General features: G+C 69.5%; 109 protein-coding genes, 1 tRNA gene and 2 pseudogenes (1 of these 112 only partly in view). 65 read left to right on the forward strand and 47 right to left on the reverse strand.

Annotated elements, in window-relative coordinates; translation table 11 throughout:
• Nucleotides 1-419 (forward strand): SDR family oxidoreductase (locus RM1_RS12530; protein ID WP_143187330.1); only part of this gene is annotated, 419 nt, incomplete at its 5' end.
• Nucleotides 420-423: 4 nt separating this feature from the next.
• Here the strand turns inward: RM1_RS12530 and RM1_RS12535 are convergent.
• The 5 genes from RM1_RS12535 to RM1_RS12555 are packed head-to-tail and all read right to left on the reverse strand — an operon-like array spanning nucleotide 424 to nucleotide 4,880.
• A complete protein-coding gene (locus tag RM1_RS12535) occupies nucleotides 424-1,917 on the reverse strand; it encodes an acetyl-coenzyme A carboxylase carboxyl transferase subunits beta/alpha (RefSeq protein WP_072751663.1) in 1,494 nt (497 codons plus the stop codon).
• 9 nt (nucleotides 1,918-1,926) lie between these two features.
• Nucleotides 1,927-3,150 (reverse strand): ABC transporter permease, encoded by a 1,224-nt coding sequence (locus RM1_RS12540; protein ID WP_072751664.1) that lies wholly within the window; start codon nucleotides 3,148-3,150, stop codon nucleotides 1,927-1,929.
• Complete coding sequence (locus tag RM1_RS12545; RefSeq protein WP_072751665.1) at nucleotides 3,147-4,049, reverse strand: ABC transporter ATP-binding protein; 903 nt, start codon at nucleotides 4,047-4,049, stop codon at nucleotides 3,147-3,149. Before RM1_RS12545 ends, RM1_RS12540 begins: the two co-directional genes overlap by 4 nt.
• Entirely contained in the window at nucleotides 4,046-4,600 is a 555-nt protein-coding gene (locus RM1_RS12550; protein WP_072751666.1) for a hypothetical protein, read from the reverse strand. Before RM1_RS12550 ends, RM1_RS12545 begins: the two co-directional genes overlap by 4 nt.
• On the reverse strand, nucleotides 4,593-4,880 hold the full coding sequence (locus RM1_RS12555; RefSeq protein WP_072751667.1) for a helix-turn-helix transcriptional regulator: 288 nt from the start codon (nucleotides 4,878-4,880) through the stop codon (nucleotides 4,593-4,595). Before RM1_RS12555 ends, RM1_RS12550 begins: the two co-directional genes overlap by 8 nt.
• Before the next feature lie 88 nt (nucleotides 4,881-4,968).
• Between RM1_RS12555 and RM1_RS12560 the strand changes: the two genes are divergently transcribed.
• The 5 genes from RM1_RS12560 to RM1_RS12580 all read left to right on the forward strand — a co-directional run bounded on the left by RM1_RS12560 (nucleotide 4,969) and on the right by RM1_RS12580 (nucleotide 9,319).
• Nucleotides 4,969-5,520, forward strand: coding sequence for a hypothetical protein (locus RM1_RS12560; RefSeq protein ID WP_072751668.1), 552 nt, complete (start codon nucleotides 4,969-4,971; stop codon nucleotides 5,518-5,520).
• Between the two features lie 107 nt (nucleotides 5,521-5,627).
• The gene (locus RM1_RS12565; RefSeq protein ID WP_072751669.1) at nucleotides 5,628-7,028 is read left to right on the forward strand and encodes a PepSY-associated TM helix domain-containing protein; all 1,401 of its coding nucleotides are present in this window, start codon (nucleotides 5,628-5,630) and stop codon (nucleotides 7,026-7,028) included.
• Nucleotides 7,025-7,597 carry a copper resistance CopC family protein gene (locus RM1_RS12570; RefSeq protein ID WP_072751670.1) on the forward strand — a complete coding sequence of 191 codons (573 nt, stop codon included), beginning with the start codon at nucleotides 7,025-7,027 and terminating at the stop codon, nucleotides 7,595-7,597. Before RM1_RS12565 ends, RM1_RS12570 begins: the two co-directional genes overlap by 4 nt.
• The gene (locus RM1_RS12575; RefSeq protein ID WP_072751671.1) at nucleotides 7,594-8,118 is read left to right on the forward strand and encodes a copper chaperone PCu(A)C; all 525 of its coding nucleotides are present in this window, start codon (nucleotides 7,594-7,596) and stop codon (nucleotides 8,116-8,118) included. Before RM1_RS12570 ends, RM1_RS12575 begins: the two co-directional genes overlap by 4 nt.
• On the forward strand, nucleotides 8,111-9,319 hold the full coding sequence (locus RM1_RS12580) for a Dyp-type peroxidase (RefSeq protein ID WP_072751672.1): 1,209 nt from the start codon (nucleotides 8,111-8,113) through the stop codon (nucleotides 9,317-9,319). Before RM1_RS12575 ends, RM1_RS12580 begins: the two co-directional genes overlap by 8 nt.
• On the opposite strand, the gene RM1_RS12585 is transcribed toward RM1_RS12580, so the two are convergent.
• The gene (locus tag RM1_RS12585) at nucleotides 9,320-10,960 is read right to left on the reverse strand and encodes an ABC-F family ATP-binding cassette domain-containing protein (RefSeq protein ID WP_072751673.1); all 1,641 of its coding nucleotides are present in this window, start codon (nucleotides 10,958-10,960) and stop codon (nucleotides 9,320-9,322) included.
• Nucleotides 10,961-11,021: 61 nt separating this feature from the next.
• Between RM1_RS12585 and RM1_RS12590 the strand changes: the two genes are divergently transcribed.
• Nucleotides 11,022-11,873, forward strand: a complete 852-nt coding sequence (locus RM1_RS12590) for an aldo/keto reductase (protein ID WP_174562949.1) — start codon at nucleotides 11,022-11,024, stop codon at nucleotides 11,871-11,873.
• A 27-nt stretch (nucleotides 11,874-11,900) separates the two neighbouring features.
• Here the strand turns inward: RM1_RS12590 and RM1_RS12595 are convergent, their stop codons facing one another.
• Complete coding sequence (locus RM1_RS12595) at nucleotides 11,901-12,266, reverse strand: hypothetical protein (RefSeq protein ID WP_072751674.1); 366 nt, start codon at nucleotides 12,264-12,266, stop codon at nucleotides 11,901-11,903.
• A 105-nt stretch (nucleotides 12,267-12,371) separates the two neighbouring features.
• Between RM1_RS12595 and RM1_RS12600 the strand changes: the two genes are divergently transcribed.
• From RM1_RS12600 to RM1_RS12610, 3 genes are all read left to right on the forward strand, one after another.
• The gene (locus tag RM1_RS12600) at nucleotides 12,372-14,219 is read left to right on the forward strand and encodes a hypothetical protein (RefSeq protein WP_245816276.1); all 1,848 of its coding nucleotides are present in this window, start codon (nucleotides 12,372-12,374) and stop codon (nucleotides 14,217-14,219) included.
• Between the two features lie 106 nt (nucleotides 14,220-14,325).
• Nucleotides 14,326-14,961, forward strand: coding sequence for a relaxase domain-containing protein (locus RM1_RS12605; protein WP_072751676.1), 636 nt, complete (start codon nucleotides 14,326-14,328; stop codon nucleotides 14,959-14,961).
• Nucleotides 14,962-15,057: 96 nt separating this feature from the next.
• Complete coding sequence (locus RM1_RS12610; protein ID WP_072751677.1) at nucleotides 15,058-16,014, forward strand: AraC-like ligand-binding domain-containing protein; 957 nt, start codon at nucleotides 15,058-15,060, stop codon at nucleotides 16,012-16,014.
• 15 nt (nucleotides 16,015-16,029) lie between these two features.
• On the opposite strand, the gene RM1_RS12615 is transcribed toward RM1_RS12610, so the two are convergent.
• Nucleotides 16,030-17,118, reverse strand: coding sequence for an NAD(P)-binding domain-containing protein (locus RM1_RS12615; protein WP_072751755.1), 1,089 nt, complete (start codon nucleotides 17,116-17,118; stop codon nucleotides 16,030-16,032).
• Between the two features lie 39 nt (nucleotides 17,119-17,157).
• Between RM1_RS12615 and RM1_RS12620 the strand changes: the two genes are divergently transcribed.
• The 15 genes from RM1_RS12620 to RM1_RS12690 all read left to right on the forward strand — a co-directional run bounded on the left by RM1_RS12620 (nucleotide 17,158) and on the right by RM1_RS12690 (nucleotide 32,380).
• Nucleotides 17,158-17,889: an enoyl-CoA hydratase gene (locus RM1_RS12620; RefSeq protein ID WP_072751678.1), complete on the forward strand. Its 732-nt coding sequence runs from the start codon at nucleotides 17,158-17,160 to the stop codon at nucleotides 17,887-17,889.
• Nucleotides 17,886-19,004, forward strand: a complete 1,119-nt coding sequence (locus tag RM1_RS12625; RefSeq protein WP_072751679.1) for an MBL fold metallo-hydrolase — start codon at nucleotides 17,886-17,888, stop codon at nucleotides 19,002-19,004. The genes RM1_RS12620 and RM1_RS12625 overlap by 4 nt, the downstream gene beginning before the upstream one ends.
• Nucleotides 19,005-19,048: 44 nt before the next feature.
• On the forward strand, nucleotides 19,049-21,541 hold the full coding sequence (locus tag RM1_RS12630; RefSeq protein ID WP_083576693.1) for an HAD-IC family P-type ATPase: 2,493 nt from the start codon (nucleotides 19,049-19,051) through the stop codon (nucleotides 21,539-21,541).
• Between the two features lie 87 nt (nucleotides 21,542-21,628).
• Nucleotides 21,629-21,817 carry an antitoxin gene (locus RM1_RS12635; protein ID WP_027500906.1) on the forward strand — a complete coding sequence of 63 codons (189 nt, stop codon included), beginning with the start codon at nucleotides 21,629-21,631 and terminating at the stop codon, nucleotides 21,815-21,817.
• Between the two features lie 22 nt (nucleotides 21,818-21,839).
• Nucleotides 21,840-22,223, forward strand: coding sequence for a thiol-disulfide oxidoreductase DCC family protein (locus RM1_RS12640; protein WP_072751680.1), 384 nt, complete (start codon nucleotides 21,840-21,842; stop codon nucleotides 22,221-22,223).
• 3 nt (nucleotides 22,224-22,226) lie between these two features.
• Complete coding sequence (locus tag RM1_RS12645; protein ID WP_072751681.1) at nucleotides 22,227-23,816, forward strand: Na+/H+ antiporter; 1,590 nt, start codon at nucleotides 22,227-22,229, stop codon at nucleotides 23,814-23,816.
• Between the two features lie 32 nt (nucleotides 23,817-23,848).
• Nucleotides 23,849-25,075, forward strand: a complete 1,227-nt coding sequence (locus RM1_RS12650; protein ID WP_072751757.1) for a lipase family protein — start codon at nucleotides 23,849-23,851, stop codon at nucleotides 25,073-25,075.
• A 44-nt stretch (nucleotides 25,076-25,119) separates the two neighbouring features.
• A complete protein-coding gene (locus tag RM1_RS12655) occupies nucleotides 25,120-25,494 on the forward strand; it encodes an MmcQ/YjbR family DNA-binding protein (RefSeq protein ID WP_072751682.1) in 375 nt (124 codons plus the stop codon).
• Nucleotides 25,491-26,693: a sensor histidine kinase gene (locus RM1_RS12660; RefSeq protein WP_072751683.1), complete on the forward strand. Its 1,203-nt coding sequence runs from the start codon at nucleotides 25,491-25,493 to the stop codon at nucleotides 26,691-26,693. The genes RM1_RS12655 and RM1_RS12660 overlap by 4 nt, the downstream gene beginning before the upstream one ends.
• A gap of 43 nt (nucleotides 26,694-26,736) precedes the next feature.
• Complete coding sequence (locus RM1_RS12665) at nucleotides 26,737-27,558, forward strand: LytR/AlgR family response regulator transcription factor (RefSeq protein WP_072751684.1); 822 nt, start codon at nucleotides 26,737-26,739, stop codon at nucleotides 27,556-27,558.
• Nucleotides 27,555-27,929: a hypothetical protein gene (locus tag RM1_RS12670; RefSeq protein WP_425528689.1), complete on the forward strand. Its 375-nt coding sequence runs from the start codon at nucleotides 27,555-27,557 to the stop codon at nucleotides 27,927-27,929. Before RM1_RS12665 ends, RM1_RS12670 begins: the two co-directional genes overlap by 4 nt.
• An 18-nt stretch (nucleotides 27,930-27,947) precedes the next feature.
• Entirely contained in the window at nucleotides 27,948-29,714 is a 1,767-nt protein-coding gene (locus tag RM1_RS12675) for a sodium/solute symporter (protein WP_072751685.1), read from the forward strand.
• A 209-nt stretch (nucleotides 29,715-29,923) separates the two neighbouring features.
• Nucleotides 29,924-30,286 (forward strand): DUF485 domain-containing protein, encoded by a 363-nt coding sequence (locus RM1_RS12680; protein ID WP_072751686.1) that lies wholly within the window; start codon nucleotides 29,924-29,926, stop codon nucleotides 30,284-30,286.
• The gene (locus RM1_RS12685; protein ID WP_072751687.1) at nucleotides 30,283-31,917 is read left to right on the forward strand and encodes a monocarboxylic acid transporter; all 1,635 of its coding nucleotides are present in this window, start codon (nucleotides 30,283-30,285) and stop codon (nucleotides 31,915-31,917) included. The genes RM1_RS12680 and RM1_RS12685 overlap by 4 nt, the downstream gene beginning before the upstream one ends.
• Nucleotides 31,918-31,948: 31 nt before the next feature.
• Nucleotides 31,949-32,380, forward strand: a complete 432-nt coding sequence (locus RM1_RS12690; protein WP_072751688.1) for a type II toxin-antitoxin system Rv0910 family toxin — start codon at nucleotides 31,949-31,951, stop codon at nucleotides 32,378-32,380.
• Between the two features lie 6 nt (nucleotides 32,381-32,386).
• On the opposite strand, the gene RM1_RS12695 is transcribed toward RM1_RS12690, so the two are convergent.
• From RM1_RS12695 to RM1_RS12710, 4 genes are all read right to left on the reverse strand, one after another.
• Complete coding sequence (locus RM1_RS12695) at nucleotides 32,387-33,208, reverse strand: tyrosine-protein phosphatase (protein ID WP_072751689.1); 822 nt, start codon at nucleotides 33,206-33,208, stop codon at nucleotides 32,387-32,389.
• A 111-nt stretch (nucleotides 33,209-33,319) separates the two neighbouring features.
• On the reverse strand, nucleotides 33,320-34,219 hold the full coding sequence (locus RM1_RS12700) for an ABC transporter substrate-binding protein (RefSeq protein ID WP_072751758.1): 900 nt from the start codon (nucleotides 34,217-34,219) through the stop codon (nucleotides 33,320-33,322).
• A gap of 61 nt (nucleotides 34,220-34,280) precedes the next feature.
• Nucleotides 34,281-35,435 (reverse strand): esterase-like activity of phytase family protein, encoded by a 1,155-nt coding sequence (locus RM1_RS12705; RefSeq protein WP_072751690.1) that lies wholly within the window; start codon nucleotides 35,433-35,435, stop codon nucleotides 34,281-34,283.
• A gap of 133 nt (nucleotides 35,436-35,568) precedes the next feature.
• Nucleotides 35,569-36,765, reverse strand: coding sequence for a lipase family protein (locus tag RM1_RS12710; RefSeq protein ID WP_072751691.1), 1,197 nt, complete (start codon nucleotides 36,763-36,765; stop codon nucleotides 35,569-35,571).
• 244 nt (nucleotides 36,766-37,009) lie between these two features.
• On the opposite strand from RM1_RS12710, the gene RM1_RS12715 reads away from it, so the two are divergent.
• The 7 genes from RM1_RS12715 to RM1_RS12750 all read left to right on the forward strand — a co-directional run bounded on the left by RM1_RS12715 (nucleotide 37,010) and on the right by RM1_RS12750 (nucleotide 44,675).
• Nucleotides 37,010-37,993 carry a TIGR03086 family metal-binding protein gene (locus RM1_RS12715; protein ID WP_072751692.1) on the forward strand — a complete coding sequence of 328 codons (984 nt, stop codon included), beginning with the start codon at nucleotides 37,010-37,012 and terminating at the stop codon, nucleotides 37,991-37,993.
• 203 nt (nucleotides 37,994-38,196) lie between these two features.
• Nucleotides 38,197-39,324, forward strand: a complete 1,128-nt coding sequence (locus RM1_RS12720; RefSeq protein ID WP_072751693.1) for a tyrosine-type recombinase/integrase — start codon at nucleotides 38,197-38,199, stop codon at nucleotides 39,322-39,324.
• Between the two features lie 320 nt (nucleotides 39,325-39,644).
• Nucleotides 39,645-39,821: a helix-turn-helix domain-containing protein gene (locus RM1_RS12725; RefSeq protein ID WP_072751694.1), complete on the forward strand. Its 177-nt coding sequence runs from the start codon at nucleotides 39,645-39,647 to the stop codon at nucleotides 39,819-39,821.
• A gap of 754 nt (nucleotides 39,822-40,575) precedes the next feature.
• Nucleotides 40,576-40,836 carry a helix-turn-helix domain-containing protein gene (locus RM1_RS27170; RefSeq protein WP_425528688.1) on the forward strand — a complete coding sequence of 87 codons (261 nt, stop codon included), beginning with the start codon at nucleotides 40,576-40,578 and terminating at the stop codon, nucleotides 40,834-40,836.
• A gap of 605 nt (nucleotides 40,837-41,441) precedes the next feature.
• The gene (locus RM1_RS12740; RefSeq protein ID WP_092667802.1) at nucleotides 41,442-41,705 is read left to right on the forward strand and encodes a hypothetical protein; all 264 of its coding nucleotides are present in this window, start codon (nucleotides 41,442-41,444) and stop codon (nucleotides 41,703-41,705) included.
• Nucleotides 41,702-42,973, forward strand: a complete 1,272-nt coding sequence (locus tag RM1_RS12745) for a phage portal protein (RefSeq protein ID WP_245816281.1) — start codon at nucleotides 41,702-41,704, stop codon at nucleotides 42,971-42,973. Before RM1_RS12740 ends, RM1_RS12745 begins: the two co-directional genes overlap by 4 nt.
• On the forward strand, nucleotides 42,963-44,675 hold the full coding sequence (locus RM1_RS12750; protein ID WP_083576694.1) for an HK97 family phage prohead protease: 1,713 nt from the start codon (nucleotides 42,963-42,965) through the stop codon (nucleotides 44,673-44,675). The genes RM1_RS12745 and RM1_RS12750 overlap by 11 nt, the downstream gene beginning before the upstream one ends.
• Here RM1_RS12750 and RM1_RS26140 read toward each other — a convergent pair.
• From RM1_RS26140 to RM1_RS12765, 6 genes are all read right to left on the reverse strand, one after another.
• Nucleotides 44,593-45,273: a hypothetical protein gene (locus RM1_RS26140; RefSeq protein ID WP_143187331.1), complete on the reverse strand. Its 681-nt coding sequence runs from the start codon at nucleotides 45,271-45,273 to the stop codon at nucleotides 44,593-44,595. The genes RM1_RS12750 and RM1_RS26140 overlap by 83 nt on opposite strands.
• A 145-nt stretch (nucleotides 45,274-45,418) precedes the next feature.
• Nucleotides 45,419-45,703: a hypothetical protein gene (locus RM1_RS12755; protein WP_143069433.1), complete on the reverse strand. Its 285-nt coding sequence runs from the start codon at nucleotides 45,701-45,703 to the stop codon at nucleotides 45,419-45,421.
• Nucleotides 45,704-45,791: 88 nt separating this feature from the next.
• On the reverse strand, nucleotides 45,792-45,962 hold the full coding sequence (locus tag RM1_RS26410; protein ID WP_169922316.1) for a hypothetical protein: 171 nt from the start codon (nucleotides 45,960-45,962) through the stop codon (nucleotides 45,792-45,794).
• 317 nt (nucleotides 45,963-46,279) lie between these two features.
• The gene (locus tag RM1_RS26415; protein ID WP_169922317.1) at nucleotides 46,280-46,435 is read right to left on the reverse strand and encodes a hypothetical protein; all 156 of its coding nucleotides are present in this window, start codon (nucleotides 46,433-46,435) and stop codon (nucleotides 46,280-46,282) included.
• A 300-nt stretch (nucleotides 46,436-46,735) separates the two neighbouring features.
• A tRNA-Arg gene (locus RM1_RS12760) sits at nucleotides 46,736-46,811 on the reverse strand.
• Nucleotides 46,812-46,877: 66 nt separating this feature from the next.
• Nucleotides 46,878-47,330 (reverse strand): DUF6069 family protein, encoded by a 453-nt coding sequence (locus tag RM1_RS12765; protein ID WP_072751700.1) that lies wholly within the window; start codon nucleotides 47,328-47,330, stop codon nucleotides 46,878-46,880.
• A gap of 134 nt (nucleotides 47,331-47,464) precedes the next feature.
• Between RM1_RS12765 and RM1_RS12770 the strand changes: the two genes are divergently transcribed.
• A complete protein-coding gene (locus RM1_RS12770; RefSeq protein WP_072751701.1) occupies nucleotides 47,465-48,412 on the forward strand; it encodes an NADP-dependent oxidoreductase in 948 nt (315 codons plus the stop codon).
• Nucleotides 48,413-48,707: 295 nt separating this feature from the next.
• Nucleotides 48,708-49,628: an antibiotic biosynthesis monooxygenase gene (locus RM1_RS12775; protein ID WP_245816282.1), complete on the forward strand. Its 921-nt coding sequence runs from the start codon at nucleotides 48,708-48,710 to the stop codon at nucleotides 49,626-49,628.
• Here the strand turns inward: RM1_RS12775 and RM1_RS12780 are convergent.
• Nucleotides 49,600-50,421, reverse strand: a complete 822-nt coding sequence (locus RM1_RS12780; RefSeq protein ID WP_083576695.1) for an SDR family NAD(P)-dependent oxidoreductase — start codon at nucleotides 50,419-50,421, stop codon at nucleotides 49,600-49,602. The two genes, RM1_RS12775 and RM1_RS12780, sit on opposite strands and share 29 nt — an antisense overlap.
• Before the next feature lie 115 nt (nucleotides 50,422-50,536).
• Between RM1_RS12780 and RM1_RS12785 the strand changes: the two genes are divergently transcribed.
• The 5 genes from RM1_RS12785 to RM1_RS12805 all read left to right on the forward strand — a co-directional run bounded on the left by RM1_RS12785 (nucleotide 50,537) and on the right by RM1_RS12805 (nucleotide 55,560).
• Complete coding sequence (locus RM1_RS12785; protein WP_072751703.1) at nucleotides 50,537-51,577, forward strand: LLM class F420-dependent oxidoreductase; 1,041 nt, start codon at nucleotides 50,537-50,539, stop codon at nucleotides 51,575-51,577.
• A gap of 102 nt (nucleotides 51,578-51,679) precedes the next feature.
• Nucleotides 51,680-52,465, forward strand: coding sequence for a hypothetical protein (locus RM1_RS12790; protein ID WP_143069432.1), 786 nt, complete (start codon nucleotides 51,680-51,682; stop codon nucleotides 52,463-52,465).
• Nucleotides 52,466-52,552: 87 nt separating this feature from the next.
• Nucleotides 52,553-54,064, forward strand: coding sequence for a multicopper oxidase family protein (locus RM1_RS12795; RefSeq protein ID WP_245816283.1), 1,512 nt, complete (start codon nucleotides 52,553-52,555; stop codon nucleotides 54,062-54,064).
• Between the two features lie 105 nt (nucleotides 54,065-54,169).
• Nucleotides 54,170-54,544 carry a glyoxalase superfamily protein gene (locus tag RM1_RS12800; protein ID WP_072751706.1) on the forward strand — a complete coding sequence of 125 codons (375 nt, stop codon included), beginning with the start codon at nucleotides 54,170-54,172 and terminating at the stop codon, nucleotides 54,542-54,544.
• 113 nt (nucleotides 54,545-54,657) lie between these two features.
• Entirely contained in the window at nucleotides 54,658-55,560 is a 903-nt protein-coding gene (locus RM1_RS12805; RefSeq protein ID WP_072751707.1) for a universal stress protein, read from the forward strand.
• Nucleotides 55,561-55,583: 23 nt separating this feature from the next.
• On the opposite strand, the gene RM1_RS12810 is transcribed toward RM1_RS12805, so the two are convergent.
• The gene (locus RM1_RS12810) at nucleotides 55,584-55,820 is read right to left on the reverse strand and encodes a hypothetical protein (protein ID WP_072751708.1); all 237 of its coding nucleotides are present in this window, start codon (nucleotides 55,818-55,820) and stop codon (nucleotides 55,584-55,586) included.
• Nucleotides 55,817-56,773 carry an acyl-ACP desaturase gene (locus tag RM1_RS12815; protein WP_072751709.1) on the reverse strand — a complete coding sequence of 319 codons (957 nt, stop codon included), beginning with the start codon at nucleotides 56,771-56,773 and terminating at the stop codon, nucleotides 55,817-55,819. Before RM1_RS12815 ends, RM1_RS12810 begins: the two co-directional genes overlap by 4 nt.
• 101 nt (nucleotides 56,774-56,874) lie before the next feature.
• Between RM1_RS12815 and RM1_RS12820 the strand changes: the two genes are divergently transcribed.
• Entirely contained in the window at nucleotides 56,875-57,525 is a 651-nt protein-coding gene (locus RM1_RS12820) for a response regulator (protein ID WP_072751710.1), read from the forward strand.
• Here RM1_RS12820 and RM1_RS12825 read toward each other — a convergent pair.
• A complete protein-coding gene (locus RM1_RS12825; RefSeq protein WP_072751711.1) occupies nucleotides 57,522-59,150 on the reverse strand; it encodes a GAF domain-containing sensor histidine kinase in 1,629 nt (542 codons plus the stop codon). The two genes, RM1_RS12820 and RM1_RS12825, sit on opposite strands and share 4 nt — an antisense overlap.
• A gap of 81 nt (nucleotides 59,151-59,231) precedes the next feature.
• Here RM1_RS12825 and RM1_RS12830 point away from each other — a divergent pair, with 81 nt between their 5' ends.
• Nucleotides 59,232-59,873, forward strand: a complete 642-nt coding sequence (locus RM1_RS12830) for a Tat pathway signal protein (RefSeq protein ID WP_072751712.1) — start codon at nucleotides 59,232-59,234, stop codon at nucleotides 59,871-59,873.
• Here RM1_RS12830 and RM1_RS12835 read toward each other — a convergent pair.
• A complete protein-coding gene (locus tag RM1_RS12835; RefSeq protein WP_072751713.1) occupies nucleotides 59,870-60,598 on the reverse strand; it encodes an SRPBCC family protein in 729 nt (242 codons plus the stop codon). The two genes, RM1_RS12830 and RM1_RS12835, sit on opposite strands and share 4 nt — an antisense overlap.
• Before the next feature lie 413 nt (nucleotides 60,599-61,011).
• On the opposite strand from RM1_RS12835, the gene RM1_RS12840 reads away from it, so the two are divergent.
• The gene (locus tag RM1_RS12840; RefSeq protein ID WP_072751761.1) at nucleotides 61,012-62,847 is read left to right on the forward strand and encodes a 1-deoxy-D-xylulose-5-phosphate synthase; all 1,836 of its coding nucleotides are present in this window, start codon (nucleotides 61,012-61,014) and stop codon (nucleotides 62,845-62,847) included.
• Nucleotides 62,840-63,388: an NUDIX hydrolase gene (locus tag RM1_RS12845; protein WP_072751762.1), complete on the forward strand. Its 549-nt coding sequence runs from the start codon at nucleotides 62,840-62,842 to the stop codon at nucleotides 63,386-63,388. Before RM1_RS12840 ends, RM1_RS12845 begins: the two co-directional genes overlap by 8 nt.
• Nucleotides 63,389-63,394: 6 nt before the next feature.
• Here RM1_RS12845 and RM1_RS12850 read toward each other — a convergent pair whose 3' ends face one another.
• Nucleotides 63,395-64,030, reverse strand: coding sequence for an alpha/beta hydrolase family protein (locus RM1_RS12850; protein ID WP_072751714.1), 636 nt, complete (start codon nucleotides 64,028-64,030; stop codon nucleotides 63,395-63,397).
• A 166-nt stretch (nucleotides 64,031-64,196) separates the two neighbouring features.
• Between RM1_RS12850 and RM1_RS12855 the strand changes: the two are divergent.
• Nucleotides 64,197-65,663: pseudogene (locus RM1_RS12855) on the forward strand (APC family permease).
• A gap of 14 nt (nucleotides 65,664-65,677) precedes the next feature.
• Entirely contained in the window at nucleotides 65,678-67,015 is a 1,338-nt protein-coding gene (locus RM1_RS12860) for an FAD-binding oxidoreductase (protein WP_072751715.1), read from the forward strand.
• Here the strand turns inward: RM1_RS12860 and RM1_RS12865 are convergent.
• Nucleotides 66,967-67,875 (reverse strand): DUF4873 domain-containing protein, encoded by a 909-nt coding sequence (locus RM1_RS12865; RefSeq protein ID WP_143069431.1) that lies wholly within the window; start codon nucleotides 67,873-67,875, stop codon nucleotides 66,967-66,969. The two genes, RM1_RS12860 and RM1_RS12865, sit on opposite strands and share 49 nt — an antisense overlap.
• Nucleotides 67,875-68,771 carry an AurF N-oxygenase family protein gene (locus RM1_RS12870; RefSeq protein WP_072751717.1) on the reverse strand — a complete coding sequence of 299 codons (897 nt, stop codon included), beginning with the start codon at nucleotides 68,769-68,771 and terminating at the stop codon, nucleotides 67,875-67,877. Before RM1_RS12870 ends, RM1_RS12865 begins: the two co-directional genes overlap by 1 nt.
• A gap of 185 nt (nucleotides 68,772-68,956) precedes the next feature.
• Here RM1_RS12870 and RM1_RS12875 point away from each other — a divergent pair, with 185 nt between their 5' ends.
• On the forward strand, nucleotides 68,957-69,616 hold the full coding sequence (locus RM1_RS12875) for a TetR/AcrR family transcriptional regulator (protein WP_072751718.1): 660 nt from the start codon (nucleotides 68,957-68,959) through the stop codon (nucleotides 69,614-69,616).
• A gap of 20 nt (nucleotides 69,617-69,636) precedes the next feature.
• On the opposite strand, the gene RM1_RS12880 is transcribed toward RM1_RS12875, so the two are convergent.
• The 3 genes from RM1_RS12880 to RM1_RS12890 form a co-directional block, all read right to left on the reverse strand.
• Nucleotides 69,637-69,969: a cupin domain-containing protein gene (locus RM1_RS12880; RefSeq protein ID WP_027500871.1), complete on the reverse strand. Its 333-nt coding sequence runs from the start codon at nucleotides 69,967-69,969 to the stop codon at nucleotides 69,637-69,639.
• Nucleotides 69,970-70,056: 87 nt separating this feature from the next.
• Nucleotides 70,057-70,542, reverse strand: a complete 486-nt coding sequence (locus tag RM1_RS12885; RefSeq protein WP_072751719.1) for a dihydrofolate reductase — start codon at nucleotides 70,540-70,542, stop codon at nucleotides 70,057-70,059.
• On the reverse strand, nucleotides 70,542-71,300 hold the full coding sequence (locus tag RM1_RS12890; RefSeq protein WP_245816288.1) for a thymidylate synthase: 759 nt from the start codon (nucleotides 71,298-71,300) through the stop codon (nucleotides 70,542-70,544). Before RM1_RS12890 ends, RM1_RS12885 begins: the two co-directional genes overlap by 1 nt.
• 124 nt (nucleotides 71,301-71,424) lie before the next feature.
• Here RM1_RS12890 and cobF point away from each other — a divergent pair, with 124 nt between their 5' ends.
• Nucleotides 71,425-72,165: a precorrin-6A synthase (deacetylating) gene (gene cobF / locus RM1_RS12895; RefSeq protein WP_072751721.1), complete on the forward strand. Its 741-nt coding sequence runs from the start codon at nucleotides 71,425-71,427 to the stop codon at nucleotides 72,163-72,165.
• A 76-nt stretch (nucleotides 72,166-72,241) separates the two neighbouring features.
• Nucleotides 72,242-73,120 (forward strand): Fpg/Nei family DNA glycosylase, encoded by an 879-nt coding sequence (locus RM1_RS12900; RefSeq protein WP_072751722.1) that lies wholly within the window; start codon nucleotides 72,242-72,244, stop codon nucleotides 73,118-73,120.
• Nucleotides 73,121-73,130: 10 nt separating this feature from the next.
• Here RM1_RS12900 and RM1_RS12905 read toward each other — a convergent pair whose 3' ends face one another.
• Together RM1_RS12905 and RM1_RS12910 are read right to left on the reverse strand one after the other, a co-directional pair.
• A complete protein-coding gene (locus RM1_RS12905) occupies nucleotides 73,131-74,621 on the reverse strand; it encodes a carboxylesterase/lipase family protein (protein ID WP_072751723.1) in 1,491 nt (496 codons plus the stop codon).
• Complete coding sequence (locus tag RM1_RS12910) at nucleotides 74,614-76,086, reverse strand: dihydrolipoyl dehydrogenase family protein (protein ID WP_072751724.1); 1,473 nt, start codon at nucleotides 76,084-76,086, stop codon at nucleotides 74,614-74,616. Before RM1_RS12910 ends, RM1_RS12905 begins: the two co-directional genes overlap by 8 nt.
• Nucleotides 76,087-76,240: 154 nt before the next feature.
• Between RM1_RS12910 and RM1_RS12915 the strand changes: the two genes are divergently transcribed.
• A complete protein-coding gene (locus RM1_RS12915) occupies nucleotides 76,241-76,717 on the forward strand; it encodes a nuclear transport factor 2 family protein (protein WP_072751725.1) in 477 nt (158 codons plus the stop codon).
• A gap of 75 nt (nucleotides 76,718-76,792) precedes the next feature.
• Here the strand turns inward: RM1_RS12915 and RM1_RS27175 are convergent, their stop codons facing one another.
• Both RM1_RS27175 and RM1_RS27180 read right to left on the reverse strand, forming a co-directional pair.
• Nucleotides 76,793-77,464: a class I SAM-dependent methyltransferase gene (locus tag RM1_RS27175; protein ID WP_245816290.1), complete on the reverse strand. Its 672-nt coding sequence runs from the start codon at nucleotides 77,462-77,464 to the stop codon at nucleotides 76,793-76,795.
• A pseudogene (locus RM1_RS27180) lies at nucleotides 77,450-78,397 on the reverse strand (NAD(P)/FAD-dependent oxidoreductase); the annotation flags it as partial. The pseudogene RM1_RS27180 and the gene RM1_RS27175, both read right to left, overlap by 15 nt.
• 96 nt (nucleotides 78,398-78,493) lie before the next feature.
• Here RM1_RS27180 and RM1_RS12925 point away from each other — a divergent pair.
• Both RM1_RS12925 and RM1_RS12930 read left to right on the forward strand, forming a co-directional pair.
• Entirely contained in the window at nucleotides 78,494-79,078 is a 585-nt protein-coding gene (locus RM1_RS12925; protein ID WP_027500862.1) for a helix-turn-helix domain-containing protein, read from the forward strand.
• A gap of 44 nt (nucleotides 79,079-79,122) precedes the next feature.
• Complete coding sequence (locus RM1_RS12930) at nucleotides 79,123-79,872, forward strand: SDR family oxidoreductase (protein ID WP_072751763.1); 750 nt, start codon at nucleotides 79,123-79,125, stop codon at nucleotides 79,870-79,872.
• An 18-nt stretch (nucleotides 79,873-79,890) separates the two neighbouring features.
• Here RM1_RS12930 and RM1_RS12935 read toward each other — a convergent pair whose 3' ends face one another.
• The gene (locus tag RM1_RS12935) at nucleotides 79,891-80,136 is read right to left on the reverse strand and encodes a DUF2630 family protein (RefSeq protein WP_072751727.1); all 246 of its coding nucleotides are present in this window, start codon (nucleotides 80,134-80,136) and stop codon (nucleotides 79,891-79,893) included.
• Nucleotides 80,136-80,867: a DUF4386 family protein gene (locus tag RM1_RS12940; RefSeq protein WP_072751728.1), complete on the reverse strand. Its 732-nt coding sequence runs from the start codon at nucleotides 80,865-80,867 to the stop codon at nucleotides 80,136-80,138. Before RM1_RS12940 ends, RM1_RS12935 begins: the two co-directional genes overlap by 1 nt.
• 62 nt (nucleotides 80,868-80,929) lie before the next feature.
• Between RM1_RS12940 and RM1_RS12945 the strand changes: the two genes are divergently transcribed.
• On the forward strand, nucleotides 80,930-81,601 hold the full coding sequence (locus tag RM1_RS12945) for a TetR/AcrR family transcriptional regulator (RefSeq protein WP_072751729.1): 672 nt from the start codon (nucleotides 80,930-80,932) through the stop codon (nucleotides 81,599-81,601).
• A 13-nt stretch (nucleotides 81,602-81,614) separates the two neighbouring features.
• On the opposite strand, the gene RM1_RS12950 is transcribed toward RM1_RS12945, so the two are convergent.
• Nucleotides 81,615-83,345: an FAD-dependent oxidoreductase gene (locus RM1_RS12950; RefSeq protein ID WP_072751730.1), complete on the reverse strand. Its 1,731-nt coding sequence runs from the start codon at nucleotides 83,343-83,345 to the stop codon at nucleotides 81,615-81,617.
• A 30-nt stretch (nucleotides 83,346-83,375) separates the two neighbouring features.
• Entirely contained in the window at nucleotides 83,376-84,362 is a 987-nt protein-coding gene (locus tag RM1_RS12955) for an AurF N-oxygenase family protein (protein ID WP_072751731.1), read from the reverse strand.
• A 244-nt stretch (nucleotides 84,363-84,606) separates the two neighbouring features.
• Between RM1_RS12955 and RM1_RS12960 the strand changes: the two genes are divergently transcribed.
• Nucleotides 84,607-85,416: an FAD:protein FMN transferase gene (locus RM1_RS12960; protein WP_072751764.1), complete on the forward strand. Its 810-nt coding sequence runs from the start codon at nucleotides 84,607-84,609 to the stop codon at nucleotides 85,414-85,416.
• A gap of 15 nt (nucleotides 85,417-85,431) precedes the next feature.
• Here RM1_RS12960 and pgi read toward each other — a convergent pair whose 3' ends face one another.
• Nucleotides 85,432-87,081: a glucose-6-phosphate isomerase gene (gene pgi / locus RM1_RS12965; RefSeq protein ID WP_072751732.1), complete on the reverse strand. Its 1,650-nt coding sequence runs from the start codon at nucleotides 87,079-87,081 to the stop codon at nucleotides 85,432-85,434.
• 184 nt (nucleotides 87,082-87,265) lie between these two features.
• Here pgi and RM1_RS12970 point away from each other — a divergent pair, with 184 nt between their 5' ends.
• Complete coding sequence (locus RM1_RS12970; RefSeq protein WP_072751733.1) at nucleotides 87,266-88,717, forward strand: NAD-dependent succinate-semialdehyde dehydrogenase; 1,452 nt, start codon at nucleotides 87,266-87,268, stop codon at nucleotides 88,715-88,717.
• A 15-nt stretch (nucleotides 88,718-88,732) separates the two neighbouring features.
• Here RM1_RS12970 and RM1_RS12975 read toward each other — a convergent pair whose 3' ends face one another.
• Entirely contained in the window at nucleotides 88,733-89,023 is a 291-nt protein-coding gene (locus RM1_RS12975) for a chorismate mutase (protein WP_072751734.1), read from the reverse strand.
• A gap of 126 nt (nucleotides 89,024-89,149) precedes the next feature.
• Here RM1_RS12975 and pcrA point away from each other — a divergent pair, with 126 nt between their 5' ends.
• Nucleotides 89,150-91,621, forward strand: coding sequence for a DNA helicase PcrA (gene pcrA / locus RM1_RS12980; RefSeq protein WP_072751735.1), 2,472 nt, complete (start codon nucleotides 89,150-89,152; stop codon nucleotides 91,619-91,621).
• A 23-nt stretch (nucleotides 91,622-91,644) separates the two neighbouring features.
• Here pcrA and RM1_RS12985 read toward each other — a convergent pair whose 3' ends face one another.
• Nucleotides 91,645-92,043, reverse strand: coding sequence for a hypothetical protein (locus RM1_RS12985; protein ID WP_072751736.1), 399 nt, complete (start codon nucleotides 92,041-92,043; stop codon nucleotides 91,645-91,647).
• Between the two features lie 100 nt (nucleotides 92,044-92,143).
• Nucleotides 92,144-93,217: a M23 family metallopeptidase gene (locus tag RM1_RS12990; RefSeq protein WP_072751737.1), complete on the reverse strand. Its 1,074-nt coding sequence runs from the start codon at nucleotides 93,215-93,217 to the stop codon at nucleotides 92,144-92,146.
• 231 nt (nucleotides 93,218-93,448) lie between these two features.
• On the opposite strand from RM1_RS12990, the gene RM1_RS12995 reads away from it, so the two are divergent.
• From RM1_RS12995 to purH, 7 genes are all read left to right on the forward strand, one after another.
• Entirely contained in the window at nucleotides 93,449-95,335 is a 1,887-nt protein-coding gene (locus tag RM1_RS12995) for a hypothetical protein (RefSeq protein ID WP_092667801.1), read from the forward strand.
• A 145-nt stretch (nucleotides 95,336-95,480) separates the two neighbouring features.
• Entirely contained in the window at nucleotides 95,481-96,650 is a 1,170-nt protein-coding gene (gene sucC, locus RM1_RS13000) for an ADP-forming succinate--CoA ligase subunit beta (protein ID WP_027500848.1), read from the forward strand.
• 13 nt (nucleotides 96,651-96,663) lie between these two features.
• Entirely contained in the window at nucleotides 96,664-97,578 is a 915-nt protein-coding gene (gene sucD / locus RM1_RS13005; RefSeq protein WP_027500847.1) for a succinate--CoA ligase subunit alpha, read from the forward strand.
• A 199-nt stretch (nucleotides 97,579-97,777) separates the two neighbouring features.
• Nucleotides 97,778-98,701, forward strand: coding sequence for a DUF5336 domain-containing protein (locus tag RM1_RS13010; RefSeq protein WP_072751738.1), 924 nt, complete (start codon nucleotides 97,778-97,780; stop codon nucleotides 98,699-98,701).
• 107 nt (nucleotides 98,702-98,808) lie between these two features.
• A complete protein-coding gene (locus RM1_RS13015; RefSeq protein ID WP_245816285.1) occupies nucleotides 98,809-100,323 on the forward strand; it encodes a cell division protein PerM in 1,515 nt (504 codons plus the stop codon).
• A 56-nt stretch (nucleotides 100,324-100,379) separates the two neighbouring features.
• Nucleotides 100,380-101,021 (forward strand): phosphoribosylglycinamide formyltransferase, encoded by a 642-nt coding sequence (gene purN, locus RM1_RS13020; protein WP_072751739.1) that lies wholly within the window; start codon nucleotides 100,380-100,382, stop codon nucleotides 101,019-101,021.
• Nucleotides 101,018-102,571, forward strand: a complete 1,554-nt coding sequence (gene purH / locus RM1_RS13025; RefSeq protein ID WP_072751740.1) for a bifunctional phosphoribosylaminoimidazolecarboxamide formyltransferase/IMP cyclohydrolase — start codon at nucleotides 101,018-101,020, stop codon at nucleotides 102,569-102,571. The genes purN and purH overlap by 4 nt, the downstream gene beginning before the upstream one ends.
• Before the next feature lie 132 nt (nucleotides 102,572-102,703).
• Here purH and RM1_RS13030 read toward each other — a convergent pair whose 3' ends face one another.
• The 3 genes from RM1_RS13030 to RM1_RS13040 all read right to left on the reverse strand — a co-directional run bounded on the left by RM1_RS13030 (nucleotide 102,704) and on the right by RM1_RS13040 (nucleotide 105,289).
• Nucleotides 102,704-102,895, reverse strand: coding sequence for a hypothetical protein (locus RM1_RS13030; RefSeq protein WP_027500842.1), 192 nt, complete (start codon nucleotides 102,893-102,895; stop codon nucleotides 102,704-102,706).
• 376 nt (nucleotides 102,896-103,271) lie between these two features.
• Entirely contained in the window at nucleotides 103,272-104,141 is an 870-nt protein-coding gene (locus RM1_RS13035; protein ID WP_072751741.1) for a type IV toxin-antitoxin system AbiEi family antitoxin, read from the reverse strand.
• A gap of 182 nt (nucleotides 104,142-104,323) precedes the next feature.
• Nucleotides 104,324-105,289: an alpha/beta hydrolase family protein gene (locus RM1_RS13040; protein ID WP_072751742.1), complete on the reverse strand. Its 966-nt coding sequence runs from the start codon at nucleotides 105,287-105,289 to the stop codon at nucleotides 104,324-104,326.
• A gap of 109 nt (nucleotides 105,290-105,398) precedes the next feature.
• Between RM1_RS13040 and RM1_RS13045 the strand changes: the two genes are divergently transcribed.
• Together RM1_RS13045 and RM1_RS13050 are read left to right on the forward strand one after the other, a co-directional pair.
• Nucleotides 105,399-106,616, forward strand: coding sequence for a PucR family transcriptional regulator (locus tag RM1_RS13045; RefSeq protein WP_083576698.1), 1,218 nt, complete (start codon nucleotides 105,399-105,401; stop codon nucleotides 106,614-106,616).
• Nucleotides 106,617-106,819: 203 nt separating this feature from the next.
• Nucleotides 106,820-107,677, forward strand: coding sequence for an alpha/beta hydrolase family protein (locus tag RM1_RS13050; protein ID WP_083576699.1), 858 nt, complete (start codon nucleotides 106,820-106,822; stop codon nucleotides 107,675-107,677).
• 29 nt (nucleotides 107,678-107,706) lie between these two features.
• Here RM1_RS13050 and RM1_RS13055 read toward each other — a convergent pair whose 3' ends face one another.
• The 3 genes from RM1_RS13055 to RM1_RS13065 are packed head-to-tail and all read right to left on the reverse strand — an operon-like array spanning nucleotide 107,707 to nucleotide 110,298.
• Nucleotides 107,707-108,279, reverse strand: a complete 573-nt coding sequence (locus RM1_RS13055) for a DUF4126 domain-containing protein (RefSeq protein ID WP_072751743.1) — start codon at nucleotides 108,277-108,279, stop codon at nucleotides 107,707-107,709.
• A gap of 55 nt (nucleotides 108,280-108,334) precedes the next feature.
• Nucleotides 108,335-110,008, reverse strand: a complete 1,674-nt coding sequence (mctP, locus tag RM1_RS13060) for a monocarboxylate uptake permease MctP (RefSeq protein WP_281252139.1) — start codon at nucleotides 110,006-110,008, stop codon at nucleotides 108,335-108,337.
• Nucleotides 110,005-110,298 carry a DUF3311 domain-containing protein gene (locus RM1_RS13065; protein WP_083576700.1) on the reverse strand — a complete coding sequence of 98 codons (294 nt, stop codon included), beginning with the start codon at nucleotides 110,296-110,298 and terminating at the stop codon, nucleotides 110,005-110,007. The genes mctP and RM1_RS13065 overlap by 4 nt, the downstream gene beginning before the upstream one ends.
• A gap of 182 nt (nucleotides 110,299-110,480) precedes the next feature.
• Here RM1_RS13065 and RM1_RS13070 point away from each other — a divergent pair, with 182 nt between their 5' ends.
• Nucleotides 110,481-111,519, forward strand: the 5' portion of a protein-coding gene (locus RM1_RS13070; RefSeq protein ID WP_083576701.1) for a sigma 54-interacting transcriptional regulator. The gene runs 359 nt beyond the window's last position; 1,039 of the gene's 1,398 nt are visible here — the first part of the coding sequence; its start codon is at nucleotides 110,481-110,483; the stop codon falls past the right edge of the window.

A 111,519-nucleotide genomic window follows, 5' to 3' on the forward strand; every position in this document is an offset into this window, starting at 1 on the left:
CCAACTATCGGGTGTCGTTCTTCTACGACCTGGCCAAGGCCGCGGTCAGCCGGATGGCGTTCGCGCTTGCCCACGAGCTGGGCCCGCGCGGTGCGACCGCGGTCCTGGTCACGCCTGGCTGGCTGCGGTCGGAGATGATGCTGGACAACTTCGGTGTCACCGAGTCGAATTGGCGCGACGCCACCGAGCGGATCCCGCATTTCGCCATCTCGGAGAGCCCGACCTATGTGGGCCGGGCTGTGGCGGCACTCGCGCAGGATCCCGACGTCGCGCGCTGGAACGGCCAGTCGCTCTCCAGCGGGCAGTTGGCGCGGGAGTACGGCTTCACCGATCTCGACGGCAGCAGACCCGATGCGTGGCGTTACCTGGTCGAGGTCCAGGACCCAGGCAAACCGGCCGACACCACCGGGTATCGCTGACGGATCAGCGCGGCAGCCCCAGATTCCGGTAGCGCGCGATCCTGGCCGCGTACCGATCAGCGGCTGGCTGATCGACCAGGCCGTACAGCTCCCTGGCGATGGCCTCGCCGACCCGCTTGGAGAACCCGATCGGCTCGTCCGCCGCGTCCGGTGATTCCGGGATGATCGCGTCGATGATGCCGTCGCGCAGCAGGTCCAGCGAGCGGATGCCCTGAGCGGCGGCCATCTGCGGCGCGTGCGTGGTGTCGCGGTGCACGATGGCGCTCGCGCCCTCAGGGGGAAGCGGTGCGAGCCAACCGTTCTGCGCGGACAACACCCGGTCCGCGGGCAGCAGCGCGAGGGCGCCGCCGCCGGTGCCCTGCCCGAGCAGCACCGACACGGTGGCCGTGTCGAGGGTGACCAGGTCCGCCAGGCAGCGCGCGATCTCCGGGGCGAGGCCCTTCTCCTCGGCCTCCTTCGACAGCGAGGCGCCGAGCGTGTCGATGACCAGCACCAGTGGGATCCGCAGTTCCTCGGCGAGTTTCATCGCCCGCCTCGCCTCGCGGAGCGCGGCCGGTCCCATCGTGTGTGCCGGGGACTGACCGCTGCGGTCCTGGCCGAACAGCACGCACGGCGCGCCCCGGAACCGCGCCAGCGACACCAGAACGGTCTTGTCCGCCTCGCCCTGCCCGGTGCCGCTGAGCGGGATCTGCTCGGTGGCCGCGTACCGCAGCAGCTGCCGGATACCGGGCCGGTCGGCCCGGCGCGAGAGCATCACCGACTGCCATGCGGGCACGTCCGGGATGTGGGCGGGCTCGGGATTCGGGTCCTGCCACTGCCCGGTCTCGCCGGTCATCACCCGCAACGCGCGATGAACGAGGTGCCGCAACCAGTGCGGCGACACCACACCGTCGATGACCCCGCTGTTGTAGAGGTTCTCGGCGGTCTGCACGCCCTCGGGGAACTTCTCGCCGTACAGCGCCTGGTAGACCCGAGGACCGAGGAAACCGATCAACGCGCCCGGCTCGGCGATCGTGACGTGCCCGAGCGAACCCCAGGAGGCGAACACCCCGCCGGTCGTCGGGTTGCGCAGGTACACCAGGTACGGCAGGTGCGCGGCCTTGTGCACGGTGACCGCCGCCGCGATCTTGATCATCTGCACGAAGGCGAGGGTGCCCTCCTGCATCCGGGTGCCGCCCGACGTCGGGGACGCCAGCAGCGGCAGACCCTCGGCGGTCGCCCGCTCGATCGCGGTGACTATCCGCTCGGCGGCGGCGACGCCGATGGACCCCGCGAGGAAGCCGAACTCACAGGCGATCACCGCGACCCGGCGACCCCTGACGGTTCCGACACCGGTGATCACGGACTCGTCGAGGCCGGTCTTGGCGGCGGCCGCGTCGAGGTCCGCGCGATACGAGCTGTTGGCCTCGACCGGCACCGGCGGCCGGTCCCAGGGCTCGAAGCTCCCGGCATCGAGTACCAGGTCCAGGATCTGCTGGGCCGACAGGCGCACGGTCATGGCCCGACCCTATCGGCCGAACGCCTCGCGCCAGGACACCGTCTTGCCGACCCGCAGGATCGAGCGCTGGTAGATCTTCGCGGCGACGAGCGAGAGCGCCGCGGTCACCGCGATCATCAGCACGATGGTGCCGATCACCTGCGCCGGGTCGGTCACCCCGGCCGCGATCCGCAGCGGCATCAGGATCGCAGAGAACGGCGGGATCCAGCTCAGCACGTTGCTCAGGGTGCCGTCCGGGTTGCCGACCGCGGAGAAGGCGGAGAAGAACATCGCCATGATCAGCAGCATCAGTGGCATCGTCGTGGAGTTCACGTCCTCCTGGCGCGAGACCATCGAGCCTGCCGCGGCGTAGAGCACCGCGAAGAACGTGAAGCCCAGGACGAACCAGCCGAGGGTGCCGACGAACACGCCGATCGCCGTGCCGGTGACGGTCAGGACCCCGGTGGCGAGTCCGGCGCCGACCCCGGCGACGCCATATGCGGTCAGCTGCACCAGCCCGACCGCGCCGATGCCGATGACCTTGCCCCACAACAGTTGCAGCGGGCGCAGGGTCGACAGCAGCAGCTCGACCACCCGGCTGGACTTCTCCTCGACGACGCCCATCGCGACGTACATGCCGAAGCCGAGGATCTGCATGTACAGCAGGGTCACCGCCGCGATGGACATCGCGATGCGCTGGCCCTCCTCCGGGTCGGGCGGATCGATCGCCTCGACGGTGACCACGGCCGCGCCGATGTCCGCACTCAGCTGCGCGACGTCCACGCCCTGGGCCGTCAGTGCCCGCTGCTGTGCCTGGCCGGTGACCGCGATGTCGATGACGGTGCGGAGCGCGGCGTCGATCTCGGATTCGGTGACCGCGGTGGCGGATCCGTCCGGATTCGGGATGAGGGCCACGTCCAGGTCGCCGCTGCCGACGCGATCTCGGGCGGTCTGTTCGTCGGGGATCTCGGACACCTCCACGGGCGTGCCCACCTGCTCTCCCGCGGTCACAAGGACGGGGGACAACGACTGGTCCCCGACCAGTCCGATGGCGGCGCGGTCGGCGTCGTCGCCGCCGGAGAAGATCGAGTACCCGACGATGCCGCCGACGATGGCGATCAGGATGACCACGTTGCTGATCAGGAAGCTCTTCTTGCGGACCTGGGTGAGGAACTCGCGCTTGGCGACCAGGCGTACTGCGCGGGCGGTCGACAGTGTCTTCTGGTCGTTCCGCAGGCTCCACTCCCTGGTCATGCCGCGACCACCTCTCGGAACAGTTCGGTGAGGGACGGGCGGTGCAACGAGAACTCGTGTACCGGGCCGGTTTTCAGGGCGGCGGCGAGGATCGCCTGGTCGTCCGCGCCTGGCTCGAGCGTGAGCACGGTGCGCCCGTCGGTGTGACTGACCGCGCTCACCCCGGCCAGGTGCTGTGCCCAGTCCGCGCCCGCACCGGGGGCGTGGACGACGAGCTGGGCACTCTCGCCGCCGCGGAGTTCGTCGACGGTGCCGATCGCGCGCATCTTGCCGTGCTTGATGATGCCGACGCGGTCGCACAGTCGCTGCACCAGGTCGAGCTGGTGGCTGGAGAAGATCACCGGCACCCCGGTCTTCGCCTTCTCGATCAGCACGTCGCTCATCACGTCCACCGCGACCGGGTCGAGCCCGGAGAACGGCTCGTCCAGGACCAGCACCGCCGGGTCGTGCACCAGCGCCGCGGCCAACTGGACCCGCTGCTGGTTGCCCAGGCTCAGTGAGTCCACGGTGTCACCGATGCGTTCGGCGATGCCGAGCCGCTCGGTCCAGCGGGTCACCGCCGACCTCGCCTCGGTGCGTGAGAGTCCGTGCAGTTCGGCGAGATACGAGAGCTGGGCGCCGACCTTCATCTTCGGGTACAGGCCACGCTCCTCGGGCATGTATCCGATGGTGCGGCGCACGTCCAGGTCGACGGGTCGGCCGCCGAGCCGCACCTCGCCGGAATCGGCGGACAGCACCCCGAGCGCGATCCGCATGGTGGTGGTCTTGCCGGCGCCGTTGCTGCCGACGAATCCGAAGATCTCGCCGGGGCGCACCTCGAAGCTGAGGTCGTCGAGCGCGACCACGTCGCCGTAGCGCTTGGAGATGCGGTCGATGGTGAGGGTGTGGCTGTCGGTCACGCTGCCTCCATGGGGAATTCGTCGGACTCGGGATCGGGATCGGGGCGGCTCCAGGCCAGGATCATCGCGGGGGAGCAGCCGCCGATCATCAGCGTGGTGAGGGTGAGCAGCCCGCCGGTGTAGGCCATCGTGGTGTGGCTTCCCTCGGTGGCCACGCTGCCGACGATCAGGTAGATCACCGGGATCATCACCAGCGACTGGGTGATGCTCAGGCCGGTGGAGCGGGCCGCGTTCTGCTGCTGCACCTCCCACTCGTCGAGGGTCCCGGACGGCGCGTCGCCGAGGCGGCCGGAGACGATCTGCAGCGAGGTCCAGATGGGGAAGAACAGCAGGCAGGCGGGCAGCCACAGCAGCGGGCCGCGCTCGAAGAAATGGCAGAGCACGCCGACCGTGAGCATGAAGGCGAAGGTCGCGGCGAGCGCGATCACCAGGATTCGGCGGCGGTGCCGGGTACGCCAGCCGGGCAGCATGTGCCGCCACTTCTCGGAGTTCGCGAGGAACCTCCTGGCCCGGTGCGCCTGATAGCGCTCGACGAGGTTCAGCTCAGGCATCTCGGTTCACTCCTGACTCGCGTGGTCGGTAGAGCTCGGTGGACAGCGGGGTGAACTCGGTCCGCGAGAACACCGCCTCGATCGGCAGGCCGAACACCTCGCAGATCCGCATCGCCAGGTCGAGGCTCGGGAAGTGGTCGCCGCGTTCGAGCGCGCCGACGGTCTGCGGGTTCACCTCGATCAGTTCCGCCAGCCGGGCCCTGCTCAGCGAGCGCTCGGCCCGCAGCACCGCGATGCGGTTGAAGATGGGGCGCGATTCGCCGCGTCGTACCGGGCTCATGCATCAGATTGTTGGGAAAACACAACAGTCTGTCAAGTAGTTCCTATGGTCGGAGAACGAGTCCTACTCGATGTAGTACGGTTCGCCCATGCGCGTCGGCCCAGGTGAGAAGCTCTCTCGCCGTGTGCGCTGCGCGTCCGTCGGCTCGACCACCGCGGCCGTGGCCGTCGCAGCGCACGGCGCGGGCGGTGGCGGACTGCCGGCCGGGTCCACCCTCATGCTCCTCGTCGGCTTCTCCGCGGTGCTGGTCGCCGTGATGGCCGCAGTCCCCGCGCTTCGCCGCGGGGGGCCCGCTCTGGTCCCGATCCTGGCGGTCGGGCAGCTCGGCGCCCACACCACGCTGGCGTTCGGCGGCGCCCACCACGCGGACATGGCCGCGGGTCCGATCGGCGGCCTGAGCGCGCAGATGCTCGCCGCGCACGCCCTCGCGATCGGCGTCTGCGCCGCGCTCATCGCGGCGGCGGAACGGATCGGGCCGCGCACCGAGGCCGCGCTGCGCGCGGTCGTCGCCGCACTCGTCGTCGCCATCCCCGTCCTCGAACGACCCCGCAGCTGGCGGCCCGTCGCCGAGGTGCACCCGCTCGTGTCCGCGCTCTGCCGCGTATCGGTCTCGCGGCGCGGCCCACCGCTTTTCGTCTGATCACACCTCACCCCACCGCGTAACCACGGCCGTCTCGGCCGGGGCGCGGTCTCTCGCGGTTCCCATGGGTCCCGCGCACCCAAAGTCTGATCGACGAAAGCGATGTCATGACCATCACCACCGAACCCGGTGTGCCCAAATCCTCGCCGCCGGGCACCGAATCCTCGGCGCTGCGCAAGCTCCTGCTGCGGCTGCACTTCTACGCCGGCGTGTTCGTCGGCCCGTTCCTCCTGGTCGCGGCCCTCACGGGATTCGTGTACGCGTTCGCGCCGACGCTGGAGAAGCTCGTCTACGGGAGCTACCTCGAGGCGCCCGCGACGGATCACCCGCTGCCGGCGTCCGAGCAGCTACGGGCCGCGCTCGACGGCCGCGACCCGTCCGCGGTCCTGTCGTTGCAGACCGCCGAGGCGGGCGGGTCGACCCGCGTGGTGTTCGACGACCCCGGCGTCGGCTCGGGGGAGACGACGGTGTTCGTCGACCCGGGCAGCGGCAAGGTGCTCGGCGCGCTGGCGACGGACTCAGGGGACCTGCCGCTGCGGGCCTGGCTGTCGGCCCTGCACAAGAACCTGCACCTGGGTGAGGTCGGCAACCTCTACAGCGAGATGGCCGCGTCCTGGCTCGGCGTGATCGTGCTCGCCGGCCTCTACCTGTGGTGGGCGAAGTACCGCCGCGACCGCGCGAACGGCCGGGGCCGGTTGCTGACGGTTGACCGGTCGCTGACCGGCCGCAGGAGCACGCTGAACTGGCACGGGGTCGTCGGTGCCTGCGCGGCGCTCGGGTTGATCTTCCTCTCGATCACCGGGCTGACCTGGTCGGACAACGCGGGCAAGAACGTGAAGACGCTCCGCACGGAGATGAGCTGGACCACCCCGAAACTGGACACCGCGATCGGGGCGGCCCCTGCGGCACCCGCCGGCGAGCACACCGGCCACGGCGCCCCGGCCGCCCCGGTCGCCGACGGCGCGCCGGTGGACCCGTCGGCCGTGGACGGCGTGTTGGCCGTCGCACGGGACCACGGCCTGACCGGATCGCTGTCCGCGACGATCCCGGCCAGCGCCGCGAAGGCGTGGACGGTGAAGGAGGCCGCGACCGGGGGCGATTCGATCGCGGTCGACGGCGCGACGATGCAGGTCACCGACGAGCTCCGATTCGCGGACTGGCCGCTGGCCGCCAAGCTCACCTCGTGGGGGATCGCAGGCCACATGGGCACCCTCTTCGGGATCGCCAACCAGCTGCTGCTCGCGGCACTGGCGCTCGCACTGATCACGCTGATCGTGGGCGGCTACCGGATGTGGTGGCAGCGACGTCCCCGTCGCTCGGAGGGCTTCGCGCTCGGCACCGTGCCGCGCCGCGGCGCCCTGCGGCGGCTGCCATGGCCCGCGATCGGTGGCATCGCGGTGGTCGCGGTTGCCGTCGGCATCTTCGTGCCACTGCTCGGCCTCTCGCTGCTCGGCTTCCTGATCGTGGACGTATTGCTGGGGCTGCGTTCGAGGTGGCAACCGGCATGAGGCGGGCGGCGATCGCCCTGCTGCTGGCCCTAAGCGCGGTCGTGCTCACCGCACCCGTGGCGTCGGCGCACTCCGAGCTGCTGTCCACGTCTCCCGCTCGGGACGGCGTGCTGGCGGAACCGCCAACCGAGGTGGTGCTGACCTTCTCCACAGCGGTGCAGTCGACCGGTGCCGCGGTCGTGGTCACCACCGCCGACGGGACCCGTCTCGACGACGGCCCGGTCACGCGCGACGGCGCCAGGATGATCCAGCGGGTGAAGGCCGGCTCCGGGGCCGTGGACGTCCGCTGGCGGGCGGTGTCCGAGGACGGGCACCAGCTCACCGGGACCTTCGGCTACCAGGTGGGCGCGCCCTCCGGGGACTCGGCCGCCGCGACGACGCCTGCGCCGGTATCGGCTGCGCAGGCGCCCGCCGAGCGGCCGCCTGCCGCGGAATCATCGCCGCTGTACCGCCGCCTGCTCGGGCCGGCCGCCCTGGTGATCGCCGGGCTCGTGCTCGCGATCGTCGCGTGGCGCTCCGGAAAGCACTCCAAGACAAACGAACCCGTATCGAAGGAACCTCAATCATGAGCAACAACCTTTTCTCTCGCCGGCGGATGCTGGCCGCGGGCGCCGCACTGTCCATGGGACTCGCCCTCGCCAGCTGCTCGTCGGACTCCGACAACGCGGCCGAGAGCGCGCGGCCGGCGGCCGAGTCGGTGACCCTGACCGAGTCCTGGGTGAAGGCGGCCGACAGCGGGATGACCGCCGCCTTCGGCACCCTCGTCAATGAATCGGGGACCGAAGCGACCCTGGTCTCGGTGAGCAGCCCGATCTCGCCTGCCGTCGAGGTGCACGAGATGGCGATGGGCCCCGACGGGGCGATGGTGATGCGGAAGAAGGAGGGCGGGGTGTCCATCCCCGCCTCGGGTACGCACAAGCTCGAGCCAGGGGCGGACCACATCATGTTCCTCCGCCTGCCCGCTCCTGTGAAGGCGGGCACCGACGTGCCGCTGACGCTCACCTTCGGTGACGGGTCCACCTCCGAGACCACGGTCCAGGTAAGGGATTTCACCGGGGCCAACGAGAGCTACGAAGGGAATCATGGCTGAGCTGAGCCGGCGCCGCCTGCTCAGCGCCGGTGCCGTCGTTCTCGGCGGCACCGGCCTGGCCTGGGGCGCACGCGAGGTCACGCTCGACCAGGGGCCGCAGGCGGCGCCGCCTGCGCCAACCGAGCCGGAGGTCGAGCCGTTCTACGGCGCGCATCAGGCGGGCATCGCCACGGCGCCGCAGGCGCACTCGACGTTCGTTGCCCTCGATCTCCGACCGGAGGTGGACCGGGCCGCGCTGATCCGGTTGCTGAAGGTGTGGACCGAGGACGCGGCCCGGCTCACCGAGGGCAGGGCGGCGCTGGCGGACACCGAACCGGACCTGGCCACCGAGCCGACCCGGCTCACGGTCACGGTCGGCTTCGGCCCCGGAGTGTTCCGGGCCGGGAACGTCGAGCACCTGCGCCCCGCCTGGCTGCGTCCGCTGCCCCCGTTCGCGGTGGACCGACTCGAGGACCGGTGGAGCGGAGGGGATCTGCTGCTCCAGGTCGGCGCGGAGGATCCGGTCACCGTCGCGCACGCGCTGCGGGTGTTGCTCAAGGGCGCTGCGGGATTCGGCACGGTGCGCTGGACCCAGCGCGGCTTCCGCCGGGCCCGCGGCACGCAGGCCCCCGGCACCACGATGCGGAACCTGTTCGGTCAGGTGGACGGCACGGCTAACCCCTCGCCGGGTACCGCGGACTTCTCGGATCTGGTCTGGGACACCGGGGCCGGGCAGGCGTGGATGGCGGGCGGAACCTCGGTGGTCATCCGGCGCACCCACCTCGACCTGGACGAGTGGGACAAGGTGGACCGGCCGGGGCGCGAGCAATCGGTGGGGCGCAGACTGTCGGACGGGGCGCCGCTGACCGGCGACTCGGAACACGACGAGCCCGACTTCGCGGCTGTGGGCGCGAGCGGGTTCCCGGTGATCCCGGAGTTCTCGCACATCGCCAGGGCCAGGTCGGCGGACCCGCGGCAGCGGATCCACCGACGCGGGTACAACTACGACGAGGCGCCTGCCAGTGGCGAGATCTCGGACTCGGGCCTGATCTTCGTCTGCTATCAGGCCGACGTCGATGCCCAGTTCGTGCCCATCCAGCAACGCCTTTCGGAGCTGGACATGCTGAACCAGTGGACCACGCCGATCGGGTCCGCGGTGTTCGCGATCCCGCCCGGCTGCGCCAAGGGTGGCTACATCGGTCAGCAGCTCCTCGGTAGCTGATCAGGCTTCGGTGAGCTGACCGCCGTCCATCCGCCACCGGCGGGTGCTGCGCATCGTGTCCAGCATCCGCCGGTCGTGGGTGACCAGGAGCAGCGTGCCCTCGTACTCGTCCATCGCGCGTTCGAGCTGCTCGATGGCCGGCAGATCCAGGTGGTTGGTCGGCTCGTCGAGGACCAGCAGGTTCACCCCGCGGGCCTGGAGCAGAGCCAGTGCGGCCCTTGTCCGTTCGCCGGGCGAGAGCGAGCTCGCCGACCGCAGGACGTGCGCGCCGCGCAGGCCGAACTTGGCGAGCAGGGTGCGCACCTCGGCGTCGGGCCAGTCGGGAACCTGGGCGCCGAACGCCGACGCGAGGGCTTCGTCGCCCTCGAACAGTCCACGGGCCTGGTCGACCTCACCGACCGCGACGCCGGACCCGAGCGCCGCGGTGCCCTCGTCGGGGACCAGCTTGCCGAGCAGCAGACGCAACAGTGTCGTCTTGCCCGAACCGTTCGGCCCGGTGATGAGAACCCGGTCGCCCCATTCGATCTGGGCGCTGATCGGCCCCAGTCGGAATGTTTCACGCTGAACAACCGCGCCGCTGACGGTGGCCACCACGGTGCCGCTCCGCGGGGCGTCCGCGATCTGCATGCGCAGCTCCCACTCCTTGCGGGGCTCCTCGACAACCTCGAGCCGTTCGATCCGGCGCTGTGTCTGCCTGGCCTTCGCGGCCTGCTTCTCGGTGGACTCGGAGCGGGCCTTGCGTCCCATCTTGTCGGAGTCGGCGCCCTTGGCCTTCCGTCGTGCGTTGCGGACACCGTGCTCGAGCCAATTGCGCTGCATCTGAGCGCGATCCTCGAGACCGGCCTTGGTGTCGGCGTACTCCTCGTAGCGTTCCCGCGCATGCTGCCGGGCGATGGCCCGCTCCGCGAGGTATGCCTCGTAGCCGCCGTCGTACACCGCGATCTGCTGCTGGGCGAGGTCGAGCTCGACGATCCCGGTCACGGTACGTGCCAGGAACTCTCGATCATGGCTGACCACCACGATGCCGGTCCTGGCCTCCGCGACGAACCGTTCGAGCCGCTCGAGGCCGTCGAGATCCAGGTCGTTGGTCGGTTCGTCGAGCAGCAGCACGTCGTATCGGGAGAGCAGCAGCGAGGCCAGCCCAGCCCGTGCCGCCTGGCCGCCGGACAGCGCGGTCATCTCCGCGTCGAGCCCGACGCCGAGGCCGAGGTCGCTCAGCACCTTCTCGGCGCGCTCGGACAGGTCGGCGCCGCCGAGGCCGAGCCACCGCTCGAGCGCGTGCGAGTACCGGTCGTCACCGCCCTCCTCCGCGAGGGCCTCCGCGGCCGCGTTCATCTCCTCCTCGGCCCCGGTGACACCGGTGCGCCTGCCGAGGAATCCCTCGACACTCTCGCCGGCGAGGCGCTCGGGTTCCTGCGTGAGATAGCCCACGGTGGCGTGCGGCGGGCTGAGCGTCACCGCGCCCTCGATGTCGGCGGTGCTGTGGCCGGACAGGATGGAGAGCAGGGTCGACTTGCCCGCGCCGTTGGCGCCCACCAGCCCGATCACGTCGCCGGGGGCCACGACGAGGTCGAGCCCGGAGAAGAGGGTGCGCTCGCCGCGGGATGCGGACAGCCCGTCGGCGTGCAGTGTTGCGGTCATGGCGACGATTGTCTCAGTCGCGCGGGGAACAAGGCTCCGACGGCGGGGGTTGATCCGTTGCATGACCTCTGTGAGCCCTGTCCCGAACGTGACGTTGAACGACGGCAACACCATCCCGCAGCTCGGCTTCGGGGTGTGGCAGGTGCCCGACGACGAGAGCTACACGGCCGTCACCAGCGCGTTGAGCATCGGCTACCGGAGCATCGACACCGCGGCCATCTACGGCAACGAGGTCGGTACCGGCCGGGCGATCGCGGACTCCGGGGTGGCGCGGGACGAGTTGTTCATCACGACCAAGCTGTGGAACGGCGCAGGGGAGACCTGGACGGCGGACTCGGTTCGCCGCGAGTTCGACGCCTCCCTCGAGCGGCTCGGCCTCGACTACCTCGACCTGTACCTGATCCACTGGCCCCGCGCGGTGCGCGAGGACTACATCGCCATCTGGCGTGCCTTCGCCGAGCTGAAGGCGGAGGGGCGAGTGCGCTCGATCGGTGTCTCCAACTTCCAGACCGCGCAGCTGAGCCGGATCATCGACGAAACGTCCGTTGTGCCTGCGATCAACCAGATCGAGGTGCACCCGGACTTCGCGCAGCCGGAGCTGCGTGCCTTCCATGCCGACCACGGCATCGTCACCGAGGCGTGGTCGCCCCTCGGCCAGGGCGGTGCGCTGCTCGACGACCCGGCGCTGGCCCGGATCGCCGAGAAGCATCAGCGTTCCACCGCGCAGGTGGTGCTGCGATGGCACCTCCAGATCGGCAACGTCGTCATCCCGAAGTCCGTGACGCCGTATCGGATCCGGCAGAACATCGAGGTGTTCGACTTCGAGCTCGATGCGGACGACCTCGCCGCGATCGCCGGCCTCGACGTCGGTAACCGGCTGGGACCGGACCCGGACGAGTTCGACATGGGGTGATCCCCGCGGCGGCCCGGCGTCGGACGGTCAGAAGTTCATGGTCAGGTTGTGGCGACCGGATTTCATCCAGCCGGTGACCACGGCCCGCTCCGCCTGCTCGGCTGTTCCGCCGCACGCGACGACGAGTCGGAATCGCTCGGCGTCATAGGACGTGTACGAGTACTCCCGCATCCATCCGTGGCCGCCGACCGGGTTGTCGAGTTCCGCCCACCCGGATTCGCCCTTCTCCACGACCACCCACACCGCCACCGGTGGCGAATTCCGCGGACCCTGCTTGCAGCTCACCGTCCCGAAGACGGTCCGTGGGGTCAGCGCCTGTGCGGCCGGTGCCGCGAGGACGGCCGGCACAGCGATGAGGGCGGCGGCAGTGGCGGCAAGCTTGAGGAAACGCATCTGGGTCCTCTCGGTCGCACGGGACTCTCGGCAACACCAAGCACTGATCCTAGCCAGCGTCCGCACGACTGCGTGCTCAATACCGGCACTAATGTCGGGGACACCATGCGCGCAGAAACGCTCCCCGCAGACCGGCCCCAGGCTCCGGTCCCGGAGCAGACCGCCGACGGGCGGTCCCGGGTGTCTCGCTGGTGGCCGCTGTCCGGCACCCGGGTCCTGCAGATCGCGTTCGCCCTGATCGGGCTGCAGTTGGTGGTGCGCGGCCTGGTCCTGAGCCGCGGTTATTTCTACTGGGACGACCTGATCCTGACGGGCCGGTCCGGATCCATGTCGCTGCTGTCGCCTCAGTTCCTGTTCTACGACCACGACGGTCACTTCATGCCTGCCGCCTTCCTCGTCGCCGGGATCGCAACCAGGTTGGCGCCGTACAACTGGCTGGTGCCTGCGCTGATTTTGCTCGTGCTCCAGGCGCTGGCGTCGTTGGCCTTGCTGCGACTGCTCCTGCTGATTCTCGGTCGCCGCCCGGCCGTCCTCGTCCCGTTGGTGTTCTACCTCTTCTCGCCGCTGACCCTGCCCGCCTTCGCCTGGTGGGCCGCCGGCCTCAACGCGTTGCCGCTGCAGATCGGTCTCGCCTGGGTGGCGGGGGACGCGATTCGGTTGTGCCGCACCGGCAGTGCGCGCTACGCGATCTCCGGGTTCCTGGTGTTCGCCGCGTCGTTGCAGTTCTTCGAGAAGGCGGTGCTGGTTCCCATGGCGGCCTTCGTCGCGGTCGCGTTGGTCTACCGGGTCGACGGCCGGGCGCGGCCGATTCGCGCGGCGGCCACCAGGGGGGCGCTCCTCTGGGCGCCCACGCTGCTCCTCGCGGTCGTGTGGTCGCTCATTTACCGCCTCACCGTCACGATCGATCTCGCCCGGTACGACCGCGCGTCGGCGACCGAGATGCTCTGGCACGCGACGTCGAAGGGACTGCTGCCGACGCTCTTCGGTGGCCCATGGACCTGGGACCGCTGGCCACCGAGTCCGCCGTGGGCGGACCCGCCCGTGGTGCTCATCGGCGCGAGCGGGGTCCTCGCCGCCGCCGTTGTCGTCGCGACGATCGTCTGGAAGCGCCGGGTCGCGTGGGTTTGGATCGCAGTGGGGGCCTATGTGTTCGCCTCCATCGCGGCGATGGTCGTCACCAGGTCGGGTGCGGATACGACCTTCGAGCTCGGGCAGACGCTGCGCTACCTGACCGACAGCGCCGTCATCATCGCGATCGCGCTGGCCGTCATCCTGCGTGCCCCCGCCCGAACGGCAAGGGCGGGTTCGGGGCGTGGACCGGCGCCGGCGGTGGCACTGCTGTCCGCATTCGTCGCAGGCAGCCTCGTCTCGACCGCGACCTTTGCCGACAGCTGGCGGGACGACACGACGCGTGACTACCTGGCCAACGCGCGGTCCGCGCTCGCGGCGCATCGCGATGTGCCGCTGCTGGAGCAGCCGACCTCGATCTGGGTGCTCCTGCCCGTCGCTCATCCCCACAACCTGGTCAGCCACGTCCTCGGGCCGTTGCCGGATCGCCCCGAGTTCGCGGCTGCCACCCCGGAGCTGCGCATGCTCGACGACGACGGCAGGCTGGTCGACGCGGAGGTGACCTGGGTTCGGACCATCGATCCGGGTCCGGAGCCGGGCTGTGGGCACCGCATCGGAACGGACATCTCCGAGCTGCCGCTCGACGGACCGCTGGCCGGCTGGGAGTGGACCGTTCGGCTGAACTACCTGGCCTCGGCGGACGGTGAGATCACGGCATCGCTCCAGCAGGGGGACCCGGTGACGGTTCCCGTTCGGCGGGGACCGAACAGTGTCTTCGTCCGGCTGACGGGAGGCGGTGGTCTGCTCGAGATCCGCGCGATGGATCCGGACCTGACACTGTGCGTCGGTTCCGGACCCGTTGGTGTGGTGGTGCCGAGTCGGTGATCGGACTGGGTGATCCGCGCATGGGGATTCGACGATTCGCGCACCAGGGTCACAATTGGGTATTCGGTGCGGTCTGAACGCTCGTCCGGATGCCATCATGCCCGCTATGACGTGGGTTATCGCACACGCGGATTCGGTTCCGCCGCTCCAGTGTCCCGACATCTCCCGGCTGCATTGGATCGGGTCGTCAACCGTTGGACCGGAGTTCGTGCACCCGCCCGAGAGGCGCGTCGTGGAGTGGTTGTTCGGGGAGGGCTGTGGCGTGCGGCGCGAGAGCGCGTCGGTGTCGGCGCTCGAGGTGACCTTCACCCCGCCGAGATCGGTTCTCCGCGCGGCATTCGGAGGAAGATTGCGCGACCGCCTGGATGCGGTGCTTGCCGCCCACGAGCACGCGGTCGAGGAGACGTTGGCGACTTGGGAGCGGCACGCGACGGCCGTCAGGTTCGACACCTGTGCGGGAGTCGAGTGGTGTCCCGCTGTGGGTCTGGCCGGGCTGTCGGAGATCGAGATCTGCGTCGAGCGCCAGCTGATCTGCACCCGCTTGCACGTGTCCACCGTGGCGCTGACCCTGGACGACGCCCGGTGGCGCACGCTCGTGGTGGAGCGGTTCCTGGACTGGCAGACGCACGCCTGGTCCCAATACCAGCGCCTGCTCACCTTGGGCGTGCGGCGGTCGCTCGGTTGGGGATTCGAGTTCGCTCCGCTGACGCGAACGCACCAGGTGGTGGCCGACGCGGGCTGATCGACTGCCCGCGGGGTCAGTGCCGTTGCGTTATGGTTCCTACTGAAACTCATGTCGGGGGGCACGGGCGACACGGGGGAAGAATTGAACGATGGCATGGCGACGCTGCAGACCACCGGTCTGACGCAGCGGTTTCATGGCGGGCTTCACATGCGCGGGGCCGACGGGATCGAGATGCTCTCGGGGATCTGCCGATTCAGCGCCGAGCAGCCGTCACAGTTCAGAGCGACCATGGGGTCGACGGACTTCGGGACCATCCGCGTGAATCGGATGAAGTCGACTGCGGTCAGGGGTGTCCGCACGCGGACGCTGCTGGATGACGAGATGGGTGACTATGTCTCGGTGGCGACCATCCGATCGGGCACCGTTGGCGTGGAACAGGATCGGACCTCGGCTCGAGGCGCAGCGGGAGATCTCACATTCGTCGACTTCGGGCGTGAGTTCGAGCTCGACGTGGCCGCAGGCAGCGAGGTCGTCTTCGTCTATCTCCCTCGCCTGCTGCTCACGGAGAGGTCGATCGACACCCGAAGGCTCACCGGCGCCGTCATTCCCGGATCGCCCGTCGGCAGCGCGCTGGCGGGGATGCTGGAGCCGCTCACCCGCCACCACCCGAACACCCTCGCCGAACAGTCGCTGATCGAGCACGCGATCGTGGATCTGGCGCTTGCGGTGATCCAACCATCGGCCGACGAGGAGCCCGCGCCCGAGGAGATGGCCGTCGGCAACCGGGCCCGGGTGTACGACTTCATCGAACGCAATTTCACCGACCCGACGCTCAGCGTCGATCGCGTCGCCGCCGGGATCAACGTCAGCCCCCGCTACCTCCACAAACTCATGGAGGGCGACGGCATCTCGGTCTACGGGATGATCCGCAGGCGGCGGGTCAGGCACGGCATCGACCTGCTCTCGGACCCTGCCGCGGCGCACCTGTCGGTCGGCCAGATCGCGCGCAGGAGCGGGTTCACCGGGTTGAGCCAGTTCGGCCGCGCCGTCAGGGACCTCGCCGGTGAGTCGCCGCGGCAGATCCGGCAACGGGCCGTGGCCTCGGCCTGACGGCGGGGTGTCCCGCTACCGGCCGGTGCCGCCCAGGTGCTCGATCAGCTCCGCCGCGGCCGCCCGCCCGCCGCGGTTCGCCCCGATCGTGCTCGCGGACGGGCCGTACCCGAGCAGGTGGATGCGCGGGTCGGACGCGACCTGCGTGGCCAGCCGCCCGGTCATGGTGATCCCGCCGCCCGGCCCGCGCAGCCGGAGCGGGGCCAGGTGGTCGAGCGAGCTGCGGAAGCCGGTACACCAGAGGATCACGTCGGCGCTGCGTTGCGTGCCGTCCGCCCAGCGCACCCCGTCCGCGGTGATCTCGCTGAACATCGGCAGTCGCGCGAGCGCGCCGCGGGCGCGGGCGGCCCGGATCGCCGGGGTGACCGGCAGCCCGGTCACCGACACCACCGAGCCGGGCGGCAGGCCGCGCCGTACCCGGTCCTCGACCACCGCGACCGCGGCCCTGCCCTCCTCCGCGGTGAACGGTTCCTCCCGGAACTGCGGGACGCTGCGGGTCACCCAGGTGGTGGAGGTGACCAGGGAGATCTCGTCGAGCAGTTGCACGGCGGAGATGCCGCCGCCCACGACGACCACGTGCCGACCCTCGAACTCGGCGGCGTTCTGGTAGTCCCTGGTGTGCAGCTGGCGCCCCTGGAACAGCTCGGCTCCCGGGTAACGCGGGATGAAGGGGCGCTCCCAGGTGCCGGTGGCGTTGATGATCCCGCGGGCGGTGACGGTGCCGGAGTCGGTCTCGAGGGTGAGCAGACCGTCGCCCGCCTGATCGCACACCACCCTGGTGTGCACCGGCCGGTGCACCGGCAGTTCGAAGCGGCGCTCGTACTCGGCGAAGTACCGCGGCACCGCCTCCGCGGCGCGCACCTCGGCGGGCGCGGTGCCGTCCAGGACATCGGTGAACGGCATGCCGGGCAGGTCGTGCACACGATTGACGGTGCTCAATGTCAGTGAGGGCCAACGAAACTGCCACGCGCCGCCGGCGCCGCCTGCGTGGTCGAGGATCATGAATCCGGCATCGGGCTCGAGTCCGAACCGGCGCAGGTAGTAGCCCGCGGACAGGCCTGCCTGCCCGGCGCCGATGACCACGACATCTGACCGTGTCTGCATGGTGGCAACCTCCCGGGTGAGAACGGTACGGTCAATCACATGATCGGGACCAGCCGCGACGGTGATGTGGTGACCATCGAGCTCCAGCGAGAGGAGCGGCGGAACGCTCTGAACACCGAGCAATGCGTGCTCCTGCGCGATGCCGTCGACGAGGCCGTTGCCCTCGGGGCGCGGGCGATCGTGCTGACCGGGCAGGGCTCCTCGTTCTGTGCGGGCGCCGACCTGTCCGGCGACGTGTACGCGGACGGCTTCACCGACACCCTGCTCGAGATGCTGCACACCATCGACGGGGCGCCGATCCCGGTGATCGCGGCGGTGAACGGCCCCGCGGTCGGTGCGGGCACCCAGCTCGCCCTCGCCTCGGACCTGCGGGTCGTCGCCCCCGATGCCCATTTCGCGATCCCCGCCGCCAAGCTCGGCATCTCCGTCGACACCTGGACCGTGAAGCGGCTGGTGTCCCTCGCCGGCGGCGGGCCGGCCCGCACGATGTTGCTCGGAGCCGAGTCGCTGTCCGCCGAGGAGGCGCTGACCGCGGGCCTGGCGAACAAGATCGGTGATCTCGCGGCCGCGCAGGACTGGGCAAAGCGCATCGCGGCGCTGGCCCCGCTGTCGCTGCGGCACCTCAAGATGGTGTTCAACGACGACGGCACCCAGGACGACCCGACTCCCGAACAGCTGAGCGCGCTGCAGGCGGCATGGCGCAGCGAGGACATGGACGAGGCCCGCCAGGCTCGGTGGGAGAAGCGGCAGCCGGAGTTCAAGGGCCGATGAGAATCGGGATCAAGAGCGCCATCGCGGCCGCGGCAGGCCTGGCAGGGGTCGCCGCGCTCGTGCGCGTCGGCACGGATCTGTCCTCGGCGATGGGTGCCTCGACCACGGCGATCGTGCCGCACGCGAAGGGCTCCGCCCGATACCGCGGCAAGCGGTTCCACAACACCGAACCCAGCAGCCAGTTCGTGACCACCGGCCCGAGCATCGTGACCTCGTTCCTCACCCGCGGCCGGCTGGGTCGTCCGCGGAGCCCGATCCCGCTGGCCACCCCGCTCGCACCCGCGCGGCCCGCCGAACTGGCCGTCACCTGGTACGGACACTCCAGCGCGCTGATCGAGATCGACGGGCACCGGGTGCTCACCGACCCCGTCTGGAGCCAGCGGGTCTCGCCCTCCCGGCTGATCGGGCCCGCCCGGCTGCATCCGACCCCGGTCGGGATCGAGGCCCTGCCGCAGATCGATGCCGTCGTCGTCTCGCACGACCACTACGACCACCTCGACAAGACCACCGTAATGGCCCTGGTGCGCACCCAGCGCGCCCCGTTCGTGGTGCCGAAGGGTATCGGGGCGCACCTGCGGCACTGGGGGGTGCCGGACGATCGGATCGTCGAGCTCGACTGGGACGAACAGGCGACGGTCGGTGCACTGACCCTCACCTGCACCGAGGCGCGGCACTTCTCCGGCCGCGGGCTGGTGCGCAATCCGACGCTCTGGTCGTCCTGGGTGATCGCCGGACCGCAGCGGACGGTGTTCTTCGGTGGTGACACTGGTTACACCCCGAGGTTCGCGGAGATCGGCACGCGGCACGGCCCGTTCGACCTGACGCTGCTCCCGGTCGGCGCCTATGACGAGCACTGGCCGGACATCCACATGAACCCGGAGGAGGCGGTCCGGATGCACGCCGATCTCAACCGGGGCGAGCCCGGATCCGGCGTGCTGGTGCCGGTGCACTGGGCCACCTTCAACCTGGCCTTCCATCCGTGGGCGGAGCCGGTGACACGGCTGCTGGCGGCGGCGGGCGAGGTCGACACGAAGGTGAGCGTGCCGATGCCGGGACAGCGGATCGACGTGCTGCGCCCGGCCTCGCAGCGGCAGTGGTGGTTGCGGCTCGCCTGAGCGAGGGGCGGCGGGTGTCCCCGGGTCTGACATAGCCTGGCGGCATGGCCCCCGACGAGAATTCCGGCGACGGTGTGACGGTCGCAACACTGACGGCAGGCGAGGTCGACGTCTCGACCGGATTGACCGCGGCGCAGGTATCGCGCCGGGTGGCGGATGGGCGGACCAATGACGTGCCCGGTCGCGCGAGCCGGTCGGTCAAGGAGATCGTCCGCGCCAATGTGTTCACCCGGATCAACGCGATCCTCGGCGTGCTGCTGATCATCGTGCTGTCCACCGGCTCGGTGATCGACGGCATGTTCGGGCTGCTGATCATCGCGAACAGCGCGATCGGCATCATCCAGGAGGTCAGGGCCAAGCAGACCCTCGACAAATTGGCGATCGTCAGTCAGGCCAAGCCCCAGGTCCGCCGCGACGGCGCTTCGGTGTCGGTGGCACCGAACGAGGTGGTTCTCGACGAGATCATCGAACTGGGCGCGGGCGATCAGATCGTGGTCGACGGCGCCGTGGTCGAGGGCGAGGTCCTCGAGGTCGACGAATCGCTGCTGACCGGCGAGGCCGACCCCGTCCACAAGCGGCCGGGCGAGCAGGTGCTCTCGGGCAGTTTCGTGGTGTCGGGCAGCGGCGCCTACCAGGCCACGAAGGTCGGCAAGGACGCGTACGCGGCGAAGCTGGCGGCGGAGGCGAGCAAGTTCACACTGGTGCATTCCGAACTGCGCAGCGGTGTCGACAAGATCCTCAAGTTCATCACGTACCTGATGATCCCGGCGGGTCTGCTGATCATCTACAACCAGTTGTTCGTCAGCGAGCAGAATCTGGGCTCGGCGCTGAACGGCATGGTCGCGGCGCTGGTCCCGATGGTTCCGGAGGGTCTGGTGCTGATGACCTCGCTGGCCTTCGCGGTCGGCGTTGTCCGGCTCGGGCGCAGGCAGTGCCTGGTTCAGGAACTGCCCGCGATCGAGGGGCTCGCCCGAGTCGACGTGGTGTGCGCCGACAAGACCGGCACGCTGACCGAGAACGGGATGCGGTTGTCGGAGTTGCGTTCTCTCGACGGGGACGATGCCTCGGCCCGCGACGCGCTCGCGGCGATGGCGGGGAGCGATCCCCGTCCGAACGCGAGCATGCTCGCGATCGCGGAGTCCTGTGACGGCGATCCCGGCTGGACCAGTACGGCCATCGCGCCGTTCACCTCCGCCAAGAAGTGGAGCGGTATCTCATACGGCGACAACGGGAACTGGGTACTCGGCGCCCCGGACGTGCTGCTCGACCCCGAGACCGACACCGCCCGTGAGGCCGAGGAGATCGGCGCGAAGGGCCTGCGCGTGCTCATGCTCGGCAGCAGCGACCTGCCCGTGGACGACGGCGCGGCACCGGGTCAGGTGACGCCGAGGGCGCTGGTGGTGCTCGAGCAGCGGGTGCGGCCCGACGCCAGGGAGACCCTCGAGTACTTCGCCGATCAGCACGTCCAGGTCAAGGTGATCTCCGGGGACAATGCGGTTTCGGTTGGCGCGGTTGCCGGTTCGCTCGGTTTGCCCGGCGGTGACCGTCCGGTCGACGCGAGGGAACTCCCTACCGAGCGGGAGGCGCTGGCCGACACCCTGGACACGGCAACCACCTTCGGCCGGGTGCGGCCGGATCAGAAGCGCGAGATGGTGGGAGCGCTGCAGTCGCGCGGCCACACGGTGGCGATGACCGGCGACGGCGTCAACGACGTGCTCGCTCTCAAGGACGCCGACATCGGGGTGTCGATGGGCTCGGGCAGCCCCGCGACCAGGGCGGTTGCCCAGATCGTGCTGCTGGACAACAAGTTCGCCACGCTGCCGTACGTGGTCGGCGAGGGGCGCCGGGTGATCGGCAACATCGAGCGCGTCTCGAACCTGTTCCTCACCAAGACCGTGTACTCGGTGTTGCTGGCGTTGCTCGTCGGGCTTTCGGGGGTGCTCTCGCAGTTCTTCCACTTCGAGCCGATGCCGTACCCGTTCCTGCCGCGGCACGTCACGATCGCGGCCTGGTTCACGATCGGCATCCCGGCGTTCATCCTGTCGCTTGCGCCGAACAACGAGCGGGCACGCAGCGGGTTCGTCCCGCGGGTGATGCGGTTCGCGGTCCCGTCCGGCCTCGTCATCGGCGTCGCAACGTTCGTGGCCTACGCCCTGGTGTACGCGGGTCCGGAGGCCACCGAGACGCAGCGGGTGCAGGCTGGAACCACCGCCCTGATCACCCTGATCATGATCGCGCTGTGGGTGCTGGCCATCGTGGCGCGGCCGTACACGTGGTGGAAGGTGCTGCTGATCGCCGGGTCGGTCGGCGGATATCTCATCCTGTTCGGGCTGCCCTTCACCCGCGAGTTCTTCAAGCTCGACCCGTCGAACATCGGGGCCACCACCACCGCGCTCGTCTGTGGCGCGGTCGGCATCGTGCTGGTCGAGGTGTCGTGGTGGATCTCCGGTGCGATCCACGGCGAGCAGCGGCGGCTGTTCGCGCAGCCGGATGTCGGCGGCGTGACCGGCGCGGATGACCGGGATCCGGTGGCGTGACCACTGGATGTCTGTGAGACTGGGGACGAAGCGGGGCAACGCCCCGGCGACCCAAGGTGCCCGCTCGGCACCGGAGGAGGACACGCTATGAGCTTCATGGACACCCTCAAGGGACTGTTCGGCAAGGGCAAGCAGGCCGCCGCCCAACACTCCGACAAGATCGAGGACGCCGTCGACAAGGCGGGCGACTTCATCGACCAGAAGACCGGCGGCAAGTACGCGCAGCACGTCGACAAGGCCCAGGATGCGGCCAAGAAGATCATCCCGAACGAGTAGCCGAGCCCACCCAGGAGCCGCAATGCCCGATCCTTCCCCGTACACGGTGGAGCTGCTGTTCGATCGGGATTGCGGCTTCTGCGTCCGTAGCGCGGAGTTCCTCGGCCGCATCGACCGCCGCGGCCGGGTCAGTACGTTCGCGCTGCAGCAGCGCGGCGCACCGGAGCGGTTCGGCGTTGACACCGATGCCGCGCTCGAGCAGGCGTGGGCGGTGGACTCGCGCGGCGACCGGTACGCGGGTGCGGGCGCCATCAATGCCGCGCTCTCGGGGGTGCTCGGCACCCGAATCCCGTTGTTCGTCTACCGGATCTGGGGTATTCGGCAACTCCAGGACCGCCTGTACAGCTGGGTGGCGGCCAACAGGCACCGTCTGCCGGGTAAGGGTGGAAGCTGCGCGATAGACTAGCCGATGACCCTCACCTGGCTGTTCCTCGTCGTGATCGTGGCCCTGGCCGTGACGGGGTTCGCCAAGCGGTTCGACCTCCAGGTCCCGCTCGTGCTGGTCGCCATCGGGGGCGCCGCCTCCTTCATTCCCGGTCTCCCGCGCCTGGACCTCTCGCCGGAGCTGATGCTCGGCGTCGTGCTGCCGCCGCTGCTGTACTCGGCGGCACTCGACTTCTCCTTCAGCACCTTTCGGCGAAATCTCGCCCCGATACTGCGGCTCGGCATCGGCATGGTGGTCGTCACCACCTTCGCCGTCGGATGGTTCGCCAACTGGTTGGTGCCGGAGCTCACCCTTGGAGCCGCGCTCGTTCTCGGCGCCGTGGTGGCGCCCCCGGACGCCGTCGCGGCCGTCGCGGTTGGCCGGAAGCTGGGTCTGCCGCGTCGCATGATGGCCATTCTCAAGGGCGAGTCCCTGGTCAACGATGCTGCGGCGCTGACCCTGTTCGCCCTTGCGACCGCGGCGGTCACCGGCAGGAAGATCGCGATCGGGTCGCCGGTGCTGTACTTCCTCTACGAGGTCGTGGGCGGAGTTCTTGTCGGCCTTGCCCTTTCGATTGCCGTCCGGTTCGTCCGCGCGCGGATCGAGGACTCGCCGATGGAGACCGTGCTGGGGCTGTTGCTGCCTTTCGCCGCGTACTTCGCGGCCGAGGAGATCCACGCCTCCGGCGTGCTCGCCGTCGTCACGGCGGGGTTCGTCCTCGGACGCGACATCGGGGACGAGTCCGTCTCGACGCGGCTGCAGGAGAGTGCGGTGTGGCCGACGATCGACCTGGTGATGGAGACCTTCGTCTTCGCCTACATGGGTTTGCAGCTGAGGTTCGTGATCGAGGACGTACGCGACGAGGGGCTGCCCGTTCATCACATCTTCGCGTACGGGTTGGCGGTCCTCGCCCTGGTGATCCTGATCCGCCCCGCGTGGATCTTCGCCACCCAGGCCAGGAGTGAGGGCTGGCGCCAGAACCTGGTGATCTCCTGGGCGGGGATGCGCGGCGTCGTCACCCTCGCCGCCGCGTCAGGCGTGCCACTGACGACCCTGGCGGGCGACCCGTTTCCCGGCCGCGGCGTCATCGTGGCGATCGCCTTCACGGTGGCGGTGGGGACACTGTTGATCCAGGGCCTGACGCTGCCGCTGCTGATCCGGCGGCTCGACGTGGCCGATCCCGATGAGGAGCAGCGACTCGGCGAGCAGATGGCACTCGCGCGGCGGATCTCCCACGATGCGGCCGCGCAGTCCCTCGAGGAAGCGCTGCGGGATCCGCCCGCCGGGTTGCCGACCGCGGAGCTGTCGGCGCTCGTCGAGCGGGTCAGGAAGGTGTCCGAGGCCAGGGCGAACATGGATCGCGCCGAGGAGGTCAGCGAATACGAGGCAAAGGCGCTGCGGGCGAACGCGGTCTTCAACCGGCTGCGGCGTGGGGTTCTCCAGGATCAGCGGGCGGCGCTGATCGCGGCCAGGAACGCGGGTGAACTCGACGACGAGGTGTTGCGGGACGTGCTCGACGGGCTCGACATCGAAGAGGTGGCGGCCGAGTCGAGGGTGCGGCGGTCGCGGTGGTGAGCACCCCGGCGCGGCTCGGGCACAATCGGATCGTGATCCGGACCAGAGCGATTCTCGCCGCGATCGCGTGTGCCGCGCTCGCCGCAGGCTGCTCCGACGCCCCCGCCGAGTCCGCGCGCGACGCCGTGACCCCGACCGCGGACGCGGCCGCCGCGGTCACGGCGGCCCCGGCACCGGTCGGCGACGAGCGAGGGGCGCTGATCGGGGACCAGTCGCTCGCCGAGACCGCGGCGGTCAGCCCGAACGGGCCGGTCACCGCCCGCAAGCTCGTCTACCGCTCCACCTCGGGCCTGGACGGCAGTGGAACCGAGGTGTCCGGCACGGTCTTCGTCCCGCCGGGCGCCGCGCCGGACGGCGGGTGGCCGATCGTCTCGGTCGGGCACGGCACCACCGGCGTCACCGACGAGTGTGCGCCCTCGCAGTACCCCGACCTGCTCGGGGCCGTCGGTATGGTCACCGCACTGCTCGAGCAGGGCTACGTCGTCGTCGCCTCCGACTATCAGGGGCTCGGCACGCCGGGTCCGCACCCGTACTTGGAGCCGAAGTCCGCCGCCCACAACCTGATCGACGGGGTCAGGGCGGCGCGGGCCGCGGTGCCGAACACCTCGAACCGCTGGGCGGCGCTGGGCCTCTCGCAGGGCGGACAGGCATCCTGGTCCGCGGCCGAACACGCGGCCGGATACGGCGACGGGCTCGAGTTCGTCGGCGCGGCACACCTGTCCCCGGCGGCGGACCTGTCGCACATCGCCGACGACCTCGGCGGAATCTCGCTGACGCTGCCACAGCAGATCTTCCTGCCGATGCTGCTCGCCGGCAGCGAGGCGCAGCACGCGGGCCTCGATCCGGCGAGCTACATCCGGGGCGCGCTTGCGGACAGTCGCGAGGCCTTGATGGCGTGCGGCCCGCAGGCGGCCGAGCGGAAATGGGATGCGGCGGTGCGGATCACCCGGGCGGACAGTCTTCCGCTGACCAGTGCCGACACCGATCGGATGCGGGCATGGCTGGAGCGGATCGCATTGCCGCAGCAACGCACCGAGGCGCCGATGCTGGTGGTGGTCGGGGAATCCGACGACCTGATCCCCGCGGACTGGACCAGGGTGGCGGTGACGAAGGCCTGTGCGCTGGGCGACGTGATCGCGCTGGAGTCGCGGCCGGGCGAGGGGCACGCCGATGCGCGGGCCAACCCGGGGGCGGTGGCCTGGATCGCGGACCGGTTCGCGGGGGTGCCCGCGCCGAACACCTGTCCCGGTACCCCGTGAGCGTCTCGCGGTCGGCGACCGCCCGGCTGTCGTAGCGTCTACACATGACCGCGACCAGCCCGATCGACCGACTCCGTGAGCTGTGCCTGCGGATGCCGGAGGCGACGGAGCGGATCAGTCACGGCGAACCGGCCTGGTTCGTCCGCAAGGCCCCGCAGTTCGCGACCCTGGCCGATCACCATCACGACGACCGGCTGGCCTTCTGGGCGGCGGCGCCTGCCGGGGCGCAGTCCGATTGGGTGGCCCGTGACCCGGAGCGCTTCTTCGTGCCGCCGTACGTGGGTGGGCGTGGCTGGATCGGGGTGTACCTCGACCGTCCGCAGGACTGGGACGACATCGCGGACATCGTCGAGGACGCGTACCGCACGGTCGCCCCGCGCAAGCTGCTCGCCCTGCTCGACGAGGGTCGGGACCGGTGACCGGCACCACCGCCGCGGTTCTCCTGGTCATCGTCGCCGCGGCCCTCGCGCTCGGCGCGTGGTGGCTGCGCAGCCGCAGGACGCTCACCACGCCCGCGGAGCGGGCCGTGCACGCCACTCTGCACACGGCCGCCCTCGCGGCGAAACCGCTGCGCCGCGGCCTCGACACCACGTCCGCGGCCGAGGCCGCCCCGCATCTGCAGGCGCTGATCGGTGCCGATGCGGTCGCGCTGGCATCCGCGGACGGTGTGCTGCTGGCCTGGAACGGACCGCACGCGGACCTGGCCGAGCGGTTCCTGGCGGTCGGGCTCCGGGCGGTTACCGGTGAGCGACGGGTGCTGGTCGAATCGGCCGAGCTCGGCAAGCCCGAGGTCGGGGCGTTGATCGCCCAACCGCTGCTCATCGAGGATTCCGGGGTCGTCGGCGTGTTGGGCGTGGTGACCGCGGGGGAGCCGGGCCCCGGCCTGCTCGGGGCGATCACGGAGGTCGCCCGGTACGCGTGCAGCCAGATCGAGCTGGCCGAACTCGACGCGTCAAGGGTGCGACTGGACCGGGCCGAGGTGCGCGCCCTGCGCGCTCAGATCAGCCCGCACTTCATCTACAACGCGCTCAACACGGTGGCGTCCTTCGTCCGGACCGATCCGGACCGGGCCAGGGAGCTGATCCTCGAGTTCGCCGACTTCACCCGGTACTCGTTCCGGTCCGCGGGCGAGTACACCCTGCTGGCCGACGAACTGCGCAACATCGACCGGTACCTGACCCTCGAGCGGGCCCGGTTCGGCAAGGACCTCGAGGTGCGCCTGCAGGTCGCGCCCGAGGTGCTGGGCGTCGTGCTGCCGTTCCTTGCGCTGCAACCCCTGGTGGAAAACGCAGTGCGGCACGGGATCTCGAACAAGCCGGAGGGCGGAACGGTGAGCATCGTCGCGGCGGACGAGGGCACCGACTGCGTCATCAGCGTGGAGGACGACGGCGTCGGGATGGATCCCGAACTGTTGCGCTCTGGTTCGCTGGACGCGGTCGAGTCCGGCGGCGACCGGCCGAGCGCCAGGGAATCCGCCCACGTCGGCCTGGCGAACGTGGACGACCGACTGCGTGCCGCGTTCGGGAACGACTACGGGCTGGTGGTGGAGACGGCGCCGGGTGCGGGCACCAAGGTGAGCATGCGGGTGCCGAAGTTCCGTCCGGGAATCCGGGCCTGAGCGTGACGGCGGGAGGGTTCACCCATGGCACGATGGTTCCGTTGTGACGCAGAACTCCGAAGGGCCGACGATCGCCCCGCTGACCGTGCTTGCCGTCGACGATGAGCGCCCCGCCCTCGACGAGCTGGCCTACTTGCTGCGCGCCCAAGACGCGGTCGGCGACATCCTCACCGCGAGCGACGCCACCACCGCGCTGCGGGTGATCAAGGACCGTCTCGGCAGGTCAGCGGCCATCGACGCGGTGTTCCTCGACATCAACATGCCCGGCCTCGACGGGCTGGAGCTGGCCGGGGTGCTCGCCGCGTTCGCCGATCCGCCCGCGGTGGTGTTCGTGACCGCGCACGACGATCGCGCGGTCGCGGCGTTCGACCTCGGCGCCGTCGACTACCTGCTTAAGCCGTTGCGCGAGGAGAGACTGGCGGAATCGGTCCGCAGGATCGTCGCGCTCAAACAGCAGCACGAACGCCGCGCGGGCGCGGGCAGGCCCGAGCCGGACGCGGACGAGGTGATCCCGGTCGAACTGGGCGGCGTCACGACCCTGGTTCCCCGGTCCGCGGTGGCCTGGGTGGAGGCCGACGGCGACTACGCCAGGCTCCACACGGCGACCGGATCGCATCTGGTGCGGATCCCGATCTCGGCCCTGGAGAGCCGCTGGGAACAGGCCGGATTCCTGCGGGTGCATCGCTCGTACCTGGTGTCGCTGCCGCTGGTCACGGGGATCCGCAGCGTCGGCAACGGCACGGTGGTGTGCCTGCGGGCCGTCGGCGACGGCCCGGCCGTTGAGCTGCCGGTGAGCAGGCGGCACACCAGGGAGCTCAAGGATCGGCTGGTGCGCGCGCCACGGCAGAGCTGGACCGGCCGGTGACCGCGCCCGGGGGAGCGCCGAGGGCCAGGGAACGGGTGGTGCTGGCCAAGCGGCACGGCGCCCGGATCGTGCGCACCAGGGTGGAGGTCCAGGAGCAGACCGAGGTCGGCGACGCGATGATCCGCGGACTGGTCCGAGCCCAGCTGGGGCTGGCCCTCCGGCTGGCCCTGCTCGCCGCCGGGCTGTTGTCCGCGGTGCCGCTGCTGATGATCGCCTTCCCCGGGCTCGCCGAGGTGGAGGTGCTCGGGATCCGGCTGCCCTGGTTGGTCCTCGGGGTGCTGGTGTACCCGATGCTGCTGATCGTCGGCAGGCTCTTCATCGGGCGCGCGGAACGCAACGAGCAAGAGTTCGTCGACCTGGCCGACGACTGAACGCGGTTGGTAGCCACGGTGTCCGGACAGCCCATCCCGGTGGCCACGGTGCTCGGCCTGCTGGCCGCGGCGGTGGCGACGGTTGCCATCGGTGTCTACGGGGTCCGGCTGGCGCGAACCACCTCCGACTTCCTTGTCGCCTCCCGCAGCGTCGGTCCACGCTGGAACGCCGCCGCGATCTCCGGTGAATACCTTTCGGCTGCATCGTTTCTCGGTGTCGCCGGGTTGATAGCCAAGTACGGCGCGGACGCCCTCTGGTATCCGGTCGGCTTCACGGCGGGCTACCTGGGGTTGCTGCTGTTCGTGGCCGCACCGCTGCGCAGGTCCGGTGCCTACACGGTCCCCGACTTCGCCGAATTCCGTTTGGGATCGACACGACTGCGCAAACTCGCCATGGTGGTCGTTGCGGTGATCTGCATCCTGTACATGGTTCCGCAGTTCCAGGGTGCGGGACTGACGGTCGGCATCCTGCTCGGCATCCCCACGTGGGTCGGCGCTGTCGCGGTCGCGCTGATCGTCATCGCGAACGTGGTCGGCGGCGGAATGCGCTCGATCACCTTCGTGCAGGCGTTTCAGTATTGGCTCAAGCTGACCGCGGTCGCGGTGCCTGCCCTGGTGCTCGCGGCGCATTTCCTCGGTGAGGAGCACGATCTCGGCTCGCCCGCCCCGCCCACCGTCGCGGAGCGCACCACGGTGGGGATCACCACCGATGTCGTCGTCCAGGTGTCGGAGCCGGTCGCCGTCGGCGTCCGCGGAACCCTCGACGGTGCGGAGGTGGACGGCACGGTCACCCTTGGGCCGGGTGAGCACGAGCTCGGCTCGGGCACCGCGCTGATCCTCGAGGCGGGCTCGCCGGTGCCTGTGGTCGCGGGCGCACCCGCCACCGACGCCGACTGGCTCGAGCCCGGCTCCGGGCTCGGCGGTGAGCACCCGCTCTTCCAGGTGTACTCGCTGATGGTCGGGATCTTCCTCGGCACGGTGGGGCTGCCGCACGTGCTTGTCCGCTTCTACACCAACCCGGACGGCCGCACGGCCAGGAGGACCTCGCTGGCGGTGATCGGTCTGCTCGGGCTGTTCTACCTGTTCCCGACCCTGCTCGGGGTGTTCGCCAGGCTGTGGGTGCCGCAGCTGCTCATCACCGGCACCTCGGACGCGGCGGTGTTGTTGCTGCCCGGGTCGGTGCTGTCCGGCCCAGGCGGTCAGTTGCTGGCCGCACTCGTCGCGGCCGGGGCGATCGCCGCGTTCCTGTCGACCTCCTCGGGGCTGCTGGTCAGCGTCGCGGGCGTGCTGAGCACCGACGTGCTGCGCGGCCGGGTCCGCGACTTCCGGGTGGCGGCGGTGCTGGCGGGCGTGGTGCCGCTGCTGCTCGCGCTCGGCATGGTGTCCGTCGACCTGTCCAGGACTGTCGGGCTGGTGTTCGCCGTCGCGGCGTCCACCCTGTGTCCGCTACTGGTGCTCGGTATCTGGTGGCGCGGGCTGACGGCGGTCGGGGCGGCGGCCGGGATGGTCACCGGCGGCCTGGTGGCCGGGGCGGCGGCGCTGCTGACCGCGGTCGGCGGGGCGCCCGGCGGCTGGGCGGAATGGACACGGACCGGCTGGTCCGGGGCGGTGGTCGGTTATCCGGCCGCGGTGAGCGTGCCGCTGGCGTTCCTGATCATGGTCCTCGTCAGCCGGGTCACCCGCGGCCAGGTGCCGCAGGACATCGGGCGGACCTTCACCCGCATGCACGCGCCGGAACGGCTCGGTGTCGGCAGGGACAGGGAGACGGACCTCCGGTCCCTGTGAGCGGTTGACGAGTCCCTGGACTCGTCAACCACTCACAGGCGGCGCAGCCGCCTGTGCCGTTCGTCGTGTCGTGGCGACCGCCCGGCGCGCGATTCGACGGTTCGGCGTGTGACCGTCGCCACAGCCTGTCCCTGTGACCTGTGTCTCATTAACGTCTGTGCCCTGCCGGTCCTCACGGGATCTGGCCCCCACTGACCGAGGAGTCCGCAGTGACCACAGCCGACCTGATCCCGGAGAGGTCGCCCGAGCGACCGACCCCGGACGCACAGGCCTTCATCGACATGCAGGCCAGTCCCGAGTTCCAGGAGTTGCGTAGCCGGCTGCGGCGCTTCGTCTTCCCGATGACGGCGTTCTTCCTGGCCTGGTACGCGACCTACGTGCTGCTGGCTACCTACGCGACCGACTTCATGGCCACCAAGGTGATCGGCAACGTCAACCTCGGGGTCGTCCTCGGGCTCGGGCAGTTCGTGTCGACCTTCGTGATCACCGCGCTCTACGTGAAGTTCGCGAACCGCGAGCTCGATCCCCGCGCCACCGCGATCCGCGAAGAGCTGGAAGGACCGGCCAAGTGACCACTCTCGCAGCGGGTGCGGCCTCGGTCGGCAACCCGGCACTGAACATCGCGATCTTCGTGGCGTTCGTCGTGATCACCATGACCATCGTGATCCGCGCGAGCCGCACCACCAAGAAGGCATCCGACTTCTACACCGGCGGCGCCCAGTTCTCCGGCCCGCAGAACGGCTTCGCCATCGCGGGCGACTACCTGTCCGCAGCCTCCTTCCTCGGCATCGCGGGCGCCATCGCGGTCTACGGCTACGACGGGTTCCTCTACTCGGTCGGCTTCCTGGTCGCCTGGCTGGTGGCGCTGCTGCTGGTCGCCGAATTGCTCCGCAACACGGGCAGGTTCACGATGGCCGACGTGCTCAGCTTCCGGCTGCGCGAGCGCCCGGTCCGGATGGCGGCCGCGCTGTCCACGCTGGTGGTCTCGCTGTTCTACCTGCTCGCCCAGATGGCGGGCGCGGGCGGGCTCGTCGCACTGCTGCTGAACATCAACGGCAAGGTCGGTCAGGGCATCGTCGTCGCGGTGGTCGGGGTCCTGATGATCGTCTACGTACTCGTCGGCGGCATGAAGGGCACCACCTACGTGCAGATGGTCAAGGCGGTGCTGCTCATCCTGGGTGCCGGAATCATGTTCGTGCTGGTGCTCTTCGCGGTGAAGGGCAACTTCTCGCAGCTGCTCGCGGACGCCCAGGCGATGGTCAACGGCTCCGCCAACGAGGCGGTCGCCGGCCGCGACATCCTCGCGCCCGGCGCGAAGTACGGCATCAGCTCCATGTCGCGGCTGGACTTCATCTCACTCGGCCTCGCCCTTGTGCTCGGCACCGCAGGCCTGCCGCACGTGCTGATGCGCTTCTACACCGTGCCCACCTCGAAGGAGGCCCGGCGGTCGGTGACCTGGGCGATCGGCCTGATCGGGGCGTTCTACCTGTTCACCCTCGTGCTCGGGTACGGCGCCGCCCGCATGGTCGGGCCCGACAAGATCCTCGCGGCACCGGGCAAGGAGAACTCCGCCGCGCCGCTGCTCGCGTTCGAGCTCGGCGGCACCATCTTCCTCGCCGTCATCTCGGCGGTGGCATTCGCGACCATCCTCGCCGTCGTGGCAGGCCTGGCGATCACCGCCTCGGCCTCCTTCGCCCACGACATCTACGCCAGCGTCATCAAGCGGGGCAAGGCATCCGAGGAGCAGCAGGTCCGGGTCTCGAGGATCACCGTGGTGGTCATCGGGCTGGTCTCGATCGTCCTCGGCATCCTCGCCATGGGGCAGAACATCGCCTTCCTGGTCGCGCTCGCCTTCGCCGTCGCGGCCTCCGCGAACCTGCCGACGCTGCTGTACTCGCTGTTCTGGAAGAAGTTCAACACCACCGGCGCCCTGTGGAGCATCTATGGCGGCCTGATCAGCTGCCTCGTGCTGATCGTGTTCTCGCCCGCGGTGTCCGGCAAGGCCTCGTCGATGTTCCCGAGCGCCGACTTCGACTTCTTCCCGCTGGCGAACCCGGGCATCGTCTCCATCCCGCTCGCCTTCCTGCTCGGCGTCGTCGGCACCTACGTCGGACGCGCGAAGCAGGAGAGCGCGGCGAAGCAGGCCGAGATGGAGGTTCGCTCCCTCACCGGGGTCGGCGTCGAGAAGGCCGTCGCCCACTAGCGGCGCGTTGACTGTTCGCTACGATTCGTCAATGGCGAAGCTGAAGGTGTCGATCGATGTGCCGTTGTCCCCGCAGGAAGCGTGGGAGAAGGCAAGCGCTCTTGACGAATTCGAGAAGTGGCTCTCGATTCACGACGGCTGGCGCTCCGAGATCCCCGAGCAGTTGACGAACGGGACCACCGCGGAGTCGGTGGTCTCGGTCAAGGGGATGCGGAATCGGATCAAGTGGGTCATCAAGGAGTACAACCCACCCAGGACCCTGCTCCTGAAGGGGGACGGCAAGGGCGGCGTCAAGGTGAACCTCACGCTCTCGGTGACGCCAAAGGGTGACGGCGCCGAGGTCGGTTTGAACATCGACCTCGGCGGGGCGCCGCTGTTCGGCCCGATCGGGTCCGGCGTGGCGCGCGCCCTCAAGGGCGACATCGAGGGCTCGCTGCGCACGTTCGTCGCCCTCTACGCCTAGGTCGGCTTAGACCAGGAGCTTGGCCCGCAACATGTTCACCGCGTTCTGGTCCAGTCCGAGCCCGTCGCGCACGTAGCGGTCGAAGCTGCCGTACAGCCGTTGGACCTGATCGAACGCGGCGTCGAGCCAGGACTGTTCGACGGCGTCGCTGCGGCCGAGGAAGGTGTTGCTGGCCAGGAAGTCCGCGTTCACCGTTGCCCGGGGGACACCGAGGATGGTCAGCAGGACGGCGGTCGCCCATCCGGTGCGGTCCTTGCCTGCGCTGCAGTGGTAGACGACAGCGCCGCTCTTGTGCTGCGCGATGGCCGTGAGCAGGTCGCGGAACGCGGCGTCGGAGCCCTGGAAGGTGACCATGAACGGGTAGTCGATGCTCTGGCCGATGTCCGAGGAACCCTTGACGTGCGCGTCGATGATGGCCCGCCCCAGCGTGATCGGCACGAACTCGTGGAACCCGAGCCCGTTGTTCAGGCTCACCACATCGGCGACCTTGTACTCGACCCCGGCGGGCAGGCGGTCGGGTTCGTCCTTGCGCTCCATGGCGTTGCGCAGGTCGACGTCGAGGGTGACGCCCGCCGCGGTGAGCTTCGCCTGGTCGGAGTCGGTGAGCTTGCTCAACCTGTTCGACCGGTACACGAGGTCCTCGCGCACCCGGCGCCCGTCGGCGGTCAGGTAGCCGCCGATGTCGCGGAAGTTCTTGGCCCCCTCGAGTTGGATGTCGGGGGCGGCGGGCTGGGCCGAGGCGACGGCCGGGACCAGCAGACCTGGCGAGAGCACGACTGTCGCTGCCAGCAGTGAACCGATCAACCGTGCCCGAACTCCGCGTGTCATCCCTGTCCGCCCCTTCGTGATCTCGTGCACCCGGCCGCCCCGCCGGCGATCCGAGGGGAGGCTACGGCAGATCGACGACCGGTACCGGCGTTCGATCGGAATCCGGCTGCGTCAGCTGAGGACCGGGACCCCGGCGGTGTCGGCCAGCCAGGTCTGGGCGAGCCGTTCGAGCGTGCCGTCGGCATAGAGCGCGTCGACGGCCGCCGAGACGCATGCCGTCATCGGGCTGTTCTTCTCGAGCACCAGGCCGAAGAACTCGGTGACCGTGTTGGGGCGCGGGAACTGGCCGATGAGCGTGCTGTTGGGCAGATCGGTGGCGGTGATCTGGAATCCGGTCGGGATGTCGACGACCAGTGCGTCGATCGTGCCCGCCGCCAGTGCGGCCTTCGCCTCGTCGTTGGTGGCGAACTCGACGGGCGGCTGCGACGGCCGGATCGTCCCGGTGATCGAGGCCAGGCTGGTGGAGCCGCTCTGCGCGCCGAGCCGGAAGGGGGCGAGCCCGTCGAGGGAATCGATCGCCGCGGCCGGGGTGCCCTTCATCGCGACGATGGACTGCGCCACCGCGTAGTACGGCGACGAGAAGTCGACGGCATCGCGCCGATCGCCCACGATGGTGACCTGGTTGATGTCGAAGTCGAACTTCTTCTCGCCCGGCGCGATCGCCTCGCCAAACGGCACCCGGATGAACTCGACCTGATCCGGGCGGTACCCGAGCTTTTCGGACACCGAGCGGGCCACGGCGCCCTCGAATCCCTTGCCGTTCGACGGGTCGTTGTCGACGATCCAGGGCGCGTAGGCCGGTGAATCGGTGGCGATGGTGAGGGCGCCGTCGGCCTCGGTGGCCCCGCTGTCCGGGCCACAGTTACCGATCGCGGCGGTGGTGGGCAACTTGGTGTACGCCTCGGGAATCGACGTCGGCCCCGCCTCGGACTCGGCTCCGGCGGAACACCCGCCGAGGATCAGCGCGGACACCGCGGTGAGGGAGGCGAGGACGGCGGGGCGACGGCCGATTCTGGACACCCGGACATAGTGCCCAGATTCGGGAAGCAGAGCAATAGGAACGGTCGGTATGTCAGCGTCCGACGGTCAGCAGGTGGAACGTGGTCTTCCCCGCGATGCCGAAGTTGTCGTCGGCCACCAGCACGAGGGTGCGGGTGCCATCCGGCCGGGTGGGGCCCCAGGTGATGCCCTCGATGCACTCCGGGCTCACGCCTGCCGCGGCGAAGTCGAAGACCAGCTCCTTGCGCATGGTCCGTTCGGTGCCGTTCAGTGCGGCCTTCCCCGCGACGTTCTCGGCCCCGTGGACGCCGGTCCGGTAGATCCTGACGGAGAACCCGCCTGCCGCCGAGACGTTGCGCTCGAGCACCAGGTAGTCGGAGTCGCCGATCGCCAGGATCTCGCCGATCCCGTTCACCGAGGAGACGGGGTTGAAGGGCTCGCCAGGCGCGAGGCGGATCGGGTCGACCTCGTAGACGAACTCGCCGCGTTCCGCGCCGGTGGCCCGGTCCAGTCGCAGGAACCGTGACCGGCTGCCGACCTGGTCCGAGATGGCCGGACCGTCCTGGGCCAGGGCGTTCTCGCCTGCGGCGGTGATGGTGCTCCCGGCGCGGTCGACGGTCATGGCCTCGAAGCCGAGGTTGTCCCGGAATCCCGACGGCGGGGCGGCCTTCGGGGTGTACGCCTCGGGCAGCGCGTAGTCCCGCAGGAACCTGCCGTCGCGGGCGGTCTCCCGGACGAATCCGGGCAGGCCGATCCGCGCGGATCCCTCGCTGGTGTACAGGAGGGAGCCGGAGCCGGGCAGGTAGCGGATCGACTCGGTGTCCGCGGTCTTGGGGGCGAACGGGGTCTGGTTCGTGTCGAGCAGGGCGGTCTGGCCCGTGAACTCGGCGGTGGTCAGCCTGCCGGCCTGGTCGAGGGGCAGGCGCAGCGAGTAGTAGCGGACCGGACCCTGTTCGCCGCGGTTGTCGCTGATGGCGACGTATTCGCCCCGCTGCGCGTCGTAGTCGATGCCGGACAGTCCGCCGATCGGGAAACCGTCGAAGGGGGTGCCGGTGGGCACTGTCACCGAGTTGACGTAGGTCAGCTCGAGGTGGCCGTCGGCGGACCCGCTGGAACCGGCGGATCCGAAGTCCGGGACGGCGTTTGCCGCCGGTGTGGCGCACAGGAGGAGGGACGCGGACGCTGCGACGGTGCCGACGAGACGAACTCGCCTTCGGGTGGAGCGCATCACCAGATTGCTAACCAGCACGAAAGACCCACTCTCGACTCAGTTTTCGGCGCCGGAACGGCGCGCGATCCCTGAGCACCGTAGGTAGGCGCCGGGAGTGGTGCGTCCCGCGTCTCCCGCTGGGTGGAACCGATCAGCAGTGGGTGGGGGCCGGCTCGCCGCGGAAGCGAGCCTCGACGTAGTTCCAGGCTTCGCCGAAGCCGGCCGCGGCGGTGGTCATGTGCTCGGCGATGTCGTACGGCACGAAGGTCAGGTTCGCCCCTGCCGCGCAATACCGGTGGGCGACATCGGCTACCGCGTCATAGGGGGTCAAGCCGTCGTACATGCCGTGCCAGATGTAGATGGGCACGGTCGGGATCGTCGGGTAGTAGCGGAGGCTGTTCTCGCGTAGGACGCTGAGCGCCTCCGGACTTCCCAACAGGCTGGTCGAGGCGGCGAGCTGTTCCGCGTTGCGGAACACGCCGTGGAAGAGCAGGAATCGCCGGCACTCGTTGGTCACCCAGTCGCGGAACCACAGGCCCGTCGGGTTCAGCTGCGCCGAGACCGGCAGCCGCTCGGGATACTCGCGCTCGAGTCCCATGGCCGCGGCGAAGGCGAGGCCGAAGCCCGGATGTGGGTTGAGGCCGAGGCCCTGCACCATCTCCCAGAGGTCCGCCGGGATGCCGCCCGCGGCCACCCCGGCGAGCTTCAGCTCCGGTGCGTAGGTCGGTTGCAGCGCCGCCGCCCATGCACTCGCCATGCCGCCGCCGGAGTATCCGGCCAGGGCGACCGGACTGTTCGCGAGACCGAGCTCGGCCACCTTCTGCACGGCGCGAACGCTGTCGAGCGTGATCAGGCCGCCGAGTTTGGCGGCACCGTAGGCGCCGGTCGGCCCGATGTGATCGGGCACCGACACCGCCCAACCGCGGTTGATCGGCAGGTACATGCCGGGGGCGTCCTGCAGCTCGCCGTTGAACAGCGCCCGCGACGGGTTGCACTTGGTGCCCAGCGAATTGATGATCGCCTGGTAGGAGACCAGCGGCGGGTTCTTGATGCCGTGGGGCAGGAACACCGTGGTCATGCCGAGGATGGGTTTGCCGGTGGAGTTCGTCGACCGGAACGCGACCTGCCAGCCGTCGCTGTTCGCGTACAGCGAGGCGTCGATGGGGCGGACCCGGACCACATCGCCAGGACGCAGATTCGCGAGGTCGGGCGGGGCCAGATAGAACGGGTCCGGATCGGGCGTTGGGTAGAGGGGGCCAGCCGGCGTCGCGGTCGCGGGCAGGGCCAGACCCGCCAGCAGGAGCAGGACACCGAACGTTGTTGTCAAAAAGCGGAGGCGTTGACGCATGCTCGGGGCTCCCTCGCATCGGTCCAAGTGCAGTGACGGGCGAACGCGGTGACGAACGTGGCGCGGGCGAACGCGTAACACGCTAACCCAAGGCGCCGACGAGGGCAGCGCGTCGAGACGAAAAAATCCGTCCTGATCACCTTGTCTGCCGTCCAGGTGGCAACCAGTCGGGTGGTCGGTTTCGGGGCCGAACCGGGTGCATCGGCGATATATTCATAGACGGGGGTCGCCTGGAAGGAGACCCGTGACGCAATTCGACAGGACCGTCGAGGTTGCGCTCGAGCCCGACGCGGCGTTCGAGCTGATCAGTCGTCCGGAACGGCTGCGCCGATGGCTGACCGTGGCCGCGAGGGTCGATCTGCGCGAGGGCGGGCGGTATCGGTGGACGGTGGTGCCGGGCCACTCCGCCTCAGGGACGTTCACCGAGGTCGTGCCCGGCCGACGACTCAAGCTCCGGTGGTGGTGGGAGGACAGCGACGACCTGCCACCTGGCAGTTCCACGGTGGCGTTGACCCTGACCCCCAAGAACGGTTCGACCGAGATCCGGTTGGTACACGACGGACTGACCGAGGCGCAGGAGCCGAGCCACGCCGAGGTGTGGAATCACTACCTCGACCGGCTGGCCGTCGCAGGCCGGGACGGCGATGCGGGACCCGACGACTGGGCGGTCGCCCTCGAGCCGAGTGACGAAATCACCGGTGCCGAGGCCACGCTGGTCGTGCTGCAGGAGGTGCTGCGCGGTCTCACAGCGGACGACCTGCAGCGCCGGACGCCCTGTCGCGATTTCACGGTCGCCGCGCTGGCCGAACACCTGCTCGGGTCGATCAGGAGCCTCGGGTCGGCAGGGGGAGGGACCATGCCCGCCGCCGACGCGCCCGGTGACGTGGAGGTCCGGGTTGCCGACGCCGCCCAGGCGGCGACCGAGGGATGGCGCCACCGTGGCCTCCAGGGCACCGTGACACCGGGATCGACCGCGATGCCCGCGACCACTGCGGTGAGCATCCTGGCCATCGAATTCCTTGTGCACGCCTGGGATTTCGCCACCGCAACGGGGCAACGGCTCGATGTGCCCGAGCAGCTGGCGAGCTACGTACTCGGACTGGCGCAGAGCACCATAAGTCCGCAGTCCCGGGAGAGCGGGGCCTTCGGGGAACCGGTGCCCGTCGGAGACGATGCGGGGCCGCTCGAACGCCTCATCGCGTTCACCGGCCGGTCGCCCTCGCCCTGATCGGGCGCCTGTCTGGCGGTGGTGGTGTGGTGCCCTCGGCAGGATTCGAACCTGTTACTTTTAATCCCTCGTTCAGTGTGACCACCAGGGAAAACATGGTGTTTTACCTGGTGGTTGGACACTGTACCGTTGGCCTTGATTAGGCACAAGTGGACACGTCGCCACACTGGTTTGGCACGTATTAGGCGCAGGGTGGGGCAGGAATGGCAAGCAATCGACCGAAACGCGGATTCGGTGCCCCCCGCAAACTGAAGTCTGGCCGCTGGCAAGCCCGCTACACCGGCCCTGACGGGCTGGCGCACAAGGCCGCAACGACGTTCGGGGCATATGACGATGCTGTCGCGTGGCTCGCTGGCGAGCGGCGCAGGATCGACCTGGACACCTGGACCCCGCCGGCGACACGAGACCTTGACGCCGGCGTGCTGGGCAACCAACCGCCGGCCCTCACGTTGGCCGTCTATGCAGAGCGTTGGTTTGCTGAGACTGAGGGGCGTCACAAGCCGCGTACCCGCGCGTTGAACCGGGGCTACCTCGACAATGTGATCCTTCCTGAACTGGGCGCAGTGTCCGTTACCGCGCTGACGGTTCAACAGGTGCGGGCCTGGTTTGCCGGCCTTGAGTCCTTCCCGACGCGGAACTCCAATGCCTACTCGCTACTCCGAACGATCCTCAACCAGGCACTTGATGACGAACTGATCGCGGCCAACCCTTGCCGAGTGAAGCGGGCAGCGGTAAAGCGTCGTGTAGTTGAGCCAATCGCGTTGACCGCAAGTGAGATTCGCGCCATGGCTGACGCTATGCCGGAACGGTGGCGGGCACTTATCCTGGTGGCCGGCTTCTCCGGGTTGCGATGGGGTGAGCTTGTGGCGCTCAGGCGGTCCGATTTCGTGCTCAAAGCTGACGACTGCTCGGTCACGGTGTCGCGCGCCGTGGTGCGAATGAAGGGTGAGTTTGTCATCGGCGCGCCCAAGTCTCGGGCAGCGCTGCGAACCGTCCCGTTGCCGTCAGCGTTGCGTCTGATCATTGCGGCGCACATCGAGGAGTTCGCCCTACCTGGGCGGGCTGGCTTGGTGTTCCCCTCGGTGTCGGGTCAGGTGGTGCACGACAACTCGGTGCGGCCGGCGTTCAAGCGGGAAGCTAAGAAGATTGGGCACCCGGCCCTGAGGTTCCACGACTTGCGGCACTCTGCGGCAACTTTGTTCGCTCAGGCCGGCGCGACGCTGGCCGATCACATGATGTTGATGGGGCACACGTCGTCAGCGATGAGTGCCCGGTATACGCACAGCACGGCGGCACGGAACAGGGCACTAGTTGAGGGGCTTTGGGAGTAGGCCGGCTGTGATCGGCGCTGGTCAAATCGGCAATATCCACGGGTTTGCCGGTATGACTTGCATTACATTATTCCTTGCGCATCCCTGACCATCCTTGATCAAGCTTGGACATTCTTGCGCAATTTTGCGCGCTGAACTGTTCGCGCCCAATGCAATTCGTGTGGTTATCTGAAATGTGCGTGATAGCGTGTGAATTGAGCGGACAAGATACGCCACTGGCCGGCATGAGACCTAACTAGGTAGCCGGGTGGGTACGTCGCCATTCCTTCGCCCTCGCAAATCAGCGGGGCCGCATCGACGCACACAGAAGGCGTACACACATGTCTAAGGCACGACTGTCCACAATCGCTGAGGCCGCAGAGACCTTGAGCGTCAGTACCCGCACAATCCGCCGTTACATCGCGGCTGGCCGATTCACGGCATACCGGGTTGGCCCCCGACTTATCCGCGTAGACCTCTCAGAACTGGATACCGCGCTGCGTCGCATGGGCGCGTGAGCTGTGTACACGGGATCAATTCCTGACTACCTCCTGCCTGAGGAGATGAGGTCATTCAAGCCTCTATGGCTGAGGGAAGAGGACGCCCTCAAGGTTATTGACCGTGGCGCAAGCACCTTGAGGCGCTGGCGGTACCGGGGCGAGGTTAAGGCGCAAAAGTCATTCGGTCGCTGGCTGTACGAGCGCAGCTCTCTTGAGGCGTGCGAGCGGGAACAGGTGAGGCGCTACGAAGAACGCCCTTTCCCTGGTCGTAGTCGTAAGCAAGACAATTCTTAGAATGGAAATTAGAGATGCAATCAAGCCGAGTCGGCTACCAATTTCGCATCACCAACTACGTTCACGAGGAAGGGCCGCGCCTGCGGCTGCGGAACGTGAACTCGAAGCGCGTTGATGTATCCCTGACGCCAGACGAGGCATACCAACTACAGGACTCCCTTAGTGACTGCCTGGACGAGCACGAGCGTAACGAACTGCGGAACTGCAAGGGGGCCGGCAGGTGAAGCAGTCACACGACTTCATCGAGGTACTGATGAAAGAGTCCAGGATGACGCGAAAGCAAGTGCTCAATTGCCTCGATGAACTGGAATCGCACAACCTGGTTATGCCGCTAACGCCCGACAGGGATTGGAGCGTAGGCGTGTGGATGCCGACTCTCAACAGCTTCTCGGGAGTCTCGTTTGGCTGACAAGTTCGTAGTAATCCCAGACGACATATTCGATATCGACATGTCCTCGCCGGCCTCCGACTGTACGCATTGATGACCAAGTACGCGGACAGCCATACGCGGGAAGCATGGCCCTCGCGGGCAACTCTCGCTCAGGGCCTGGGCCTCAGCAGACCGGCAAGCGTTGACCAGTACGTCAAAGAGCTTGAGGCGGCAGGCCTGATCAAGGTTCAGGCGCGGTGGAAAGACCGGGACGGCAACCACTCATTTGAGAAGTCCGCCACTCACAAAGAGCGCGGTTCGAGCCTATACAGTGCTCAGGGGGTGGTACGTCAAACCGCACAAGGGTAGTACGCCGGAGCGCACAAGGGTAGTACCGCAGACCGAACAAGAACTAGAACCAATTAACTATCAACAGGGGCCGGCACCCATTCCTGACGACTGGACGCCAAACGAAGCACATCGACAGCTAGCCAAGTCCAAGGGCCTTGACGTGGAAGCGGTCGCAGCGAAGTTCAACAGCTGGGCAATCAATGGTGGCAAGAAGCTTGTCAGTTGGGATGCTCGGTTCACGGCATGGCTTCACGATGAGAAGCGCAGGCCTCAAGTCGCAGGCAGCACCGGCGGCAGGCTATGGCAGGAGTAACTACATGGCGAAGTGGGTATCTCTGCCAATCAAGCCGGGGATCACACCTAAGCGTGAAAGGTACGGCGGCAGCGACCGCTACCTGATCAAAAGGGCTTCGCGTAAGGCAATCCCTCAAGTGGAGCCTGAAAGTCCCTCAGTGTGTAAATGAGCGGTCGACATTGGGGGAGGGGGTGAAATGTCACTACGAACTAGGCGACCGGCCCACTTCTGGCGGGGAGTGATCCTCTCCCCCCGGAGGGCATACCCCATCACGCGCGAGGGAAGGCACCGATTAATCATGAATTGCGAGGGTTGAAGCATGGAAAGAGTGAGTGTCACTCTGTTTGACCGGATTGAGGCGCTGCGGGCTGCGCTGGCTGTCCACGATGGGGACCGGGAGGAGTTGCATCGGGTGATCCTTGATTGCGGCGATCGGTACGGCGGAATTGATCGGCTGATCTACGCAATGGCTCTTGAGCTGGATTTTGCGTATGGGTGCGGCTTTGGCGACAGCGGGCCGGATCAGATCAACAGTCTGATTGAGCTGCACCAGGTCGCGCTTGATGTTGCGGCGCGGGGTGATGTTCGGTGAAGTTGCCGATCAAGTTTGGCGGTGCGGGCGGCGGCAAGCTGCGTTCAGTCCGCATGGATGAGTCCGGATTCATGGTGGCGTCAGACGACGGGACGGTGATGGACCGGACTTCTGAGCAGTTGTGGGCTGAACAGCCGTATCTGCGAACTGTCGTCACCTTCCTTGCCCGCAACGTGGCACAGCTCGGGTTGCAGGCATTCAAGCGTGACGCTGAGGGTTCACGTGAGCGACTGCGGGACCATCCCCTGGCTGCAATGCTGAAACGCCCGAACGAGGATCAGACCGGCTATGAGCTGCTGTATGCGCTCGTTGCGGATCTGGCGCTGTTCGATGTGGCATACCTGCTGGTTGAGGACCGGGCCGCCGACGGGGCCGGCGTGAAGTTGCGGAACATTCCGAACGGCTGGGTCAAGGGAACCGAGGACTCGACACCATTTCGTGCTGGCGCGTACTTGGTGCAGATGAACGGCGCTGAGGGCGAGCCCGTCAAGGTTGCCGCCGAGAACATGCTCGTGTTCCACGGATGGAACCCTGCTGATACGCGTATGGGCATGAGTCCCGTAAAGGCGCTCAACGCGACGCTGCGCGAACAGATCCACGCACAGACGTTCCGTGAACAGCTATGGGAACGCGGAGGGCGAGTGGGCACATACCTGACGCGTCCCAAGGATGCGCCTGACTGGTCCAACGAGGGCCGTACTCGGTTCAAGAGTTCATGGGCTGCGGCATGGTCCGGCAGCCGTGGCAGCAAGGCCGGCGGCACACCAGTGCTTGAAGATGGAATGGAACTAAAGCGTGTTGGTTTCAGTGCCAAGGAAGAGGAATACGTAGAGGCGTCCAAGCTGGCGCTGACGACGGTTGCCGCTGTGTACCACGTCAACCCGACGATGATTGGCGTACTGGATAACGCCAACTACAGCAACGTGCGTGAGTTCCGGCGGATGCTCTACGGCGACACGCTGGGGCCGATCATGGCGATGATCGAGGACCGGCTGAACGAGTTCCTGGTGCCACGATTCGCGGACGTTGAGGGCGCATACGTCGAGTTCAACCTAGGTGAGAAGTTGCAGGGTTCGTTTGAGGAACAGGCCGCCGTGCTCAGTGCGGCAACGGGCGTGCCGTACATGACGCCGAACGAGGCCAGGGCCAAGCTCAACCTTCCCGCTGTCGCGGGCGGTGACGAGCTGGCAAGGCCGCTGAACATGGCGACGCCGGAACAGGTAGCCGCCGGCAACAACGGGGAAGAGGTGGCGGCTGATGCTGCATAAGGACCATGACGGTGCGATGTTGAAGGCCGGCCCCGATGACGGTTTGGAAGAGGGCCAGTTTCTCGCCTACGCAAGCGTGTTCGGCAATCGGGACTCGTACGGCGATGTTGTCGAGCCGGGCGCGTTCACCAAGTCGCTGACCGATTGGCGGGCCAAGGGCGCACCTATCCCGCTGCTGTTCGGTCACAACATGGAAGATCCCGATTTCAATATCGGGCACGTCGTCATGGCGGAAGAGGACGGGCACGGCCTCAAGGTGCTCGGGCAGCTGGACCTTGAGTCACCCAAGGGCCGGCAGGTGCATCGGATGCTCAAGGGCCGGCGCGTGGGCAACCTGTCGTTTGCTTATGACGTGCTCGACTCCAAGCCTGCCAAGAGTGCGGAACTGGGCGAGTACGTGAGCTTGAAAAGCCTTGCTCTTCACGAAATTAGCGTGGTGACCGTGGGAGCGAATCGCTCAACGGCGGTCCTCGCAGTCAAGGGTGGCGACGCCACCAACGTAACCAAGGATGAGGTTGTCATGAGTGTTTCTCTCAAGGATCAGCGGGCCGGCGTCGTCACCAAGGCGCAGGCAATCGTTGATGGTGCCAAGGCTGAGGGCGTTGAGCTGACCGCCGAACAGGCCGCCGAGCTTGACGGCCTGGTCGATCAGGTCAAGGCGTTTGACGAGCAGATCAAGGCGTCTCTCGACTCTCAGGCGCTTGTCGCGGCAGTCGAAGCATTGGGTAAGGGCATTGAGCCGGCAATGGATCAGGAAAAGGGCAACATGAACGTGAGCACCAAGGGCCGGTTTCTGGGGCTGACTGGCAAGTCGGGCGCTGAGGCGGCAACCAAGCTGGCGGGGCAGATGCTCGGATCTGCCGGTGGCGTCAAGTCGCTGACCGCTGCGGGTAGCTCGGTTACCGGCGTTCCGCTGGTCGCTCAGTCGCCCATCGAACTTGACCGCGTACCGACCAGCGTCCTTGAGGTGCTTGGTGTGGTCACTCATTCCACGCCTGAGTACACGTACCTGCGTCAGACGGTCCGTACCAACAACGCGGCACCGTGGGCCAGCGGCAACAAGCCTGAGAGCAGGTACGCCGTTGAAAGTGTGCCCGGCAAGCTGACGGTGATTCCGCATGTCAGCGAGGGCATCGACAGGTACACCCTGATCGACAACGCGGCACTTGGTGACTTCCTCAAGGACGAAATGATCGACGGCCTGATGCACGCCGTTGAGGCTCAGGTTCTCAGCGGCAACGGTACGGGCGTCAACATGAGGGGCGTCCTCAACACGTCGGGCGTTCTCTCGCAGGCGTTCACCACTGACCTCGTGACGACAACCCGCAAGGCGGTTACTGCCCTTGAGACCGGCGGACGCAAGCCGGGCGTCTTCGTCCTCAGCCCGACTGACTGGGAGGCGCTGGAACTGGCGCGCAACACCAGCGGCGCGTTCGACCTGGCGCACTCGGCTGTTGATCGTTCGGCGCGCAAGCTGCATGGTGTGCCGGTCGTCGTGTCCACTGCGCTGCCGGCCAAGGTCGCAATGCTGATGGACCTGGACGCGGTGAAGGTCGATACCGATACTCACGGCCTGGTCGTTGAGTGGGGCGTCAAGGGCGATGACTTCGGCCAGAACGCTAGCCGGCTGTTGGTTGAGGGCCGGTTTGGCGTGTCGGTGCTGCGTCCGACTGGTGTTGTGAAGATCGCAACGGCGGCGTAGGCAGTTGAGGTGCGGGCGGTCGGTACAGCTCGACTGCCCGTCCACGGAGGTCAGACACAGCCTGGCCCAACTTGGTGATGCTCTCGATCATCTGGCGAACCTTGTTGGCGATAGCTTTGCTGTCGGAGTCGAGAACGTCGGCGAGCGTGACGCACTCCAAGAACGCTTCACCTATTGCTTCAAGGCAGCGGCGGGTCTCTACGTCAGTTGCAAGAAGGTCGGCTGTGATCAGGGCGCGATCGAAGTCCGCTGTGAGAGTGAGGACGTTCGAGTAGAACTCCGCGATGCTGACTACCTTCGTCAAGGACTCCGATTCATGCGGTGCGTTGGCGACCTGAGCCATTTGGGCGCAGATGCTGGTCAGGTTCGGCATCCAGAGCGTCGAGACATGCAGGACCTCCACAATCGAACTTCGCTGCTGGTTGCGTACTCGCTCAAGTTGTTCGGCGTTGAACCGAGATTCTGTTGACGATTGCGAATCTGCAAACTGGCGGGCTGAGCGACGCAACGTGAGCCAGTTAGCCACTGCTGACACCACGACAGCGATTGAGGCCACAGAGGTTGTGGCAAACGCACCCCATCCGGGCGTGTAGTACATACTGACCACTTTCTCATGCAGGCAGCGCTGACTTCGGCCAGAACGCTAGCCGGCTGTTGGTTGAGGGCCGGTTTGGCGTCTGGATGAAACGAAAGTGGCCCGCCACTGCCCTTGATTTGGGTTGTGGCGGGCCATTTTCCGTGTATCAGGCCGGAATCGGGTGGATGGAGTCGATATCGGGTGCGATCGTCACCAGCCCTCCGATAGGCATCACAATCGGAACCGAGTTGCCCGCAACAAAGAGCGTCAAGGTGGTGACCGTTCTCTCAGCTACAGGGAACAGGGATTCATGCTCGACCTTGGTGAGGACGCCTGTGACGACGGTTTCGCGCACTACGCCGTCCGCCACCTCGGTGCCGATGGATGCCTTGAGGTACTGCCCGACGTGCTCGGCGCTGAGATCGTCGGTTGCAATTTCTGTGGTTGCCATGCCGGGCAAACTACACGGCAGGACCGACAGGACAGCCCCACACCTGACCATCGGTGCGGGGCTGTTCGTGTCTCAGCGTGCGACTCAGCTAGCCGTTCAATAGCTCGCCAAGGATCGAGTGCAGGTGCTCAGCCTGCGCCCGCGTGAGGTCAACGGACAGGTCGCGGCTGAGAGTAAGGATCACGTCGTTACCGTCCTCGCGTGCAGACGGATCGAACGCGGAAGTGTTGCTGTGATTGATGAGCATTTGTTCCTTCATAGTTGATTGGGTACGTCTAGAAACCAGCGGAGCACCCACGGGTGCCGGTGTCGTAAACCCCACCCCGGAACAACCCACGAACCATGCCCCGTTATCGCGTCACGGCAACGCCAGTAGCCCACCCGCTAGAAGCGGACAGGCTGGCGCTGACCCGACCCAAGGTGTGCACCCCGCTAGGTCGAGCGCCTGTGCCGGTTCACAGGATTACGAACACCGGGAATCGCTGGTTGGCGTCGGGCGACTCGGAAGACGACGAGCGGGAAGGGACCCACTCCGCACCCCCACGGCGTTGATTCCGCGGAGGACGGGGCAGGTCGCTACGCGGGGTAGAGCCGTTCGGCGGTGGCGATGGTGCCCAGTAGTTCGTCCGGGTGATCGATGGCAAGCATCGACAGCAGGCGGAACGCGAGGTGTCCGGTCGGGTCAGCGCCAAGGTGGGCGCCCAGGGTGTCGAGGACTTCGCTGGTGGTCATGCGACGTACCAGCCGAGGGCGAACGCGAGGCGCAGAACGCTATTCGTGGCGACATAGGCCACAGGTAGGACCAGGATTGCGGCGGTAACTTCACGCGCGCTGTGCGACCTCTTGGGGTGCGTGGATAGACTTCGGGAACGGTGCATGGCGGGTCTCTTCCGTCGTGGTCCGAGGCCCTGGCTGGTGTTGGTAGCACCTGCTAGGGCCGTTCTTGTTTGGACACACGTACGGGGGATTCGGCACGCATTAGGCGCGATGCCAGTTTTGGTAGCTAAAAATAGCACCTGACCTGCGAATATGTGGTGCCCTCGGCAGGATTCGAACCTGCGACCTACCCTTTAGGAGAGGGTTGCTCTATCCCCTGAGCTACGAGGGCCTCCGGCCCGCAGAGCACCTGCGGGCCGTATTGCACGGTTGGAGTGTAGCGGGTTCGGGTTGACGCCTAGCCGTTCGCCCGGCCGACGACCCGGCGGTGGAGTAGTTCGAGGCCGGCCACGATCGCCGCAGCCATCAGCACGTGCATCAAGATCAGCGCGGTCTTCGTGATGCCGTCGGTGTCGGCCATCGCGGCGAGGGCGATGGTGAGCAGGGGCAGCGCCGCGCCGACCACCTGGCCGACCCGGATCATCGCAGGCCAGCGCAGGGACAGCAGCACGACCAGGCCGACGCCGATCGCGGTCGGCAACGCCGAGATCCCCACGATTCCGGTCGCGGAGATCGGTTTGGCGGCGCCCTGGTCGATGACCTCGAGCGAGCCGCCCGCGATCCATGCGATCAGGTAGATCGCGAGATTGCCCACCACGGCGGCCGCGGTGGTGGCGAGGGTCGCCTGCCACCGGCCCAGGCTGAGCGTCGTCGGGGCGGGGGAGGTGGTCGGATGCAGGATGGTCGACATGGCGTGCTCCTCGGCGCGGGGGTCTCGCTGCGCGGGTTCGCGCTGCGTGAAGAGAGCTTGCAACCTCAACCATTGTTGAGGTCAAGGCGGGTCCGGCGAGGAATTACTCGCCGCGTTTCGAGGTTGTCCAAGGAATGAGCACTACCGAATCCATTGTTGCGAATGCGTTCGGAGGGCCGGAGGTCCTCGCGGTGTCAGAGGAGGAGCTGCCCGCTCCCGCTCCCGGTCAGGTCCTCGTGGAAATGCGCGCGATCGGCGTCAATCCCATCGACTACAAGCTCTACAGCGGCGCCCTCGGCGCCAACGAGTCCCGGCTGCCGCTACACCTGGGCGCCGAGGGATCGGGCGTGGTGCTCGAGGTGGGAGCGGACGCGGCAGGGCCCGCCGGTCCGATCTCGGTCGGCGACGAGGTGATCGCCTACCCGGGCGAGGGTGCCTACACCCGCAGGCTGGTGCTTCCCGCGGATTACGTCTTCCCGCGGCCCGAGGCGCTGTCCTGGGAACAGTCCGCCGGGCTGATGTTGGCGGGGACCACCGCGTCCGAGGCGATCGTCGTGACCGGGGTCGTCGACGGCGAGACGCTGCTGATCCACGGGGCCGCCGGCGGCGTCGGTTCTCTCGCCGTACAGCTGGCGGTGGCCAAGGGCGTCACGGTGATCGGAACCGCGGCGCAGTCCAACCACGAGTACCTACGGGGCCTCGGGGCGATCCCCGTGACCTACGGGGACGGGCTGGAGTCCCGGGTGCGCGCACTGGCCCCGAATGGCGTCGACGCGGCCTTCGACACGGCGGGAACGGATGAGGCGGTGGATGTTTCGCTCGCCCTGGTCGCCGACCGCAAGCGCATCGTCACCATCGTCGCGTTCGGCCGGGCCCAGCAGGACGGCTTCGTGGCGATCGGCGCGGGCAATCCGGACACGCCCCGGATCCGGAAGGCCGCGCGCCTCGGCCTGGTCGGGGCGGCCGCCGACGGCAAGCTCGACGTCGTTGTGGCCAAGACCTTTCCGCTCACGGAGGCCGCCCGCGCACATGCCGAGCTCCAGCGACCGCATCCGCGCGGCAAGTTCGTCCTGATCCCCTGATCCCCTGATCCCCTGATGGCCCGGCGCTCCGGCGCCGAGAATCCGCTGAGCCGCCGTCGCCAACCGCCCGTCGCGCAGGTCACGGGGGAGTAGATTGGCAGATGGTGCTCGCCAGGCACCCACAGTGGAGGCGTAATCCCCATGACACCAGACGAACTCATGACAACGGCCTGTCACCGTGCAACGGAATCGGTCGTCGACAACTGGGGCGGGCCCTTCGGCGCGGTCATCGCCGGCCTTCCCTACTGACATGGCGCCGCCGGATGCCTCTGCGTCACGACCTTCACCGGCGACAGTGGTCATCACCCAGCGACTTCGTCCGGGTCTCGAGCCCGCATTCCGGCGCTGGCAGGACGAGGTGGACACGGCGGCGGCGTCCTTTGCCGGATTCCTCGGAACCGATGTCGCCCGGTCGCCTGGCACCGAGTCGGAGTGGACGGTGGTGTACCGATTCGACGCCGCCGATAACCTGAAGCTCTGGCTCGACAGCGAGACACGGCGAGCATTGATGGTTCGGGCCGGGGAGTTCTTCGAGGAATCGCCATCCCAGTACGTGCTGATCGACGAGGGCCGCGACGATGCGGTGACGGTCGCCGTATCGCACCCGCCGGTGCCGGGCAGGGAGGCGGAATTCCTCGCCTGGCAGCAGCGAGTCATAGAGGCGGAGAAGGCGTTTCCCGGCTTCCGTGGATCGGAGTTGCATCGCCCGGTGCCGGGGATCCAGGAGGATTGGATCATCCTGTTCACCTTCGACTCGTCGGAGGACCTCGAGCGGTGGCTGTCGTCGTCGGAGCGGGCGGCGCTCCTGGCGGAGGGCAGGGAGTTCCGTGGCTTCACGGTCAAGCGGATCGCGAATCCGTACGGGTCGTGGTTCCCGGCGGGCGGGCCGGGCGCGGCGCCCGCGGCCTCGTGGAAGACAGCCCTTTCGGTGCTGGTCGGGCTTTACCCGACGGTGGTCATCCTCACCGTCGCCATCGCCGAGACCTGGCCGGGCGCGCCGCTCTGGCTCAGCCTGCTGATCGGCAACATCGCGTCGGTTTGCCTCCTGACGTGGGTCGTCATGCCGGTCGTGACCAGGGTGTTGCACTTCTGGCTGGAACCGGAGGACGGCGAGCGGGGCACCGACGCGCGCGGCGCGGCGATCTCGGTGGGCGTGCTGACGGTGTTCGCGGCGGCCTTCTGGCTGGTCACGACGGTGCTGTGGACGCTGCCCTAGCCTTCCCGATCGTGCGGGCCAGGATCGGGCGCACGATCGGCTCCACGATGCCGCCTGCGCGCACGAGCACCCGGGTGAGCGGGTCGATCGCGATGTGGTGGCGGCCCTTGTCGATGCCGGCGATCACGGCCGCCGCCACCACGTCCGCGGAGACCGGGGTGATCGCGCCCGACACCGCCACGGTCTCCGGCGGTTTGCGGGAGTTCTCCACCTCGAAGCCCGGGGTGTCGGTGTCCGGGGGATACAGCACGGCGACCGTGACCCCCGCGGGCCCGACCTCGTAGCGCAGGCAGTGCGCGAGCTGGTGCACCGCGGCCTTGGTCGGTCCGTAACCGGTGTATCCGACGACCCCGATCATGCCCGCCGTGGAACTGGTCAGCACCAGGTGGCCGCGACCACGGGACACCATCCCGGGCAGCACCGCCCGCGCGGCGTGCACCGCGCCCAGGTAGTTCAGTCGCATCTGCGACTCGAATTCGTCGATCGGCACCTCCAGGAACCGCCCGGGCAGCGCGGTCCCGGCACAGGCGATGAGGACGTCGCAGGGGCCGGAGCGCCGCTCCAGTTCGTCGACCGCCTTCTGGAGTCCGTCCGGATCGGTGACGTCGGCGGACGCCCAGGCCGCGCCGATCGGCTCGGCGGTGGCCCGCAGCGGTTCCTCGCCGCGGGCGATGATCGACACGGCGGCGCCCCGTGCCCTCGCGGCACGGGCGACCGCGGCACCGATGCCCTGCGAGCCTCCCGTCACCATGACGTGCGCGCGCTGCCAGTCGAACGGGGTTCTCTTCGCCACTGCGCGAGCGTACGACTTCGGTCACAAATGGTGGTCGGTTCTGTCATTCGGTTTCGGGGCGGCACTGCGTAGTGTGCGAGGGAGTATTCACATCGAGTCGATTAGAGGTGTCCGGGTGCGAGTCGGAATGCAGATCACCTACAGCGGCGGGTTCGCCGAGACGGTCGCGGAGGTCGCCGACCTCGAGCGCGCCGGCCTCGACATCGCGTTCATCGCGGAGGCGTACTCCTACGACGCGGTCAGCCAGCTCGGCTTCCTCGCGGCGAAGACCTCGCGGATCGAGCTCGCGTCGGGCATCTTCCAGATCTACACCAGGACGCCGTCGCTGATGGCGATGACCGCCGCGGGCCTCGACTTCGTCTCGGACGGCCGGTTCGTGCTCGGTCTCGGTGCGTCGGGACCGCAGGTGATCGAGGGCTTCCACGGCGTGCCGTACACCGCTCCGCTCGGCCGGACCCGCGAGATCGTCGACATCTGCCGGCAGGTGTGGAGGCGCGAGAAGGTCCAGTACGACGGCAAGTACTACCAGATCCCGCTGCCCGCGGACAAGGGCACCGGACTCGGCAAGCCGCTCAAGCTGATCAACCACCCCGTGCGCGATCGCATCCCGATCGTCATCGCCGCGCTCGGCCCGAAGAACGTCGCGCTGACCGCCGAGATCGCCGAGGGCTGGCAGCCGATCTTCTTCGATCCCGAGCGCGCGAACGACGTGTGGGGCGAGTCCCTCGCGCAGGGCAAGGCCAAGCGCGACCCCAGCCTGGGCGAGCTGCAGATCTACGCGGGCCCCGCGCTGGCGATCGGCGACGACGTGGACCACCTGCTCGAGTGGGTCAAGCCGAGCCTGGCCCTCTACATCGGCGGCATGGGCGCGAAGGGCAAGAACTTCTACAACGACCTGGCCTGCCGCTACGGCTACGAGAAGGAAGCCGCCTCGATCCAGGAGCTGTACCTGTCCGGCAAGAAGGCGGAGGCCGTCGCGGCCGTGCCGGACGAGCTCGTGCGCGCGATCTCGCTGATCGGCCCCGCCGGATACGTCAAGGAGCGGGTCGCGGCGTTCGCCGAGGCGGGCGTCACCACGCTGACCGTGAGCCCGTTGGCGGGCGATTCCGCCGGCCGCGTCGCGCTGATCGACCAGTTCCGCAAGCTCGTCGACTGACCGTCGAGTGTGCACCTCCCGTCGTCGCTCATCGGGCGATGCACCGGGAGGTGCACACTCGACGCGCCTGCGCGGCCGGCCGCCGGTGCCTATTGTCAGGGCATGCGCCCCTTGATGGTCGCGACCGTCCGTTCGGAGTGGGTGCGAGCGTGGCGGTGGCCCGCACAGGTGCCGATGACGGTGCTTGGCAATGCGGCGCTCGTCTGCGTCGCCTGGTTCGTCATCCCGCGCAGCTGGCTGTTCGACTTCACCGGCGCGTGGGGCTTCCCGATCGCCCTGGCCGGGTGGATGTACGCCGACGTGTCCGCGACCAACGTGCTGGGACAGGACCCCGCCGACGCGCTGAGCGTGCTGTCCGACGGCGCTGCGCTCGAACGGCTGCTGCGGGCCAAGACCATCGTGCTGTGGCTGATGGTGGCACCGGCCTGCGCGGCGGTCGCCCTCGCTCTCGGGGTCGCCGAACACGACCTGACGCTGGCCGCCCTGATGATGGTCGGGCTGTGCGTGATCCCGCTCGGTCCGCTGGCGCTGTCCGGCTGGGTCGGCGTCGTCTTTCCCTATCACCAGCGGTCCCTGCGCTGGCGGTGGGCGAACCGGCGCCGGTTCCGGTCGGTCGTGGCGCGCTGGCTGATCCTGGTGGTGCTGCCGTACGGGGTGTTCCCGGCCGCGATCGTCGTGGTCCTCGCGGTGCCCCTGCTGATGTTCCACCTGCTGCCCCCGTTCGACGTCGGGGCGGTGCTGACCGCGGACGGACGGGTCGGGTTCGTGTTGTCGGCGAGCGTGGTGTCGGTGCTCGCCTGGTTCGCGGCGATCCGAGGGACGGCGTTCCTGGCGGGTCGCCGGGCGGGGCGCCTGACCGATTACCTCGGCGACGCCGAGCGGGGCTGAGGCCGGCTCCACTCGGGGTATCTCGGGGTGTGAATCTGGGTGTCTTCCTGGATGTGTCGGCCCGGCAGGCAGGCGAGCATCGGTGGCATGGAGAAAACACGCGTTCGGTGGCTGCGGGTGATCGGTGGCCTGTTCGCCGCCGTCGCCATCGTGTTCGGTGTGGTGGCCGGCGGTGTCGTCTATGCGTGGCAGAGCGCCAGGGTGGACACCGTGGGTCAGGTGCGGTTCGACCGGCCCCTGTCGATTCCACCACTCGCGGCATCCACCGTCGTCCCGGACGGGACCAGGGTGTTCGACCTCGAACTGCGCAGCGGCACCACCGACCTCGGACACGGCCCCGGCACCGAGACCTGGGGCGTGAACGGCTCCTACCTCGGCCCCACGGTGCGCGCGGAGCGCGGCGAGCCGGTCCGGATGAAGGTGCGAAACGGGCTCGACGAGGCCAGCACGCTGCATTGGCACGGCATGCACCTGCCCGCGGCCATGGACGGCGGGCCGCATCAGATGGTCGATCCCGGCACCACCTGGTCGCCGCACTGGACCGTCGATCAGCCCGCGGCCACGCTGTGGTATCACCCGCACCTGCACGGGGCGACAGCCGAGCACGTCTACCGCGGCGTCGCGGGCATGTTCCTCGTCGACGACCCGGCCGGGCCGGTCCTGCCGGACCGATACGGCATCGACGACGTCCCGGTGATCGTGCAGGACAAGAAGTTCGACGGGGACCGACTGGACGACGGCGCGGCGATGTTCAGCGACACCGGGGTGCTCGGCGACGAGGTGCTCGTGAACGGCACTCCCGGGCCATATCTCGACGTCACCACGGAGCGGGTGCGGCTGCGGCTGCTCAACGCGTCCAACGCGCGGGTGTACCGGTTCGGGTTCGACACCGGACTCGGATTCGCGCTCATCGGTACCGACGGCGGGCTGTTGCCGAAACCCGTTGGGATGAGCAGCCTTCAACTCTCGCCCGGTGAACGCGCGGAGATCGTGGTCGCCGTTCCGGCGGGCACGTCCCCGGTGTTGCGTAGTTCACCGCCCGACCTCGGTGCGGATTTCTGGGGCACCCGGTTCGGAGGTGGTGCGGACACCATGGACATCCTGCAGCTGCGTGCGGCCGACCGGCTCGACTCGAATGCCGTCGTTCCGAGTTCTCTTGCCGCGCAACCCGATCTGGGGTCCCCGAGCGTGACCCGGCGGTTCGACCTGACCAGTTCGACGCAGATCAACGGGAAGCCGATGGACATGGGACGGATCGACGAGGTGGTCACGGTCGGGACGACCGAGGTATGGGAGGTGCGCAACGTGAGCGGGGGAGTGCACAACTTTCACGTCCATGACGTGCAGTTCCAGGTGCTCGGCACGGACGATCCCGCGCTGACCGGGCCGAAGGACACCGTCTATGTGCCGCCCGGGCGCACCCTGCGACTGCTGATGCGGTTCACCGACTTCTCCGATCCGTCGACCCCGTACATGTTCCACTGCCACCTGCTCCGGCACGAGGACAACGGGCTGATGGGACAGTTCGTGGTCGTGGAACCGGGCCAGCAGCCGGTGCCGCCGTTGCCGCAGGCGGGCGCCGTGCGCGGCCACCACTGAACATTTGGGAAAGTTCCGGGTCGAATCCGAATGAGGACCGTTCCTGGCCGCAATCGGCGTGAGACTCGAGGTGTCGCTCAGTCAACCCGAAACGAAGGACAGGTCATGGACATCAAGCTCGAACTGGTCGCGATCCCCGTCACCGACATCGACCGGGCCAAGGAGTTCTACGTCCGCCTCGGTTTCAACGCGGACCACGACCACACCGTCAACGAGGACCTCCGCTTCGTCCAGCTCACGCCGCCCGGGTCGGCCTGCTCGATCTGCATCGGCAAGGGCATCACCGATGCCGAGCCCGGCTCTGTCGTCGGCATGCAGGTGGTGGTCAAGGACATCGAGGAAGCCGAGCGCGAGTTCAAGAGCCGCGGCATCGACATCACCCCGATCGACCGCCAGCCGTGGGGCAACTTCGTGTACTTCAGCGATCCCGACGGAAACAAGTGGGCGGTCCAGGAGATCGTGGTCCCGGACCTCGGGTAGGTGACCAGCGCAACAGCGATCGGTCCGCAACAGTGACCTTTGACTCTGACGGCGCGCAGGCAAATTCAGGACAATGGTCCGGGCAGACCAATCGTGATCGTGAAGGGAGAACCATGAGCGCAGGAAAGCCCATCGTGGTGGGTGTGGACGGATCGGAGTCCTCGACGGCGGCGGTGGCGTGGGCGGCACGCACCGCGGCGATGAGGAAGACGCCGCTGGTCCTCGTGTCGGTGGTGCACGTTCCTGCGTACTACTACTCCGAGCCCTATCTCGCCCGAGGCTACGGAGACGACCTCAAGAACGCGGGCCGCGCCCACCTGGACTCCGCGGCGGTGCTCGCCGCGCAGGCCGTGGACGGCCTCGCGCCGGTCGACATCAGCACCAAGCTGCACGAGGGACAGATCGCGGAGACGCTGCTGCAGTACTCGGACGGCGCGACCATGATCGTGCTCGGGTCGCGAGGTCTCGGGGAGTTCACCGGCGCGCTGATGGGGTCGGTCACCGTCGCGGTGTCCTCGCACTCGACGGCTCCGGTCGCGGTGGTCCGCGGCCGCACGCTGGACGGCAGGCCGCCGACCGAGGGCCCCGTCGTCGTCGGGGTCGACGGCTCGGAGGTCAGCGAGGCGGCCGTCGGGGTCGCGTTCGAAGAGGCCGCGACCCGGCACGCCACGCTGGTCGCGGTCCACGTCTGGAGCGACGTGTCGGTCCAGCCCTCGCTGGGGGCGACCGCCGACGACCCGCACTGGAGCGGGATCCAGTCGTTCGAGGAGGCGGTGCTGTCCGAGCGGCTCGCCGGCTGGACCGAGCGATACCCCGACGTCCCCGTGCAGCGGGTCGTGGCAAGGGATCGCCCGGTCCGGGTGCTCAGCGAGTACGCGGAGCGCGCGCAGGTGCTGGTGGTCGGCAGCCACGGCCGCGGCGGTTTCAAGGGCATGCTGCTCGGCTCGACCAGCAATGCGCTGATGCGTACCGCGGACTGCCCCGTGCTCATCGTCCGCCCGACGGACACGCCCTAGCCCGACGCGCGGGCGGTCGGGACTCAGCCGAAGTCCGCAAGACCGCCCGCGCGGAGCTGGGCCCACGCGTCGGCGGGGTGCACCCCGCGACGGACGGCGTCGTTCTCGATGAGCACCCCGAGCAGCACCGAGTTCATGAACGCGAGGCCCTCCGCCTGGTGCTGGGTGGTCTTCGCCTCCGTCCACCGCATGACGTTGCCCCGCTTGGCGGCCGCCGCCATCTCCAGCACCGCGTCGAACATCGCCGACGTCTCGCTCATCGCACGGACTCCTTCTCCTCGTCGCGGGCGGCCGCGCGCGCGAGCGCGCGATCGCGGGCGTCCTCGAATCGCTCCGCGTCGGCCTGCAGGTCGACGAGAAAGCGCTCCAGCCGTTCACGCTGTTCCTCACCCTCAGCGGTGAAGTCGTTGCGCTCGAAGATCTTCCAGGTGCGCAGTACCGGCAGGACCACGTCGTCGAGGTGCTGGCGGAGGTCGTAGATACCGCCCTTCGCGATCAGCACCGCGTTGCGGCGGAAACCCGGCATCCCGGAGCCCGGCATCTGGAAGTTGGTCAGCACCTTGGTGATCGCCCGGATGGTCTGATCGGGTGCCACGTCGAGGGCGGCCCCGCAGATGTTGCGATAGAACATCATGTGCAGGTTCTCGTCGGCCGCGACGCGCGCGAGCATGCGGTCCGCGATCGGGTCACCGCAGGCCTTGCCGGTGTTGCGGTGCGAGACCCGGGTCGCCAGCTCCTGGAACGTCACGTACGAGACCGAGTCGAGCAGTCCGGCGTTCCCCCCGGACGCGAATCCGTTGGTCATGTGGGACATCCTGGCGTTCTCCAGCGCCACCGGGTCGACGCCGCGGGTGACCACCAGATAGTCCCGCATGACGATCGAGTGCTTGTTCTCCTCCGCCGTCCACCGGCCCACCCAGGTGCCCCAGGCCCCGTCGAGGGAGAAGTGCTCGGCGATCTCGCGGTGGTACGAGGGCAGGTTGTCCTCGGTGAGCAGGTTCGTGATCATCGCGGCCTTCGCGGTGTCGCTGAGCGTGGACTGGCCCGGGTCCCAGTCGGTGCCACCGAGCGCGGCGAAGTTCTGCCCGTCGTCCCACGGCACGTAGTCGTGCGGATGCCAGTCCTTGGTCATCGACAGGTGCCGGTGCACGTTCTCCTCGGCCACGGCCTCCAGTTCGTGCAGCAATTCGAGCTCGGTCAGTTCGCGGGTCACGGTCGATCCCCATTCGCAGTGCCGGTGGTCCGCGTCAAGGATTCCCGGGACCGGTGGACCGGGCTAGGGCCGAAGGTCCCCGATGTGCTGGGATCGATGCCATGAGCATGCGGATCTTCCTGGTCGACGACCACGAGATCGTACGCCGCGGTCTGGTGGACCTGCTCGCGGGCGTCCCCGACTTCACCGTGGTCGGCGAGGCGGCCTCGGTGGGTGAGGCGCTGGTGGCGGTGCCGAAGGCGGAGGTCGACGTCGCGGTGCTCGACGTCCGGTTGCCCGACGGCAGCGGCGTCGAACTGTGCAGGGACCTGCGCTCGGCGCAGCCGGACCTGCGATGCCTGATGCTCACCTCGTACTCGGACGACGAGGCGCTGTTCGACGCGGTGATGGCCGGTGCCTCGGGGTACCTGCTCAAGCAGATCCTCGGCACGGACCTGGTCGCGGCCATCCGGATGGTCGGGGCAGGCGGCTCCCTGATCGACGCCGATGCCACCGCCGCGGTGCTGGGCCGGATCCGCGCGCAACGCGATCAGGGCGCCGCGGTGTCCGGGCTGTCGGAGCAGGAGCGGGCCGTGTTCGAGCTCATCGGCGAGGGGCTGACCAACCGGGAGATCGGCGGGCGCCTGTTCCTGGCAGAGAAGACCGTGAAGAACTACGTGTCCCGGATTCTGGCGAAGCTCGGCATGCAGCGACGGACCCAGGCCGCCGTGCTGGCCACCGAGCTGCGGGGCAGGCCGGGACGGGACCGCTAGCCGGGCCCGCCCATCGGCACCCGCCAGGTCAGGACGGTTCCGCCGCCCGCCGCCGCGGTCACCTCGCACCGCCCGGCGCACGTGGCCGCGCGACGGTCCAGGTTGGCCAGTCCGCTGCGTGGCTCGTCGCCCGCCATGCCGACCCCGTCATCGGTGATCGCGATCGTGAATTCGTCTGCGGCGGTGATGGATACGGCGATGGACGACGCGCTCGCGTGCCGCCGGGCGTTGCTCAGGCCCTCCCGCAGCACCGCCTCGGCGTGCGGGTGGACCGGCGCAGGGACCAGGGTGTCGATCGGTCCGGAGAACTGGACCGTCGGGGTGACCGCGGACTGTGGGGTGACCTCGCCGATCACGTCGAGCAGCCGCCTGCGCAGGCTCGTCTGGGTGGCGGCGTCGCCGGTCTGCAGGTCGAAGATCGTGGTCCGGATCTCCCGCACGGTCCGGTCGAGCTGCTCGACGGACCTGGCCAGCACCTCGCCCTCGGGCGCGGGCAACGCGATGCTCTGCAGGCTCATGCCGGTGGCGAACAGGCGCTGGATGACGTTGTCGTGCAGGTCCCTTGCGATGCGGTCGCGGTCGGCGAGCACGTCGAGCAGCCGCTGCTGATTCTGCCGGTGCGCGAACTCCAGCGCGACCGCGGCCAGGTCCGCCATCGAGGCCAGCCTGCTGAGCTCGTCGGGTTCCCAGCCGTGTGCGCCTGTGCCGAGGGTCACCACCAGCGCGCCCTCGATGTGCTGCGGCCCGGACACGGGGAGGACCGCCGCCGGGCCCGAGCCCGAGGCGGGCTCGGTGAGCTGGGCCCGGCCGGTCCGGAGCGCCTCCGGGACAGGTGTGCCCGCGAGGACCGTCACCCCGTCGCCGTGCCGGTGGTCGGTGGTGGCCGCGACGATCGCCGTGCCGGACGAGGCATCGAGCAGCGTGACCGTCTCCGCGGAGGTCAGCTCCCTGACCCGCCGCACCAGCAGGTCGAGGGTCTCAGGGACGGACCCGCCGATCAGCAGGCTGGAGTTGATCGCCGCCACCGCGCGCAGCCAGCGTTCCCTCGTGCGGGACTCCTCGAACAGCCGCGCGTTGTCGACGGCGAGGGCCGCTGACTCGGCGAGCACGGTGAGGATCACCTCGTCCTCGTCGGTGAACTCCGGCGCGTCCCGCTTCTCGGTGAGGTAGATGCTGCCGAACGCCCGGCCGCGGACGATGATCGGGACGCCGAGGAAGCTGCTCATCGGCGGGTGGTTCGGCGGGAACCCGACCGACGCCGCGTGCCGGTCGAGTTCGCGGATCCGAACCGGCCGGGGGTCGTCGATGAGCAGCCCGAGCAGCCCGCGGCCCTCGGGCAGGTGGCCCATCGTCGCGCGTTCGTCCGCGCCGATCCCCTCGTAGACGAACTCGGACAGGCCGCCGCCGGGTGCTCGGACGCCGAGGGCGCCGTATCGGGCGCCGAGGAGCTGGGTGGCCGCCTGCACGATCCGCTGCAGGGTGGGGTCGAGTTCGAGACCCGCCCCCACCACGAGGGTCGCGCGGAGCAGGTCGCGCAGTTTCTCGGGTGACGTGACGACCTCGCTCAGCCGTCCGTGGACGTCGCTGAGCAGGGCGTTCAGGCCGTCGGCTGGAATTTCGACCATGGGCCGCAGCGTAGTCGCTGTAACGGAAACAGACCGGTTCCGATGCTTTTGGTAGCTAACCCTTCGGTAAAAGGAGCCTCAATGAAGCAGCGATTCACCGTCCGCCGCCGGATTGCCGTGGCCCTCACGTCCGCAGCAGCCGCCACCACAATCTTCACCGGGACGGCCGCCGCCGCACCCGCCGCCCAGCCCACCGCCGACCTCGGCGCGGCCGCCTCCGGGCTGCGCGCCGCGGCCGCGGGCAACGCCGACGCGGAGGCTGCGATCGAGCGGCTGATCGCCTCGCCGCAGGATGTGGCGAAGGGACTCGGCAAGCCCGTGCTCACCCTGCCGGGGCAGATCTTCCCGGTGCCCGCCTACTCCGACACCGGACAGGGCGGCGAGGTCCTCGGCCAGCTCTACGGCTCGGGGGTGGCCACCAACATGAACAACGAGTTCCGCTTCGGCTTCTTCGGCGGACCGGGGAGCATCGCCGACAACCAGACGGGCGCCGAGCTGAACGTGGTCTGGTACAGCCTGGCCAACGGAACGAGCGGCATCACCCGGCTCGACCAGAACAACAAGGTCGTCCCCACCGTCATCTCCACCGCACCGCTGAACGTCGGTAAGGGCATGGTCGTCGGCGCGGTCTACGGCTCGCTCTGGCACAAGGTCGGCCCGAAGGCGGAGGACGTCGTCAAGAGCACCATCTGGATGCCGAGCATGGGCATGGTGATGAGTTAGCAGCAGGTCCCGGGACTCTCACGGGTGTCCCACCAGTGGGTCCACCGGTCCGCGAGGGTCGCGAACTCCTCGGCGCCCCGGCCGTAGACGCTCAGGATCATCTGGGCGCCGCCGCCGGGGCGCTGCTCGTTCTGTGGCTGGATCGCGAGCACCAGCAGCCCGGGTCCGAGCGCGTCGACGGTCAGCCCGAGCTGCTTGGGCGAGCGGAACCAGACCGTGCCGCTGATGGCATCGCCTGTCGCGACGAGGGCGGTGTACGCGGACCCGGGCGGCCCGGTGATCCCCGCCACTCCCAGCAACTCCATCGCGGTGGCACCCGAGGTCGGGCCGTCGAGGTAGAGGGTGTGTCGTTCGGCGAGATCGTGGCGCTCCAGCCCGAACTTCAACTGCTGCAGAAACGTCGTCCAGCCCTCGGTGATGTCCTCGTACCAGTCGTCCCACTCCGGGTGGGACCCCTTGGCGGATCGGGTGATCCGTACGATCGAGCCCTCGACGGCTGGCCTCACGGTGAACCGGTCGCCGCCCTGGAGCGTCAGCGTCGATGCAGCGGCATCCGCCTCGACGCCGTCGATGTAGATCTCGCGGATCTCGTCGTCGAGCCCGCCGGGGCCGTCGTACTCCCATCCGTGCCAGCGCCGGATGAGCGCGGGATCGCGCAACGCCTGCCATACGCGTTCCGGTTCGGACGCGATGGTGGTCTCGATGACGATCTCGGGCTCGGTCATGACTCCGATTCTGCTGCATCGAGGTCGTCGAAACCAGGCCGAGAACGGTTGAACATGTTGAAAAACAAATGATTTCGCGTCGCCGATTTGCGGTCGGCCGGCCGCCTACGCACGCGAAATGTGGGCGGTCGGAGGGACTCTGGAATAGGGTCGTGCGAGGCCGTCGGGTGAGTTGGCCGCCTGCCGGGGGTGTGGGCAGGTTCTAGTGAGCACAGGCGTACTGAAGGAAATGTGAGAGCACTTCGATTCAGGGGGCGTTGCCATGACCACCAGTTCAGTTCTGTCCGGAGTGATCGTACGAAACCCGGATTCGACGTGGGGCCGCTGAGGTGGCCGCCGTCGGACTGTCGGCCTGCGAGTCCGCGGTCGCCAGGAACGCCGCGGCAGGCGCGGGTGATCCCGGTGAATGGCCGTTGCTCGCGAAGGTCACGGCACCGGGCGATATCAGGGGCCTCGATCCCGGCGAGATCGCCGAGCTGTGCACGCAGATCAGGGGCTTTCTGATCCAGAAGGTGTGCGCCACCGGCGGGCACCTCGGCGGGAACCTGGGGGTTGTCGAGCTGACCGTGGCCCTGCACCGGGCCTTCGACTCACCACGCGACGTCCTGATCTTCGACACCGGACACCAGACCTACGTCCACAAGATCCTGACCGGCCGCGGTGCCGACTTCGACGGGCTCCGGCAGGAGGGCGGACTGTCCGGCTATCCGAGCCGGGGTGAGTCCGCGCACGACACGGTGGAGAACTCCCACGCGTCGACCGCGCTCTCCTACGCCGACGGACTCGCGAAGGCGTTCGCGCTGCGGGGTGAGAAGGGGCGACGGGTCGTCGCGGTGATCGGGGACGGCGGGATGACCGGCGGCCTCGCCTGGGAGGGGCTCAACAACCTGTCCGTCCCGGGCTCGGGCCTGCCCGTCGTGGTGGTGCTCAACGACAACGGCCGTTCCTACGACCCCACGGTCGGGGGACTGGCGGCGCATCTGGGCGCGCTGCGGAGAGCACGCCACGAGGACGCCTCCACCACCGAACGGTCGCCTGCTCCCCGGTTGGTCGCGAACACCGTGTTCGAGCACCTCGGACTCGCCTACATCGGACCGGTCGACGGCCACGACGTCGCGGCCCTCGAGTCCGCGTTCGACCACGCGGGCTCGCTCGACCGGCCGGTCCTCGTGCACGTCGTCACCGCCAAGGGCAGGGGCTACGAGCCGGCGGAAACCGATGACGCCGACCGGATGCACGGCATCGGGATCCTCGACCCCGCGACGGGCGCCGCCACGGCACCGGGAAAGTCAACGTGGACAGATGTTTTCGGTGACGAGATCGTGCGGATCGGCGAGCGTCGTGCCGATGTGGTCTGCGTGACCGCGGCGATGTCGAAACCGGTCGGACTCGGCCCCTTCGCCCGGACCTTCCCCGACCGGGTCTTCGACGTCGGCATCGCCGAACAGCACGCCGTGTGCTCGGCCGCTGGTCTGGCGATGGGGGGACTGCACCCCGTGGTGTGCCTCTACGCCACCTTTCTGGGCCGGGCCTTCGACCAGGTGCTGATGGACGTCGCCCTGCAGCGGCAGCCGGTCACCTTCGTGCTCGACCGGGCAGGCATCACCGGTCCCGACGGTGCCTCCCATCACGGCATGTGGGACACCGGGATCCTGAGCTTGGTGCCGGGGGTGCGCGTCGCGGCGCCGCGGGATCCGGCCTCGCTGCGTGAGCTCCTCGGCGAGGCCGTCGCCGACGACCGCGGGCCGACCGTGATTCGCTATCCCAAAGCGACAGCGGGACAGGATATCCCGGCGACCAGGCGGGTGGACGGTCTGGACATCCTGTACGACCCCGGGTCGCGGTCGCCCGAGGTGCTGCTGGTCGCCGCCGGGGTGATGGCCGGTCCCTGCCTCGAGGCCGCGGCACTCCTGCGCGGCTCCGGGATCGGCGCCACGGTGGTCGATCCGCGCTGGATCACCCCGATCAACCCGGCCCTGATCGAGTTGGCCGCGCGGCACCGCCTCGTCGTCACGGTCGAGGACGCCGCCCGCACCGGGGGCATGGGGGCACTTCTCGTGGAGGCCTGTGCCGACGCCGCCCTGACGACGCCCGTTCGGCCACTCGGACTCCCGCGCGCCTTCATCGATCACGGCGGGCGGGGGGACCTGCTGGCCCGGCACGGCCTCACGGGGGAGCGGATCGCGGCCGCCGCAGCGCGACTGCTCGCCGGGTCCTCGGACGAGCCGGATGATCCCGCGCATGAGTGAGCGCACCGAACTGCGGTCCGGGGACGAGGTGCTGGCGATCTTCGACGACGCGGGCAGGCAGATCGGTACCGCGCCCAGGTCGCGGGTCTTCGCGGAGGGACTGTGGCTGGCCAGCGCCGGGGTCCTGCTGAGGTCTCTCGACGGTAGGTGGGTCTACGTGCATCGGCGCTCGCACAACAAGGAGGTGTTCGGCGGGCTGAATGATTGCATCGCGGGCGGTGGCGTCGACCCGGGGGAGAGTCCCGAGCAGGCCGCCCGTCGAGAGCTGGGGGAGGAGCTGGGGGTCACCGGTGTCACGCTGTCGCCGCTGGCGCGTATCTCCTGGGACGGGAGCTGGGCGGGACGACCGCTGCGGTGCCATCTCCATGCGTTCGAGGGCCAGTACGACGGGCCGATCCGGCACCAGGACCGGGAGATCGCGGGCGGCGGGTGGTGGACCGAGGCGGGCCTGCGGCGGCGCCTCGCGGACCCCTCGTGGCCGTTCGCGCCGCACAGCCGGGCCCTGCTCGGTGCCTCGCTGGGGTGGGCGACGGGCCGCTAGGCCGACTCAGAATTCGAACAGGTCCGCGGCGGCCGCCACCGCCAGCGGCGCTGCTGCGCTCTTGTCAGGGGAGAGATCGTGGCCGGTGCCCTCCACCAGCACGAGTCGCGTCGGTGTCGGCACCAGTTCGAGGGCGGCGCGCATCTCGTCCGGGGTCCCGAACGGGTCCCGGGTGCCGTGCACGAACACGCACGGAACGCGCAGGTCCGGTAGGTGGGCGGTTCTGGCCTTCTCGGGCTTACCCGGCGGGTGCAGCGGATACGAGAACAGCACCAGTCCGTCGCAGGATTCGGGGTGCTCCGCCGCGAGCATGGTGGACTGGCGGCCGCCGTAAGAGTGTCCGCCGAGAATCATTGGGCCCGAAGTGAGTTCGCGAATCGCCTCCGCGGCGGCCGCGATGCCCTCGCGATCGCGATCCGCGGTGGACGGGCTCGGTGGGCCCTTCGGCCTGCGCTGTCGGAACGGCAGGTCGTAGCGGAGGACGAGCAGCCCGCGCTCCGCGAATTCCGTTGCCGCCCGCTGCAACATCTTGGCGTCGCGGTTACCGCCTGCGCCGTGTGCGAGCAGAAGGGCGCCGACCGGATCCCCTGCGGGCCGGTGGAGAACGCCGCTCACGCCCTCGCGTTCGAACAGCTCAGTCATGACCTCGACGCTATCGCGTACCGGGCCAGAGTGTTTAGGGGGCCGAACCAACGCTGACATCGGTACCCGATCGGAGGACGATGAAACGGACCGGTCTCGCTTCGAGGTCCCGGAGACCCGTCACGACAGCACCCGCGGATTCCCGAGCGAAGGTGAGGTGGCTGAGGTGGCCGAGGCTCCGGTGGGCGAGGCCGCCGCGGAAAGTTCCGTCGAGAGCGGTGGCTACCACCAGGAACTGAAGCGGACGCTCGGCTCCTTTCAGGTGTTCGCGATCTCGTTCGCCTTCATCTCGGTGGCGGTCGGCATCTTCGGGACCTACGACGACGTGCTGCAGAACGCGGGGCCGGTGGGGATCTGGCTCTGGTTGATCGCTGTGGTCGGGTAGATCCTGGTGGCGCTGGTGTATGCGCAGTTCGCGGCCCGCATACCGCTCAGCGGCTCCACCTACCAATGGGCCTCACGCCTGGCCAACCCGAAGATCGGCTGGGGGTTCGGGTGGCTGACCGTCTGCTACCTGTCATTCGGTGTCGTCGCGGTCGACAACGCCCTTGCCAGCCAGGCCTTCATGCCGCTGTTCGGCATGGAGCCGGACGAGGACACCGCGCGCGTGATCACGCTGGTGATGATGTTCGTCCAGGCATTGCTCGTCGTGTTCTCGACGCGCATCGTCGCCATGATCAACGCGAGCGCGGTGGGGCTCGAGCTGGTGATCGTCGTGGTGCTGGCGATTGCGCTCATCGTCGCCGTCCTGATCACGGGCGACGGCGGGGCGGGCAACCTCACCTCGCGCGGTGTCACCGAGAACGCGCCCGACTACTTCGCCGTCGGCGGCGGGTTGATGGCCGCGATGATCATGGGCCTGGCCACGCTGGTCGGCTTCGACGCCGCCGCGAACCTGGCCGAGGAGGCCAAGGATCCCTTCCGCAGCGTGCCGCGCGCGATCGTGGGATCGGTCGCGGCGGCCGGGGCGCTGGGAATGGTGTTCCTGATCGCACTCACCGTCGCGATCGACGACATCCCGCGGATCAGCAAGAGCGAGTCGCCGGTCGCCGCGATCATGCGCGATCAGCTCGGTCCCGTGATGGAACGAACACTCCTCGTCGCGATCACGTTCGCCTTCTTCGCCGCCGGGATGGTGACGATGGCCGCGTGCTCGCGGATCGTCTTCGCGATGGCGCGCGATTCCCGGTTCCCCGCCCACCAGGTGATGCGGCGGATCAACCCGCGCACGCAGACACCGGTCCAGGCGACGATCCTGATCCTCGTCGTCGGGGTGGTCCTGATGGTCGCGCTTCCCGGTGATGCGCTGCTGGAGCTGATCGTGGCGGGGACGCTCCTCACGGCCATCGTCTACGCGGCCACAGTCGTCCTCTACCTCGCGGTGCGCAGGCGGCTGGACCGCAAGGAGGGCGGGTTCAACCTCGGGCGATTCGAACTACCCGTCGCGATCGGGGCGCTCGTGTGGATGGCGGTCGTGCTGTTCGTGCTGATATCCCCGGGGGAGGCGTTCGTCCCCGTCCTGATCGTCGCGGGTCTGCTCGTCCTGGGCGGGCTGTTCTTCCTCGCCATGTGGGTCTTCGACCGCGAGGTGCTCGAGACCGAGCCGGGGGACATCAGCGTCTACAAGCATTGACCGGAGGTGACCGAGTGGGTGCTACCGCAAGACTGACGGGTGAGGTGGTGCGTCCGGGTGATCCTGGCTACGAGGCGGCGCGAATCGGCTGGAACCGCCTGTACTCCCGCTATCCCGAGGCGATCGTGTTCTGCTGCGACGCGCACGAGGTGGTCGACGCGGTCGAGTGGGCCCGCGCGGAGGGCATCGCCCTGCGCGCCCGCAGCGGACGTCACAGCCTCGAGGGTTGGTCCTCGCTCGACGGCGGCCTGGTCGTCGACGTCAGCCGGATGAAGAACCTCGAGATCGACGAGGCGGCGCGCACGGCGACGGTCGGGACGGGGCTCACCCAGGCCGAGGCGGTCGCGGCGCTGGGGCGGCGCGGATACGTGATACCGACCGGTTCGGAGGGCGGCGTGGGCCTCGGTGGCGTGATCCTCGGCGGCGGCTTCGGATTGCTCACCCGCAGCATGGGTATGGCCTGCGACAACCTGCTCGCCGCCGAGGTCGTGGTCGCCGACGGCGCGCGCTCGGCGAAGGTGGTGCTGGCCACCGAGAGCACCGACTCCGACCTGCTCTGGGCGTGCCGCGGCGGAGGCGGCGGCAACTTCGGGATCGCGACGTCCTACACGGTGAAACTGCACGAGCTCGCCGATGTCACCTTCCTGATCGCCAGGTGGACCGGGCACGGCGAGCTGGGCGCGCTGCTCCGCGCGTGGCAGCGGGACGCGCCGGTCGCCGACGAGCGGCTGACCAGCGCGCTCGAGGTGGATTCCAGCGCGGTCGAGCTCTCCGCGTTGCTCTACGACGGCTCGCGCCGGGAGCTGACCGACCAGCTGCGCTCGCTGCTGACGATCGGTGACCCCGACGTGAGTTTCATCGAGGGCGCCTGGCCCGAGGTGTACGGCAGCGTCGATCGGGGTCCGGAGGACGTGGCCAACTGGAAGTTCTACTCCCAGTTCGTCACCCGTCCGTTCCCCGACGAGGCGATCGATCTGGTCGTTCGCTTCATGGACGACGCGCCCAGTGCGCCGAGCAACTTCTTCTGCTCGAGCTTCGGTGGTGCCGTCCGGCACGCCCCTGCAGGCGGGTCGGCGTTCCCGCACCGCGACGCGTTGTTCTACTGCGAGCCGGGCGCGGCCTGGAACGACCCCGAGCTGAACTCGAGGGCCCTGGGCTGGGCGGCCGGCTTCTGGCGCGCGCTGCGCCCGTACTGCGACGGCGCCTACGTCAACGTGCCCAATGCCCCGGCATCGGAGTGGGAGCGCGACTACTACGGGCCCAACCGTGAGCGCCTGCGGCAGGTCAAGGCCACCTACGACCCTCAGAACGTGTTCCGCTTCGAACAGAGCGTGCCGCCCGAGCCCTGTTGAGGACGGACCGCCGCGACCTCCAGTCGCTCGAGCGGGTACGGGGGAGGGCCGACCCCGGTGACCCGGTAGTTGCCCCATGGGTCCTGCTCGGCCAGCGACGCGGGCGTCGCGGGTCCACCGGCGATGGTGAGGTGCAGCGCGGAGCGGCCGCGCCGCTTGAGCTCGGTCAGGCCGTCGCCCGCGATCCGGCCGTACCAGTGGTAGTTCCCGTCGAGCGGTTCGAAGTGGCCGTTCAGGTGGACCCGCACAGCCAGGGCTACCTCGTCCGCCGTCAGCACCGCGGCTCCGGCGTAGGCGTCGTCGTCCTCACGTTCGTCGATGTTGCCGAGCTCGAAGGCGCTTCGCTGCGGGCCGCGCAGGGCGCGCGGCCTCGACCTCCACCACGACCTGGCAGGCGTGTGGTGGACGATCCGGTTGAACTCGCGCTGGGCCCCGGCGCGCACCTCGATCCGGGTGGCCTCCTCGGCCGCCATCATCGTCAGGCAGGTGCGGATGTGCCGGGCCTGGTCGGCGGCGTACTCGTCGGTGACGAGAAAGAGGTTCGGGAAGCCGGTGTGCGCGATGCCGAGATAGGCCGCCTGCTCGCCCCGCGCGGCCTCCTCGAGGCTCGTCCCGCCGCGGCCCGGGATGGGGACGGCGGTGCCCGGACCGGCCACCAGGAGTCGCGGACGATGGACCTCGCCCCGCGCGGTCCGCACCCGCCACCGGTCGGTCTCCTCGTCGAAGTCGCACGAAACCGGCTCCGGCCCGCCGGACAGGTCGAGGACGACATGGCCGCCTCGCCCGGTGGCCTCGAGCGTGCGTGCGATGCCCGGTCCCGCGGATCCGGCGCCGACGATCAGGACCCCGGTCTCGGGCATCACAGGAAGCCGCCGCGCCGCCACATCGCCCTTGAGCTCGCCCGCATCAGCCCGTTCTCCTCCAGGAACGCGGCCAGCGACTCGAAGCCGCGTCGCTGGTTCTCCCGGAAGTACGGGTTCGCCAGCGCCTGCCTGCGGGCCTGCTCGGGATCCAGCCCGGCCCGCGCGTACATCACCGGGTTGGTGAACAACCGCTGGAGCAGCGGTCCGCCGATGCCCTGCACCGTGCCGACCCACAGCTGTTCGATCCAGTGGCTCTGCGCCACCCGGCGCCGCACGCCCTCGCGGGCGAAGCGGATGTGCCGCGATTCCTCGGTGACATGGATCTGCATCAGCCGCGAGATCATCGGCTGCAGCTGCGGGTCGTCGAGTACCCGGCGCTGGGTGGCGTCGAAGATCTCCTCACCGATCAGGGCTGCCACCCACAGCATCGTGCCGCGGAAGGTCTTGGGTAGGAGGTTGACCATCAGGGCCTGGTGTCGTCGCAGCTGGTACGGCTTGGCGCCGATCCGCTCGATCGCCCGGCCGAACATGGTCATGTGCCTGCACTCGTCGCCCATCTCGGTGAGCACGTACCGGGTGTGCAGCGAGGCCGGGTCGCTGTGCAGCAGCGCCCGCAGCAGGGCCTGGTTGAGGATGTTCTCGAACCAGATCCCGACGCTGAGGATGTTCGCGGATTCCTGCCGGGAGAGCTCGATCCGCTGGGCCTCGCTCATCGACTCCCACATCGGCGTCCCGTAGAGGGAGAGCACGTGCGGGGGCAGGAAGTACTTGCCCTCCTCGAGGGGTGCGTCCCAGTCGATGTCCACGACGGGGGCGTAGGAGCGTTTGACCGAACCCTTGAGCAGTCGATCCGCGACCGTCTCCCGGTCCAGCGGTGTGGCGGCCTGCGACATGGCTGTCCTCCGTGGCTGATCCCGGTGTGGTGCCGGGCATTTCGCGTGCGCGTTTTCGTTCTTTGTAAAAACGTAAACCGGTCGAGGGGCGAGGTCAATAGATACCTGTGAACCTAATTCACATACTTTTGCCCGCTCCGGGCGTCGGCGCCTGCTGAGGGGGGGCGTCGCCATAGAATCGGCCGGTGCGGCCTTCAGTGAGACCAGTGGATCCGGACGCGATCCGGGAGCAGATCCTGGACGCGGCGATGGAGTGCGTCATCGAGCTGGGGTTCACCTCCCGTCTGCACGCCGCCATCGCGCAGCGCGCTGGCCTGTCGCGGCCAACCGTCTACAAGTACGTCGGGGATCAGAACGCGATCTTCGGTGCCCTGTTCCAGCGGGAGATCACCCGGTTCTTCGTCGTGCTCGATCCGGTGCTGCGTGGGCAGGAGCGGAGCCTGCGGGGCGACCAGAAACCGGGCCGGGACCTGCGGGTCGGGTTCGTCGACGCGATCGTGTTCGCCGTGCAGTACGCCCGTGCGCACCCGCTGCTGCAGAAGGGCCTGCGCGACGATCCCCAGGTGGTGCTGCCGTGGTTCACGATCCGGGCCAAGCCCTTCGTCGAGCTCGGCGCGAACCTGCTCACCCCGCACTTCCAGCGGCTGTTCACGCCCGGTCAGCTCGCGGAGGTCAGCCCGAAGGCGATCTCCGAGTGGGCCTTTCGGATCATCGGGTCACTGATCGTCACCGAGGGCATCGTCGACACCACGCAGGAGCAGTCGCTGCGCGAGTTCGTCAGCTCGCTGCTGTCGATCGCGTTCATCCCCGCGCCGGACCCGGGGCTGGTGCGCGGCGCGGGGTGACACCCGCTCGGACGGGCCCGCTACTTGGGCACGGCCACCGTGAGCAGGAAGGCGACGTCCTCGAGTGCCTCGACGCTGTGCCGGGCCGCCGGGATGACCAGCATGTCGCCGGTCGAGCCCTTCCAGGAGTCCTCGCCGCTGATCAGTGCGAGCTTGCCGCTGAGCACCAGCAGGGTGGCCTCGCCCGGGCTGTCGTGCTCGGCCATCACTTCGCCCGCGCTCAGGCCGACGACCGTCTGCCGGAGGCTGCGCTGATGGCCCCCGTAGATGGTCTGCGAGCTGCGCCCGCTGGTGGCCGCGGCTGCCAGCTTGAGCTGCTGCCGGGCGACGGCTGTCAATGACTTCTTGTCCATGAAGCGCCTCTCCTTGGGCTTGGGGAAAGACCTGCCCTTGGAGTATGACGCACCACCCCACCCATGGGGCGTTACTGGCGGAACCGATCAGCCGCGGATGTAGGTGCGGAACCGGAACTTCAGTCCGTCCCGCTCCGAGGTCAGCCAGTCGCCGGTCGTCTCGGGAGTCCACTCGTCGCCGATCGTCGGCGCGTATGCATCGCCCTCGGTGTCCACGTCCACCTCGGTCACGACCAGCCGGTCGGCGAACGGCATTGCCGCGCTGTAGATCTCGCCTCCCCCCATCACCCAGGTCTCGCCGGGCCCTGCCAGGGTGATGGCGGACTCGACCGAGTGCGCGGCCTCGGCGCCCTCGGCCAGCCAGTCCCGGTCGCGGGTCACCACGATGTTGCGCCTGCCCGTGAGGGGCCGGAACCGCGGCGGCAGCGAGTCCCAGGTCTTTCGGCCCATCACCACCGGGTGCCCCGAGGTGACGTCCTTGAAGTAGGCCATGTCCTCGGGAATCCGCCACGGGATCGCCCCGTCGCGGCCGATGACGCCCGCCCGGCTCTGCGCCCAGATCAGTCCGAGCACTAGATCGCCACCGGTGCCTTGATGGCGGGGTGATGGCGGTAGCCGACGATCTCGATGTCCTCGAACTCGTAGTCGAAGATGGAATCGCGGGGCGCGAGCACGAGCTCCGGGTATTCGTACGGCTCACGGCCGAGCTGCTCGGTGACCTGGTCCACGTGGTTGTCGTAGATGTGGCAGTCGCCGCCGGTCCAGATGAACTCGCCCACCTCGAGGCCGGTCTGCGCGGCGACCATGTGGGTGAGCAATGCATAGCTGGCGATGTTGAAAGGCACGCCGAGGAACAGGTCGGCGCTGCGTTGGTACAGCTGGCAGCTGAGCCGGCCGTCGGCGACATAGAACTGGAAGAAGGCGTGGCACGGCGCGAGCGCCATCTGCGGGATCTCGCCCACGTTCCACGCCGAGACGATCATCCGGCGCGAATCGGGATCGGTCTTGAGGGTCTCGATGACCTGGGTGATCTGGTCGATGTGCTCACCGCTCGGCGTGGGCCAGTTCCGCCATTGCACGCCGTACACGGGGCCGAGCTCGCCCTCGGGGGAGGCCCACTCGTCCCAGATGGTGACGCCGCGGTCCTGCAGCCACTTCACGTTCGACTCGCCGCGCAGGAACCAGAGCAGCTCGTAGACGATGGACTTGAGGTGCACCTTCTTGGTGGTGATCAGCGGGAAGCCCTCGGACAGGTCGAAACGCATCTGATGGCCGAACACGCTGCGGGTGCCGGTGCCGGTGCGGTCCGCCTTCGGGGTGCCGGTCTCCATGACGAGTCGCAGCAGGTCTTCGTAGGGGGTGTGCACGGGGGCCAGTTTAGGCGGCTCCGCCGCCCGTGAGTCCTTCCGGCCCCGTGGCGGACCTGAAGGACTCACGGGCGATAGCCTGCCGGTCATGCGTGAACTCCTCGTGATCGGCATCGGCGCCGGCGACCCCGACCAGGTGACCGTGCAGGCGATCAAGGCGATGAACCGGGCCGAGGTGTTCTTCGTGATCGGCAAGGGCGCCGAAAAGCAGGACCTCGTCGACCTGCGTACCGGCATCCTGGACGAGCACATGCGCGGGCCCTACCGGATCGTCGACATCGTCGATCCGCCGCGGGACCGGACCCCGTCGGACTACGAGGGCGTGGTCGACGACTGGCACGACCGCCGCGCCGCGATCTTCGAGGAGCGGTTCGGTGCCGTCGACGGCGTCGGCGCGATCCTGGTGTGGGGCGACCCCTCGCTCTACGACAGCACCCTGCGGATCGTCGAGCGGGTGCTCTCCAGGGGAATCGAGACGTTCGAGTACTCGGTGATCCCGGGCGTCACGAGCGTGCAGTCGCTGGCGGCGCAGCACCGGATCGTGCTCAACCGGATCGGCGAGCCCGTGCACATCACGACCGGTCGACGCCTGCGCGACGGCCTGCCCGAGGGGGTGCGGGACGCGGTGGTGATGCTCGACGCGGACTGCAGCTTCACCGAGGTACCCGGCGACGACGTGCAGATCTGGTGGGGCGCGTACCTGGGCACCGAGGACGAGGTGCTGATCTCGGGGAACCTGCGCGAGGTCGAGGCCGAGATCGTCCGGGTGCGGGCCGAGCTGCGCGAGCGCAAGGGCTGGATCATGGACACCTACCTGCTGCGGAGCTGATGCGCACTGTGCGCACGTTGTACCCCAACTCGGGTAAGACGCGCGCACGGGCGACGAAGCCGCCTACCCTGGTCTCATGCCCGAACTGCCCGAGGTAGAGGCCCTGGCACAGTTCCTGCGCACGCATGCCGTCGGCTCGGTGGTGGGCCGCATCGACATCGCGGCGCTGAGCGTGCTCAAGACGTTCGACCCACCGATCACCGACCTGCAGGGCAAGGACGTCGTCGGCGCCGCCCGATTCGGCAAGCATCTGGGGATCCGGTGTGGCGACGAGGACGGGCTGTGGCTGATCACCCACCTCTCCCGCGCCGGCTGGCTGCGCTGGACCGACAACCCGAGCGCGACACCGCCGAAGCCCGGCGGCAAGAGCCCGCTGGCGTTGCGGGTGCACCTGTTCACCCCCGACGGCGGGACCCCTGCGTTCGACCTCACCGAGGCGGGCACCAAGAAGCGGCTCGCGGTCTGGGTGGTGCGCACCCCAGGCGAGGTGCCGGGGATCGCGAAGCTCGGACCCGACGCGCTCGACATCACCGAGCCGGCCCTCGCCGAGCTGCTGGGAAAGAGCTCGCAGCGGATCAAGACCGTGCTCACCGACCAGTCCGTGCTGGCCGGGATCGGCAACGCGTACTCCGACGAGATCCTGCACCTGGCCAAGCTGTCGCCGTTCGCCACCGCGAACAAGCTGACCGCGGAGGACGTGTCCACCCTGCACGCGGCGATGCGGGCGGAGCTCACCGACGCCGTGGATCGCTCGGTTGGCCAGGATGCCGCGCGGCTCAAGGGCGAGAAGCGTTCCGGGTTGCGGGTGCACGCGAGGACCGGCATGCCCTGTCCGGTGTGCGGGGACACCGTCCGGGAGGTGTCGTTCGCGGAGCGGTCCTTTCAGTACTGCGCGACCTGCCAGACCGGCGGCAAGATCCTCGCCGACCGGAGACTGTCGAGGTTGCTGAAGTAGGTTCGCGGCCTCAGCGCCGGTGCCGGTACCCGATCCACGCCCGGCGCAGGTCGCCGTGCGGGTCGCTCTCGATCCGCGTCGGGGTGTCGATGATCAGCGTCTCGCGCCGCGCCACCGTGTAGGCGGGCCAGGTGGACCGGGGCGCGCCGTACCGGGCGAAATGCAGCCAGTGCGACTGCACGATGGCCGTGGCCTCCCGCAGCCCGCGGCGTCCGCCCAGCACGGTGGCCGCCCGACCGAGTACGGCGTCGCCGATGCCGAAGACCGCGAGCAGCTCGGTCGCGTGGGTGGCGCCGAAGCCGGTGACCTTCAGCAGCCGCGGGGCGAAGTCGTAGCGGTAGGCGAAGGTCGGTGTGGTGGCCGCGTGCGCCTGCGCGACGAGGATCGTCGGCTCCCAGAAGGTGGCGTCACCGCCGATCCGCACGGCGGCCCCGCGATCCGGGTAACCCGGGTAGGCGGCCAGGATGCGCGCCGTGAGCTCGGGGTCGGTCTCGGAGAACATCTTCTCGATCCGGACCGGGTCGGTGGGGATGATGTCGAGGAACCGCGGGAACATCGTGCCCTCACGGGCATTGGTGCCGATGATCAGGGGGACGGCGTGCGCGGAACCCTCGGCGAACGAGTCCAGCGGGTGTCGCGGCAGGAGGTCGCCGTCGACCAGCGGGGCGAACGCCCTGGTGCCGGGCTGCTCGTCGGCGCCGCGGGCGGTGAGGGCGTCGCCCGCGCGGACCAGGGCATCGGGGTCCGCGGTGCTCAGTGCCAGGGCTGGATCGTCGACGGCGCCGAGGATCTCGAGGAACTCGGCCGCCCAGGCCTTGGCGCGGTCGGGGCCGTACGCGGAGGCGGCGGGCGGGCTCTGCGCGATGGCGCGCGCGAACAGTCCTTCGGCCGCGGGCACGCACATCAGGGTGGTCACCGCGTTGCCACCCGCGGATTCCCCGAACAGCGTGACGTTGTCCGGATCACCGCCGAACGCGGCGATGTTGCGGCGCACCCAGCGCAGCGCCGCGAGCTGATCGCGCAGACCGAGATTGGAATCGAAAGTCCGGTCGGGGGTGGAGTATTCGCCGAAGTCGAGGTAGCCGAGCGCGCCCAGCCGGTAGTTGAGCGACACGTACACGACGTCGCCACGCCGGACGAGCGTGTCGCCACGATAGACGCCGGTGGACGAGGATCCGCCGCTGTACGCGCCGCCGTGGATGAACACCATCACCGGCCGAGGGGCGGAACTCCGTGCGGCAGGGGTGAGCACGTTCAGGGTCAGGCAGTCCTCGTCGGTGCGGATCCCGCGCCGCTCGGCGCGCCCGGACTGGGGCGCCGCCGGGCCGAAGTCGAGGGCGTCGCGCACCCCGGGCCACGCCACGACCGGCCGCGGGGCGCGGAGCCGGAGGTCGCCGACCGGTGGTGCGGCGTAGGGGATCGCGCGCCAGGACCGGAGACCGTCGTGCTCCCGACCGCGGACCTGGCCCGCGTCGGTGGCGACGATCAACGGGTCAGCCACGCCGGGCCTCCAGCAGCCGCAGCCAGACCTCGCTGACCGTCGGGTACGACGGCACCGCGTGCCACAGCGACTCCATGGGCACCGCTCCGACCACCGCGACGGTGGCCGCGTGGACCAGCTCAGCCACCTCGGTCCCCACGAAGGTCGCCCCCACCAGGGTGTCGGTGCCGCGGTCGATCACCAGCTTCGCGCGGCCGGCGAAATCGTCTCGTGCCAGCGATGATCCGGCCACGGCGATGTCGATCTCGACGGTCTCGACATCGATGCCGTCAGCGCGGGCCGCGTGCTCGGTGCGGCCGACCGAGGCGACCTCGGGGGAGGTGAACACCACCTGCGGCACCTGAGCGTGGTCCGCGCTCGCGGTGAACCGTGCCCCGTCCAGGGCGCGGCCCTCCGCCCGGGCTGCGATCACGTCGCCGCACACCCGGCCCTGGTACTTGCCCATGTGTGTCAGCGCCGCGCGGCCGTTGACATCGCCGACCGCGTAGAGCCATTCGCCGGGTACGCCCGTGACGGCGAGGCGATCGTCGGTGGGGGTGCGCCCGTCGCTCAGCCCCACCGCGGCGAGGCCGAGCCCGGAGGTCGCGGGATGGCGTCCGGCTGCGACGATCACCTCGTCGACGGTGATCTCGCCGGGCTCGCTGCCGTCGAGGGTGATGGTCACCGGTCCGCCGTGGATCCGGCCCTCCCCGGTGTCGCGCGGCTGCTCGCGGCGCACGGCGCCGGGGCTCGTGCCGAACAGCACGGTCGCACCCGATGCCCGGAGGGACTCGGCGACGAGCTCACCTGCGAACGGCTCGGCGGATGCAAGCAGCGCCGACCCGCGGACGATCAGGGTCAGCTCGCGCACCCCGAGGGCGAGCATCCACGTCGCGCACTCGGTGGCGACCACGCCGCCGCCGATGATCGCGACCCGCTCGGGCACCTCCCGCAGATTGGTGGCGTCCCGGGAGATCCAGGGCAGCGCCTCGCGCAGCCCTGGCACCGGCGGTATCGATGCGATGGTGCCGGTGGCGAGCACCACCGCGTGCCGCGCCCGTAAAGTGCGGGTCGGCGGATCGCCGTGGCCGCCGGTCGAGAGCTCGACGGTGCGTTCGCCGGTGAGCGCGGCTGACCCGTGGATCACCTCGATGCCCGCCGAGGTCGCCCACCGCCGCTGGCCGGAATCGTCGTGGTGACTGGTGAATTCGTCACGGCGGGCGAACACGGCCCTGCGGTCCAGCATCGCGTCGCCGACGGCCTCGCGGACGCCGGGCATGGCGCGGGCCGCCGCCAGCACCTCAGCCGGCCGCAGCAGTGCCTTGCTGGGCATGCAGGCCCAGTACGAACACTCGCCGCCGAGCAGTTCGTGCTCGATGATCGCGGCGGTCCGATCCGAACCGGCGATGGCGTAGGCGGCGGCGTTCTCGCCAGCCGGCCCGCCGCCGATCACGATGACGTCGTAGTCCTCCGTCGATGTGGCCATGGTTCCCACCGTAGAGCGGTGAGCGGCGCCGGGCGAGACATTCGCGTGGCGGCACATCTCGGTTCGGCATTGCTTGCGCTGCGCATTTCGACCGGCCGATACTCCAAGATGGACGACTCCCGTTCGCGAGAACACCCTCGGGTAGGAGGGCACCATGAGCACCGAACCCGGCGCCGCCGCCGCCGACCACGCGGCGACGATCGGAGCGCTCTACGCCGCGTTCGCGCGCGGCGACATCCCGGCGGTTCTCGGCATGCTGGCCGAGGACGTGCGCTGGGAGGACTGGGCCGACAGCTTTGCGCAACGTGCCGACGTGCCGTGGCTGCGCAGGCGGGGTGGCCGTGCCGGCGCGGCCGAGTTCTTCGGGATCGTGGGCGGGTTCGACATCGGCGAGTTCGCCGTCCTGTCGATCATGGCGGGCGAGAGCCAGGTGGCCGCCGAGATCAGCATCGACGCCGTGGTCCCCGGTGGGGGCCACTACCGCGACGAGGAACTGCACCTGTGGTCCTTCGACCGGAACGGGAAGATCTCCCGGATGCGGCACTACGTGGACACCGCCAAGCACATCGCAGCCGCGGGCGGCGTCGACACCACCTCGCGCATGGTGAACGGATCGTCAACCGAGGTGTGACGGCGCGGGCCGCTCACCGACCTCGGCCTCGACGGGGCGACCGCCGAGGCCGAGGCCGAGGTCGGAGGTCGGGGGTCAGGGGCGCCTGCGGGCGCGCAGGACCGCGTCGTGGATGGTGACCTCGCGGTCGTCGGGATCCGTCGCGACGCGTGCCCTTGCCTCGGCCACGACGATGTCCCACCCGTCCGGGTCGAGCGAGGCCGCGATCTCCTCCGCGGTGAAGAACAGCTCCGGCACCGGCGGCCGCGGCACCGTGGTCTGCAGGTCGGACGGGTGGTGGCCGACGATGAGCAGGCTCCCGCCCGGCGCGACGGCGGCCGCCAGCCGGGCGTACAGGACACCGCGCTGCGGCTCGGGCAGGTGCATGAAATGCGCGGTGACGAGGTCGAAGTGGCCCTCGATCGGCCCGGTGGTCAGGTCGGCGTGTACCCAGTTCAGCCGGTGCGTCACGTCCGCGCCGAGGGCCTCGGCCCGAGCGGCCGCCCGCTGCAGCGCCGTGGTCGAGAAGTCCACCGCGGTCACCCGCCAGCCGCGTTCGGCCAGCCAATGCGCGTCGGCGCCCTCGCCTGCGCCGACGTCGAGTGCGGTGCCCGGTGTCAGCTCGGCGGCCTCGGCGACCAGGTGTGGGTTCGGGCGCCCGCTCCATACCCCGGACCTCGAGCGGTATCGCTCCTCCCAGGTCTGCTCGTCGTCCACGCTGATCGGGCCACCCGACGTCGGACCCTCCGAGTGCAGGTGGGCGGCCACCGCGAGCCTGGTGTCCTCCGCGATGAGATCGGCATTGATGGCCGCGCCCGCGTTCAGCCCCGCTGCGGCCGCGACGATCACCTGGGCCTTGAGGTCCGCGACGTTGCCAGCCGCCCACACACCCGGGACGGCGGTGGCCCCCATCGGATCGGCGGCGATGTAGCTGCCGATCACGTGCCCGGCCATCTCCTGCTCGGTGGGCTCGAGGCCGAGCTCGCGCAGGAAGCCGGCGCGGGCCTCGAAGCGCGGCGCGACGACCACCGCGTCGCGGGGCACGAGCTCGCCGCTGCGCATGCGGACCCCGGTGAATCGGTCGTCGGCGACGTCCAGCCCGGCGACCTCGCCGCGCACGACCGCGATGCCGCGGGCCTCGAACTGCTCGAGCTCCTCGGCGCTCGGCTCGGCCGCGGTGTGCAGGAACACGGTGATGTCCGCGCTCCACTGCCGCCACATCAGTGCCTGGTGCGCGGCCATCGGTCCGGTGGCCAGGATCCCGATCGCCCGGTCGCGGACCTCCCAGCCGTGGCAGTACGGGCAGTGCAGCACCTCGCGGCCCCAGCGCTCGGCGACGCCGGGCACGGCCGGCAGTTCGTCCACCAGGCCCGTGGTCACCAGCAGCCTGCGGGCGGACACGGCCGAGCCGTCGGCGAGTTCGACGCGGAAGCCGCCGCCCTCGACGGCCAGGGCCGAGGCCACCGTGCCGCTCACGATCTCGCCGCCGTATCCCTGCGCCTCGGCCCGGCCCGCCACCAGCAGCTCGGCGGGCGGGGTGCCCTCGCGGGTCAGGTAGTTGTGCACGTGCCCGGCCGGGGCGTTGCGCGGCTCGCCCGCGTCGATCACCAGGACCGAGCGCCGGGCGCGCGTCAGCGCCACCGCCCCGCTGAGCCCGGCGGCGCCGCCGCCCACGATCACCACGTCGTAGTTCTGTTCCACCCTCGTCCTCCTCCGTTCGTCCGCCTTCGTCGTTGCACTGTCCGTCCCCGGAGCCGAATCCGGCAAGCTGCATTGCCGAAGTGGCAAACTGGGTGCATGGCAGGCGACCCACACGCGCTCGACGACGTCCTCGACGCGGTCGGACCTCGGCTGCGCGCGATCCGCAGGCAGCGAGGCGCGACGCTGGCGCAGCTCGCCGAGAGCACCGGGATCTCGGTGAGCACCCTCTCGCGGCTCGAATCCGGGCAGCGCAGGCCGACCCTGGAACTGCTGCTCCCGCTGGCCCGGGCGCACCAGCTGCCGCTGGACGAGCTCGTCGACGCACCCGCGACCGGCGACCCGCGGATCCATCCCCGCCCGATCAGCCGCAATGGCGTCACGATCATCCCGCTGACCCGCAGGCCGGGCGGGATCCAGGCGTTCAAGCACGTCTTCCCCGCGCGGCCGGCGGTGGACGAGCCGCGGTTGCAGACGCATGAGGGCTACGAGTGGTTGTACGTCCTGTCCGGGCGGCTGCGGCTGTGCCTCGGCGACCAGGACGTGATCCTGATGCCGGGGGAGGTGGCGGAGTTCGACACCCACGTCCCGCATTGGTTCGGCAATCCCGGGCCCGAGCCCGCGGAGATCCTGAGCCTGTTCGGGCCTCAGGGCGAGCGCGCGCACGTGCGCACCCGGGTGTGAACCCCCTTACCGCACTAGGCTGATCCGCTGTGACCTCCACGGCGATGACGCGAACCACGATCCTGATCACCGGCGCCAGTTCCGGACTGGGTGCGGAGATGGCGCGCCAGTTCGCTTCCAAGGGACGCGATCTCGCGCTGTGTGCCCGCCGCATCGATCGGCTCGAGGAGCTGCGCGCGGAACTGCTCGCCGTGCACCCGTCGATCAGGATCGCGGTTCGGGCGCTCGACGTCAACGATCACCGCGCGGTGTCCCGGGTGTTCGGTGAACTCGACGACGAGCTGGGCGGGCTCGACCGGATCGTCGTCAACGCCGGACTCGGCAAGGGCGCCGTGATCGGCACGGGTAAGCCCGAGGCGAATCTGGAGACCGCGCAGACCAACTTCGTCGGCGCCCTCGCGCAGGTGGAGGCCGCGATGGAACTGTTCCGGGCGCGTGGCGCCGGCCATCTGGTGCTGGTGTCCTCGATGAGCGCGGTGCGCGGCCTGCCGAAGGCGCAGACCGCCTACTCCGCGAGCAAGGCTGCGGTGTCCGCGATCGGGGAGGGTCTCTCCGCGGAACTCTCGCGCAGCCCGATCTCCGTCACCACCGTCCTGCCCGGCTACATCCGCACCCCGATCAACGAGAAGGTGGCCAAGACGCCGCTGATGGCCGACACCGTCACCGGGGTGCGGTCGATGGTGAAGGCGATCGAACGCGAGCCGCGGCGGGCCGTCGTGCCCGGCTGGCCGTGGCGGCCGATCGACCTGGCGTTGCGGGTGCTGCCGACCGGGCTCACCGGGCGCTTCCTGTAACCGATCCCGGTCGCGCTGTTACTGCAGGTAGCCCTCGACCTGGCCGGCGGGGCTGACCGGCACCTCGTCCGGCGGCAGGCCGGCGTCGATGCGGGCCCGTCGCTGGCGCAACAGGTCCCAGCACTGGTCGAGGGTCTCTTCGATGGCGGCGAGCTGCGTCTGCTCCTGGGCGGGATCGAGGTCGCCCGCCTCGGTCTTCGCACGCAGTTGGTGCTCGGTGTCGACGAGCCGGCGGATGCTTGCGAGGATGTCCTGTTCGCTCATCAGTGAACTCCACTCCTAGGGGACTGCGGGTTCCGCGATCCACCATAGGCCGGTACCGGGTCGGCTGTCCGGCGCCCGAAGGCGAGCAGCCCCGCGAACGCCACCAGCCAGGCGCTCCACAGCAGGTATCCGGCGAAGTTCGCCTGCTCGGCGCCCGGCAGGTCCAGCGGCGCGAACACGCCGGTGGCGATCAGGGCGGCAGCGCCGAATCCCAGTGCGGTGAACCAGGTTCCGGCCAGTGTCCGGTGCAGTGCCAGTGCGACCATGGCGGTCCATGTCGCGGTGAGTGCGTAGCCGAGGGTCTCGCCGACGGCGACGCCGAGCACGGTGTTCGCGGTCGTGAACGTTGCGATGGCACCGGGATCCGATTCCGCCCGCGCGGCGAGGAACGGCACCAGCAACGGCCAGCGGACCAGCCCGGCCAGTTGGACCGCCGAGGCGGCGATCCCGACCGGAACGCCGGCGCGGAGCAGCGCCGAGTCACCGAGCCGCCCCACCCGCAGCGCGATCGGTGTCAGTAGTGCCGCGCCCGCGCAGAGCAGGGCGAACCACGCGACTATCGCGGCCTGGTCGGCACGGAACTCGGCCAGCGCCTGTCCGGCGGGCCGGGTCAGGACGTCGGGGTAGTCGAAGGCCGCGCCAAGGCCGGTGAACGCGATGTTGAGGATCAGCGCTCCCGCGACGAGAAGGGCGGCGGTGAGGCGGTTGTGGTGTCGGTCGGATGGTTGCATCGTGGACTCACTCCCTCTGGCTGTACCCCGTACAGCTGGCTGTACGGGGTACAGTCAACGTCATGTCGGAGGTCGAGTCAACAGGCAAACGGGAGCGCCCGGCCAGGCGCGCGTTCACCAGGGATCAGGTGGTGGACACTGCGCTGGCGATCCTGGACGAGGGCGGCGGCGATGCGCTGTCGATCCGATCGGTCGCCGGACGGCTCGGGGTGAACCCGAACGCCGTCTACACCTACGTCGCGAGCCGGGCGGACCTCGAGCGCGAGGTCGCCGAGCGGGTGCTCGGCCAGGCGGACGCGAGCCTGCTCGCGGGACCGACCGCGGACTGGCGGGATCGGATCGTGGACTTCGCGACGGCGCTCCGCCTGCGGCTGCTCGAGCACCCGGCGGTGGCGCGGCTGCTGATGACCGCGCCGATGAACGGCCCGGCCGCCCTCGAGGTGGGGGAGCGGCTGCTCGAGGCCCTCGCCGACGGCGGCCTCGACCCCGACGCCGCGGCCCGCATCACCTACCTGGTGATCGTGCACGTGGTCGGGTCGGTGGCGCTCGAGGTGGCCGAGACGGACGGACGGCCGCCGCTCGCGGCGGAGGCGGACCGGGTCGCGCAGCGCCGCAGCGGTTTCGACGCGGTCGATGCCCTGCGGTGGCCGCGCACGGCGGCCGCCGCAGGGGTGATGGCGGACTGGATCTCCGCCGAGCAGTTCGAGTGGGGGTTACGCCGCCTGCTGGGGTGATCCGGCGTCGCGGCTAGCGGCGCCGACGGAGCCGCCCGAGCACGGTCGTCTCGGTTCCCCGGCCCGCCGGCCCGGCGATGAGCGCGAGCTCGGCCTGGTCGGTGATCTTCTCGCGGATGCGGCCGCGCGCGGCGCCGCGGCTGCGTTCGGCTTCGTCGATCAGCTTCCATCCGGCCCGGTCGATCACGGCCGACTGCCGCTCCCGCACCAGTCGGTTGAGCGCCTTCGCGCCCGACCGGGGCTCGCGCAGTCGACCGGCATTGAAGTCGTCGACGAGCTTGGTCACGGTCTCCTGCGCGCAGGACTTGTTCGTGCCGATGAACCCGCTCGGCCCGCGCTTGATCCAGCCGGTGGCGTACGCGCCCGCGAGCACGGACCCGCCCGGTCCGTCGAGCACCCGCCCGTCGGCATTGGGGATCACCCCGGCCGAATGGTCGAACGGCACCCCCGCGATCGGCACCCCTCGGTACCCGATCGAGGTGAGGACGAGGCCGGCCTCGAGTCGTTCCGTCTCACCGGTCGACTCGACCCGCACGCCGCCGTCCTCCCCGACGGTCAGCGCGTTGCGGTCGAACTCGACGCCGGTGACCCGGTCGTCGCCGCTGATCGCGGTCGGGGACAACAGGTAACGCAGCGAGATCCGCCGCCGCCCGTGACCAGGCTCGCCATCGAGGCGGGCGGACCGGAGCAGCGAAAGCTTCTGCGCCACCGAGTGCGAGAGCTCGCCGTCTCGGGCGAGGAGTTCGGTCGTGGGGTCGGGGACCATCTCGTCCGGGTGGACCACCACGTCGATATCGGGCGCGTCGAGGAGACCGGCGAACTCGGGAACCGTGAAGGCGGACTGGGCGATTCCGCGCCGCGCGACGATCACGACCTCCTCGATCCGGCTGCCGCGCAGCGCCTCGAGGGCGGCGGGCGCGATGTCGGTGGCGGCGAGACGGTCGGGGTCCGCGGTCAGGATCCGGGCGACGTCGAGTGCGACATTGCCGTTTCCGATGATGACGGCCCGCCGGTGGGACAGGTCGAAGCGATCGTCGGCGTGGTCGGGATGGCCGTTGTACCAGGCCACCAGGTTCGTCGCGGAGGTCGAGCCGGGGAGGTCCTCGCCGGGGATCCCGAGGCCGCGGTCGGTCGAGGCGCCGACCGCGTAGATCACCGCGTGGTGATGCGCGAGCAGTTCGTCGTGGGTCAGGTGTTCGCCGACCTCCACGTTCAGGAAGTACTCGAATCCCGGCTGGGCGGCGATCTTGTCGTACAACCGGGAGACCTGCTTGGTCTTCTGGTGATCGGGCGCGACGCCCGCACGGACCAGGCCGTGCGGCACCGGAAGCCGGTCGAAGACGTTGACCTGCACCCCGGGCTGGGTGAGCAGCTCGTCGGCGGCGTACATCGCGGCCGGGCCCGCCCCGACGATCGCCACCCGCAGCGGACCCCGATCACGGTGGATCTCGGGTGCGGGCATGACGGGCGCCAGCACCGGACGGGGGCGCGGCTCCTTGTAGAAGTCCGCGTTGATAGTCAGGAAGGGCTGCTGCGACTCCGAGAGCTTCGAGTGCGGGACGATCGCGTCCACCGGGCACGCGGAGATGCAGGCGCCACAGTCGACGCACGAGGCCGGGTCGATGTGCAGCATCTCCGCGGTCAGGAAGTCGGGCTCGTCCGGCGTCGGGTGGATGCAGTTGACGGGGCAGGCGTACACGCAGGACGCGTCGCTGCAGCAGGATTGGGTGACGACATGGGGCATTGCGAAACGACTTCCGATCCGGGGGTCTGGTCAGGCGGCGCTGCGGACCGGCTCGCTGCGGTAGCGCGAGCTCTTGCCGTCGATCTTCAGGCCCTTCCAGACCAGGCGCGAGGCGGGGTTCATCAGTCCGCTGTCGGTGGCGAGCATCCGCACGTCCGCGAAGTAGTCGCGCAGGGTCTGGCGCGCCTCGGGGGTGCTCCAGAACAGGTCCTTCTTGACCTGCTTCGGGATGTCGAACTCGCGCCAGAACTGCTTCGGCGGGATGACGATGACGTCGCACAGGATGCGCATGATGAGCGGCATCGCCAGCGAGGCGAAGAACCGTCCCACCTTCGACATCTTCGGGACGCGCCGACGCAGGAACTGGTGCGCGAACGAGATGTGCCTGGCCTCCTCGGCGACGTGAATCGCCATGACACCCTTCATGATCGGGTGGATGACACCGTCCTCACGCAGGACGGCCTTCTGGATGTGGTCGATCGGTTCCTCGCCTGCGAGGACGCCCATGAAGAAGATCACCGGCAGCGTCGAGCCTGCCAGTGGGAGGAACGGCGAGACGAAGCGCATCAGCGGCCCCATTCCCGGGGTGTCCTTGCCGATCCGGTTGACCATCTCCTGGAACATCAGGGTGTGGTTGCACTCCTCGATGGTCTCGTGGGTGCAGTACCGGGCCTCGGGCGAGCCGTTCTCCAGCGAGAAGACGTACTGCATCATCCCGCGGATCAGGATGTTCTCGAACTGCAGGCCGACCTTGGCGACATTGGCCTGCCGCCACATGCCGATCTCGATCTGCTTGTCCAGGGGCAGCGCCTGGTACCACGGGTGGCTGCCGAGCGGGTCGCTCTCCTTCTGGAGGACCCAGCGGGGGTCGTTCGGGATCACCGCGAACTCGGGGGAATCCCAGTCGATGTCCTCGAAGGGATCGAAGTGCTTGTGCACCGACGCTTCCGACAGCATCGTCAGGGACTCGTCGTACCTGGCCTGATCGGCTCGATCGGTCGCTGTCGTCAGTGTCATGGCTACTCCCGCTGTCGCTGTCGTTGCTGAGGCGATCGCGCACGGCATCGTCTCTTCGGTGCGGCGTACCGGCCGCGGTGTCTCGATGTTCAGGTAACTGTAACCGTGAGTCGCATGCAAATCCAGGCCTTTGGCCGATTCGATGGCGACATCGGGGAAATTCGCTCAGTCGCTGCTCAGAAACCTGGCGCATACTGGTTTCAGCAGATTCGCCGCATCGGCGGCCCATCCATGGAGCATGATCATGGTTCCGAGCATGCAGTGGCACACCTGGGGCAGCGAGGTGGAGATCCAGGTGACGGAGGGGGCCGCACTCGACGCTGCGGCCGACATCGCCGCAGCCACGCTCACCGATGTCCGCGCCGCCTGCGACCTCACCCGCGGCGATGCCGAGATCCATGCCGTCAACCTCTCCCAGGGCATGCCGGTCAAGATCAGCCGACGCCTCACCGCGCTGATCCGGGCCGCGTTGTGGGCGGCCCGGATGACAGGGGGTGCCGTCGACCCCCTCTCTCATGACACGGCGGACCCGCGCCGGGTGCCTCCCATCCATCCCGAGAGCACGTTCGAGGACGTGCGGCTGGACTGCGACACGGTCTTCGCCCCGTTCGGGGTCTACCTCGACATCACCGGCACCGCGAAGGCAGGCATCGCGGATCGGGTGGCCCACACCGCCGCGGGGGCACTCGAATGCGGTGTCCTGATGCGGATCGGTGACACCATCTCGACCGCCGGGCACTGCCCGATCGGGGGATGGCAGGTGGAGATCGGGGCAGGCGCGCCGATCGAGGTGCTCACAGGGAAGGCGCTGTCCTCAGCACGTCCCGCTGTGCGGGCGGAGTGGGATGCCGACGGCGGACTGGACGGGGTCACGGTGATCACCGAGGACAGCCTGTGGGCCTATGCGGCGGCGGCCGCGGCGGTGAGCCGGGGAGTGGCCGCGCTGCGCTGGCTCGACGAGAACGAACTCGCCGCCCGAGTCGCGTACCGACGGGGCGCGGTGCGCACCACCGACGCGTGGGCGCACCTGCTGCCCCACGGGCATGTGGCGTAGGCGCGCCGGGAGACCTCAGACCGCGCGACCCCGCCTGCTGCGATACCACCGCACCAGGGTGTCGGTTGACGAATCGGCTTGTTCCGCAGGGGCTTCGGGGTTGGTGAGGATCGGGCCGAGCTCGAGTGCCTGGGTCTTGCCCAGTTCGACGCCCCACTGGTCGAAGGAATCGATGCCGAACACGACGCCCTCGACGAAGACCTGGTGCTCGTACAACGCGATCAGCTGGCCGAGCGCCGAGGGGGTGATCCGGGGTGCGAGGATGGTCGTCGACGGCCGGTTGCCCGGCATCACCTTGTGCGGCACCAGTTCCGGTGCGGTGCCCTCCCCCGCGATTTCCTCCGCGGTCTTTCCGAACGCCAGGACCTTGGTCTGGGCGAACAGGTTGCTCATCAGGATGTCGTGCATGCTGCCGGTGCCGTCGAGCGTCGGCAGGTCATCGGTCGGCTCGGCGAACCCGATAAAGTCGGCGGGGGAGAGCCGGGTGCCCTGGTGCAGCAACTGGTAGAAGGCGTGCTGGCCGTTGGTGCCCGGCTCGCCCCAGAAGATCTCGCCGGTCGGCGTGGTCACCGGTGACCCGTCGGCGCGCACCGACTTGCCGTTCGACTCCATGGTGAGCTGCTGCAGGTAGGCCGCGAACCGGCCGAGGTCGTTGGAATAGGGCAGTACCGCACGCGAATCCGAGTCGAAAAAGCTCGAGTACCAGAGGCCGATGAGGCCGAGCAGTACCGGCGCGTTGTCCTCGAGGGGGGCGGTCGCGAAGTGCCGGTCGATGGTGTGGAAGCCCTCGAGGAACTCGCCGAACCCCTCCTTGCCGATCACGCACATCAGCGACAGGCCGATGGCCGAGTCCACGGAGTACCGTCCGCCGACCCAGTCCCAGAAGCCGAACATGTTGTCGGTGTCGATACCGAAATCGGACACCCGCTCGGCGTGGGTCGACACGGCGACGAAGTGTTTGGCGACGGCGTCCTCGCCGAGGGTAGCGGTGAGCCAGCGCCTGGCCGCCGTTGCGTTGGTGAGGGTCTCGAGGGTGGAGAAGGTCTTCGAGGCGACGATGAACAGCGTGGTCGCCGGGTCGAGACCGGCCAGCTTGCTCACCAGGTCGGAGGGGTCGATGTTGGAGACGAACCGGGCCGCGATGCCCGCGTCCGCGTAGTGCCGCAGCGCCCGGTACGCCATCACCGGACCCAGATCGGAACCGCCGATGCCGATGTTGACCACGGTGGTGATGCGCTCGCCGGTCGCTCCGCGCCACTCGCCCGAGCGCAGTCGATCGGTGAAGTGCCCCATCCGTTCGAGCACCTCGTGCACATCGGCGACCACGTCCTGGCCGTCGACCACCAGGGTCGCGTCGGCGGGCAGTCGCAGCGCCGTGTGCAGGACGGCGCGGTCCTCGGAGGTGTTGATGTGATCGCCCCGGAACATCGCGTCCCGTCGCTCCTCGACCCCGGCCGCGCGGGCCAGCTCGATCAGCAGCCGCAGGGTCTCGCGCTCGACCCGGTGCTTGCTGTAATCGATGTAGAGATCGCCTGCCGTCACCGTGAGCTCGCTGCCGCGCTTGGGATCCTCGGCGAAGATCTCGCGCAGGTGCCGCGTCCCGACCTGGTCGTGGTGCGCGCGAAGCTCCTGCCAGGCGGCGGTGGCGGTGATGTCGAGACTCATACGTCGAGACTAGTGGGGGAGAACCGGCGGCGCTCAGCGCTTCCCGGTGCGGGCGCTCCTTGATCGATCGTGTCCGGCGGTTCGCCGAGAGTGCACCTACTGGCGGGACCACTCGCGCGACGCGACGGAACGTGCACACTCGACGGGGCCTTCCATTACGCGCGTGGGCGGGCAGTATGGAGCCATGGACGAGCGAACTCTGATCGAGTCGGTTCCCACGAAGCTCTGGATCGGCGGAAAACAGGTGGACGCGGCGAGCGGCGCGACGTTCACGGTGGTCAACCCCGCGACCGGCGAGCCGCTCGCCGAGGTCGCGGACGCAGGCCCAGCCGACGGCCTGCTTGCGCTCGACGCGGCGGCGGCCGCCCAGCGCGAGTGGGCGGCCACCCCGGCGCGCAAGCGCGGCGAGATCCTGCGGGCGGTGTTCGAGGCGATCACCGCCCGCGCCGACGACTTCGCCCTGCTGATGACGCTGGAGATGGGCAAGGTGCTGGCCGAGAGCAGGGGCGAGGTGGCCTACGGCGCCGAGTTCTTCCGCTGGTTCAGCGAGGAGGCGGTGCGGATCGCAGGCCGCTACACCCACGCGCCAGCGGGCACCGGCCGGATCCTGGTCGGCAAGGCCCCGGTCGGGCCGTGCCTGGCGATCACCCCGTGGAACTTCCCGCTGGCGATGGGGACCCGCAAGATCGGGCCCGCCCTCGCCGCCGGCTGCACGATGATCGTCAAGCCCGCCGCCGAGACGCCGCTGACCATGCTGTTGCTCGGCCAGCTCATCGCCGACGCCGGGCTGCCCGACGGCGTCCTGTCGGTCCTACCGACCTCGAACGCGGCCGCGCTGACCGGACCGCTGATCGACGATCCGCGGCTGCGCAAGCTCACCTTCACCGGGTCCACCGGAGTCGGGCGCAAGCTGATCGAGCAGTCCGCGAAGGGGCTGCTGCGCACCTCGATGGAGCTCGGCGGGAACGCGCCGTTCGTGGTGTTCGACGACGCCGACCTGGACGCCGCGGTGGACGGGGCGATGCTGGCCAAGCTGCGCAACGGCGGCGAGGCCTGCACCGCGGCGAACCGATTCCACGTGCAGAACTCGGTCCGCGAGGAGTTCGCCGCCAGGCTGACCGACCGGATGCGGTCGATGACCCTCGGACCGGGCACCGACCCGGATTCGAAGCTCGGGCCGCTGATCAACCCCGCTCAGCTCGAGACCGTCAGCGAGCTGGTGCGCGACGCGGTCGCGGTGGGGGCGCAGGTGCGACTCGGCGGCCAGGCGCCGGGCGGGCCGGGCTACTTCTACCCGGCGACGGTGCTGGCGGACGTGCCCGTCGAGGCCCGCATCCTGCGCGAGGAGGTGTTCGGTCCGGTCGCCGCGATCGCCGGGTTCGACACCGAGGAGGAGGGCATCGCCGCCGCCAACGACACCGAGTACGGACTGGCCGCCTACATCTACACGCAGAGCCTGGATCGGGCGCTGCGGGTGGCCGAGGCGCTCGAGACCGGGATGGTCGGCGTGAACAGGGGCGTGATCTCCGACGCCGCCGCGCCGTTCGGGGGCGTCAAGTCCTCCGGGTTCGGGCGCGAGGGCGGCAGCGAGGGCATCGAGGAGTACCTGGAGACCAAGTACATCGCCCTGCAGTAGTGGTTGGCTGCGGTCCTACTGGCCGAGCCGGCCGCGGCCGAGGCGCAGCAGCAGCATCGCCAGCGTGTGGCCCTCCTGGCCGAGGTCGCTGAAGCGCTCGAGAACCTTCATCTCGCGGCTGTGCACGAGGCGCGGGCCGCCGGAGGCCATCCGGGTGCGGCCGATGATCTGGGAGACCTCGCTGCGGCGCTTGATCGCGGCGAGGATCTCGGCGTCCAGTCGGTCGATCTCCAGTCGGAGCTCCTCGATCTCGGCCTCGCTGGTGGGGAGGTCGGGGTCGGTGGCATCCGGAACTGAGCCGCCCATGTGTGTTTCTCCTCGTGTCAGATCAGGAATCACAGTTTGCCACGGGCGCGAGGGGCTGACCATCGCCGGGGCGGAGGGCCGGTCCGGGGGCGCCGCTGTCGGTGCGCGGCGGTAGCGTTGACAGCGATGAACACATTCTCAGCAGCAGGTCACGCACGCTTTGTGACGACTCAGTCGCGCACCCCTTCGGCGGCCCTCCTCGAGGGGCTCAACCCGCAGCAGCGCGAGGCAGTGGTGCATGCCGGTTCGCCGCTGCTGATCGTGGCGGGCGCTGGCTCGGGGAAGACGGCCGTGCTGACCCGTCGGATCGCGTATCTGCTCGCCGAGCGGGACGTCGCGCCAGGGCAGGTCCTGGCGATCACGTTCACCAACAAGGCCGCCGCGGAGATGCGCGAGCGCGTGGCGCACCTCGTCGGGCCCCGGGCCAACAACATGTGGGTCTCGACGTTCCACTCGAGCTGTGTGCGGATCCTGCGGATGCAGGCCGCGCTGCTGCCGGGACTGAACTCGAACTTCACGATCTACGACGCCGACGATTCGCGACGGCTGCTGACGATGATCTCGAAGGACCTGGAGATCGACGCGAAGCGGTACTCCGCGCGACTGCTCGCCACGCACATCTCGAACCTGAAGAACGAGCTGATCGACCCGGAGCGGGCCGCGGCCGACGCGGACAAGGACCCGAACGAGCTGGTCCGGCTGGTCGCGAAGGTGTACGGCCACTACCAGGCCCGGCTGCGCGCGGCCAACGCGATGGACTTCGACGACCTGATCGGCGAGACCGTCGCGCTGCTGCAGAACTTCCCGCAGGTGGCCGAGTACTACCGGCGCCGGTTCCGGCACGTGCTGGTCGACGAGTACCAGGACACCAACCACGCGCAGTACGTGCTGGTGCGTGAGCTGGTCGGTGGGATCGCGGACAGCCCGTCCCTCGTCCCGCCCGCCGAGCTGTGCGTGGTCGGCGACGCGGACCAGTCGATCTATGCGTTCCGCGGCGCCACCATCCGCAACATCGAGGAGTTCGAGCGCGACTACCCGGACGCCCGCACCATCCTGCTCGAGCAGAACTACCGATCCACCCAGAACATCCTGTCGGCCGCGAACGCGGTGATCTCCCGCAACACCGGCAGGCGCGAGAAGCGGCTGTGGACCGACTCCGGCGAGGGGGAGTTGATCACCGGCTACGTCGCCGACAACGAGCACGACGAGGCCTATTTCGTCGCCTCCGAGATCGACAAGCTGGTGGACGGCGGCGACGCGAAGTTCGGCGACGTCGCGGTGTTCTACCGCACCAACAACTCCTCCCGGGCGCTGGAGGAGATCTTCATCCGGCTCGGCCTGCCGTACAAGGTGGTCGGCGGCGTCCGGTTCTACGAGCGCAAGGAGGTTCGCGACGTGGTCGCGTACCTGCGGGTGCTGCAGAACCCCGACGACACCGTCAGCCTGCGCCGGATCCTCAACACCCCGCGCCGCGGCATCGGCGACCGGGCCGAGGCCTGCGTGGCCGTGCACTCGGAGCAGCGCGGGGTCGGCTTCGCGCAGGCGCTGCGGGACGCGGCCGACGGCGTGGTGCCGCTGCTGAACACCCGCTCGCAGAAGGCCATCGTCGCGTTCCTCGAGATGATGGACGGCATCCGCGAGACGATGCAGCCAGACGACACCGGGCTGATCGACATCGGCGAGGTGGTCGAGGCCGTGCTCGACCGGACCGGCTACCGGGCCGAGCTCGAGGCGAGCAGTGATCCGCAGGACGGCGCGCGACTGGACAACCTCAACGAGTTGGTCAGCGTGGCGCAGGAATTCAGCTCCGATGCGCGCAACGCCGCTGGCGTGGAGACGGAGATCGACGAGAGCCTCGAGGGCGCGCTCGCGGCGGCGTCCGAGGACGCTCTCGACCCCACCGAGGGCGAACCGGACCCGGGGTCGCTCGCCGCGTTCCTCGAGCGGGTGTCGCTGGTGGCCGATTCCGACCAGCTGCCCGACAACGGCGACGGTGTGGTGACCCTGATGACCCTGCACACCGCGAAGGGCCTCGAGTTCCCCGTGGTGTTCGTGACCGGCTGGGAGGACGGCCAGTTCCCGCACATGCGCGCGCTCGGTGACCCGGCCGAGCTGTCCGAGGAACGCAGGCTGGCCTACGTCGGCATCACCAGGGCCCGGCACCGCCTGTATCTCACCCGTGCGGTCATGCGCTCGGCGTGGGGGCAGCCGATCACGAACCCGGAATCACGATTCCTGCAGGAGATCCCGTCGGACCTGCTGCACTGGCGGCGGGAGGACCCGGGTACCGGCGCCGGTGGTGCGATCGGTGGCGGGCGCCCCCGCGGCGGCCAGGGCTACGGCGGTGGTGGCGGCTACGGCGGCGGCCAGGGCTACGGCGGATCGGGCAACGCCACACCGAGCTTCGGTGCCGCCCGAGCGCGTAACAACCACCTGGTGCTCGCCGTCGGCGATCGCGTCAGCCACGACAAGTACGGTCTCGGAACGGTATTGGAGACCAAGGGCAGCGGTCCGACGGCGACGGTCACCGTCGACTTCGGCTCGGCCGGCAAGGTGCGGCTGATGCTCATCGGCGGAGTTCCTATGGTCAAGCTCTAGCCCGATGGTCAAGCTCTAGGCTGCTACGAGGAACTCCCGAGCGGCGACGGGACGGCGTCGAACTCCAGCGTGGTCGTGGCCGGATCGCCGCCGGGCGCGTCGAAGGTGAAGACCGCGACGTATCGTCCCGGCTCGTTGACCCGGGTGGCCACGGTCGCCCCGCCCAGCGTCAGCGGGACGGTGAGGGTCCGGTCGTCGCCGTCCGGTTCGGTGATGTGGACCAGGACCGGGGTGGTCGCGTCCGCCCCCGCCGGGACAGGGCTGACTGCCATGGCGAGCGTCACCAGGTTGTCCGAGTACACGGTCCCGATCGGTGGCATCGCGGTGATCTGGTAGGTGGCGGCCGATGCGGCTGGTGCCAATGCGAGTGAGACTGCGCCTGCGAGTGCGGCGGCGACGACTGACCCTCGGGAGTAGTTCACGCGAACCCCTTGCTACGTAGACGTCAACGGAGTCTGGCGCACCGAAGGCTAATGCAGACAGTGCCGTTCCGCCGGACGAAATGCCGGGGTGGGTTCGTTCCTAGTCGCGCTCGACGCCCAGACTGATGCCGCGGGTCGCGAGCCAGGGGAGCGGATCGATCTTGTTCTCGCCGCCCAGGTGCACCTCGAAGTGCAGGTGCGGGCCGGTGGAGAAGCCGCGGTTGCCCATCCGGGCGATCTGATCGCCCGCCATGACCTTCTGGCCGACCGAGACGTTGGACGAGTCGATGTGGCCGTAGACGGTGACGGTGCCGTCGGCGTGCCGCAGCCGCACCCACATGCCGAAGCCCTGCGCGGGCCCGGAGTCGATGACCTCGCCGTCGGCGACCGCATAGATCGGGGTGCCGATGGCGTTCGCGATGTCGACGCCCGCGTGCAGCGTGCCCCACCGGGCGCCGTAGCCGGAGGTGTAGGAGCCGACGGCGGGCAGTACGAAGAGCGGGCGACGGGCGGCGGCCTCGCGGGCGGCACGCTCCTCGCTGAACCGCTGGCCCTTGGCGAGCAGGTTCGAGAACTGGCTGAGGTCCGTCGGTGCCGCGATGTTGAGGACCTGCGGAGCCTGCGAGCCCGACTTCGCGGCGGTGTCGGCGGCGAACTGGGCGGCCTGCGGCTCGGCGGTCGCGGCGGTGCTCGAGGAGCTCTCGTCCGCGGCCAGGTTGAGCTCGGCGGTATCGGTGCTGCTTGGGCCGTTCAGGCTGGCCTGCCCCGCGGCGACGACGGCGCCTGCGGCGACCGCGATGACTGCGGCGCGGCCCTTGAGGGCGGTGGGGGGAGTGGGGATCCGGTGCGCTCCACCGCGGCGAGCGGGAGCTGCGAGGTCCGAATCGAAAGGGGGGTCGAGCTGGTCTAGCGAGGTGGAGCGGTAGGTCGTCGAGCGCGGTGTTCCCAGATTCGCGGACCCGATGTAACGATCCGGCACGCGATGCGAATAAGTCTGCGTGGTCTCGTTGTCGCCGAAGTAGTCGAAGCTGGATCTACTGGGTTCTACCTGGGCCTGGTAGCGAGTCTCTACCGCGTGACCTGCGGGAATCGAGTAGACCGTGGTTGCGGCCTCGTTCGCCTGCTCCTGCGGGGCGTACTGGCTGGGCTGGAAGGGTGCGCGATGCCTGGACAACTTGCCGCCTTCCTGTTCGTGATCTGTCTGTGACTTTGACCCCAGCGACGGTAACGAAACGGTTGCGAGCGCCGCAACTCCTAGCGCCATCTGTTTGGGATATGTGAGATGCATCACAGAGTGATCACGGTCGGGCCTGGGAATACGCCGGAACGCGGGTGTAACGGGGCGAGCCGGATTCTTGTGAAGTTCGGTCGAGATCGACGCCGATGACCCGTTAGCGTCGTCCGCGTGGCGCCCTCACCCGATCTCAGAACCAGTTCTCGTGCCAAGCCCGAACGCATCGACGCCAAGGACGGGTTCGACTCGTCCGAACCCTCGCGCAGTCCGGGTCCGGTCGCGATCGCGGCGGTCGCGCTCGCCCTGCTCGGTGTCGCCGCGACAGCGGTCGCCCCCGCGCTCGGCGTCGTCAGCCAGGAGACCGGGCCCGCCGTCGCCGCGGCCACCGTCACGGCCGTCGTCTGTGCGGCGCTGGCACCCGCATTGGCCGTGCTGGCCCTGGTGGGCCGCAGGCCCGCGGTCGCGGGGACGGTGCTGGCGGGTGCGGGCGGAGTGTCGCTCGGGCTGGTGGTGCTCGACCTCCAGCTCCTCGACGACGCGATCAACGCGAACCGACTCGAACTGTTCCGTCCGCTCACCGCCGCGTCGCTCGATGCGGGGCCCGGTTCCTACACGATCCTCGCGGGCCACGTCCTCGCGGTGCTGGCCGGACTGCTCGGACTCGTCGCGGCGGCAAGGGCGTCGCACGCCGACGGCTACGGCCACTCCGACTACCCGGATCACGACGGGGCGGGCGTCGGCAGCCGGATCGGCGCCGGGCTCTCGATTCTCGCGGTGGCGGCCGCGGTGGTCCTCGCCGCGGCCCTCTTCGCGCCGCCGCTGAGGTCGACGGACCCGGTGCTGCTCGTGCCCGCCGTCGTCGAGTCCGCGGCCCCGATGGCGTTGGGCGCCGGACTGATCGGCGTGGCGGTGCTGATCGTGGTCGCCGCCGCGCTGGCCGCGATCTCACCGCTGGGCGCGGCAGGTGCCATCGTCGGGGCGGCGGTGGCGGCGCTCGGGGTGGTCGGCGTGCGACTGGTCGCCGGCCTGCTGGCGGGTGACGGCGTCTCGGTCGGTCCCGGCTCGGTGGTGGCGCTCGCCGCGTGCGCGGTGCTGATCGCGGTCGGCTGCGTGATCCCGGCAGCGGCCGCGGCCAGGGCGCGTCGTGGGCTGGCGCAACTCCTGGCGCAGTCCGCCGCCGCGGCCACGGCGCCCGCGGCCGCAGGCGGCTCCAAGTCCGCCGCCCGCGCGAGGGCGGCCGCGGCGGAACGGGCGAGGGTCGGACGCTGGCACGTGGCCACCGCCGTGGTCGGGATCGGGGCCGGGCTGCTCGGCGCGGTCGGGGCGCTCCTGCCCGTGCTGTCGGTCCCGGACGGGATGCCCGAGCCGCGGATCCTGGCGACGAGGGTGGTGCTGCTGGCAGGGGTGGTGCTCGTGATCGCCTGCGTCTGGTTGCTGCTCTCGGAGTTCGCGACCCTGGTGCGCCCCGCGGTCGGGGTGCTGTGGGCGGCCCAGGTGATGGCGGTCGCCGCGGCGCTGCAGGCGGTGGTGGTCGCGGGCGACCTGCCGGGTGTCGGACCCGGCCCCGGGGCGGCGCTGCTCGCCGTGTCCGCCGTCGCGGCGGCCGCGACCGGACTCCTCGCGCTCTGTGCCGGGTCGGCGGAGCGCGACGGCATCGACACGTCGGTCGACGTGCCCGTCCGGCTGCCGGTGCTGATCGTCGGTTCGGTCGCGGCGCTCGCGTCGGTGGCCGCCCTCGGCCTGCCGCTGTATCGCGGTCTCGACTTCGGCCCCGACTCGTTCGCGCACTGGCCGTGGGGCTGGGATCTGTGGGGCCGCGCGCTCCTCGCGGTCGTCATCGTGGCGGCCGTGGTGGTCGCCGCGCGGTCGAGGGCGGCGCGGGGCGCGTCGCTGATGATCGGCGCGATGACCGGAATGTCCGTATACCTGATGGGGTGGCCGCTGACACGCGCCCGGGTGGCGGAGCCGGCGATGGGCGCGGGGGCGGTCTGCGGGTTCGTCGCGGTGGCGTTGCTCGCGGTGACCGCTTTCATGGTGGTTCGTCGAAATCGCCGGTGAGCTGACGCTCACGCCCCCTTGCGCCGTGAGATATGCCACATAGCATCAATGCGGTCGATAGACGATTGATTCAACTAGATAAGGTCCCGAACGGACCCGCTCCTACCCCTCGAGCGGGCGTCAACGCAGACGAGACGGTGAGCAGATGGATCTCTTCGAATACCAGGCGAAGGAACTCTTCGCCAAGCACGGCGTGCCCACGTCGGCGGGCCGTGTTACCGACACTGTCGCCGGCGCACGCGAGATTGCCGAGGAAATCGGCAAGCCCGTGATGATCAAGGCACAGGTCAAGGTCGGAGGCCGCGGCAAGGCCGGCGGCGTGAAGTACTCCGCCGACGTCGACGCGGCCGTCGCGAACGCCGAGTCCATCCTCGGGCTCGACATCAAGGGCCATGTCGTCAAGAAGCTGCTGGTCGCAGAGGCGAGCGACATCGCCGAGGAGTACTACATCTCCTTCCTGCTGGACCGCACGAACCGCACCTACCTGGCCATGTGCTCGGTCGAGGGTGGCGTCGAGATCGAGGTCACCGCCGAGGAGAACCCCGACGCCCTCGCGAAGATCCCGGTGGACGCCGTCAAGGGTGTCGACCTCGCGTTCGCGCGCAGCATCGCCGAGGCGGGCAAGCTCCCCGCCGAGGTGCTCGACGCCGCGGCAGTGACCATCCAGAAGCTCTGGGAGGTCTTCATCAAGGAGGACGCGCTCCTCGTCGAGGTCAACCCCCTCGTGCGCACCCCCGATGATCAGATCCTGGCCCTCGACGGCAAGGTCACCCTGGACGAGAACGCCGGCTTCCGTCAGCCCGGCCACGAGGCCTTCGAGGACCGGGACGCCACCGATCCCCTCGAGCTCAAGGCCAAGGAGAACGACCTCAACTACGTCAAGCTCGACGGCTCCGTCGGCATCATCGGCAACGGCGCGGGTCTGGTCATGTCCACCCTCGACGTCGTCGCGTACGCGGGCGAGAAGCACGGCAACGTCAAGCCGGCCAACTTCCTCGACATCGGTGGCGGCGCCTCGGCGGCCGTCATGGCTGCCGGCCTCGACGTCATCCTGAACGACGCCCAGGTCAAGAGCGTTTTCGTCAACGTCTTCGGCGGCATCACCGCCTGTGACGCGGTCGCCAACGGCATCGTCGGCGCCCTGCAGACCCTTGGCGACGAGGCCAACAAGCCGCTCGTCGTGCGCCTGGACGGCAACAACGTCGAAGAGGGCCGCCGCATCCTCGCCGAGGCCAACCACCCGCTGGTGACCGTCGTCGCCACCATGGACGAGGCCGCCGACAAGGCCGCCGAGCTCGCCTTCGCAGCGAAGTAAAGGGACTAGAACAATGGCAATCTTCCTGACCAAGGACTCCAAGGTCATCGTCCAGGGCATCACCGGCGGCGAGGGCACCAAGCACACCGCCCTCATGCTCAAGGCAGGCACCCAGGTCGTCGGCGGCGTCAACGCCCGCAAGGCCGGCACCACCGTCTCGCACACCGCCGCCGACGGTTCCGCCGTCGAGCTGCCGGTCTTCGCGACCGTCGCCGAGGCCATGGAGAAGACCGGCGCGGACGTCTCCATCGCGTTCGTTCCCCCGGCCTTCTCCAAGGACGCCATCGTCGAGGCCATCGATGCGGAGATCCCGCTCCTCGTGGTCATCACCGAGGGCATCCCGGTGCAGGACTCCGCGTTCGCGTGGGCCTACAACGTCGAGAAGGGCAACAAGACCCGGATCATCGGCCCCAACTGCCCCGGCATCATCACCCCGGGCGAGGCACTGGTCGGCATCACCCCGGCCAACATCTCCGGCAAGGGCCCGGTCGGCCTGGTCTCCAAGTCCGGCACCCTGACCTACCAGATGATGTTCGAGCTCCGTGAGTACGGCTTCTCGACCGCCATCGGCATCGGCGGCGACCCGGTCATCGGCACCACCCACATCGACGCCATCGAGGCGTTCGAGAAGGACCCCGAGACCAAGATCATCGTGATGATCGGCGAGATCGGCGGCGACGCCGAGGAGCGCGCGGCCGACTACATCAAGGCCAACGTCACCAAGCCGGTCGTCGGCTACGTGGCGGGCTTCACCGCCCCTGAGGGCAAGACCATGGGCCACGCCGGCGCCATCGTCTCCGGCTCCTCGGGCACCGCGCAGGCCAAGAAGGACGCCCTCGAGGCGGCAGGCGTCAAGGTCGGCAAGACGCCGTCCGAGACCGCCGCTCTCGCGCGCGAGATCCTGCAGAGCCTGGTCGTCGAGGCCTGAGTGAGCTGAGCGGCTGAGCGCCGCTCCTGACTCACCGAACGAGGGGCACCTGCCCGCGCTCACCGCGCGGGAAGGTGCCCCTCGGCTTTTTCACCCGGAGGGGCGGGCGCTGCGGGCTCAGGGTTCACACAGAGAAATGCGCTAGCGTTCATTGAGGAATTGACCAGTCGCACAATGCAGACCCTCCCTAGGAGATGTCATGACTTTCACGCCTGCAGGGTCCGGTTACGGTCCAGGCGAGCCGCCGTCCGGGGGACTCGGGTCGAAGGGCCTGCCCTTCCTGCTCACCCTCGGCGTCCTCGGGCTCGCCGTCGTCAACTTCCTGCTCGGGTTCGCCCCGTTCGCGAAGGTGACCACCTTCGGTGACGAGACCCTGACGCAGAGCTCCTTCGAGGCCGGCTACCCGATTCTGGCGCTGGCCTTCCTGCTCTTCGGTGGGCTGCTCGCGGGTCTGTCGCTGCTGCCCGAGCAGCCGTACAAGGGCGCGGCAGCGGCCGCGTCGGTGGTGGGATTCCTCATCGCGTTGTTCTTCATGTTCAGCCTGTCCGAGGGCGTCTCGCTGGCCATCGGCGGCATCCTCGGCCTGATCCTGGCGTTCGTCCAGGCCGGGGTCGCGGTGGCGGTGCTGCTGTTCTCGCTGGGAATGCTCAAGGTGCCCGCCCCGAAGCCGGCCGGCTACGCGCCCCAGGGCTACCCGACGTACGGCCAGCCGCCGCAGGGGTACGGCCAGCAGCAGGCACCCGGCCAGCCCTACGGGCAGGTACCCCAGGGCTACGGCCAGCCGCCGCAGGCGCAGGGCCAGCCGCAGGCGCAGCCGGGATACGGACAGTCGCAGCCCGGTTATGGTCAGCCGCAGCCCGGTTACGGTCAGCCACAGCCCGGTGGCTACGGCCAGCCGCAGGGCTACGCACCGCCCACCAACCCCTACGCCCCGCCCGCGCCGCCTCAGCAGGGCTACGGCCAGGCGCCGCAGGGGTACGGCCAGCCGCAGCAGTCCGGCCCGCAGGACGCCGCGACCGGCCCCGCGCCGCAGTCACCCGAGACGCAGGCACCGGCCGCGGACGACGGAACCGCCGCCCCGACCCAGGCATTCGGATCGGCCCCGAAGCGGGACACGGACTAGCGACGCCCGCGCTCGACGCCCCCCGGTGAGCCGGGGGGCGTCGTCGTTTCGCGACCCGTCGGCGCGCCTGGCAGACCGCCCCGAACCCAGATGTCACCCTCGAGGAGATGAGTTCCTTGCGCAGCAGCGACACCCTCCGCCGTCCGAGCAGGCGGCGGACACCGGCGGCACCGAGGCCGACGCCGAACCCCGAGCAGGTCCGCACCCTGCTCGCGGTGGCGTTGCGGCCTGCCCTTGTCGCGCTGGCGCTGATCGCCGCCTGCATCCTCGTGACGCTGGTCGCGGCGAACAGCGATCTCACCGGCACCAGCGGCGCTGTCGCGGCGAGCTGGCTGGCCGTGCACCAGGTGCAGCTCACCATCGGCGGCGCCTCTCTCGGCGTGCTGCCGTTGGTCCCGACCATCCTGATGATCTGGTCGGTCGCGCGCGGCTGCGCGCATGCCGTCACCGAACAGACCCCGCGACACGAACAACTCTGGGTGCTCGGCGCCGCGCTCGCCGGTCCGTTGCTGGTCACCGCGCTGGCGTTGGCCGTGATCAAGGACGCGTCGTCGGTGATCGCGCTGGCCCCACCCAACGCGCTGGCCGCCTTCGCCTGGGTGCTCGGCGTGCACCTGATCGGTGCAGGCATCGGGATGGGCAGCAAGCTGTGGCGCCCGATCTGCGCCCGCCTCGGCGTCCCGGAGTGGGCGCGCGCGTCGGCCAGGCCGGCCCTGAGGGCCGGCCTGGCCCTGCTGGCGTCCGGCGCGGCGCTGACCGCGGTGGCGCTGATCTCGTCGTGGGCCGAGGTCGGCGAGCTGCTCGAGGCGGGTGACGGCTTCGGCGGTGCGCTCGGCCTCACGCTGCTCTCGATCCTGTACCTGCCGAATCTCGCGGTCGGGAGCGCGGCGATGCTGGTCGGGTCGACCGCGCACATCGGCGAGGCGTCGCTGAGCGTGTTCACCGTCGTCGGCGGGCCGCTGCCTGCGCTGCCCCTGCTCGGGGCGGTGCCAGCCGGGCCGAGCGGCGGCGGCTGGCCCGCCCTGCTGCTGATCCCCGCCGTCCTCGGCGTGCAGCTCGGACGGGACTGCGCGCACCGCGCGGGCGGCCCGTCGGTGGCGGTGCGCAAGGTGCTGGTCGCGGCCGCCGTGGCGGCCCTTGCGCTGGGCCTGCTCGGTTTCGCCGCGGGCGGCGAGCTCGGTTCGTTCGGCACGGTCGGGGTGGACCTCGCCACGTTCACCGGGCTGTCCTTCGCCTGGTTCGCGGTGTTCGGGTCGCTGACCGCGCTGGTCGTGGCCAGGCGCGGGGGTGGCGGTCAGGAGCGGGAGGCGTCGAAGCCCGTCGACCAGCCCGATCCGCCGCGGACCTACACGCTGGCCGCCCGAATGCTCGACCGCCCGGAGCCGCCGCCGGTGAAGGAGCTGCCGGGGGCCTCGTACATCGAGGGCGAGGTGGTGGTCGAGGGCGAAGTGGTCGATTCCGGCGGCGACCCGGCCGCGCAGTCGGGTGATCACGGGGTGGACGCCACCGAGGCGGTGGACGCCGAGATCGACGACGCGGTGGTGGACGCCGAGGTGGCGGACGTCACGTCCGATCCGGCCGAAGCGGACCTGCCCGAGGGCACCCGGACCAGCAGCGACTAGGATTCTTCCCGGCCGGGGCACCCTCCGGTCGCTGGCCCGCACACAGGAGTAGAGCGCTGACTGCCTCGCGTGAGTACTTCCGCCCCGGCTCGACCGAGCCGGTCCGAGTCGTGGTCCTCGCTTCCGGTACCGGGAGCCTGCTGCAGTCGCTGATCGCGGCCGCCGTCGACGACTACCCCGCCCGCATCGTCGCTGTGGGGGTGGACCGCGACTGCGCCGCCGCCGGGCACGCGGAGACCGCAGGCATCCCCGCCTTCCGGGTCGGACTGCGCGATCACGCCGACCGGGCCGCATGGGACCGGGCGCTGACCAAGGCGACGGACGCGTACCAGCCGGACCTCATCGTCTCCGCCGGGTTCATGAAGATCCTCGGTCCCGAGTTCCTCGACCGCTTCGGCGGCCGCATCATCAATACCCATCCCGCTCTGCTGCCCTCGTTTCCCGGCGCGCACGCGGTGCCCGATGCCCTGGCCTACGGCGTGAAGGTCACCGGTTCGACCGTGCACCTGGTCGACGCGGGGGTCGACACCGGACCGATCCTGGCCCAGGAGCCGGTGCCCGTGCTCGAGTCCGACGACGAGGCGAGCCTGCACGAGCGGATCAAGACGGTGGAACGGCGACTGCTGGCGGAGGTTCTCGCCGCCGTCGCCACCCGAGGTGTTATTTCCGATGGACGAAAGGCCGTGATCCCGAAGTGACCGAACGTAAGGCTGTGCGCCGCGCATTGGTGAGCGTCTACGACAAGACCGGCCTCGTGGAACTGGCCACCGGGCTGCACCAGGCCGGGGTCGAGCTGGTCTCCACCGGCTCCACGGCCTCGAAGATCGCCGACGCGGGCATCCCCGTCACCAAGGTCGAGGACCTGACCGGCTTCCCGGAGACCCTCGACGGTCGCGTGAAGACCCTGCACCCGCGGGTGCACGCGGGCATCCTCGCCGACACCCGCAAGGACGAGCACCTCGATCAGCTCGTCGAGCTGGGCGTAGAGGCGTTCCAGCTGGTGGTCGTGAACCTGTACCCGTTCACCGCCACCGTCGCGTCCGGCGCGACCCCTGACGAGTGCGTCGAGCAGATCGACATCGGCGGCCCGTCGATGGTGCGCGCCGCCGCCAAGAACCACCCGTCGGTCGCGGTCGTCGTCGACCCGGGCAAGTACGAGGACGTGCTCGCCGCCATCTCGGCCGGCGGATTCACCCTGGCCGAGCGCACCGCACTTGCCGCGCAGGCGTTCCAGCACACCGCGTCCTACGACGTCGCGGTGGCGAGCTGGATGACCTCCGTGATGGTCGAGTCCGACTCCCAGTTCCCCGAGTGGGCAGGCGCGAGCTGGAACCGCACCGCGGTGCTGCGTTATGGCGAGAACCCGCACCAGGCCGCGGCGCTGTACGAGGACCCGGCGGCTCCCGCGGGACTCGCGCAGGCGAAGCAGTTGCACGGCAAGGAGATGTCGTACAACAACTACACCGACGGTGACGCCGCCTGGCGCGCCGCCTTCGACCACGCCGAGCCCGCGGTCGCGATCATCAAGCACGCCAACCCCTGCGGCATCGCCGTCGGTGCCGACATCGCCGAGGCGCACCGCAAGGCGCACGCCTGCGATCCGGTCAGCGCGTTCGGCGGCGTCATCGCCGCGAACCGCGAGGTGACCGTCGAGATGGCCGAGCAGGTCGCCGAGATCTTCACCGAGGTCGTGATCGCGCCGTCCTACGCCCCCGGTGCCGTCGAGGTGCTGGCCCGCAAGAAGAACGTGCGGGTGCTCGAGGCCGCCGTCCCGAACGCGACCGGCGTGGAGCTGCGCCCGATCTCCGGCGGCGCGCTGCTGCAGGAGCGGGACGTGCTCGACGCCGAGGGCGACGACTCGGCCAACTGGACCCTGGTCACCGGTGACGCGGCCGACGCCGCGACCCTGAAGGATCTCGAATTCGCTTGGCGCGCATGCCGTGCCGTGAAGTCGAACGCGATCCTGCTCGCCAGCGACGGCGCCTCGGTCGGCGTCGGCATGGGCCAGGTCAACCGCGTCGACTCGGCGCACCTGGCCGTGCAGCGCGCGGGGGACCGGGTCACCGGTTCGGTTGGTGCATCCGACGCGTTCTTCCCTTTCCCCGACGGCTTCCAGGTGCTCGCGAACGCGGGCGTCAAGGCGGTCGTGCAGCCGGGTGGTTCGGTCCGTGACAACGAGGTGATCGAGGCCGCGCGCGAGGCGGGCGTCACGATGTACCTGACCGGGGCGCGCCACTTCGCGCACTGAGGTTCTTCTCGCGCCGACGTTCTGACGAAGGTGCACGCTCGCGGGTTCTCCCGCCGAGTGTGCACCTTTCGTCGTTTCCACCCGGGCGATGCCCCGGTATGTGCACGCTCGACGCCGCGGCCGCGGCGGTGGTCAGGCGGCCGAGCCGGAGATCACGATCCGGGCCGCTCCGCGGTCGAGCAGCTCACGGGCCAGGTCGGTCGCGGCCGCTCGCTGGGCGGCGTCGGTGTGGGAGAGGTCGAGGGTGACCGCGTGGCCGGTGAGGTCGGCGGGCAGGGACGTCAGCGGCGGTGCCGTGGACAGTTGGCTGATTCGAAGCTTCATGGGGAACTCCTCGTTCTGGACTTCTCGAGTCTGTCTGTGTTGTGTGTGCGGAAGGTTTCCGCTCGGGGGTGTTCGGGTAAAAGAAAAGGCACCCGGGCGAGTGCCCTGGGTGCCGAGAACGGATCCGCTACGTCAGGATCGTTCTCGGGATACGCGCTTGGCCGACATGTGGCAATGCCACGCGGGTACGGCGCTGAGGTGCGCGTAGTGCGTCATGGTGGCCGTCCCTTCGGTCTAGGCGTCGTTGGTTAGGCGAGAACGGTACAGCACACCGGGACCCCGCGCATCTCCAATATCCGCGCGGTGGTCGCCGAGTGTGCACCTACCGATGCATCGGCCGAGGTGGGGCGTCGGAAACTGCACACTCGGCGGACCGTCAGACCGGGGCGCCCGCCGCCCGCAGTGCGGCGCGGGCGCGGGCCGCGACGGTGTGCGGACGCAGTCGCAGCTGGGCGGAACCGACGCGCACCACCCGCCACCCGAGAGTCGTCAGCAGCTCGAGCCGCTCGAGGTCCCACGCGCGCTGGCTCTCGTCGGTCCAGTGCTGGTCGCCGTCGTACTCCACGAGCACCTTCCAGCGTTCCCACCCCATGTCCGATCGCGCGACGACGCGGCCGCGCGAGTCCCGGACGAGGATCTGTGTCGCCGGGCGCGGCAACCCGCCGTCGATCAGCAGCAGCCGGGTTCGCGTCTCCTGCGGCGACTCCGCGCCGCCGTCGACGAGTTCGAGGACCTGGCGGAGCTGGACGATTCCCCTTGCCCCGCGGTGGTTCTCGGCCAGCGCACCGATCTCCCCGGGCTTCGTGTCGGTGGCATGGCACAGCGCATCGAGCGCCTCGACGGCGCGGTCGAACGGCAACCGACGACCGAGGTCGTAGCCGGTGCGGGCCGGGGTCGATGCGATCCACCCACCCGCGACGCAGATCTCGTCAGGGGCCAACGCGTCGCCGTGGATCAGGACTCCCCGCGTGCCGCGCCTGCTGCCCGTTCGGAACAGCTCCGCGCGAGCGCCCGGATCGATCCACTTGGCGCCGTGCACGGCGGCGGCGGACATCCCGGCGAGGATCCCGTCCTCACCGGCCCAGAGTGCCGCGGCCCGGGCGCGGAGGATCGCGTCGAGACCGATTCCCTTGGCGATGTACACATCTCGGTGGATCTGGTGGTGGTCCAGGCGCAGCTGCCGGTCGGTCAGGGCGCCTGCCGTGACCGCGGCGCTCCCCAGGAACGGTTCGTCGAATTCCCCCATGCCTCGACACTGACCGACGGGTCGCCGCGGCGGTGGGGCCTTCGGTCACCTGTGGACACCCGATTCGGTTGTCCACAGATCGGTCGAGAGTGCAGCTGTCGGGGCATCGGTCGGGTAGGCGCGACGGCAGGTGCACACTCGACGACGGCCGCGGTGCCAGAGACGACCGCGGCTAGGGCGGACTAGAGCCCCGCGAGCCAGTTGCGGAAGCCGGCGCCGAACTCCGCGGAGTAGGGCAGGTCCTCGATGTAGTCGGCACCGGTCGAGTCCCGCTCGCCGATCTCCTTGAGCACGTGGTTGGCCGTGGTCATCCGGACCGACGTCAACGCCACCGCGGACAGCGCCGCGTCCAGCGCGTCCACGTCGGCGTCCGCGACCTGGGTGTCCCGGGCCGAGCAACTGGTCAGCACGGGCAGTCCGGCGGGCAGCGCGCCTGCCAGCACACGCGGGTCGAGCGCGTCCTCCTCGGCGAGCGCCTTGGCGTTGACGGGCACGAACCCGGCCATCCGCAGCGGCTCGGGCAGGTCGTCGGGGAGGGTGCCGTCGGCGCGCAACGACTCGACGGCCTCGGTCAGCGCGGTGCGCAGCTCATCGGCCAGCTCGAGCGGGAGCGCCCCGGCACCGAGGGCCCCGTCCACCTGCGCGTTGATCTGCCGGGTCAGCAGGTCGAGCAGCCGGACCGCGAGCGGCTCGAGCAGGCCGAGCCCGGCGAGGGCCGGGGCGTCGTCGGCGACGGCCAGCGCGAGCCCGACGAGCGCGCCCTCGCTGTGCCCGATCACCAGCAGCCGGTCCGCATCGACACCGGGTTGCGCCGCAAGGTAATCCAGCCCGTCCGCGGCCGCGTCGACGAAGGTGGAGAAGCCGAGCCCGGCGACGTCCTCGACCTCGTACGGCCCGAGCCCGGTCTCCCCGCTGCCGAGCTTGTCGTAGCGCAGGCTCGCGAAGCCGGCGTCCGCCAGCGTGTCGGCGAGGAAGCGGAGGGTGCCGATGGACCCGGGCATCAGGGCGCTGTCCCCGTTGCGGTCCGTCGGCCCGCTGCCTGCGAGGAGCAGGGCCGCTGGCACGGGGCCCGACACACCGTCGGGGACCCGAAGGTTGCCGTGCAGGGTGACGTCGCCGCTGGCAAAGGTGATCTCGGTGTCGGCCATGGCCCACTGTCTACCAGAGCGCGGGGCAGGGGAACGAGCCCGTCGGCGCCGCCCCGCGGGCTACCATCGCGCTCATCACGCACCGTGCCTGCGGCCGCGGGATGGTCTCGTGGAGAAGGGCGGCGGCTGGGTGCGCGACGGGGACAACGCCTCACACATCCTGACCGCGGTGGCGCGGCCGCTCTCGGGGCGGCTGCCCGCGATCGCCACCGGCCTGGCCGAGCAGATCCTCGCCGAGGACGGCGCCTACGCGGCGCTGGTCGCCCCCGTGGAGCTGCGGGACACGATCCTGCACAACCTGCGTCAGGCCATGACCTCGATGCTGGACCGCTCCGAGGATCGTCCGGTCGACCTCTCCGACGCCGCATGGACCGGCCGGACCCGCGCCGAGCAGGGCCTGCCGCTGTCCTCGCTGCAGGACGCGTACCGGCGCGGCTGCCGGCTGCTCTGGCAGGCCATGATCGAGACGGTGGCGGAGGAGTACCCGGCCTCGCTGCCCGACCTCTTGCCGTGCGTCGGCGACCTGTGGGACATCGTCGACCTCCTCGTCGGCGCGGTCGCCGATGCCTATCAGGAGGCGGAATCCGAGCGCCTGGCCCGGGACGGCGAGCGGCGGAACGCGGTGCTCGACGTCCTGCTGGGCGGGCCGGGAGCCGACTTCCCCGTCGGCGGGGGAGCCGGCCTCGTCGCGGAGGCGTCGGCCTTTCTCGGCCTGGCCGAGCGCGGCCGCTACGCGGTGGCCGTGGTGCGCTCGGTCGGGCGGGGCGCCGGTCTGCCCCGGGACAGGGGGTACGCGGCGACCGGGGGCCTCCACATCCTGTGGCGGATCCGCGCGGACCACGAGGTGGGGCTGATCTCGCTCGGGTCGGACGAGGTGGCCGAGCCCGCCCGGCTGCTGGAGGAGCAGGGTGTGTCCGCCGGGATCAGCCCGGTGGTGGGCTCGCTGGCCGAGCTGGCCAGGGCCCGTTGGCTCGCCGAGATCGCGCTGCAGACCTGCGCGCCGGGCACCGACGAGGTGGTGGTGCTCGACCGGCGACTGCCCGTTGCGCTGGTCGCCGCCCAGCCGGACCTCGCGGAGCGACTCCGCACGGTGGTGCTGGGCCCGGTGCTGCGGTTGCCGCCGGTCGAACGCGACCTGCTGCTCGACACCGTGACCGCCTGGCTGGACGCCGGCGGCTCGGCGGCGGGCGCGGCCTCGGCGTTGTTCTGCCACCGCAACACCGTCCTGAACCGGTTGCGGCGGATCGAGGATCTGACCGGCCGTTCGATCACCGACCCGCGCGCGATGATCGAGCTGGCCCTGGCCGTGGAGGCCGCCCGCCGATAGCCCGATCTGGGCGGCCGAGCCAGTGCGGGGGCCGCCCGATTGTGCTCGGGCACAAGGCCCGCGCGGAGATCGGCTTTCCGGCAACGGGCGGCGGGGGTGCGGCATAGCTTTCACGCCAGTACTCCCCGTCACCGGGCAGGAGACATGCTGTGCCGGTGCACAACGCGCCCTCGGGCGACTATCGAAAGGGAAGAGGTTCGCGCATGCGCACTCGCACTTCCATGGTCAGGGCCTGGCTGGCCGCCGCCGTCACGGCCGCGGTCACCGCGGTGACACTGACGGCCGTCGCCGCCCCCGCTCAGGCCGAGGGCATCCCGAGCGTCGGGCGGAACTGGGCCGCGCCCGGTCCCTACGCGCCCGAGGTCAGCATCGGTGCGGTGCACACGCTGTACTACCCCCAGAACATGGGGGCGCACGGGGAGAAGCACCCCGTGGTCATCTGGGGCAACGGCACCGGGGTGCTCCCCGGTGCCTACACCCTGCTGTTGCGGCACTACGCCAGCCACGGCTTCATCGTGGTCGCCGCCAACACGCCCGCGAGCAACTTCGCGATCACCATGCGCAGCGGAATCGACCTCATCGAGGGTCTCGACGCCGACCCCGCCAGCGTCTTCCACGGCAAGGTGGACCTGGACCGGATCGGCTCGGCCGGCCACTCCCAGGGCGGATCGGGTGCGATCAACGCCGCCGTCGACCCCCGGGTGGACACCGTCGTCGCGATCCAGCCGGGCCCGCTCAACGACGTCGATCTGATCGACGAACCGGTGCTGTTCCTCGCCGGTCAGTTCGACGCGATCGTGTGGCCGGTCCTGGTCAAGGGCATGTACAACGACGCCGACCACGTCCCGGCCGAGTATGCGGAGCTGCGCGGCGCCACCCACTTCGGCACCGGTATCTCGGGCGGCGACATGCGCGGCCCGTCCACGGCGTGGCTCCGGTACTGGCTGATGGACGACCAGAACGCCCGCGCCGAGTTCTTCGGCCAGAACTGTGGATTCTGTTCGGACAGCGGGCAGTTCTCCGACTTCCGCCGCAACGGTCTGGCCAAGCAGATCCCCTGACGCCGGTGGTGTTGGCGCTGCGGCGCGTCCTACGCCTGCCGCAGCGCCCGCACTCGGCGCACACCCTTCCACGCGAACCACAGCAGGGCGGCGAGCAGCACCGGGATCAGTAGCGGGAGAACGAATGCGACCAGCACCATGACGAACGAGAGGACGTCCTCGACCACCGAGATCACCGGATTCGCCAACCCGGCGGTACCCGCCGTGCTCGCCGCCCTTGTCCCGGTCTGGGCGGCGCTGAACGCCAGTGCGGTCGGCGCACCGACGATGATGCCCGCGATCACCGCACCGGTGGGGCCGAGATCGGTGAACACCGCGCCCGCGGCGATCGCCGCCGCGATCGGCCGGGTGAAGGTACCGAACACGCCGAGGGCGTTGTCCACGACGGGGATCAGGTCTGCGAGCAGTTCGACCGCGGTCGCGACGGCGAGCGCGACCAACGCGCCCGTCGAGCCGACCCAGGCGAAGCTCTCACCGAGGGCGATGCCGAACAGCTCGAAGTGCGCGGCCGCACTGAGCATCAGCAGCGGAAGGAAGGTGCGCAGCCCGGTGGCCGCGGCCAGACCGAGTCCGAGCAGGACGGGCAGCAGCCAGGTCTCCATGGGCAGAGTCTAGGAGTCTTCGGCGGCGTGCCAGCCGGATTCCCGACCGTGCCCGTCACGGGCTGGGGGTGGCCTCCGTCGGGGTCGGCGGCAGCTGTGTCACCCGGGGATCGCCCGCGTCCGCGAAGTAGTCGCCCCTGATGGTCACGTCCACCCCCTCCGGCGCGTTGACCGCCCGCATGACCAGCGTGAGCACCGCGGCGACGATGATATTGACCACGAACGCCGTCAACGCGATGTAGCCCATCTGTGCGATACCGGGGATCGAGGCGAGCGAGCCGGCGAAGTGCGGCGCGGTCGCGGACGAGACGTTGTACGCCGCGATCGTGCCGTACACCATGCCGACCGCCCAGCCCGCGAGCAGCGCCCAGCGGTGGAACCAGCGGGTGTAGAGCCCGAACACGATGGCGGGGAAGGTCTGCAGGATCCAGATGCCGCCCAGCAGCTGGAAGTTGATGGCGTTCTGCTTGTCGAGGGTCAGCACGAAGATCAGCGCGACGAACTTGACGAACAACGAGGTCAGCTTGCTGACCTTGGCCTCCTGCGCAGGCGTCGCGCCGGGCCTGAACCATTCGCGGTACACGTTGCGGGTGAACAGGTTCGCCGCCGCGATGGACATGATCGCCGCAGGCACCAGCGCGCCGATCGCGATCGCCGAGAACGCGACCCCGGCGAACCAGGCGGGGAACGCGTCCTCGAACAGCTGCGGGACCACCAGCTGCGCATTGGGTTTGCCGTCGAGGCCGATCGGCTTGGTGCCCGCGGCGATCGCCACCCAGCCGAGCAGGGCGAGCAGGCCAAGCAGGAACGTGTAAGCGGGCAGGATCGCGGCGTTGCGCCGAATGGTGTTGCGGGACTTCGACGACAGGGTGGCGGTGATCGAGTGCGGATACATGAACAGCGCCAGCGCGGAGCCGAGCGCCAGGGTCGCGTAGGCCCAGTACTGCTGGCTGTTCGGGATGAACGTCCCTGTCGGCTTGCCGGTGGCGGGATTGGGGGTGGTCATCTTGGCCTCGGCGGCGTCGAAGATGTGGCCCCAGCCGCCGTAGCGGGACGGCAGGTAGATCACCGCCACGATGATGACGAGGTAGATCAGCGTGTCCTTGACGAACGCGATGATCGCGGGTGCCCGCAGGCCCGACGAGTAGGTGTAGGCGGCCAGCACCGCGAACGCGATGAGCAGCGGCAGGTCCCTGGCGATCACGTTGTCCGCGCCGCCGATGCCGATGACCTCGAGCACCGCCTGGATGCCGACCAGCTGCAGCGCGATGTACGGCATCGTCGCGAGGATGCCGGTCAGTGCCATCGCCAGCGAGAGCCACCGGGAGCCGTACCGGCCGCCGACGAAGTCCGCGGTGGTGACGTACCCGTGCCGGTGGCTCACCGACCACAGCCGCGACATGAAGACGAAGATGATCGGGTACACCACGATCGCGTACGGGATCGCGAAGAAGCCGCTCACCGAGCCGAGCGCGAACATCGCGGCAGGCACCGCGATGAAGGTGTAGGCGGTGTAGATGTCGCCGCCGATCAGGAACCACGTGACCCAGGTACCGAAGCTGCGGCCGCCGAGCCCCCACTCGTCGAGGGTCTGCAGGTTCGACGCCCGGCGCCAGCGGGAGGCCAGGAAGCCCATCACCGTCACGAGCGTGAACAGGGCGATCAGGACGGCCAGTGCCACGCCGTTGACACCGGTCTCGCTCGCGGCCAGCGTGGTCGTGGTGTTCACCGGTCGGACCCGTCGCCGTCGACCTCCTGCGCGGGCCCGTCGGTCATCGGCCGGTGCGGGCGGGCCCTCAACACGATCCGGTAGGCCGACCAGGTGGCGCCCGCGCAGAGGAACACCCACAGGAACTGGTACCAGAAGAAGAACGGCACGCCGCCCAGTTCGGGGCCCGTCCGCGCGTAGCTCGAGACCCACAGGATGGCGACGATCGGGAGCAGCAGCAGGACCACGGCGAGGGCCAGCAGGCGCTTGTTCGCAGGTGGGGTGGTGTTGTGATCGTGCTCCGCGGTCATGATGGGCGCTCCGCATCTCGACGCGGCGGACTGCCGAGTGCAACCCGCACCCGCGGAAACTACCCCGCGGTGTGCCGCGGTGTCGGCGATCCGAGGTCTCGAATCGGCCACGCGGCCCGCGGCTCGGTAGATGCCGATTTGGCCACACGCGTGCCGAATTCGCCGAACGCTCGTAGCGTGAAGTGGTGACTGCCACCGCTCCCGATGGTTTTCCGCGCACGGTCGGCGAACTGCGCGCGTCCGGACACGTGCTGCGACCGGTCCGGGACGAGATGCGAGAGAACCTGCTCGCAGCGTTGCGTGACGGCCGCGAGCCGTGGCCGGGGATCGTCGGTTTCGGCGACACGGTGCTGCCGCAGCTCGAGCGCGCCCTGATCGCGGGCCACGACGTCGTGCTGCTCGGCGAGCGCGGCCAGGGCAAGACCCGGCTGCTGCGCACCCTGCCGCTGTTGCTCGACGAGTGGACCCCGGTGATCGAGGGTGCGGAGCTGGGCGAGCACCCGTACGAGCCGATCACGCCCGCCTCGATCCGCCGCGCCGCCGCCATGGGTGACGAGCTGCCGGTGGCCTGGCGGCACCGCGACGAGCGCTACTCGGAGAAGCTCGCGACGCCGGACACCTCCGTGGCGGACCTGGTCGGCGACGTGGATCCGGTGAAGGTCGCCGAGGGGCGCAGCCTCGGGGATCCGGAGACCATCCACTTCGGGTTGGTCCCGCGCGCGCACCGCGGCATCGTCGGCATCAACGAGCTGCCCGACCTGGCCGAGCGGATCCAGGTCTCGCTGCTGAACGTGATGGAGGAGCGCGACATCCAGGTGCGCGGGTACACGCTGCGGCTGCCGCTGGACGTGCTCCTGGTGGCCAGCGCGAACCCGGAGGACTACACGAACCGCGGCCGCATCATCACCCCGCTCAAGGACCGTTTCGGCGCCGAGATCCGCACCCACTACCCGGCCGCACTCGAGGACGAGGTCGCGGTCATCGAGCAGGAGGCGCACCTGCGCGCCGAGGTGCCCGACCACCTCCTGGAGATCCTGGCCCGGTTCACCCGACTGCTGCGCGAGTCCGCCTCGGTGGACCAGCGCTCGGGCGTGTCCGCCCGGTTCGCGGTGGCGGGGGCCGAGACCGTCAGCGCGGCCGCCGTGCACCGCGGCGCGGTGCTCGGCGAGGCCGACCCGGTGGCGCGGCCGGTCGACCTGGGCACGGTGATCGAGGTGCTGC

The sequence above is a fragment of the Rhodococcus maanshanensis NBRC 100610 genome, from assembly GCF_001894865.1.
Classification (GTDB): Bacteria; Actinomycetota; Actinomycetes; order Mycobacteriales; family Mycobacteriaceae; genus Rhodococcus_G; species Rhodococcus_G maanshanensis.

What these genes read in the sequence shown, in the direction of transcription:
- sucD (WP_027500847.1), top strand. Translation starts at nt 96,664, where the DNA reads ATGGCAATCTTCCTGACCAAGGACTCCAAGGTCATCGTCCAGGGCATC.
- cobF (WP_072751721.1), top strand. Translation starts at nt 71,425, where the DNA reads ATGCGTGAACTCCTCGTGATCGGCATCGGCGCCGGCGACCCCGACCAG.
- RM1_RS12970 (WP_072751733.1), top strand. Translation starts at nt 87,266, where the DNA reads ATGGACGAGCGAACTCTGATCGAGTCGGTTCCCACGAAGCTCTGGATC.
- RM1_RS12550 (WP_072751666.1), bottom strand. Translation starts at nt 4,600, where the DNA reads ATGCCTGAGCTGAACCTCGTCGAGCGCTATCAGGCGCACCGGGCCAGG.
- RM1_RS13050 (WP_083576699.1), top strand. Translation starts at nt 106,820, where the DNA reads ATGCGCACTCGCACTTCCATGGTCAGGGCCTGGCTGGCCGCCGCCGTC.
- RM1_RS26410 (WP_169922316.1), bottom strand. Translation starts at nt 45,962, where the DNA reads ATGAAGGAACAAATGCTCATCAATCACAGCAACACTTCCGCGTTCGAT.
- RM1_RS13055 (WP_072751743.1), bottom strand. Translation starts at nt 108,279, where the DNA reads ATGGAGACCTGGCTGCTGCCCGTCCTGCTCGGACTCGGTCTGGCCGCG.
- RM1_RS12605 (WP_072751676.1), top strand. Translation starts at nt 14,326, where the DNA reads ATGACGTGGGTTATCGCACACGCGGATTCGGTTCCGCCGCTCCAGTGT.
- RM1_RS12595 (WP_072751674.1), bottom strand. Translation starts at nt 12,266, where the DNA reads ATGCGTTTCCTCAAGCTTGCCGCCACTGCCGCCGCCCTCATCGCTGTG.
- RM1_RS12585 (WP_072751673.1), bottom strand. Translation starts at nt 10,960, where the DNA reads ATGACCGCAACACTGCACGCCGACGGGCTGTCCGCATCCCGCGGCGAG.
- RM1_RS12810 (WP_072751708.1), bottom strand. Translation starts at nt 55,820, where the DNA reads ATGAGCGAGACGTCGGCGATGTTCGACGCGGTGCTGGAGATGGCGGCG.
- RM1_RS12630 (WP_083576693.1), top strand. Translation starts at nt 19,049, where the DNA reads ATGGCCCCCGACGAGAATTCCGGCGACGGTGTGACGGTCGCAACACTG.
- RM1_RS12610 (WP_072751677.1), top strand. Translation starts at nt 15,058, where the DNA reads ATGGCGACGCTGCAGACCACCGGTCTGACGCAGCGGTTTCATGGCGGG.
- RM1_RS12935 (WP_072751727.1), bottom strand. Translation starts at nt 80,136, where the DNA reads ATGAGCGAACAGGACATCCTCGCAAGCATCCGCCGGCTCGTCGACACC.
- RM1_RS12565 (WP_072751669.1), top strand. Translation starts at nt 5,628, where the DNA reads ATGACCATCACCACCGAACCCGGTGTGCCCAAATCCTCGCCGCCGGGC.
- RM1_RS12950 (WP_072751730.1), bottom strand. Translation starts at nt 83,345, where the DNA reads ATGCCCCATGTCGTCACCCAATCCTGCTGCAGCGACGCGTCCTGCGTG.
- sucC (WP_027500848.1), top strand. Translation starts at nt 95,481, where the DNA reads ATGGATCTCTTCGAATACCAGGCGAAGGAACTCTTCGCCAAGCACGGC.
- RM1_RS12795 (WP_245816283.1), top strand. Translation starts at nt 52,553, where the DNA reads ATGGAGAAAACACGCGTTCGGTGGCTGCGGGTGATCGGTGGCCTGTTC.
- RM1_RS12535 (WP_072751663.1), bottom strand. Translation starts at nt 1,917, where the DNA reads ATGACCGTGCGCCTGTCGGCCCAGCAGATCCTGGACCTGGTACTCGAT.
- RM1_RS12580 (WP_072751672.1), top strand. Translation starts at nt 8,111, where the DNA reads ATGGCTGAGCTGAGCCGGCGCCGCCTGCTCAGCGCCGGTGCCGTCGTT.
- RM1_RS12765 (WP_072751700.1), bottom strand. Translation starts at nt 47,330, where the DNA reads ATGTCGACCATCCTGCATCCGACCACCTCCCCCGCCCCGACGACGCTC.
- RM1_RS26415 (WP_169922317.1), bottom strand. Translation starts at nt 46,435, where the DNA reads ATGACCACCAGCGAAGTCCTCGACACCCTGGGCGCCCACCTTGGCGCT.
- RM1_RS13040 (WP_072751742.1), bottom strand. Translation starts at nt 105,289, where the DNA reads ATGGCCGACACCGAGATCACCTTTGCCAGCGGCGACGTCACCCTGCAC.
- RM1_RS12820 (WP_072751710.1), top strand. Translation starts at nt 56,875, where the DNA reads ATGAGCATGCGGATCTTCCTGGTCGACGACCACGAGATCGTACGCCGC.
- RM1_RS12900 (WP_072751722.1), top strand. Translation starts at nt 72,242, where the DNA reads ATGCCCGAACTGCCCGAGGTAGAGGCCCTGGCACAGTTCCTGCGCACG.
- RM1_RS12960 (WP_072751764.1), top strand. Translation starts at nt 84,607, where the DNA reads ATGGTTCCGAGCATGCAGTGGCACACCTGGGGCAGCGAGGTGGAGATC.
- RM1_RS12930 (WP_072751763.1), top strand. Translation starts at nt 79,123, where the DNA reads ATGACGCGAACCACGATCCTGATCACCGGCGCCAGTTCCGGACTGGGT.
- RM1_RS12805 (WP_072751707.1), top strand. Translation starts at nt 54,658, where the DNA reads ATGAGCGCAGGAAAGCCCATCGTGGTGGGTGTGGACGGATCGGAGTCC.
- RM1_RS12880 (WP_027500871.1), bottom strand. Translation starts at nt 69,969, where the DNA reads ATGGACAAGAAGTCATTGACAGCCGTCGCCCGGCAGCAGCTCAAGCTG.
- RM1_RS12560 (WP_072751668.1), top strand. Translation starts at nt 4,969, where the DNA reads ATGCGCGTCGGCCCAGGTGAGAAGCTCTCTCGCCGTGTGCGCTGCGCG.
- RM1_RS12570 (WP_072751670.1), top strand. Translation starts at nt 7,025, where the DNA reads ATGAGGCGGGCGGCGATCGCCCTGCTGCTGGCCCTAAGCGCGGTCGTG.
- RM1_RS12755 (WP_143069433.1), bottom strand. Translation starts at nt 45,703, where the DNA reads ATGGCAACCACAGAAATTGCAACCGACGATCTCAGCGCCGAGCACGTC.
- RM1_RS12770 (WP_072751701.1), top strand. Translation starts at nt 47,465, where the DNA reads ATGAGCACTACCGAATCCATTGTTGCGAATGCGTTCGGAGGGCCGGAG.
- RM1_RS12940 (WP_072751728.1), bottom strand. Translation starts at nt 80,867, where the DNA reads ATGCAACCATCCGACCGACACCACAACCGCCTCACCGCCGCCCTTCTC.
- RM1_RS12865 (WP_143069431.1), bottom strand. Translation starts at nt 67,875, where the DNA reads ATGCCCGAGACCGGGGTCCTGATCGTCGGCGCCGGATCCGCGGGACCG.
- RM1_RS12615 (WP_072751755.1), bottom strand. Translation starts at nt 17,118, where the DNA reads ATGCAGACACGGTCAGATGTCGTGGTCATCGGCGCCGGGCAGGCAGGC.
- RM1_RS12910 (WP_072751724.1), bottom strand. Translation starts at nt 76,086, where the DNA reads ATGGCCACATCGACGGAGGACTACGACGTCATCGTGATCGGCGGCGGG.
- RM1_RS12555 (WP_072751667.1), bottom strand. Translation starts at nt 4,880, where the DNA reads ATGAGCCCGGTACGACGCGGCGAATCGCGCCCCATCTTCAACCGCATC.
- RM1_RS12695 (WP_072751689.1), bottom strand. Translation starts at nt 33,208, where the DNA reads ATGACACGCGGAGTTCGGGCACGGTTGATCGGTTCACTGCTGGCAGCG.
- RM1_RS12625 (WP_072751679.1), top strand. Translation starts at nt 17,886, where the DNA reads ATGAGAATCGGGATCAAGAGCGCCATCGCGGCCGCGGCAGGCCTGGCA.
- RM1_RS12890 (WP_245816288.1), bottom strand. Translation starts at nt 71,300, where the DNA reads ATGGAGACCGGCACCCCGAAGGCGGACCGCACCGGCACCGGCACCCGC.
- RM1_RS12540 (WP_072751664.1), bottom strand. Translation starts at nt 3,150, where the DNA reads ATGACCAGGGAGTGGAGCCTGCGGAACGACCAGAAGACACTGTCGACC.
- RM1_RS12720 (WP_072751693.1), top strand. Translation starts at nt 38,197, where the DNA reads ATGGCAAGCAATCGACCGAAACGCGGATTCGGTGCCCCCCGCAAACTG.
- RM1_RS12600 (WP_245816276.1), top strand. Translation starts at nt 12,372, where the DNA reads ATGCGCGCAGAAACGCTCCCCGCAGACCGGCCCCAGGCTCCGGTCCCG.
- RM1_RS26140 (WP_143187331.1), bottom strand. Translation starts at nt 45,273, where the DNA reads ATGTACTACACGCCCGGATGGGGTGCGTTTGCCACAACCTCTGTGGCC.
- RM1_RS12705 (WP_072751690.1), bottom strand. Translation starts at nt 35,435, where the DNA reads ATGCGCTCCACCCGAAGGCGAGTTCGTCTCGTCGGCACCGTCGCAGCG.
- RM1_RS12835 (WP_072751713.1), bottom strand. Translation starts at nt 60,598, where the DNA reads ATGACCGAGCCCGAGATCGTCATCGAGACCACCATCGCGTCCGAACCG.
- RM1_RS12750 (WP_083576694.1), top strand. Translation starts at nt 42,963, where the DNA reads ATGCTGCATAAGGACCATGACGGTGCGATGTTGAAGGCCGGCCCCGAT.
- RM1_RS12575 (WP_072751671.1), top strand. Translation starts at nt 7,594, where the DNA reads ATGAGCAACAACCTTTTCTCTCGCCGGCGGATGCTGGCCGCGGGCGCC.
- RM1_RS12725 (WP_072751694.1), top strand. Translation starts at nt 39,645, where the DNA reads ATGTCTAAGGCACGACTGTCCACAATCGCTGAGGCCGCAGAGACCTTG.
- RM1_RS12825 (WP_072751711.1), bottom strand. Translation starts at nt 59,150, where the DNA reads ATGGTCGAAATTCCAGCCGACGGCCTGAACGCCCTGCTCAGCGACGTC.
- RM1_RS13010 (WP_072751738.1), top strand. Translation starts at nt 97,778, where the DNA reads ATGACTTTCACGCCTGCAGGGTCCGGTTACGGTCCAGGCGAGCCGCCG.
- RM1_RS12655 (WP_072751682.1), top strand. Translation starts at nt 25,120, where the DNA reads ATGACCGCGACCAGCCCGATCGACCGACTCCGTGAGCTGTGCCTGCGG.
- RM1_RS12915 (WP_072751725.1), top strand. Translation starts at nt 76,241, where the DNA reads ATGAGCACCGAACCCGGCGCCGCCGCCGCCGACCACGCGGCGACGATC.
- RM1_RS12710 (WP_072751691.1), bottom strand. Translation starts at nt 36,765, where the DNA reads ATGCGTCAACGCCTCCGCTTTTTGACAACAACGTTCGGTGTCCTGCTC.
- RM1_RS12925 (WP_027500862.1), top strand. Translation starts at nt 78,494, where the DNA reads ATGGCAGGCGACCCACACGCGCTCGACGACGTCCTCGACGCGGTCGGA.
- RM1_RS12800 (WP_072751706.1), top strand. Translation starts at nt 54,170, where the DNA reads ATGGACATCAAGCTCGAACTGGTCGCGATCCCCGTCACCGACATCGAC.
- RM1_RS12955 (WP_072751731.1), bottom strand. Translation starts at nt 84,362, where the DNA reads ATGACACTGACGACAGCGACCGATCGAGCCGATCAGGCCAGGTACGAC.
- RM1_RS13030 (WP_027500842.1), bottom strand. Translation starts at nt 102,895, where the DNA reads ATGAAGCTTCGAATCAGCCAACTGTCCACGGCACCGCCGCTGACGTCC.
- pcrA (WP_072751735.1), top strand. Translation starts at nt 89,150, where the DNA reads ATGAACACATTCTCAGCAGCAGGTCACGCACGCTTTGTGACGACTCAG.
- RM1_RS13015 (WP_245816285.1), top strand. Translation starts at nt 98,809, where the DNA reads ATGAGTTCCTTGCGCAGCAGCGACACCCTCCGCCGTCCGAGCAGGCGG.
- RM1_RS13065 (WP_083576700.1), bottom strand. Translation starts at nt 110,298, where the DNA reads ATGACCGCGGAGCACGATCACAACACCACCCCACCTGCGAACAAGCGC.
- RM1_RS12640 (WP_072751680.1), top strand. Translation starts at nt 21,840, where the DNA reads ATGCCCGATCCTTCCCCGTACACGGTGGAGCTGCTGTTCGATCGGGAT.
- RM1_RS12790 (WP_143069432.1), top strand. Translation starts at nt 51,680, where the DNA reads ATGCGCCCCTTGATGGTCGCGACCGTCCGTTCGGAGTGGGTGCGAGCG.
- RM1_RS12590 (WP_174562949.1), top strand. Translation starts at nt 11,022, where the DNA reads ATGACCTCTGTGAGCCCTGTCCCGAACGTGACGTTGAACGACGGCAAC.
- pgi (WP_072751732.1), bottom strand. Translation starts at nt 87,081, where the DNA reads ATGAGTCTCGACATCACCGCCACCGCCGCCTGGCAGGAGCTTCGCGCG.
- RM1_RS12850 (WP_072751714.1), bottom strand. Translation starts at nt 64,030, where the DNA reads ATGACTGAGCTGTTCGAACGCGAGGGCGTGAGCGGCGTTCTCCACCGG.
- RM1_RS12945 (WP_072751729.1), top strand. Translation starts at nt 80,930, where the DNA reads ATGTCGGAGGTCGAGTCAACAGGCAAACGGGAGCGCCCGGCCAGGCGC.
- RM1_RS12870 (WP_072751717.1), bottom strand. Translation starts at nt 68,771, where the DNA reads ATGTCGCAGGCCGCCACACCGCTGGACCGGGAGACGGTCGCGGATCGA.
- RM1_RS12830 (WP_072751712.1), top strand. Translation starts at nt 59,232, where the DNA reads ATGAAGCAGCGATTCACCGTCCGCCGCCGGATTGCCGTGGCCCTCACG.
- RM1_RS12845 (WP_072751762.1), top strand. Translation starts at nt 62,840, where the DNA reads ATGAGTGAGCGCACCGAACTGCGGTCCGGGGACGAGGTGCTGGCGATC.
- RM1_RS12690 (WP_072751688.1), top strand. Translation starts at nt 31,949, where the DNA reads ATGGCGAAGCTGAAGGTGTCGATCGATGTGCCGTTGTCCCCGCAGGAA.
- RM1_RS12620 (WP_072751678.1), top strand. Translation starts at nt 17,158, where the DNA reads ATGATCGGGACCAGCCGCGACGGTGATGTGGTGACCATCGAGCTCCAG.
- RM1_RS12975 (WP_072751734.1), bottom strand. Translation starts at nt 89,023, where the DNA reads ATGGGCGGCTCAGTTCCGGATGCCACCGACCCCGACCTCCCCACCAGC.
- RM1_RS12635 (WP_027500906.1), top strand. Translation starts at nt 21,629, where the DNA reads ATGAGCTTCATGGACACCCTCAAGGGACTGTTCGGCAAGGGCAAGCAG.
- RM1_RS13035 (WP_072751741.1), bottom strand. Translation starts at nt 104,141, where the DNA reads ATGGGGGAATTCGACGAACCGTTCCTGGGGAGCGCCGCGGTCACGGCA.
- RM1_RS12645 (WP_072751681.1), top strand. Translation starts at nt 22,227, where the DNA reads ATGACCCTCACCTGGCTGTTCCTCGTCGTGATCGTGGCCCTGGCCGTG.